General features: G+C 70.6%; 83 protein-coding genes (1 of these 83 cut by a window edge). 41 read left to right on the forward strand and 42 right to left on the reverse strand.

What is annotated here, in order from left to right; all coding sequences use genetic code 11:
• On the forward strand, window positions 1-6 hold the final stretch of the coding sequence (locus Q0599_RS13790) for a prolyl oligopeptidase family serine peptidase (protein ID WP_298830298.1). Its footprint begins 2025 nt before the window's first position; 6 of the gene's 2031 nt are visible here — the last part of the coding sequence; the start codon falls outside the window, past its left edge; its stop codon occupies window positions 4-6.
• A gap of 128 nt (window positions 7-134) precedes the next feature.
• Here the strand turns inward: Q0599_RS13790 and Q0599_RS13795 are convergent, their stop codons facing one another.
• Complete coding sequence (locus Q0599_RS13795) at window positions 135-881, reverse strand: 2OG-Fe dioxygenase family protein (RefSeq protein WP_298830299.1); 747 nt, start codon at window positions 879-881, stop codon at window positions 135-137.
• 238 nt (window positions 882-1119) lie between these two features.
• Here Q0599_RS13795 and Q0599_RS13800 point away from each other — a divergent pair, with 238 nt between their 5' ends.
• Window positions 1120-1641 (forward strand): porin family protein, encoded by a 522-nt coding sequence (locus tag Q0599_RS13800; RefSeq protein ID WP_298830300.1) that lies wholly within the window; start codon window positions 1120-1122, stop codon window positions 1639-1641.
• Here the strand turns inward: Q0599_RS13800 and Q0599_RS13805 are convergent.
• The 4 genes from Q0599_RS13805 to Q0599_RS13820 all read right to left on the reverse strand — a co-directional run bounded on the left by Q0599_RS13805 (window position 1638) and on the right by Q0599_RS13820 (window position 4395).
• Window positions 1638-2666, reverse strand: a complete 1029-nt coding sequence (locus Q0599_RS13805) for a methionine synthase (RefSeq protein ID WP_298830302.1) — start codon at window positions 2664-2666, stop codon at window positions 1638-1640. The two genes, Q0599_RS13800 and Q0599_RS13805, sit on opposite strands and share 4 nt — an antisense overlap.
• 41 nt (window positions 2667-2707) lie before the next feature.
• Window positions 2708-2944: an RNA-binding S4 domain-containing protein gene (locus Q0599_RS13810; protein WP_298830303.1), complete on the reverse strand. Its 237-nt coding sequence runs from the start codon at window positions 2942-2944 to the stop codon at window positions 2708-2710.
• The gene (locus Q0599_RS13815; RefSeq protein ID WP_298830467.1) at window positions 2944-3942 is read right to left on the reverse strand and encodes an LLM class flavin-dependent oxidoreductase; all 999 of its coding nucleotides are present in this window, start codon (window positions 3940-3942) and stop codon (window positions 2944-2946) included. The genes Q0599_RS13810 and Q0599_RS13815 overlap by 1 nt, the downstream gene beginning before the upstream one ends.
• A 75-nt stretch (window positions 3943-4017) precedes the next feature.
• Window positions 4018-4395: a hypothetical protein gene (locus Q0599_RS13820; RefSeq protein ID WP_298830304.1), complete on the reverse strand. Its 378-nt coding sequence runs from the start codon at window positions 4393-4395 to the stop codon at window positions 4018-4020.
• Window positions 4396-4747: 352 nt separating this feature from the next.
• Here Q0599_RS13820 and Q0599_RS13825 point away from each other — a divergent pair, with 352 nt between their 5' ends.
• The 3 genes from Q0599_RS13825 to Q0599_RS13835 all read left to right on the forward strand — a co-directional run bounded on the left by Q0599_RS13825 (window position 4748) and on the right by Q0599_RS13835 (window position 9229).
• Window positions 4748-4957: a cold-shock protein gene (locus tag Q0599_RS13825; protein ID WP_298830305.1), complete on the forward strand. Its 210-nt coding sequence runs from the start codon at window positions 4748-4750 to the stop codon at window positions 4955-4957.
• A gap of 149 nt (window positions 4958-5106) precedes the next feature.
• The gene (locus Q0599_RS13830) at window positions 5107-6171 is read left to right on the forward strand and encodes an NADP-dependent oxidoreductase (protein ID WP_298830307.1); all 1065 of its coding nucleotides are present in this window, start codon (window positions 5107-5109) and stop codon (window positions 6169-6171) included.
• A 67-nt stretch (window positions 6172-6238) separates the two neighbouring features.
• Window positions 6239-9229 (forward strand): PAS domain-containing protein, encoded by a 2991-nt coding sequence (locus tag Q0599_RS13835; protein ID WP_298830309.1) that lies wholly within the window; start codon window positions 6239-6241, stop codon window positions 9227-9229.
• Window positions 9230-9246: 17 nt separating this feature from the next.
• On the opposite strand, the gene Q0599_RS13840 is transcribed toward Q0599_RS13835, so the two are convergent.
• From Q0599_RS13840 to gorA, 4 genes are all read right to left on the reverse strand, one after another.
• A complete protein-coding gene (locus Q0599_RS13840) occupies window positions 9247-11316 on the reverse strand; it encodes a M3 family metallopeptidase (protein WP_298830311.1) in 2070 nt (689 codons plus the stop codon).
• A 41-nt stretch (window positions 11317-11357) separates the two neighbouring features.
• Complete coding sequence (locus tag Q0599_RS13845; RefSeq protein WP_298830313.1) at window positions 11358-13307, reverse strand: LTA synthase family protein; 1950 nt, start codon at window positions 13305-13307, stop codon at window positions 11358-11360.
• 74 nt (window positions 13308-13381) lie between these two features.
• Complete coding sequence (locus tag Q0599_RS13850) at window positions 13382-13861, reverse strand: hypothetical protein (RefSeq protein WP_298830315.1); 480 nt, start codon at window positions 13859-13861, stop codon at window positions 13382-13384.
• Between the two features lie 34 nt (window positions 13862-13895).
• Entirely contained in the window at window positions 13896-15248 is a 1353-nt protein-coding gene (gene gorA, locus Q0599_RS13855) for a glutathione-disulfide reductase (RefSeq protein ID WP_298830317.1), read from the reverse strand.
• A gap of 55 nt (window positions 15249-15303) precedes the next feature.
• Between gorA and Q0599_RS13860 the strand changes: the two genes are divergently transcribed.
• Both Q0599_RS13860 and Q0599_RS13865 read left to right on the forward strand, forming a co-directional pair.
• Window positions 15304-16425: an oxidoreductase gene (locus tag Q0599_RS13860; RefSeq protein ID WP_298830319.1), complete on the forward strand. Its 1122-nt coding sequence runs from the start codon at window positions 15304-15306 to the stop codon at window positions 16423-16425.
• Window positions 16422-16952 carry an SRPBCC family protein gene (locus tag Q0599_RS13865; protein ID WP_298830320.1) on the forward strand — a complete coding sequence of 177 codons (531 nt, stop codon included), beginning with the start codon at window positions 16422-16424 and terminating at the stop codon, window positions 16950-16952. Before Q0599_RS13860 ends, Q0599_RS13865 begins: the two co-directional genes overlap by 4 nt.
• A gap of 3 nt (window positions 16953-16955) precedes the next feature.
• On the opposite strand, the gene Q0599_RS13870 is transcribed toward Q0599_RS13865, so the two are convergent.
• Entirely contained in the window at window positions 16956-17840 is an 885-nt protein-coding gene (locus tag Q0599_RS13870; RefSeq protein ID WP_298830321.1) for an ion transporter, read from the reverse strand.
• A 79-nt stretch (window positions 17841-17919) separates the two neighbouring features.
• Between Q0599_RS13870 and Q0599_RS13875 the strand changes: the two genes are divergently transcribed.
• From Q0599_RS13875 to Q0599_RS13890, 4 genes are all read left to right on the forward strand, one after another.
• A complete protein-coding gene (locus Q0599_RS13875; protein WP_298830323.1) occupies window positions 17920-18474 on the forward strand; it encodes a YaeQ family protein in 555 nt (184 codons plus the stop codon).
• A gap of 16 nt (window positions 18475-18490) precedes the next feature.
• On the forward strand, window positions 18491-18766 hold the full coding sequence (locus Q0599_RS13880) for a GNAT family N-acetyltransferase (protein ID WP_298830324.1): 276 nt from the start codon (window positions 18491-18493) through the stop codon (window positions 18764-18766).
• 77 nt (window positions 18767-18843) lie between these two features.
• Window positions 18844-20925 carry a prolyl oligopeptidase family serine peptidase gene (locus tag Q0599_RS13885; RefSeq protein WP_298830468.1) on the forward strand — a complete coding sequence of 694 codons (2082 nt, stop codon included), beginning with the start codon at window positions 18844-18846 and terminating at the stop codon, window positions 20923-20925.
• Window positions 20926-20930: 5 nt separating this feature from the next.
• Window positions 20931-21491, forward strand: a complete 561-nt coding sequence (locus Q0599_RS13890; protein WP_298830326.1) for a DUF924 family protein — start codon at window positions 20931-20933, stop codon at window positions 21489-21491.
• On the opposite strand, the gene Q0599_RS13895 is transcribed toward Q0599_RS13890, so the two are convergent.
• The 3 genes from Q0599_RS13895 to Q0599_RS13905 all read right to left on the reverse strand — a co-directional run bounded on the left by Q0599_RS13895 (window position 21488) and on the right by Q0599_RS13905 (window position 26044).
• Complete coding sequence (locus tag Q0599_RS13895; protein ID WP_298830328.1) at window positions 21488-23233, reverse strand: long-chain fatty acid--CoA ligase; 1746 nt, start codon at window positions 23231-23233, stop codon at window positions 21488-21490. The genes Q0599_RS13890 and Q0599_RS13895 overlap by 4 nt on opposite strands.
• 121 nt (window positions 23234-23354) lie before the next feature.
• Window positions 23355-24461 (reverse strand): hypothetical protein, encoded by a 1107-nt coding sequence (locus tag Q0599_RS13900; protein WP_298830329.1) that lies wholly within the window; start codon window positions 24459-24461, stop codon window positions 23355-23357.
• A 26-nt stretch (window positions 24462-24487) separates the two neighbouring features.
• The gene (locus Q0599_RS13905) at window positions 24488-26044 is read right to left on the reverse strand and encodes an ATP-binding protein (protein ID WP_298830330.1); all 1557 of its coding nucleotides are present in this window, start codon (window positions 26042-26044) and stop codon (window positions 24488-24490) included.
• 157 nt (window positions 26045-26201) lie between these two features.
• Between Q0599_RS13905 and Q0599_RS13910 the strand changes: the two genes are divergently transcribed.
• Together Q0599_RS13910 and Q0599_RS13915 are read left to right on the forward strand one after the other, a co-directional pair.
• Window positions 26202-26513 (forward strand): pyrimidine/purine nucleoside phosphorylase, encoded by a 312-nt coding sequence (locus Q0599_RS13910; RefSeq protein ID WP_298830332.1) that lies wholly within the window; start codon window positions 26202-26204, stop codon window positions 26511-26513.
• Window positions 26514-26571: 58 nt separating this feature from the next.
• Window positions 26572-27648: a PQQ-dependent sugar dehydrogenase gene (locus Q0599_RS13915; protein WP_298830334.1), complete on the forward strand. Its 1077-nt coding sequence runs from the start codon at window positions 26572-26574 to the stop codon at window positions 27646-27648.
• A 4-nt stretch (window positions 27649-27652) separates the two neighbouring features.
• Here the strand turns inward: Q0599_RS13915 and murB are convergent, their stop codons facing one another.
• Window positions 27653-28669 (reverse strand): UDP-N-acetylmuramate dehydrogenase, encoded by a 1017-nt coding sequence (gene murB, locus Q0599_RS13920; protein WP_298830335.1) that lies wholly within the window; start codon window positions 28667-28669, stop codon window positions 27653-27655.
• Between the two features lie 16 nt (window positions 28670-28685).
• On the opposite strand from murB, the gene Q0599_RS13925 reads away from it, so the two are divergent.
• Both Q0599_RS13925 and Q0599_RS13930 read left to right on the forward strand, forming a co-directional pair.
• The gene (locus tag Q0599_RS13925) at window positions 28686-29174 is read left to right on the forward strand and encodes a YajQ family cyclic di-GMP-binding protein (RefSeq protein WP_298830336.1); all 489 of its coding nucleotides are present in this window, start codon (window positions 28686-28688) and stop codon (window positions 29172-29174) included.
• Window positions 29175-29176: 2 nt separating this feature from the next.
• Window positions 29177-29812 carry a retropepsin-like aspartic protease gene (locus Q0599_RS13930; protein WP_298830337.1) on the forward strand — a complete coding sequence of 212 codons (636 nt, stop codon included), beginning with the start codon at window positions 29177-29179 and terminating at the stop codon, window positions 29810-29812.
• Between the two features lie 47 nt (window positions 29813-29859).
• Here the strand turns inward: Q0599_RS13930 and Q0599_RS13935 are convergent, their stop codons facing one another.
• Together Q0599_RS13935 and Q0599_RS13940 are read right to left on the reverse strand one after the other, a co-directional pair.
• Window positions 29860-31041: an MFS transporter gene (locus Q0599_RS13935; RefSeq protein WP_298830339.1), complete on the reverse strand. Its 1182-nt coding sequence runs from the start codon at window positions 31039-31041 to the stop codon at window positions 29860-29862.
• The gene (locus tag Q0599_RS13940; RefSeq protein ID WP_298830341.1) at window positions 31038-31544 is read right to left on the reverse strand and encodes a MarR family transcriptional regulator; all 507 of its coding nucleotides are present in this window, start codon (window positions 31542-31544) and stop codon (window positions 31038-31040) included. The genes Q0599_RS13935 and Q0599_RS13940 overlap by 4 nt, the downstream gene beginning before the upstream one ends.
• A gap of 63 nt (window positions 31545-31607) precedes the next feature.
• On the opposite strand from Q0599_RS13940, the gene Q0599_RS13945 reads away from it, so the two are divergent.
• From Q0599_RS13945 to Q0599_RS13970, 6 genes are all read left to right on the forward strand, one after another.
• Entirely contained in the window at window positions 31608-33158 is a 1551-nt protein-coding gene (locus Q0599_RS13945; protein ID WP_298830343.1) for a sulfatase-like hydrolase/transferase, read from the forward strand.
• A 26-nt stretch (window positions 33159-33184) separates the two neighbouring features.
• Window positions 33185-34165 (forward strand): tripartite tricarboxylate transporter substrate-binding protein, encoded by a 981-nt coding sequence (locus Q0599_RS13950; RefSeq protein WP_298830345.1) that lies wholly within the window; start codon window positions 33185-33187, stop codon window positions 34163-34165.
• A 92-nt stretch (window positions 34166-34257) separates the two neighbouring features.
• On the forward strand, window positions 34258-35439 hold the full coding sequence (locus Q0599_RS13955) for an acyl-CoA dehydrogenase family protein (protein WP_298830347.1): 1182 nt from the start codon (window positions 34258-34260) through the stop codon (window positions 35437-35439).
• A 2-nt stretch (window positions 35440-35441) separates the two neighbouring features.
• A complete protein-coding gene (locus Q0599_RS13960; protein WP_298830348.1) occupies window positions 35442-36575 on the forward strand; it encodes an acyl-CoA dehydrogenase family protein in 1134 nt (377 codons plus the stop codon).
• A gap of 36 nt (window positions 36576-36611) precedes the next feature.
• Window positions 36612-37592 (forward strand): P1 family peptidase, encoded by a 981-nt coding sequence (locus tag Q0599_RS13965; protein WP_298830349.1) that lies wholly within the window; start codon window positions 36612-36614, stop codon window positions 37590-37592.
• Between the two features lie 130 nt (window positions 37593-37722).
• Window positions 37723-38460 carry a pseudouridine synthase gene (locus Q0599_RS13970; RefSeq protein ID WP_298830351.1) on the forward strand — a complete coding sequence of 246 codons (738 nt, stop codon included), beginning with the start codon at window positions 37723-37725 and terminating at the stop codon, window positions 38458-38460.
• Here Q0599_RS13970 and Q0599_RS13975 read toward each other — a convergent pair.
• Both Q0599_RS13975 and Q0599_RS13980 read right to left on the reverse strand, forming a co-directional pair.
• Window positions 38423-38764 (reverse strand): cytochrome c, encoded by a 342-nt coding sequence (locus tag Q0599_RS13975; RefSeq protein WP_298830352.1) that lies wholly within the window; start codon window positions 38762-38764, stop codon window positions 38423-38425. The two genes, Q0599_RS13970 and Q0599_RS13975, sit on opposite strands and share 38 nt — an antisense overlap.
• The gene (locus Q0599_RS13980) at window positions 38761-40458 is read right to left on the reverse strand and encodes a PQQ-dependent dehydrogenase, methanol/ethanol family (protein WP_298830354.1); all 1698 of its coding nucleotides are present in this window, start codon (window positions 40456-40458) and stop codon (window positions 38761-38763) included. Before Q0599_RS13980 ends, Q0599_RS13975 begins: the two co-directional genes overlap by 4 nt.
• Window positions 40459-40613: 155 nt before the next feature.
• Here Q0599_RS13980 and Q0599_RS13985 point away from each other — a divergent pair, with 155 nt between their 5' ends.
• Together Q0599_RS13985 and Q0599_RS13990 are read left to right on the forward strand one after the other, a co-directional pair.
• Window positions 40614-41768: a GAF domain-containing protein gene (locus Q0599_RS13985; protein ID WP_298830356.1), complete on the forward strand. Its 1155-nt coding sequence runs from the start codon at window positions 40614-40616 to the stop codon at window positions 41766-41768.
• Window positions 41769-41793: 25 nt separating this feature from the next.
• On the forward strand, window positions 41794-42762 hold the full coding sequence (locus Q0599_RS13990) for a bifunctional riboflavin kinase/FAD synthetase (RefSeq protein ID WP_298830358.1): 969 nt from the start codon (window positions 41794-41796) through the stop codon (window positions 42760-42762).
• Window positions 42763-42783: 21 nt separating this feature from the next.
• Here the strand turns inward: Q0599_RS13990 and Q0599_RS13995 are convergent, their stop codons facing one another.
• Window positions 42784-43980 (reverse strand): VCBS repeat-containing protein, encoded by a 1197-nt coding sequence (locus tag Q0599_RS13995; protein WP_298830360.1) that lies wholly within the window; start codon window positions 43978-43980, stop codon window positions 42784-42786.
• Between the two features lie 272 nt (window positions 43981-44252).
• Between Q0599_RS13995 and ileS the strand changes: the two genes are divergently transcribed.
• The 6 genes from ileS to Q0599_RS14025 all read left to right on the forward strand — a co-directional run bounded on the left by ileS (window position 44253) and on the right by Q0599_RS14025 (window position 51015).
• On the forward strand, window positions 44253-47099 hold the full coding sequence (ileS, locus tag Q0599_RS14000) for an isoleucine--tRNA ligase (protein WP_298830362.1): 2847 nt from the start codon (window positions 44253-44255) through the stop codon (window positions 47097-47099).
• A gap of 2 nt (window positions 47100-47101) precedes the next feature.
• Window positions 47102-47590 carry a signal peptidase II gene (gene lspA, locus Q0599_RS14005; RefSeq protein ID WP_298830364.1) on the forward strand — a complete coding sequence of 163 codons (489 nt, stop codon included), beginning with the start codon at window positions 47102-47104 and terminating at the stop codon, window positions 47588-47590.
• A gap of 16 nt (window positions 47591-47606) precedes the next feature.
• Window positions 47607-49304 carry an AarF/UbiB family protein gene (locus tag Q0599_RS14010; protein ID WP_298830366.1) on the forward strand — a complete coding sequence of 566 codons (1698 nt, stop codon included), beginning with the start codon at window positions 47607-47609 and terminating at the stop codon, window positions 49302-49304.
• 67 nt (window positions 49305-49371) lie between these two features.
• Window positions 49372-50163: a DUF2189 domain-containing protein gene (locus Q0599_RS14015; RefSeq protein WP_298830367.1), complete on the forward strand. Its 792-nt coding sequence runs from the start codon at window positions 49372-49374 to the stop codon at window positions 50161-50163.
• Window positions 50164-50281: 118 nt separating this feature from the next.
• Complete coding sequence (locus tag Q0599_RS14020; protein ID WP_298830369.1) at window positions 50282-50701, forward strand: hypothetical protein; 420 nt, start codon at window positions 50282-50284, stop codon at window positions 50699-50701.
• 122 nt (window positions 50702-50823) lie between these two features.
• On the forward strand, window positions 50824-51015 hold the full coding sequence (locus Q0599_RS14025; protein WP_298830371.1) for a hypothetical protein: 192 nt from the start codon (window positions 50824-50826) through the stop codon (window positions 51013-51015).
• A 16-nt stretch (window positions 51016-51031) separates the two neighbouring features.
• On the opposite strand, the gene Q0599_RS14030 is transcribed toward Q0599_RS14025, so the two are convergent.
• From Q0599_RS14030 to Q0599_RS14045, 4 genes are all read right to left on the reverse strand, one after another.
• On the reverse strand, window positions 51032-51532 hold the full coding sequence (locus tag Q0599_RS14030; RefSeq protein ID WP_298830373.1) for an OmpA family protein: 501 nt from the start codon (window positions 51530-51532) through the stop codon (window positions 51032-51034).
• A 9-nt stretch (window positions 51533-51541) separates the two neighbouring features.
• Window positions 51542-52816: a sensor domain-containing diguanylate cyclase gene (locus Q0599_RS14035; RefSeq protein WP_298830375.1), complete on the reverse strand. Its 1275-nt coding sequence runs from the start codon at window positions 52814-52816 to the stop codon at window positions 51542-51544.
• Complete coding sequence (locus Q0599_RS14040; RefSeq protein ID WP_298830377.1) at window positions 52813-53409, reverse strand: YfiR family protein; 597 nt, start codon at window positions 53407-53409, stop codon at window positions 52813-52815. The genes Q0599_RS14035 and Q0599_RS14040 overlap by 4 nt, the downstream gene beginning before the upstream one ends.
• A gap of 100 nt (window positions 53410-53509) precedes the next feature.
• A complete protein-coding gene (locus Q0599_RS14045; RefSeq protein ID WP_298830378.1) occupies window positions 53510-54502 on the reverse strand; it encodes a quinone oxidoreductase in 993 nt (330 codons plus the stop codon).
• Between the two features lie 65 nt (window positions 54503-54567).
• Between Q0599_RS14045 and Q0599_RS14050 the strand changes: the two genes are divergently transcribed.
• Entirely contained in the window at window positions 54568-54876 is a 309-nt protein-coding gene (locus Q0599_RS14050; protein ID WP_298830469.1) for a DUF2007 domain-containing protein, read from the forward strand.
• 7 nt (window positions 54877-54883) lie between these two features.
• Window positions 54884-55801, forward strand: coding sequence for a DMT family transporter (locus Q0599_RS14055; protein ID WP_298830379.1), 918 nt, complete (start codon window positions 54884-54886; stop codon window positions 55799-55801).
• Window positions 55802-55804: 3 nt separating this feature from the next.
• Here Q0599_RS14055 and Q0599_RS14060 read toward each other — a convergent pair whose 3' ends face one another.
• Genes Q0599_RS14060 through Q0599_RS14095 form a run of 8 tightly spaced genes read right to left on the reverse strand, consistent with a single transcriptional unit; the run spans window position 55805 to window position 64491 of the window.
• On the reverse strand, window positions 55805-56593 hold the full coding sequence (locus tag Q0599_RS14060; RefSeq protein ID WP_298830381.1) for an SDR family oxidoreductase: 789 nt from the start codon (window positions 56591-56593) through the stop codon (window positions 55805-55807).
• A gap of 36 nt (window positions 56594-56629) precedes the next feature.
• The gene (locus tag Q0599_RS14065; protein ID WP_298830383.1) at window positions 56630-57544 is read right to left on the reverse strand and encodes a DMT family transporter; all 915 of its coding nucleotides are present in this window, start codon (window positions 57542-57544) and stop codon (window positions 56630-56632) included.
• 51 nt (window positions 57545-57595) lie between these two features.
• On the reverse strand, window positions 57596-57988 hold the full coding sequence (locus Q0599_RS14070) for a RidA family protein (RefSeq protein ID WP_298830470.1): 393 nt from the start codon (window positions 57986-57988) through the stop codon (window positions 57596-57598).
• Window positions 57988-59598 carry an AMP-binding protein gene (locus tag Q0599_RS14075; RefSeq protein ID WP_298830384.1) on the reverse strand — a complete coding sequence of 537 codons (1611 nt, stop codon included), beginning with the start codon at window positions 59596-59598 and terminating at the stop codon, window positions 57988-57990. Before Q0599_RS14075 ends, Q0599_RS14070 begins: the two co-directional genes overlap by 1 nt.
• 1 nt (window position 59599) lies before the next feature.
• Complete coding sequence (locus Q0599_RS14080) at window positions 59600-60760, reverse strand: acyl-CoA dehydrogenase family protein (RefSeq protein WP_298830386.1); 1161 nt, start codon at window positions 60758-60760, stop codon at window positions 59600-59602.
• 1 nt (window position 60761) lies between these two features.
• Window positions 60762-61613, reverse strand: a complete 852-nt coding sequence (locus Q0599_RS14085) for an enoyl-CoA hydratase family protein (protein ID WP_298830387.1) — start codon at window positions 61611-61613, stop codon at window positions 60762-60764.
• The gene (locus Q0599_RS14090; RefSeq protein WP_298830388.1) at window positions 61610-62137 is read right to left on the reverse strand and encodes a MarR family winged helix-turn-helix transcriptional regulator; all 528 of its coding nucleotides are present in this window, start codon (window positions 62135-62137) and stop codon (window positions 61610-61612) included. Before Q0599_RS14090 ends, Q0599_RS14085 begins: the two co-directional genes overlap by 4 nt.
• 2 nt (window positions 62138-62139) lie before the next feature.
• Window positions 62140-64491 (reverse strand): bifunctional salicylyl-CoA 5-hydroxylase/oxidoreductase, encoded by a 2352-nt coding sequence (locus Q0599_RS14095; protein WP_298830389.1) that lies wholly within the window; start codon window positions 64489-64491, stop codon window positions 62140-62142.
• A 77-nt stretch (window positions 64492-64568) separates the two neighbouring features.
• Here Q0599_RS14095 and kynB point away from each other — a divergent pair, with 77 nt between their 5' ends.
• The 3 genes from kynB to kynA are packed head-to-tail and all read left to right on the forward strand — an operon-like array spanning window position 64569 to window position 67320.
• Complete coding sequence (kynB, locus tag Q0599_RS14100) at window positions 64569-65195, forward strand: arylformamidase (protein WP_298830390.1); 627 nt, start codon at window positions 64569-64571, stop codon at window positions 65193-65195.
• On the forward strand, window positions 65192-66466 hold the full coding sequence (kynU, locus tag Q0599_RS14105; protein WP_298830392.1) for a kynureninase: 1275 nt from the start codon (window positions 65192-65194) through the stop codon (window positions 66464-66466). The genes kynB and kynU overlap by 4 nt, the downstream gene beginning before the upstream one ends.
• Complete coding sequence (gene kynA, locus Q0599_RS14110; RefSeq protein WP_298830393.1) at window positions 66463-67320, forward strand: tryptophan 2,3-dioxygenase; 858 nt, start codon at window positions 66463-66465, stop codon at window positions 67318-67320. The genes kynU and kynA overlap by 4 nt, the downstream gene beginning before the upstream one ends.
• A 20-nt stretch (window positions 67321-67340) precedes the next feature.
• Here kynA and Q0599_RS14115 read toward each other — a convergent pair whose 3' ends face one another.
• Complete coding sequence (locus tag Q0599_RS14115; RefSeq protein ID WP_298830394.1) at window positions 67341-67520, reverse strand: hypothetical protein; 180 nt, start codon at window positions 67518-67520, stop codon at window positions 67341-67343.
• Window positions 67521-67602: 82 nt separating this feature from the next.
• Here Q0599_RS14115 and asd point away from each other — a divergent pair, with 82 nt between their 5' ends.
• A complete protein-coding gene (asd, locus tag Q0599_RS14120) occupies window positions 67603-68463 on the forward strand; it encodes an archaetidylserine decarboxylase (protein ID WP_298830395.1) in 861 nt (286 codons plus the stop codon).
• A 35-nt stretch (window positions 68464-68498) separates the two neighbouring features.
• On the forward strand, window positions 68499-71696 hold the full coding sequence (locus tag Q0599_RS14125; protein WP_298830397.1) for an adenylate/guanylate cyclase domain-containing protein: 3198 nt from the start codon (window positions 68499-68501) through the stop codon (window positions 71694-71696).
• 22 nt (window positions 71697-71718) lie between these two features.
• On the opposite strand, the gene Q0599_RS14130 is transcribed toward Q0599_RS14125, so the two are convergent.
• The 3 genes from Q0599_RS14130 to Q0599_RS14140 all read right to left on the reverse strand — a co-directional run bounded on the left by Q0599_RS14130 (window position 71719) and on the right by Q0599_RS14140 (window position 75390).
• Window positions 71719-72783: a hypothetical protein gene (locus Q0599_RS14130; protein WP_298830400.1), complete on the reverse strand. Its 1065-nt coding sequence runs from the start codon at window positions 72781-72783 to the stop codon at window positions 71719-71721.
• 95 nt (window positions 72784-72878) lie between these two features.
• Complete coding sequence (locus Q0599_RS14135) at window positions 72879-75095, reverse strand: SulP family inorganic anion transporter (protein WP_298830402.1); 2217 nt, start codon at window positions 75093-75095, stop codon at window positions 72879-72881.
• Window positions 75096-75099: 4 nt separating this feature from the next.
• The gene (locus Q0599_RS14140; RefSeq protein ID WP_298830404.1) at window positions 75100-75390 is read right to left on the reverse strand and encodes a hypothetical protein; all 291 of its coding nucleotides are present in this window, start codon (window positions 75388-75390) and stop codon (window positions 75100-75102) included.
• A 215-nt stretch (window positions 75391-75605) separates the two neighbouring features.
• Between Q0599_RS14140 and Q0599_RS14145 the strand changes: the two genes are divergently transcribed.
• The gene (locus Q0599_RS14145) at window positions 75606-77444 is read left to right on the forward strand and encodes a patatin-like phospholipase family protein (RefSeq protein WP_298830406.1); all 1839 of its coding nucleotides are present in this window, start codon (window positions 75606-75608) and stop codon (window positions 77442-77444) included.
• A gap of 97 nt (window positions 77445-77541) precedes the next feature.
• Window positions 77542-79377 (forward strand): glutaminase A, encoded by a 1836-nt coding sequence (glsA, locus tag Q0599_RS14150; RefSeq protein WP_298830408.1) that lies wholly within the window; start codon window positions 77542-77544, stop codon window positions 79375-79377.
• A gap of 75 nt (window positions 79378-79452) precedes the next feature.
• On the opposite strand, the gene Q0599_RS14155 is transcribed toward glsA, so the two are convergent.
• From Q0599_RS14155 to Q0599_RS14180, 6 genes are read right to left on the reverse strand one after another with little or no spacing between them, the layout of a single operon-like run.
• Window positions 79453-80325, reverse strand: a complete 873-nt coding sequence (locus tag Q0599_RS14155) for a 3-keto-5-aminohexanoate cleavage protein (protein WP_298830410.1) — start codon at window positions 80323-80325, stop codon at window positions 79453-79455.
• 12 nt (window positions 80326-80337) lie between these two features.
• Window positions 80338-82302: a biotin carboxylase N-terminal domain-containing protein gene (locus Q0599_RS14160; RefSeq protein WP_298830412.1), complete on the reverse strand. Its 1965-nt coding sequence runs from the start codon at window positions 82300-82302 to the stop codon at window positions 80338-80340.
• Window positions 82299-83108, reverse strand: a complete 810-nt coding sequence (locus Q0599_RS14165; RefSeq protein WP_298830413.1) for an enoyl-CoA hydratase-related protein — start codon at window positions 83106-83108, stop codon at window positions 82299-82301. Before Q0599_RS14165 ends, Q0599_RS14160 begins: the two co-directional genes overlap by 4 nt.
• Window positions 83105-84259, reverse strand: a complete 1155-nt coding sequence (locus Q0599_RS14170) for an acyl-CoA dehydrogenase family protein (RefSeq protein ID WP_298830415.1) — start codon at window positions 84257-84259, stop codon at window positions 83105-83107. The genes Q0599_RS14165 and Q0599_RS14170 overlap by 4 nt, the downstream gene beginning before the upstream one ends.
• Before the next feature lie 15 nt (window positions 84260-84274).
• On the reverse strand, window positions 84275-85885 hold the full coding sequence (locus Q0599_RS14175; RefSeq protein ID WP_298830417.1) for an acyl-CoA carboxylase subunit beta: 1611 nt from the start codon (window positions 85883-85885) through the stop codon (window positions 84275-84277).
• Window positions 85885-86766, reverse strand: a complete 882-nt coding sequence (locus Q0599_RS14180; RefSeq protein ID WP_298830419.1) for an SDR family oxidoreductase — start codon at window positions 86764-86766, stop codon at window positions 85885-85887. The genes Q0599_RS14175 and Q0599_RS14180 overlap by 1 nt, the downstream gene beginning before the upstream one ends.
• Window positions 86767-86879: 113 nt before the next feature.
• On the opposite strand from Q0599_RS14180, the gene Q0599_RS14185 reads away from it, so the two are divergent.
• The 3 genes from Q0599_RS14185 to Q0599_RS14195 are packed head-to-tail and all read left to right on the forward strand — an operon-like array spanning window position 86880 to window position 88801.
• Window positions 86880-87176 (forward strand): SCP2 sterol-binding domain-containing protein, encoded by a 297-nt coding sequence (locus Q0599_RS14185; RefSeq protein WP_298830421.1) that lies wholly within the window; start codon window positions 86880-86882, stop codon window positions 87174-87176.
• Between the two features lie 7 nt (window positions 87177-87183).
• Window positions 87184-87639, forward strand: coding sequence for a MerR family DNA-binding transcriptional regulator (locus tag Q0599_RS14190; protein WP_298830423.1), 456 nt, complete (start codon window positions 87184-87186; stop codon window positions 87637-87639).
• 10 nt (window positions 87640-87649) lie between these two features.
• The gene (locus Q0599_RS14195; RefSeq protein ID WP_298830426.1) at window positions 87650-88801 is read left to right on the forward strand and encodes an acyl-CoA dehydrogenase family protein; all 1152 of its coding nucleotides are present in this window, start codon (window positions 87650-87652) and stop codon (window positions 88799-88801) included.
• Window positions 88802-88819: 18 nt separating this feature from the next.
• Here the strand turns inward: Q0599_RS14195 and Q0599_RS14200 are convergent, their stop codons facing one another.
• On the reverse strand, window positions 88820-89236 hold the full coding sequence (locus Q0599_RS14200; RefSeq protein WP_298830428.1) for a hypothetical protein: 417 nt from the start codon (window positions 89234-89236) through the stop codon (window positions 88820-88822).
• Window positions 89237-89400: the final 164 nt, after the last annotated feature.

The raw sequence follows: 89400 nt of genomic DNA on the forward strand, positions 1-89400 counted from the left end.
AGGTAGCCGTGGCTGGCGCTTGCGCGCCGTGCGTTCGCCGGCTCATTCCTCGTGCATGTGCCTGGGGAAGAAGCTCAGGCGGCTCACGCCCTTGCCCAGCGGGGGGTGTGGCACCGCATCAACCCGCAGGGACCTCAGCGCGTCGGCTGAGGGTCCTGGAAACCATGGGCGCGGAAGGTCAGCACCAACGTGTCGCGGTGGCCGCCCGGCGCCGACGGCTGGATCGGCGTGGTCTCGTGGATCACGCGCTCGTCGTCGAGCAGCAGCGTGGTCCACGGCTGCGTCAGCGTGAAGCGCAGGCCCGACGGCCCCTCGGCCTCGAACACGCGCGACTCGCCGCCTTTCACGCCTTCGCGCGCGACGAGAATCACGGCGACGAAGTCCACACCGTCGCGGTGCGCGCCTTCCGGCGTGGGCCGGCCGATGCCGCCCTCGGTGTCGATGCGGAACTGGTGCGCCTCCACGTACCAGGGCTGGGCGTCCTTTTGCGCGGAGCAGACGGCGGCGAGGGCGACGAGCAGCTTCTTCCACGCCGGGTCGGCCACCAGCGCCGTCTCCAGCGGTTCGAACCAGCGCTCCAGCCCGCCGTGCAGCGCGTTGTACGACTCCGGCTGCCAGTGCGCGCGGTGGGCGACCTGCCGCAGGTCTTCGCCGCTGGCGACGAAGCTGCCATGGCGGCGCCGGCGATAGCGCCCGCCGTCGCGCAGGTAGGCATCGGGCGGCAGGCGGTCCCAGCTGGGCATCCAGGCCTCCAGCGCCGGCAGTTCGAGCGCGGCGAGTTCGGCGAGTCCGGCGGGCGCCAGCGTGGCATGCCCCTGTCGGCGCAGCGTGTCGACCAGAGCGGCAGGCGGTGTGATCGGCGGGGAGAGCAGCTGGGTCATCCGTGAATCATGCCTGCAACGCGCGCGCACGTGCCGTGCCGTGCCCGCGCCGGCCTTCGAAGCGCGCCAGCGATGCGCAGTTCCATGCGCGGGACGGCCACGCAACGTCTTTCACCCGGCGTTACGCCCCACGACATTACTTCACGCTTGGACAGCATCACGTTCACCGCTTCGCGGCAAAGTGCACATGCCGCGGGCAGGACACGCCCCGGCATTCACTCAGAAACGGAGTCTCTCCATGAAGAAGATCGTCCACGCTCTCCTGTGTGCTTCCCTGCTCGGCGCAGCCGCCGCGCATGCCGAGGGCCTGTCCGTCGGCGGCAGTCTCGCCAGCTCGCGCTGGAAGGGCGACGACATCGGCGGCCTGTCCACCGACAAGTCGGCCACCGGCGGCAAGATCTACGGCGGCTATGGCTTCACGCCGAACTTCGGCCTCGAGGCAGGGTATGCCACGCTGGGCAAGTTCGAGAGTGCGGCCGGCAGCGTCAAGGCCGACGGCTTCTTTGCCGACGCGGTGGGGACCTTGCCGCTGGGCAACGGCTTCTCGGCGCTCGGTCGCGTCGGCTTGTTCAACGGCAAGCTCGACAGCAGCCTCGCCGGCGACGACCGCGGCACGAGCTACAAGGTCGGCGCCGGACTGCAGTACGACTTCGACCCGCGCCTGGCCCTGCGCGGCGAGTGGGAACGCTACCGCTTCGACGCGCTGGGTGCCAAGAGCAACACCGACCTGTACTCGGTGGGCCTGAACTACAAGTTCTAAGCCACCGTGCCGTAGCGCTCGCGTGCCAGGGCCGCCCCACGCGCGAGCGCTTCGAGCTTCTTCATCGCCACCTCGCGGCTCATCGGCGCGAGCCCGCAGTTCGTGCAGGGGAACAACCGCTCCTTCGGCACGAACTGGAGCGCGCGTCCGATCGTGTCGGCCACCTGTTCCGGCGTCTCGACCTCGTCCGAGGCCACGTCGATCACGCCGACCATGACGTCCTTGCCGGCCAGCAGCGCCATCAGCTCGGGCGGCACGTGCGAGTGGTAGCACTCGAGGGAGACCTGGTCGATGCGGCTCCTGGCGAGTGCCGGGAACACCTGCTCGTACTGGCGCCACTCGTCGCCCAGCGTGTGCTTCCAGTCGACGTTGGCCTGGATGCCGTAGCCGTAGCAGATGTGCACCGCGGTCTTGCACGTCAACCCCTGCGCCGCGCGCTCGAGCGCGGCCACGCCCCACTCGGCCGCCTCCTTCATGTAGACGTTGAAGGCCGGCTCGTCGAACTGGATGATGTCCACGCCGTCGGCTTCCAGGGCGAGTGCTTCCTGGTTGAGCAGTTCGGCGAACGCGAAGGCAAGCTTGACCCGGTCGCCGTAGTAGCGATCGGCCACCGTGTCGACGATGGTCATCGGTCCAGGCAGGGTGAACTTCAGCTTGTGCTTGGTGTGCGCCCGCGCGACGCGCGCTTCCATCGCATGCACGCGCCCGGTCAGCCGCAGCGGCGCCACCACTTGCGGCACCATCGCGTCGTAGCGGTTGTTGCGGATGCCCATCTTCACCTTGTGCTCGAAGTCGATGCCCTCGACACGCTCGACGAAGCCGTGCACGAAGTGCTGGCGCGCCTGCTCGCCGTCGCCGACGATGTCCAGGCCGGCGTCTTCCTGCTCCTTGATGGCCAGCAACGTGGCGTCGCGCTTGGCCGCGTCGAGTTCGGGACCGCTGGCGCGCCACTGCGGCCAGAGCTTCTCGGTCTCGGCCAGCCAGGCCGGCTTGGGCAGGCTGCCCGCGATGCAGGTGTCGAACATGGTCGGAGCCTCGGTGAGTTCAGTCGGCGATGGTGGCCCATTCAGGGCAACGGTGCATCCGGATCGGCCATGACACGAACGCGCGCGCCGGTCACCGCCACCACCTGGCCCGCGCGGACCTTGCAGGTCCGGCGCAGTTCGTCGCGGCCGTCGACCTGCACCAGGCCGTCGGTCACCATGGCCTTGGCCGCGCCGCCGCTGCCGGCCAGACCGGTGGCCTTGAGCAGGGCGTCCAGCGTGATGTACTCGCCACGCAACGGGAACTCGATGTGCCGCATCAGGCCGCCTGCGCCTCGAGCCCGAACTCCCGCGCCAGCAGCGCGTACGAACGACGGCGCACCTCGGTACGGAAGGCCCAGGTGTTGATCACCAGCTCGTCGAGCTCGAGCGCTGCGGCCAGGGCGCGAAGGCGCGTGGCCACCTCCGGCGCCGCGCCGACGAAGGCCTTCGCGCGCATCGACTCGAGCGTCCCAGCATCCTCGGTGCGAAAGCCGCGCTCGGCGATCCGGTCGGGGTCCTGCAGGGGCCCCAGCTCGCCGCGCGCCCGCGCCAGGCGCCAGTGCTCGCGGCTCAGCGCGTGGTGGCGCGCGTCATCGCCGCGCTCGGCGGCCAGCGCCCAGACGCACACCGTCGCCTGCGGGCGCGGATGCCGCTCGCTCGGCCGGTACAGGCTGCGGTAGAGCTCGAGGGCTCGCTCGACGCCCTGCCCGTCCATGAAGAAGTAGGCGAAGGCATAGGGCAGCCCAAAGTGAGCGGCAAGCTGTGCACCGTAGTCGGAGCTGCCGAGGATCCACAGTTCCGGCGCATGAGCGCCCTGCGGATGCACCGCCAGCCCGCGGTGCGTGGACATCGAGGTCCAGGCCCGCAGGTCGCGCACCTGCTCCGGGAAATATTCCGCGGCGGCATGAGCATTCGGGTTGAGCGCCTGGGCGATGCGCATGTCGCCGCCCGGCGCGCGACCCACGCCGAGGTCGATGCGTCCGGGCGCCAGCGCCTCGAGCACACGGAACTGCTCGGCCACCTTCAGCGCGCTGTAGTGCGGCAGCATGACGCCGGCGCTGCCGATGCGGATGCGGCGTGTGCGCACCGCCACCGCGGCCATCAGCACCTCGGGCGCCGAGCCGACGATGGTGGGCAGACCATGGTGTTCGCTCAGCCAGAAGCGCGCGTAGCCGAGCGCTTCGGCGTGCTCGGCGAGCGACAGCGTGTCGCGGATGGCGGCGTCCTCGCCCTGGCCTTGCAGGGCGATGGACTGGTCGAGAACGGACAGTTTCAATGGCATGCGCGACGGACAGCTCGGTAAGTCCCCGAGCTTGTCACATCGGCCGCCACCCTGCAGCGCAGGCGGCGATCAGTCGTCGCGGCCGTGCTTGCCGTGGCCGCGGCCGTGGCCCTTGCCCTTGCGCGGCTCGAACTCGTCCGACTTCACGAAGTACACCGGGCGCGCGCAGGCGTCGTAGCGGTAACAGTGCTTGGACCAGTTCTTCGCGTGGCCCGGCGGCACGTGCAGGTAGACGGGTTGCATGACCACCCGCTGCGGCTGCTGCACGACCACCACGGGCTGCGGGTAGACCACCGGCGGCGGCGGCGCGTTGCCGAAGTCCACACGGCCGTACACGCCGGGGCTGATCTCGCCGCCCACGCTGATGTGGATGGCGGGTTCGCCGGCGGCAGCGTGCAGGCTGGCGAGCGACAGGGTGGCCGCAGTGGCGAGAGTGCGAAGCAACATGTTCAGCGATCCTTGGAGAGTGCGGTGGGACGGTCCCGTCCGGCAATGCACGAGCATCCCACGGCGAGCACCTCCGTGGCGGTGAGCGAATGTGTCACTGGCCCATCCACGTGCATGCGATGGCCGCCCACGTGCAACAGATCACGAACCGGCAGCGCGCCATGCCGGCCCTCGTGTACATTACGGTCCACAGTTCTACGCAAGTTCCCGCTCGTTCGTGATCTCCATCCTTCCCACCGTGCCCTGCACGGTCGGCATCGCTAGAAATCCCCGTCTGGTTGCTTGAGTGTGCTGCGTGCGCCGGCACTGCGGCGCTTTGTTGTTCTCTTTGATTGATAGATAGGATCCGTCCATGACGACCCAAACCGGTACCGTGAAGTGGTTCAACGAAGCCAAGGGCTATGGCTTCATTGCGCAAGACGCCGGCGGTGCCGACCTCTTCGCCCACTTCCGTGACATCCAGGGCAACGGCTTCAAGACGCTGCAGGAAAACCAGCGCGTCGAGTTCGAAGTCAAGCAAGGCCAGAAGGGCCTGCAAGCGGCCAACATCCGCCCGCTGTGATGTGAACGCAGGGCCTCGTGCCCGCGTGGAGAAGCCGCGGCTCGGTCCGCGGCTTTTTTTTCGCCCGCGCGGCGCATGGCTCGTCACCCAGGCGACGCCATGGTCCGGGCCAGACGCCTAACATGCGCGCTCCTCGACAGGAGTACGTCATGCAAGAAGTCGCCCACGCCGTGAACCGCCAGATTCGCCTCGCCGCACGGCCGGTGGGCCTGCCCAGGGACGCCGACTGGCAATTCACCGACGAGCCGGTTTCCCTGCCGGCCGACGGCGGCGTGCTGGTGCGCACGCTCTACCTCTCGCTCGACCCCGCCATGCGCGGCTGGATGAACGAGGGAAAGAGCTACATCCCGCCGGTGGGACTCGGCGAGGTGATGCGAGCCGGCGGCATCGGCGTGGTGGTGGCGTCGAAGAATCCAGCCTTCGCCGTCGGCGACCGCGTCAGCGCCAGCCTGGGCGTGCAGGCGTATTGCCTGATTCCGGCCGAGCAGGTTCAGCGCAGCGGCCTGACGAGAATCGACCCGCGCCTGGGCAGCGACACACAATGGCTCAACGTGCTGGGCATGCCCGGCATGACCGGCTATTTCGGCCTGATGGACGTCGGCCAGCCGCAGGCCGGCGAAACGCTGGTGGTCTCCGGCGCCGCCGGCGCGGTCGGCCAGACGGTGGGCCAGCTCGGCAAGATCAAGGGTTGCCGCGTCGTCGGCATCGCTGGCGGATCGGACAAGTGCCGATGGGTGGTCGACGAGCTCGGCTTCGACGCCTGCATCGACTACAAAGCTCCCGCGCCCGCGGGCGCGGCCCGTTGGGATCCGGTGCGCGACGGCCTCAAGCAGCACTGCCCCCACGGCGTGGACATCTACTTCGACAACGTCGGCGGCGACATCCTCGACACCGTACTGACGCGCATCAACCGCAAGGCGCGCATCGTCATCTGCGGAGCGATCAGCCAGTACAACAACACCACCGCCGTGCAGGGCCCGAAGAACTACCTCTCGCTGCTTGTCAACCGTGCCAGGATGGAAGGCATGGTCGTGTTCGACTATGCCGACCGCTACCACCTTGCCGTTGCGGAGCTGGCCGGCTACCTGAAGGCCGGCCGCATGACGAGCAGAGAGGACGTGGTCGAGGGGCTGGAGAACTTTCCGACTGCCCTGCTGCGACTGTTCAGCGGCCAGAATTTCGGCAAGCTGGTGCTGAAGGTAGCCTCCGAGTAGGACGGATTCCGCGCTCGACCCCGTCGTCCGGCCCGGGCGCCGCACGCCTCGCGGCTAGACTCGCGCGGTGGACAAAGGCAGCTCAGAAGAGCCCGCGCCTCAGGTGCTCGCCGCCTGGGCGGAACTGTCCCGGGAACTGCTCGCGCTGAGCGACGCACAGGGCCGGGTGCTGTGGTGCAACAAGGGCTACCGGAGCCGCTTCGGTGACCGCCTGCCGGCGGGTCTCGAAGCAGGCAGCGCGCTTCAAGACGGCAACGGCGCCGTCGAGATCCATGTGCGCGAGGCTGTGTTCGAGACCCGTGCGTGCCGCACCGCAGACGGCATCGTCTGGGTGTTCGAAGATGTCACGGCACAGCGCGCCGTCGCCGCCGAAGCCCGGCACCTGCGCGAGATGCTCGACAGCGCGCAGGAGTTCGGCCGCGTCGGCGTGTGGGAGCGTGATGTGCGCAGCGGCACCGGGCGCTGGGACCGCCAGGTCTTCGAGTTCTGGGGGCTGGATCCCCAAGGGCCGACGCCGACATACGAAGACGCGATGAGCAGGGTCCACCCGGACGACCGCGTGCTCCTGCCGCGTGACGACCTGCTCACGCAGTTGGGACGGCACTCGCAGCGCTTCCGCATCCTGCGGCCCGACGGCGGCGTGCGCTGGGTGCACTCGCAGTGGGAAGTGAAGGCCGACCCCGACGGCCGGGCGTCGCGCGCCGTCGGCGTGATGATGGATGACACCGAGGTTTACGAGCTGGCCCGCTCGCTGGGTGACGCCAGTGCGCAGCTCAAGCTGGCCGTCGAACTGGCGGACATCGCCATCTGGCGCCACGACCTGCGCAGAAACCGCATGTACTACAACGACCGCGCCTTCGCGGTGCTGGGCATCGCGCCGCGGCAGGAGGGTCTGTCGCTCGACGAGGTACGCGCCCTCATCCACCCGGACGACCTGCCCGGCGTGCTGGAGTCCGCCCGCCGCGCGCTGGAGACGGACCGCCCTACCGACATGCAGGCGCGCTACCGTCGCAACGATGGCAGCTGGCGCCATGTTCTCACCCGCCGGGTGGTGCAGCGCGCCACCGACGGCACGCCGTTGGCCTTTCTCGGCGTCGCGCTCGACGTCACCGAGCAGTTCGAGCGCCGGCGCGAGGCCAGCGAGCTGGCCATGCGCCTGGAGATCGCCACCAGCGCATCCGGCATCGGCATCTGGAGCCGCGATCCGCAGACCGAAAGGGGCGAGTGGAACGAGCAGATGTTCGTGCTCAACGGGCTGTCTCCGGATCAGGGCGCACCGAACCGCTCCCGTTGGATCGAGCAGATCATCCACCCGGACGACCGTCCGAGGATGCGCGAGGCGCACGACGAACTGATGCAGGCGCCGGACGCCGCCGTCGAGCACGAGTACCGCATCGTGCGCCCGGACGGCGAGGTGCGCTGGCTCGTCAACCGCGCGCGGCGCGTGCCCTGGCAAGGCCGCACGATGATCTTCGGCGTGACGATCGACGTGACCGAGCGCCGCCTCGCCGAGCAGGCCCTGCGCAGTGTCGACCAGCGCGCCGCGCTGGCCGCTCGCAGCGCTGGCATCGGCACCTGGGAGATGGACTTCGCCACTGGCGCCGAGCGCTGGGACGAGCAGATGTTCCGCCTGCGCGGCCTCGAGCCGCGACCGCATCCGCCGAACCGGACCGAACGGCTCGCCCTCGTCCATCCCGAGGACCGCACACGCACCGCCGACGCCCGCCCCGACACCATGCACGACCGCTGGCCGCTGCGCTACGAGTTCCGTGTGCTGCTGCCGGACGGCAGCGTGCGCTGGCTGGCCTCGCGCTCGATCGCCGTCGCCGACGAACAGGGCCGCACGCTGCGCCGCATCGGCGTCAACTGGGACGTGACCGACGCCAAGGAAGCCGAAGCCGCGCGCCAGGCGACGGCGGTGGCCGAGCGCGCCAGCCAGGCGAAGTCCCAGTTCCTCGCGCGCATGAGCCATGAACTGCGCACGCCGCTGAACGCGGTGCTCGGCTTCACCCAGCTGCTGCAGCTGGAGGACGCGGACCCCGGCCGCAGCGCGAAGCTCGGGCACATCCGCGCCGCCGGCGAGCATCTGCTGTCACTCATCGACGGCGTGCTCGATCTGTCTCGGCTCGAGGCCGGCAATCTGCGCCTCGACCCGCAGCCGTTGTCGCTGGCCTCGCTGGTCGAGCAGGCCGTGCCGCTGGTCGCCGCCCTGGCGCAGCGCCAGGGCGTGCGGCTGCTGTGCAGCGAATGTGGCGGCGTGGCGTCGGCCGACCGCACGCGCGCGCTTCAGGTGCTGGTGAACCTGCTGACCAACGCGATCAAGTACAACCGGCCCGGTGGCGAGGTGCGCGTGTCGACGCGGGAAGACGGCGGCATGGTCGTGCTCAGCGTCGAAGACAGCGGGCGAGGCATGAGCACCGTGCAGTTGGAGCGCCTGTTCGAGCCTTTCAACCGACTGGGCGCCGAGCGCGACGGCATCGAGGGCACCGGCATCGGGCTGACCATCGTGCGCGCCCTGGTCGCGGGCATGGGTGGGCAGGTGCAGGTGCACAGCCAGCCCGGCGTGGGCAGCCGCTTCGACGTGAGCCTGCCGCGCGCGGCCGCGCCGGCGCACACCGAGCCCGTCGGCGATGCCGTGCCGTCCGCGCCCGCGCCGTTGCCGGCCGCACGCGGCCAGCTGCTCTACATCGAGGACAACCCGGTCAACGTGCTGCTCGTCGAGGAGCTGGTGCACGGCCTGTCGGGCCTGCAGGTCGCCAGCGAGGCCACCGGTGCGGCCGGCGTGGCGCGCGCCGCGTTGCTGCGGCCCGACCTCGTGCTGATCGACATGCAGTTGCCCGACTTCGATGGCTTCGAGGTGCTGCGCCGGCTGCGCGCACAGCCCGACACGGCCGGCATTCCGTGCATCGCGCTGTCGGCCAACGCCATGCCGCAGGACATCGAACTCGCCCTGCGCGCCGGCTTCGACGACTACTGGACCAAGCCGATCGACTTCCGCGCCTTCCTCGGTGCGCTCGCGCAGCGCTTTCCTGCCGGCTCGGTCGACGCCAGCCGCTGAGGACCGGCGCACCCGGCTCAGGCGAGCTCGGGCGCCAGCCCCTTCTTGCGCAGCATCGGCTCGACCGTGGCCTCGCGACCGCGGAAGGCTCGATAGGCCGCGCGCGGCTCGAGCGAATCGCCCGCCGAATAGATGAACTGCTGCAGCCGCTGCGCCACCGCCGGATCGAAGGGGTTGCCGGCCTCGGCGAAGGCGTCGAAGCCGTCGGCGTCGAGCACCTCGGCCCACAGGTAGACGTAGTAGCCGGCCGCATAGCTGGAACCCGAGAACAGATGCTGGAAGTGCGGCAGCCGGTGGTTCAGGCCCAGGGCCGTCGGCGCGCCGATGCGCTCGAGTTCGGCGCGCTCGGCCGCGATGATGTCCGGCCCTTCGGCCGAGCTCAGCGAATGCACCGCCATGTCGACCATCGCCGAGGCGGTGTAGCGCACCGTCTCGTAGCCCTGGTTGAACTTGCGCGCGGCATGCAACTTGGCCACCAGCTCGTCGGGAATCGGCTCGCCGGTCAGGTGGTGACGCGCATGCTGCTTCAGCACCGACGGCTCGGTGAGCCAGTGCTCGAACAGCTGCGACGGCAACTCGACGAAGTCGCGCAGCACGTTGGTGCCCGACAGCCGCTCGTAGGTCACGCTCGACAGCAGACCGTGCAGTCCGTGGCCGAACTCGTGGAACAGCGTGCGGGCATCGTCGAAGCTCAACAGCGTCGGCTCGCCGGGCACCCCCTTGGCGAAGTTGTTGTTGTTGACGACGATCGGCGCCACCGTGCCGCCGCCCGGCGTGTTGCGCGACTGCTGGCGGTAGTTGCTCATCCACGCGCCGCTGCGCTTGCTCGGCCGCGCGAAGTTGTCGTGCAGGAACACGCCCACGTGGCGGCCATCGCGCCCACGCACCTCGTAGACCTTCACGTCCGGGTGGTAGGCGCGGATGTCGGGCCGCGGCAGGAAGCTCAGGCCGAACAGCCGGTTCGCGCAGTCGAACGCCGCATCGACCATGCGCTCCAGCGGGAAGTAGGCCTTGACCGCCGCTTCGTCGAGGTCGTAGCGCAGCGCACGCACCTTCTCGGCGTAGAAGCGCCAGTCCCAGGCGTCGATCTGCAGCGTCTCGCCGCGCGACATCACCAGCGCCTGCAACGCCTCGCGCTCCTCCTCGGCGCGCGACTTGGCGCGCGTCCACACCTGCTCGAGCAGCTGGTTCACCGCTGTCCGCGTCCCGGCCATGGTGTCGGCCAGCGCATAGTCCGCGTAGCAGGCGTAGCCGTGGGCACGCGCCTGCTCGTTGCGCAGCGCAAGGATCTCCTGCGCCACCGGGCGGTTGTCGTGCTCGCCGGCATGTTCGCCACGGCCGATCCAGGCGCGCCAGGCCTGCTCGCGCAGGTCGCGGCGCTCGGAGAAGGTCAGGAAGGGCACGATCAGCGAGCGCGACAGCGTGATCACGTGCACGTCGCCCAGCCCGCGGTCGGCGGCCGCCTGGCGTGCCGCGGCGCGCACGAAGTCCGGCAGCCCTGCGAGGTCCGCCTCGCCGCGCAGCACCAGGTGGTAGGCGGCCTCGTCGGCGAGCACGTTCTGGCCGAAGCGCGTGGTCAGCTCGGCCAGGCGCTCCATCACCTGCGCGTAGCGCCGCTGCGCTGCGCCGCTCAGGCGCGCCCCCGAGCGCACGAAGTCGAAGTGGAAGCGCTCGAGCAGGCGGCGCTGCTCGGGCGTCAGGCCGAGTTCCGCGCGGCGCGAGTGCAGCGCATCGATGCGCGCGAACAGTCCGCCATGCATGTAGATCGCGTTCTGGTGCGCCGCCAGTTGCGCGGCCAGATCGCGTTCGACCTGTTGCAGTGCCGGCGACGTCTCGCTGGCGGCGAGGTTGTGAAACACACCTTCGACGCGGTAGTAGAGCCGTCCGCTGCGGTCCAGCGCGGCAACGGTGTTCTCGAAGCTCGGCGGCGCCTGCTGCGCCGCGATGGCGTCGATCTCGGCCAGGTGCTCGGCACGCGCCGCCTCGAAAGCCGGCGGGAAATGCTCGGCGCGGATCTGCTCGAACGGCGGCAGGCCGAAGGCGGTGTCCCAGGGCTGCAGCAGTGGATTGCCGGTGTCGGACGTCATGGCGGCTCTCGGGGTGATGAGACGCCGCGATTCTAGAAGTCTCAGCGCCGCAGTGCCGGTGCGGGGTTGGCGGCGTGGTGTGAGGAAAAGCGGTCGGCGGCCACCTGGTAGAAGGCGATGCTCTCGTCCAGTGCCGCATGGGACTGGTCGGCGGATGGCGGGCCGCCCTCCACGCCGAAGACGCGCGACCCGCGCTTGGGCCGGAGTTCGACCTGGACACCCTCGCCGACGAAGCCCACGGTCTGGTAGTTGGCCATGAACAGCGAGGGCTGCACGTTGTCGCGCAGCACGTCGCGTCCGAAGAACTCCGACACGTAGCCGAGGTTCAGGAGCCCCAGCACGGTGGGCGCCACGTCGATCTGCGAAGCCAGCGCGTCGACCGATCGCGGCATCACCTTGCCGGGCGCATAGACGACCATCGGGATGTGGTAGCGCTCCATCGGCAGGTCGCTGCGACCGCGCGCGATCGACGTGTGATCGGCGACGAAGACGAACAGCGTGTTGCCGAACCAGGGCCGTGCCCGCGCCTTCTCGACGAACTGCCCGATCGCGTGATCGGTGTATTTCACGGCGCCCTCGCGGCCACTGCCGGAGGGGATGTCGATGCGGCCTTCGGGGTAGGTGAAGGGACGGTGGTTGGACGTCGTCATCACGTGCGCGAACACCTTGCGGCCCGCCGCCGCCCGCACGTCGATTTCGCGCAGCGCGAGGTCGAACAGGTCCTCGTCGGCGACGCCCCAGATGTTCTCGTGGTGGATGTCCTTCTTGTCGATCGCGCTGCGGTCGATCACCGTGTAGCCGTTGCCTCCGAAGAAGCTCGACATGTTGTCGAAGTAGCTGTAGCCGCCGTAGACGTACAACGGCTCCCAGCCCTGCGCCTTGAGCACGCCGCCCAGCGTGAACAGTCCGCCGTTGTCGGGCCGCATCGGCACCGCGTGGCCGGGGGTCGGTGGCACCGACAGCGTCAGCGCCTCGAGCCCGCGCACGGTGCGCGTGCCGGTAGCGTACATGTGCGTGAAGAGCAGGCCTTCGCGACCGAGTCGCTCGAGATTCGGGGTGAGGCCATGCGCCCCGCCGAGGCTCTCCACGAACTCGGCCCCGAGGCTCTCGATCGAGACCAGCACCACGTTCATGTCGCGACGCGGCCCTGCCGGCACGACCTCACGGCGGATCGGCATGCCGGGCAGCGGCATCGGCCGGTAGTGCGCCGGATCGTCGAAGCGGTGCCGCAGGACGGCCTCGGCCTGCTCGGTGGGCAAGGTCGCGTAGAAGCGCGCGTAGTCGATCTGGTTGTAGCGCAGCGCGTGGAAGAACTCCCACACGCCATTGCCGGCGACCTGCACGAGCTGCGGCTGGACCAGCCGCTCCTTCCAGCCGGAGTTCACCGCCACGGTGAGCGCGCTGGCCGTGCCCAGGTAGGCGAGCGCCTGCAGCGAGCGCCGGCCTAGGCACGGCGCGCCCGCCGCGGCAGCGCGGCGCAGCGGCCGCACCAGCGGCAGCGAGAGCAGGCCGGTGGCCGCGCCGATGGCGGCGAACATCGGCGCGAGCGGATAGGACTCGCGGATGTTGCCGATCACCTCCCGCGTGTAGATCAGATAGTCGACCGCGATGAAGTTGAAGCGCGACGCGAACTCGTTCCAGAACACGAACTCGGCGACGCTGACGAAGACCAACCCGCCCAGCAGCCCGATCGCCAGAGCGGTCGCCGTCCAGCCCAGCGCCCTCGGCGCGCGTGCCCGCGGCCACCACCAGCCCAGCAGCACCAACGGCAGGCACCACCACAGCGCCACCGCGGTGTCGTAGCCGAGGCCGTAGAGCAGCGCCGGTCCCAGGCGCAACGGCTCGAACAGCGCGCTGTCGGCGTTGAAGACCGCCAGGCCGATGCGCGTCAGGGCACTGACCCCCAGGAACGCGAGCAGCAGCGGCACCGCCAGCGACAGACGCCCGGGGCCGACCAGGGGGGATTCAGGGTGGCGTTGCGGCTCGTCCATCGGTGCCGCAATGTAGGCACCGCGGATTAAGCCCAGCTTGTCCGCGACGCCACGGCCGCCGGCCGCGGCGCGACTTACTTCCCCTTACGGAGCGCGGCCTCGTCGAGCTGGTCGAAGCGGCGGTTGTCGCATTTCTGGCGGAAGCTGGCGCGGTCGGCTTCGATGGCCGAGACACGGATGTTGAACTGATTGCTGCGCGCGACGAAGTCCTCGATCGCCTTGTCGTGCGCCATGGCGCGTTCCTTGTGCTGCTCGACCGCCGCTGCATTGGCCAGGTCCAGCTTGTCGAGCTCGACCTTGATGTCTTCACGCTGCTGCATCAGGCCGGCCTTTTCCTTCTCGAGCTGGTCGCGCTCGCTGGCGGCCGCCTCGCCGCCGGTCTTGACGCGGTCCTGCAGGGCGAAACATTCGCGCAGTTCGGCACGCGTGAGCAGCGGACCGCTGCCCTTGCCGTTGCCGAAGATGCCCAGCTTGAGCTTGTCGCCGGCGGCGTCGGCCGCGCAGGGCAGGCTGACGGCGGCCAGCGCGAGGCTGAGGACGGTGAGTTGTCGCATGGAACTGGAGGGAGGCTGGTCGAACAGGCGCGCATCATGCCACTGGCTCGCGCATCGTCACGAACTCCTCGGCCGCGGTCGGGTGAATGCCAATGGTGGCGTCGAACTGCGACTTCGTGGCGCCGGCCTTCATCGCCACGGCAAATCCCTGCACCACCTCGCCGGCGTCGTCGCCGACCATGTGCACGCCGACCACGCGGTCGCTCGCCGCATCGACCACCAGCTTCATCAGCACTCGCTCGGCACTGCCGGACAGGGTGTGCTTCAGCGGCCTGAATTCGCTGCGGAACACGCGCACTCCGCCGAAGCGCTCGCGCGCCTGCGCCTCGTTGAGGCCGACGGTCGCCACGTTGGGATGGGTGAACACCGCGGTGGGCACGAGCTCGTAGTCGATGCGACGCTGGCCATTGCCGAACAGGCGGTCGACCAGCACCATCGCCTCGGCCAGCGCCACCGGCGTGAGCTGCAGGCGATCGATCACGTCGCCGATTGCGTGGATTCCTGCCACGCTGGACTCGAAGCCCGCATCGACGACGATCGCGCCGCGTTCGTCCATGCGCACGCCCAGCGCCTCCAGTCCCAGCCCGGCGGTGTTCGGCTGGCGGCCGGTGGCCTCCAGCACGGCGTCGGCGTCAAGCGTGCGGCCGTTCTTCAGGGTCAGGCGCAGGCCGCCGGCGGCGCGCTCGATCGCGGCCAGCTCGGTGCCGGTGAGCTGCACGACGCCGTGCTGGGCCATCTGCCGTGCGAGGAAGCCACGCACATCGTCGTCGAAGCCGCGCAGGATCTGCGGACCGCGCACCAGTTGCGTGACCTCGGCGCCCAGGCCGCGGAAGATCGAGGCGAACTCGCAGCCGATGTAACCGCCGCCCACCACCACCAGTCGGCGCGGGAACTCGGGCAGGTCGAACATCGCGTCGGAAGTCACTGCCAGCTCGCCGCCGGGCAGCCCGGGCACCACCGCATGACCGCCGGTGGCGACGAGGATGTGCCGCGCCGAATGCTCGACACCGTCGACGTCGACCGACTGCGACGAGGCCAGCCGGGCGCGGCCGCGCAGGATGCTCACGCCGGCATCGCGCAGCAGTTTCTCGTAGATGCCGTTCAGGCGCGAGATCTCTCGCGCGCGATTGGCCTTCAGGACCGCCCAGTCGAAGCTCGCCTCGCCCGGCGTCCAGCCGAAACCGCGCGACTGCTCGAAGGCGTCGGCGAAGTGCGCGGCATAGCTGTACAGCTTCTTCGGGATGCAGCCCAGGTTCACGCAGGTGCCACCGAGGGCAGCGCTCTCGGCGACGGCGACACGCGCGCCGCGCTGCGCCGCCATGCGCGCGGCGCGCACGCCGCCGCTGCCGGCGCCGATGACGAACAGGTCGAAGGCAGGGTCGCTCATGGAATTTCCCGGTCGAGCGCGACAATGCGCTTCCTTCATCTTGCCGCAGATCGCCATGTCCCTGCCCCCGCTGCGCGTCGGCCTGATCGGCTATGGCTACGCCGGCAAGACCTTCCATGCGCCGCTGATCGGCGGCGTGCCCGGGCTGGCGCTGGCGGCGGTGTCCAGCCGCGACCCCGCGCGCGTGCGCGCCGACTGGCCCGAGGTCGAGGTGCTGCCCGACGCGCGGGCCCTGATCAGGCAGGCCGACCTCGACCTCGTCGTCATCGCCAGCCCCAACGACAGCCACTTCCCGCTGGCACGCGCCGCGCTGGCCGCCGGTCGGCACGTCGTGGTCGACAAGCCCTTCACCCTGACGCCGGCCGAAGCGCGCGAGCTGTGCGCCCTGGCCCATGCGCGCGGCCGGCAGCTCTCGGTGTTCCACAACCGCCGCTGGGACAGCGACTTCCTGACGCTGCGCACGCTGCTCCAGCGCGGCACGCTGGGCCGCATCGTCCACCTCGAATCGGCCTTCGACCGCTACCGCCCCGAGGTGCGCGCCCGCTGGCGCGAGTCGGCCGCGCCGGGCGGCGGGCTGTGGTTCGACCTCGGTCCGCACCTGCTCGACCAGGCGCTGCAGCTGTTCGGCTGGCCCGAGGCGATCGCGCTCGACCAGGCCACGCTGCGGGACGCTGGGCAGGCCGACGACTGGTTCCAGGCCCGGTTGCGCTATCCGGGCCTGCGCGTCGTGCTGCGCGCGAGCATGCTGGCGGCTGCGCCCGCGCCGCGCTTCGTCGTTCATGGCACGCGAGGGTCGTGGATCAAGCTCGGGCTGGACGCGCAGGAAGACGCGCTGAAGGCCGGCGAGCGCCCGCTCTGGCCGCCGGAGCCCGGCTGGGGCGCAGACCGCAACGTCAGCCTGCTCACGCAGATGCGCGGCGACACGCTGCACACCGACCACTGGCCGCTGCTGCCCGGATGTCAGGGTGCCTTCTATGCGGCTGTGCGCGATGCCCTGCGCGGCGAGGGCGACAACCCGGTGCCCGGCGAGCAGGCCGCGGCGGTGATGGCGCTGATCGAACTGGGGCGGCGCAGCCAGCGCGAGGCTCGCGAGTGCGAGGCCGGTACGCCGCCGATTGCCAGCCGGCCCACGCAGGCGCAGACTGCCGGCTCCGTCCGCCAGGAAGCGTCGCGATGAAGATCCTCAAGTGGCTGCTCGCCGTCGTGCTGCTGCTCGCCACCATGCTGGTGCTCGGCGGTTACATGATCTCGCCGAAGTTCGCCGTGTCGCGCAGCACGGTCGTCGCGGCGCCGCCGGCCAGGGTCTACGCGCTGGTGGCCGAGCCCCGCCGCTGGAAAGACTGGACGGTCTGGAACCGCCGCGACCCGGCGATGCAGATGGACTACAGCGGCCCGCCCAGCGGCGAAGGCGCGGCCTGGTCGTGGCAGAGCGCCAGCGAGGGCAACGGCCGCATGACCTTCACCGCCGCCGAGCCAGATCGGCGGGTGGCCTACGAGTTGTTCTTCCCCGACTTCGGCACCACCTCCACCGGCGAGCTGACGCTGGCGGCAGAAGGCAACGGCACGCGCATCACCTGGTCGATCAACGGCGACATGGGCAGCAACCCGCTGATGCGCTGGTTTGCGCTCGGCGCCGACGCCATGGTCGGCAAGGACTTCGCCGAGGGCCTGGCGGGGCTCAAGGCACTGGCAGAGAGATCCTGACGCTCAGTCGCGCCGATACGGCGGCAGCGCGGCGCCGCAGTCGCGGCAGAACCTGGCGTGGGCCTCGTGGCCCTCGCTCAGGCATTCGTGGCAGGTGCGCGTGGTCGGCTCTCGCCGCACGCGCTGTGCGGTGAATTCGGCGCTGACGATGCCGGTGGGCACGGCGAGGATGCCCCAGCCGAGCAGCATCATCACCGAGGCGATCGCCCGGCCGAGGTCGGTCTTCGGCGTGACGTCGCCGAAGCCCACGGTGGTCATGGTGGTGATGGCCCAGTAGATGCCCAGCGGGATGCTGGTGAAGCCGTTGTCGGCACCTTCGACCACGTACATCAGCGTGCCCATCACCAGCACGACCATCAGCACGAAGGAGAGGAAGACGGCAATCTTGCGCCGGCTCGCCGCGAGCGCGGCGCCCAGCGCGCGGTATTCGGCGACGTAAGCGCCCATCTTCAGCACGCGGAAGATGCGCAGCAGCCGCAGGATGCGCACGTCGATCAGCGCGTGCAGTCCGGGCGCCAGCAGCGCCAGCCAGGTCGGCAGCACGGCCAGCAGGTCGATGATGCCGAATGCGCTGGTCGCGTAGCGCCTGGGCCGGCGCACGCAGGCGAGCCGGGCAACGTACTCCAGCGTGAAGAGCACCGTGAAGCTCCACTCGAGCACGCCGAAGACGCCGCCCAGGCGCGAACCGATCGCCCCCACGCTGTCGAGCATCACCACCGCGACGCTGGCGAGGATCAACCAGATCAGCACCACGTCGAAGGTGCGGCCGGCGCGCGTGTCGGCCTCGAAGATGACGGTGTACAGCGCCAGCCGCCAGCCGCCCTCGGGACGGCCGAAGCGGTCGGCGGCCGAGTCGGCCGGCGCGCGGGGGGCAGCGGTGTCGGGCATGGTGTCGGGGCAGAGTCCGCGTGCCATTGTGGCGCGGCCGGGCTCTGGTCTAATCGCCGCTTTGCGCTGCACCCTGCCCATGGCACTCAAGGCGACCATCTTCAAAGCCCGCGTACAGCTCGCCGACATGGATCGCGGCCTCTACGCCGACCATGCGCTGACGCTGGCCCGCCACCCTTCCGAGACCGACGAGCGCATGCTGATGCGTGTGCTGGCCTTCGCGCTGAACGTGCCGGCCGACGACCGCGAAGGCACGCTGGAGTTCGGCAAGGGCCTGTCGGACACCGACGAGCCCGACCTCTGGCACCGCGACCTCACCGGCCGCATCCGCCACTGGATCGACGTCGGCCAACCCGACGACAAGCGCCTGCTGCGCGCCGCTGGCCGCGCCGACAGGGTCAGCGTCTACGCCTACGCCGCGAGCACGCCGATCTGGTGGGGCGGCATCGCCAACAAATTGGCGCGCGCGGCGAACATCGAGGTCTGGCAGGTCGATGCCGCGCAGAGCCAGGCGCTGGCCGCGCTGGCCCGACGTACCATGCAATTGCAGGTGAGCGTGCAGGACGGCACCGCCTGGGTGGGCGACGGCGAGCAGTCGGTGGAGATCACGCCGCAGCGCCTGAACGCGACGTAAAGAGAGGCCGCAGGGCGTGACGCTGACGATCGAGCACGACGAGACCTCGGGGCGCTTCAGGGCCCTGGTCCACGGCCACCTGTGCGTGTGCGACTACCGTCTGCGCGACGGCGTCATGTTCATGACGCACACCGAGGTGGCGCCCGAGCTCGAGGGACAGGGCATCGCCGCCGATCTGGTGCGCGCGGCGCTGGCCCATGCCCGCGAGCGCGGCCTGAAGGTGCGTCCGCTGTGCTCCTACGTGCAGGCCTACATGCGCCGCCACCCGGAAGTTCAATCGCTGATGGGCTGAACAACGACATGCCGAACCGACGAACCCTGGCTCGCTGGCTGCTCTGCGCCGCAGCCGCCTCCTTGCCTGCCCACGCCATGGCCGACGACAAGAACCGCAACGACGACCCGCACCTCTGGCTGGAGGACGTGCAGGGCGACAAGGCGCTCGCCTGGGTGCGCGAGCGCAATGCCGAGACCGTGAAGCAGCTCGCCGAGCGCGAGGATTTCGCGCCGACGCGCACCAGGCTGCTCGAGGTGCTCAACTCGAAGGACCGCATTCCGACCGTGGCGCGCCGCGGCGAGTGGCTCTACAACTTCTGGCAGGACGGCACGCACAAGCGCGGCCTGTGGCGACGCACCACGCTGGCCGAGTACCGCCGCCCCGCGCCGAGGTGGGAAACGGTGCTCGACCTCGACGCGCTGGCCGCCGCGGAGAAGGAGAACTGGGTCTGGGGCGGCGCCGAATGCCTCGGGCCGGACTATCGTCGCTGCCTCGTGTCGCTGTCGCGCGGCGGCGCCGACGCCAAGGTGATCCGCGAGTTCGACACGGTGGCGAAGCGCTTTGTCGACGCGGGCTTCGTGCTGCCCGAGGCCAAGTCGGACGTGGCCTGGGGCGATGCCGACACGCTCTATGTCGGCACCGACTTCGGCCCGGGCTCGATGACCGACTCGGGCTACCCGCGCATCGTCAAGCGCTGGAAGCGTGGCACCCCGCTGGCCGAGGCGAAGACGGTGTTCGAGGGCCGCAGGGAGGACGTCTGGGTCGGCGTCAGCGTCGACCACACGCCCGGCTTCGAACGCACGCTGATCGTGCGCGCGCTCGACTTCTATCGCCAGGAGACGCTGCTGCTGCAGGGCGACCGTCTGGCGAAGCTCGACGTGCCCGAGGACGCGCGCCTGTCCTTCATGCACAGCGCGGGGCTGGCGGGCGACACGCTGCTGCTCGAGCTGCGCAGCGACCTGCGCGCCGGCGAGCGCGTGCATCCGCGGGGCTCGCTGCTCGCCGCCGACTTCGCCGCCTACCAGAAGGGCGAGCGGCGCTTCCAGGTGCTGTTCGAACCCACCGAGACGCGTTCGCTGGCCGGCACTGCACTGACGCGCAGCCATGTGTTGGTCAATGTCAACGACAACGTCATCGGTCGGCTGGAAGAGTGGAAGCGCGAGGCTGACGGCCGCTTCACCGGTCGCGTGGTCGATGCGCCCTCTCCCGGCAACCTGGGCGTGACCGGCCTGCACGACCCGATGCGCAGCGACGATCCGCTGGCCGAGAGCTACCTGCTGAGCTACGCCGACTTCCTCACGCCCGACTCGCTGCTGCTCGGCCGCACCGGCAGCGACAGGCGCGACACGCTGAAGATGCTGCCAGCCTCGTTCGACGGCAGCGACATGCGCACGGAGCAGCGCTTCGCCACCAGCCGCGACGGCACGCGCGTGCCCTATTTCGTGGTCTGGCCACGCGGCGCCAGGGCCGATGGCACGAACCCGACGCTGCTCTACGGCTACGGCGGATTCCAGGTCTCGCTCGAGCCCTGGTATTCACGCGCCTTCGGCGCCGCCTGGTACCCGCGCGGCGGCGTGCTGGTGGTGGCCAACATCCGCGGCGGTGGCGAGTTCGGCCCGCGCTGGCACCAGGCGGCGCTGAAGGCCAACAAGCAGCGCAGCTACGACGACTTCATCGCCGTCGCCGAAGACCTGATCCGCCACCGGATCACCAGCGCGCGCCACCTCGGCATCGAGGGCGGCAGCAATGGCGGGCTGCTGGTCGGTGCGGTGATGCTGCAGCGTCCGGAGCTGTTCAATGCCGTGGTCAGCCAGGTGCCGCTGCTGGACATGAGGCGCTATCACAAGCTGCTCGCCGGCGCGAGCTGGATGGCCGAGTACGGCAACCCCGACGTGCCCGAGGACTGGGCGGCGATCTCGCGCTACAGCCCCTACCAGAACGTGCGGCGCGACGGCCGCTACCCGACGCCGCTGTTCACCACTTCGACGCGCGACGACCGCGTGCACCCGGGACATGCGCGCAAGATGGTGGCGCGGCTGCGCGAGTACGGCCACCCGGTGCTGTACTACGAGAACATCGAGGGCGGCCACGGCGGCGCCGCCGACAACGAGCAGCGCGCCACGCTGCAGGCGATCGAGTTCACCTACCTCTGGCAGCGGCTCGCGCGCGCCGATTGAGCCCCATGGACGCCGACGCGCTGGCCGTGCTCGCCTTCTGGTTCGGCGACGTGGCGTCACCGCGCGCCGAGTGGTTTCGCAAGGATGCGGCCTTCGATGCGTCAATCCGCGCGCGCTTCGGCGCGATGATCGACGCGGTGCTGGCCGGCCGGCGCTTCGGCGATTCGCCGCCGCAGCGGCTCGCCGCTGTCATCGTGCTTGACCAGTTCACCCGCAACGTCTTCCGCGACACGCCCCGTGCCTTCGCCGGCGACGCGGCCGCCTGCGCGCTCGCGCTGGCGATGGCCGAGCGCGGCGACGACCGCGTGCTGCCGCCATTGCAGCGCGCTTTCGCCTACCTGCCCTTCGAACATGCCGAGGACCTGGCGCTGCAGGACCGCGCCGTGGCGTGCTTCGAGGCGCTGGCGCGCGAGGAGCCGGCGCTGCGCGACATGCTGGACTACGCGCACAGGCACCGCGAGGTCATCCGCCGCTTCGGCCGCTTCCCGCACCGCAATGCCATCCTCGGCCGCGACAGCACGGCACAGGAGGCGGCATTCCTCGAACAGCCCGGCTCGCGCTTCTAGCCCTTCGCCTGCTGCGCCTCGCGGTCCTGCAGCAGCCGCCACATCACCTTGCCCGAGCCGGACTTGGGCAAGCTGTCGACGAACTCGACTCGCTTGGGCACCTTGTAGGCCGCCATGTGCTCGCGCGCCCAGGCGATGATGTCGTCGGCGCCAGTGCTGCCGCGCGCCTCGGCGCGCAGCACCACCACCGCCTTGACCGTTTCGCCGCGGTACTCGTCGCGCGCAGCGATGATGCAGGCCTCCTGCACCGCCGGGTGCTTGTAGAGCAGCATCTCCACCTCGGCCGGCCAGACCTTGAAGCCGCTGGCGTTGATCATCCGCTTGAGCCGGTCGGTGAGGAAGAAGTAGCCCTCCTCGTCCATGCGGCCGAGGTCGCCAGTGCGGAAGAACTGTCGCCCGCTGTCGTCGCCGGGCAGCGTGACGAAGGCAGCCCGCGTCGCCTCCGGGTGGCGCCAGTAGCCCTTGAAGACCATCGGACCGTGGGTGACGATCTCTCCCACCTCGCCCACCGGCAGTTCCTGCAGCGTCAGCGGGTCGACCACGCGCGAATCGACGCCGAAGATCGGAATCCCCAGGCACTGCAGCTTGGCGCGCTCCGGCGGGTTGGCGTGGCTGGGCGCGGCGGTCTCGGTGAGGCCGTAGCCCTCGGCGAAGGTCAGGCCGAACTCGTCCTGCAGCCGCTGCGCCACCGCGTGCGGCATCGCCGCGCCGCCGCCGCTGAGGTTGCGAAGCGAGGACAGGTCGAAGCTCTTGTAGTTCGGGCTGCCGAACAGGTCGATGATCATCGTCGGGATGCAGGTCCAGTGCGAGACCCTGTGGCGCGCGATCAGCCGCGCGGCGAGTTCGCGGTCCCAGCGCGGCAGGATCACCGTGGTCGATCCGAGGTAGACCGAGCCGAGCACGCCGTACACCATGCCGGTGATGTGGAACATCGGCACCACGCCGAGCGCCACCGACTCCGGCCCGCCGTGGCCCCATTGCCCGCCCACCGTGTTGTGCATCAGCGTGCGGTGGGTATGCATGCAGCCCTTGGGCAGGCCGGTGGTGCCCGAGGTGTAAGGCAGCAGCGCGAGGTCGTCCGGCTGCGCGGTGTGATCGCCCGGCACGAGCTGCTGCGCCAGCGCGTCGCTCCAGCGCGTCCAGCGCGGACCGCCTTCGGGCAGGGGCGGATCGGCGCGCAGCCACTGCTCGGTGGCGGCGCCGGGCGCCTCGTCGGGGTGCAGCGCGTCGTCGGGCAAGGCATCGGCGTAGCGCGCCACCAGCACATGCGCGAGGCGCTGCGCGGCGGGCAACGCGGCGTTCGCCTGCGCGACGATGCCGGCGAGGTCGGCGCTGCAGATGACCAGCTTCGCCTCGGGGTCGGCGATGTAGTGGCCGAACTCGTCGGCGCGGTTCATCGGATTGACAGGCACCACCACCGCGTCGGCGCGCAGGATGCCGTACAGCGCGGCGACGTACTGCGGACAGTTCTGCATGAACAGCGATACCCGGTCGCCCTTTCGCACGCCCTGCGCCTGCAGCCAGCCGGCGATGGCGAGGGCCTGCCGATGCAGTTCGCGGTAGCTGACCGGTCGGCCGAAGAAGAGGTAGGCCGGCTTGTCCGGGTAGCGCGCGGCCGACACTTCGAGGTTGAACCACAGCGAGGTGTTCGGCGCGACGACGCTGCGCGGCAGGCGGCGTGGCCAGATGCGGTGGTGCGGTCGCAGGCAGTCGTCGGTGGACACGGCGGGAGCGTCGGGCACGGAGGGGTCCTCGGGGGCGGCCGAAGGGCGGCCGGATCGTCTGCGGGTATACCGCAGCGCCGATCGCGCGGCCACTGGCGGAACCCCGGTCCGCCCTGTCGCGCCGGAGACAAGCAGCGGCCTAGTCTGCGGGTACGAAGGGCCCCTGTGCGAGCAGCGCTGCACGCAGAGCAACGCAGTAGGCAGCATCGGCCTCCCAGGCGCGGCGCGCGATCTGCGCATGCCGCGCCTGCTGCCGAGCCCGGCCCAGCAGTCCGGCAAGTTCGGCCAGCGCGTCGTGCACGACCGCCTGCGAATAATCGTCGAAGTGCGGCGCCACCTCCACCGCGGCCAGGTCGCCCTCGCGCACCGCCGAGTCGAGGCGCCCTGCGTGCGCGAGGCACACCGCATGGTCGGCCCGCGCGATCGTCGCCTCCCAGGTCATGCCGGCACGCGCCGCCGGGTCGACGGTGCGTTCGAACACCGCCGACGCCTGAGCGTACTGCCCCGACAGGCGCAGCATTTCGCCGAGACGCAGGTTGGACTGCAGCCCGGTGTCGTCGATGGTCAGCGCCGCGGCGAGCTGCTGCGCACTGCCCAGGGCGACGAGCGCCTGCTTGAGCTGCTCGCCATCGAGCCGACCGGCGGCCCGCGCGCGGCGCACCTGCTGGGCCTGCGCCAGCGTCATGTAGCGATGCACGGCGGCGACCAGCTGCTCGTCGTTCTCGGCGCGGGCGATGCCGCTGGCGCGCCGGTAGTGGCGCACCGCTTCGTCGACGAGGTCGGCTTCCTGGTAGAGCGTGGCCACGACATAGAGCGCGCGCGCCGCGGCCAGCGGCCGCTGCGCGCCGCCCAGCCGCACCGCCTGGCGCAGGTGCGGCAGCACCTCGCACGGATCGTGGTGCAGGGTGCCGCGGATGCAGCCGAGCCAGGCTTCGCATTCGGCCTCGAGTCCCGCTTCGCCGAGCGCGATGGCGGCATCGCGCGCTTGCTGCACCGGGACGATGGCCTCGCGGGTCTGCGTCCCGTAGTACATCGCCACGCCGCGAGCCAGTTCGAACTCGGCCACCGCCAGCCGGTCGTCGGCGGCCTGCACCGCAGCCTGCGCCGTGCTCAGCGCCTCGGGCAGCTCGCCGACGCGCCAGTGCCGCGCCAGCAGCAGCACCCGCTGCGCCAGCAGCCGGGCCCGCGGCGCGCCCGTCGGCGCCGAGGAGATGGCGCGTTCGCTGCGTTGCAGGAGGCGAAGCATGGCCGAGCAGGGAGGGCGGTGCCGACTCAGCCGCGTGCCGCGCGCGCCCGGCGCACCCAGTGCGCCAGCACGCGCACCAGCCGATCGGGGTCGATCGGCTTGGCGAGGAAGTCGTTCATGCCGTGGCGCAGCGCACTGTCGCGCTGCGACATCAAGGCGTCGGCGGTCAGCGCGATCACCGGCAGCATGCCCGCACCGTGCGAGCGGCGGATCGCGATGGTGGCGTCGATGCCGCCGAGCACCGGCATCTGCAGGTCCATCAGCACCGCGTCGAACGGTGTGCCGCGCCGCGTCGCCTCGGCCACAGCCCGCAGCGCCTGCTCGCCGTTGGCCGCGGTCACGACCTGCGCGCCCCAGTGCGCCAGCGTCGCCTCGGCCACCAGGGTGTTCACTGGATGGTCCTCGACGAGCAGGATGCGTGCGTCCTTCAGCGCATCCACCGGTGCGAAGCGCGTCGGCAACGCTGCCGCCTGTCCGGCGGCGCGGTTCAGCGGCAGGTCCGTCCAGAAGCGGCTGCCCTCCCCGGGCGTGCTGAGCATGCCCACGCCGCCGCGCATCAGCACGGCGAGCTGGCGGCAGATGCTCAGGCCGAGGCCGGTGCCACCGAAGCGCCGCGTCGTCGAGGCATCGGCCTGCGAGAACGGGTGGAACATGCGCGGCTGCAGCTCGGTCGGAATGCCCGGTCCGCTGTCGCGCACCTCGAGCCGGGAACGTCCGTCGACGCGCCGCGTCGCGCGCAGCGCGATCCAGCCCTGCTCGGTGAACTTGAGCGCGTTGCCCAGATAGTTGGCGAGGATCTGGCGCAGCCGCACCGGGTCGCCGTTGACCCACTGCGGCACGCCGGGGTCCAGTTCGAAGCGGAACTCCAGACCTTTCGCCGCGGCGAGTTCGGCGTAGGCGTCGCGCATCTGGACGAGCATCTGGTGCAGGTCGAAGTCGACCTGCTCGAGCGTCAGCCGGCCGGCTTCGATCTTGGACAGGTCGAGGATGTCCGAGATCAGTCCGGCGAGCGCCTGGGCGCTGTCGTCGATGTGTTCGAGACACTCGCGCAGCCGCGCCGGCGGCAGCGACGGGTCCTGGGCCAGGCGCACCAGGCCGAGCAGGCCGTTGAGCGGCGTGCGGATCTCATGGCTGGTGTTGGCAAGGAACTCGCTCTTCGCGCGGTTGGCCGACTCGGCCTGGTCGCGCGCGTCGGCCAGCGCGGCCGCGACGCGACGGCGCTCGGTGATGTCGTCGACGATCCAGATCGTGCCGCCGCTGCCCGGGTGCCGCCGGTCGATCGCCCGCGCGCGCAGGTTGGCCCAGAACACGCTGCCGTCGCGCCGCGCCATCTCGAACTCGCCCTCGAAGGCGGCGCCGGACTGCAGCAGCGGTGAGGCGTGGCGGCCGACGTCGGCATAGGCCGCGTCGCTGGGCCACACGGCGCGTCCGCTGCAGCCGACCAGTGTGCCGGGGGGCCAGCCGAAGATCTCTTCGAAGCGCGGATTGGCGTGCTGGAACTGGCGGTCGCGCGTGACGGCGATGCCGACGAAAGCGGTGTCGAGGATCGCCTCGAGCGGCAGGTCAGTGGTGGTGGCGAGCATGGCGCGGCGGTTCGGTCATCGATTACAACGCGCCGCCGCCGTCGTCGCCGTCGTGTCGTTGCGCGCCGCGCCCGCAAGCGTGAGCTATTGCCGGGGCGATACAGACCCTCACAGGCCTGCGCTAGCATCCGCGCTCCCCTCGAACCGTCCGACGACCATGACCGACAGCCTGCAAGCCACCGTGCGCACCCGCGCGAACGTCTATTTCGACGGCAAGTGCGTCTCGCACAGCCTGGAACTGGCCGACGGCAGCAGGAAGAGCGTCGGCGTGATCCTGCCCTCGACGCTGCGCTTCACGACCGGCGCGCCCGAGCGCATGGAATTGCTGGAGGGCGAATGCCGGGTCAAGCTGCCGGGAGCCGCCGACTGGGCGAACTACCGTGGTGGCCAGTCCTTCGACGTGCCGGGCCAGTCGGCCTTCGACATCGAGGTGACGCAGACGCTGCACTACGTCTGCCACTTCCTCTGACGATCGGCAGAACCCCTGCGCGGACGGGGGTGCGCGTTTCGCGGCAGCATGCCACCCCATGCGCCGACTGATCGCCTTCCTCCTCGTTGCACTCGCCTGGGGCGCCGCCGGCGCGCAGGCATTGAGGCCGGTGCCGGTGGTGACCGGCCTGGACCATCCCTGGGCCCTGGCCTTCCTGCCCGACGGCCGCATGCTCGTCACCGAGAAGCCCGGCCGGCTGCGCATCGCCCGCGCCGACGGTCGCGTCGGTGCGCCGCTGAGCGGCCTGCCTGCGGTGGATGGCGGCGGCCAGTGCGGGCTGCTCGACGTCGCCGTCGACCCCGACTTCGCGAACAACGGTCTCGTCTTCTGGACCTTCGCCGAGCCGGGTGACGGCGGCAATTCGACCGCGGTCGCCCGTGGCCGGCTCGTCGGCGACCGGCTGGTGGAGGTGCGCACCATCTTCAGCCAGCGGCCGAAGGTGACCAGCCGCCACCACTGCGGCTCGCGCATCGTCTTCGGCCGCGACGGCACGCTGTGGGTCGGCCTGGGCGACCGCTTCTCGCGCAAGGAAGACGCGCAGAATCCGGCCAACCACCTGGGCAAGGTGGTCCGCATCGACCGCGAGGGCCGGCCACCGGCCGACAACCCGAAGTTCGCCGCGCCCGAGGTGTGGAGTCTCGGGCACCGCAACATCCAGGGCGCCGCGGCCCATCCGGTCAGCGGCGAACTGTGGACCCTGGAGCATGGCCCGCAAGGCGGCGACGAGGTCAACGCGCCGAAGGGCGGGCGGAACTACGGCTGGCCGCTGGTCACCCGCGGCCGCAACTATGTCGTCGGCACGCGCATCGGCGAGGACGGGCCCAAGCCGGGTTACGAGGAGCCGTTGAAGGTCTGGGTGCCGTCGATCGCCCCCAGCGGCATGGCCTTCCTCACCAGCGAGCGCTATCCGGGCTGGAAGGGCAGCCTGTTCGTCGGCGCGCTCAAGGCCCGCGTGCTCGTGCGCCTCGGCCTCGACGGCGGGCGGGTCATCGCCGAGGAGCGGCTGCTGGAAGACCTTGGCGAGCGCATCCGCGACGTCCGTCAGGGCCCGGACGGCTGGCTCTACCTGGTCACCGACGGCAGTGACGGCCGGGTGCTGCGCCTCGAGCGCTGATCGATCAGACCACCACCGGCTCGGGCTCCAGCCGGATGCCGAAGCGCCCGTAGACGCTCTCCTGGATGGCGCGCGCCAGCGTCATCACCTCCGAGCCGATGGCGCCGCCACGGTTGACCAGCACGAGGGCTTGCCGGTCGTACACCGCTGCCTGGCCGACCGCCTTGCCCTTCCATCCGCAGGCGTCGATCATCCAGCCGGCAGCCAGCTTCACCGTGCCGTCGGGCATCGGGTAATGCACGATCTCCGGATCGCGGCCGATGATGTCGCGGCACTGCTCGGGCGTAACCACCGGGTTCTTGAAGAAGCTGCCGGCATTGCCGATCAGCGCCGGGTCCGGCAGCTTGGTGCGGCGGATCGCGCACACCCAGTCGAAGATCTGCCGCGGCGTCGGGTTGGAGATGCCGCTGTCGCGCATGCGCCGCTCGATGTCGAGGTAGCCGAGCACGGGCTGCCAGGGCCGCGGCAGGCGAAAGCGCACCCGGGTGATGAGCGTGCGGCCGGCCAGCGAGTGCTTGAACACGCTGTCGCGGTAGCCGAAGGCGCAGATGCCGGGGCCGAGCGTGACGCTGCGGCCGGTGACGAGATCCACCGCGTCGAGCGATTCGAAGCGGTCCTTCAGCTCCAGCCCGTAGGCGCCGATGTTCTGCACCGGCGCTGCACCGACGCTGCCGGGTATCAGCGCCAGGTTCTCCAGCCCGGGCCAGCCCTGCTCCAGCGTCCAGGCGACGAATCCGTGCCAGCCCTCGCCGGCGCCGGCCTCGACGATCCAGGCGTCGCTGCGCTCCTCGACGAGGCGCATGCCGCGCACCTCGACCTTCAGCACCACCTGAGGCATGTCGCGCGTCAGGATGATGTTGCTGCCGCCGCCGAGGATGAACTTGGGCGCGCGGCCCAGGCTCGGGTGGTCGACGACGCGACGCACGTCCGCGTCGCTCGCGATGCGCACCAACTGTTGCGCAATTGCGGGCAATCCGAACGTGTTGTATGGCTTCAGGCTGACGCCCGACTCGATTTGCATGCGAGAATTTTCGCCTATGCCGAGCTTTGACACCGTCATCGAACCCAACCTCGTCGAGGTGCGCAACGCCGTCGACCAGTCGGCCAAGGAAATCGCCACGCGCTTCGACTTCAAGGGCTCGTCGGCCGGCGTGGAGTTGACCGAGAAGCAGATCACGGTCCATGCCGACAGCGACTTCCAGATCGGCCAGGTGAAGGACATCCTCACCGCCAAGCTTGCCAAGCGCGGCGTCGATGCACGCTTCATCGATGGCAGCGCGAAGATCGAGAAGATCGGCGGCGACAAGGTCAAGCAGGTGCTCACGGTGAAGAGCGGCGTCGACAGCGACACCGCCAAGAAGATCCAGGCCGCCATCAAGCAGAGCAAGATGAAGGTGCAGGCCGCCATCCAGGGAGACACCGTGCGCGTGTCCGGCGCCAAGCGCGACGACCTGCAGGCGGCCATGCAGTTGATCCGCAAGACCGTGCCCGAGGCGCCGGTCTCGTTCAACAACTTCCGCGACTGACCTTGAAGATTGCGCCGGCGGCCGTGCTTTCCCTGCTGCCGGCGATCGCGCTCGCGCAGAGCGTGTCGATGAGCGGCAGCCTCGGCGACAAGGCCCTGCTGGTGATCGACGGCACGCCGCGCACCGTCGCCGCGGGCAGCACCGTCGCCGGCGTTAAGGTGATCCGTGTCACCGGCAGCGAGACCGTGGTCGAGGTCGGCGGCAAGCGCCAGACGCTGCCGCTCGGCGGCGCCCAGGTCAACCTCGGCGGCGCGGCGAGCGCCGGCAGCGGCACGCAGATCGTGCTCGCGGCCGGATCGGGCGGGCACTTCGTCACCCAGGGTTCGATCAACGGCCGCGCGGTGCGCTTCGTCGTCGACACCGGCGCCACCAACGTCGCAATGAGCGAGGCGGAAGCCCGGCGCATCGGCGTGGACTTTTCGCGCGGCCAGCGCGGCATGGTGCGCACCGCCAATGGCGACGTGGTCGCGCACCGCGTCTCGCTGCGCGAGGTGCGCATCGGCGACGTGACGGTCTACAACGTCGACGCCACCGTGGTCCCCTCGCCGATGGACATCGTCCTGCTCGGCAACAGCTTCCTGTCGCGCTTCCAGATGAGGCGCGATGCCGACGTGCTGGTGCTCGACAAGCGCTACTGACGACCGGCGGTGCAGGTCGCAACGGATCTGTGTTCGTCGCGCCGAGATCAGCGCCGCGGCGGCCGCGCCAGCGCGAAGGCCCCCACCGCCACGGCCCCCACCGCCGCCAGACCGAGCAGCAGTTCGCGGTAGCCCGGCAGCGCCAGCAGCAGCCAAGCGGTGGCCAGCGGCGCGGCGGCGCGCGAGAGCAGCGCGATCGCGCTCATCGCGCCGCTGATGCGACCGACGTGTTCGCGGCCGAAGTACTGCGGCACCAGGTTGCCGCGCACGATGGTGACCAGGCCGTTGGCCAGGCCGAACAGCGTGGCGAAGAGCAGCAACGCGAGCCTGCCGTCGGCCAGCGCGAAGATCGCCAGCGACAGCGGCAACCCGCCCAGCACGACGAGGCCGAGCAGACGCGTCGACACCCAGCGCCCGAAGGCGAGGAAGGCGAGCCGGCCGGCCACCTGGGCGGGCCCGAACCACACCACCACCGCCAGCGCACTGGCCTCGCTCAGCCCTTTGGCGGCGAAGGCCGGCATGATGTGCGCCCACAGCGCCGCGGCGGCAAAGGCATACAGCGTGAAGGTGGCGGTGAGCAGCCAGGAGGTGCGTTCGCGCAGCGCCTCGTGCAGCGTGGCATCGTCGGCGGCATCGTGGGGCCGCCCCGGGCTGTCGTGCGTCGGCGTGCCGCGCAGGGCCCAGGCGTGCAGCGGCGCCCCGACGGCGAGCAGCACCACGCCGATCGCCGCCAGCGCACCGCGCCAGTCGAGCCAAGCGACCAGCGCCGCCACGGCAGGGAACGACAGCGTGCTGGCGAAGCCGCCGACCAGCGTCAGCGCCGTGATGCCCTCGCGGTACTGCGCCGGAAACCGCCTGGTCAGCACGTTGAAGGCCGGTTCGTAGAGCGTCATCGCCATCGCCGCGCCGAGCAGCACCCAGGCGCCATGAAGCCACGGCAGGCTGGTCGCGCGCGACCAGGCGAGGAAGCCGAGCCCGGCCAGCGCGGCACCCAGCGTCATCACCATGCGGCCCCGGCCATGGTCGATGGCGGCGCCGACGGCGTAGGTGGTGGCGCCCCACACGCCCAGTCCGACGGTGAAGGCCCCCATCACCTCGGGCTTGCTCCAGCCCAGTGCACGCTGCATCGGCAGCACGAAGGACGAGAAGCCATAGTAGAGCGCCGCCCAGCACAGCAGCTGGCCCGCCGCCAGGGCCGCGACGGTGGCGCGAAAGCCCGGCGGACTCACCGCCGCGCCGTGCCGCCGCGGCGCCGGTCGGCCTGCACGCCGCTCACCAGCTGCGTGCCCAGCGCCGCCGCGTGCGACGTCAGCCGCCGCAGCGCCTCGTCGAGCGCCGCCAGCAACGGTTCGTCGAGCGCATCGAGCATCGCACGGTTGATCGCGGCGACCTGCGGAAACATTTCCTCGTAGAGCGACTGCCCGCACGGGGTGACCTGGACCACCGCGCGGCGAGCATCGCCCGGCCGCGCCACGCGCTGCACCAGCCCCTTGGCCGACAGCGAGCCGATCGCCCGCGACGTCCGTGCCCGGTCGAGGTGGGCGCGATCGGCCAGTTCCGACGGCGATGTCGCGCCCTGGGCCGCCAGCAGGGCGAGCAGGCGCCACTCGCGCCGCGTGATGCCGTAGCGCCCCTCGCACAGCCGCACCACCGGCGCACCGCTGAGCGCATGCAGCCGCGCCAGCCGGTAGTTCAGCAGGTCGTCCAGGCCCTGCGGGTCTCTGAGGGTCATTGCCGAGATGGATTGATTTCTGCAATCCATTGTGCGGCACCTAGCATGGCTGCCGGCAAACCCATGAACATCCTCTTCATCATGGCCGACCAGCTGCGCTGGGACCACCTGTCCTGCGCCGGCCACCCCTACCTGACGACGCCGAACCTCGACGCGCTGGCGCGGCGCGGCGTGCGCTTCGCCAATGCCTTCGTCAACAGCGGCGTGTGCGGCCCGAGCCGCATGAGCTTCTATACCGGCCGCTATCCCGTCAGCCACGGCGCGACCTGGAACCGCGTGCCGCTGTCGATCGGCGAGGTGACGCTGGGCGAGTACCTGAAGGATGCCGGCCGCACGCTGGCACTGGCGGGCAAGACCCATGTGATGCCCGACCACGCCGGCCTGGCGCGCCTGGCGCTGGACGGTGGCAGCGAACTGGGCACCTTCCTCGAACGCGGCGGCTTCGTCGAAATCGACCGTTACGACGGCCACCACACGCCCGGCCACGAGAGCGGCTACCCCGCCTTCCTGCGCGCGCACGGCTACGCGGGCGACGACCCGTGGAGCGACTACGTCATCGCCGGCATCGACGCGCAGGGTCAGCTGGCCAGCGGCTGGCACATGCGCAACGTGCACCTGCCGGCGCGCGTGCAGGAGGCGCATTCCGAGACCGCCTACATGACCGACCAGGCGATCCGCTTCATGCGCGAGCAGGGCAGCCGCCCCTGGGTGCTTCACCTGAGCTACGTGAAGCCGCACTGGCCCTACATGGCGCCGGCCCCCTACCACGCGATGTACCGGCCCGAGCAGTGCCTGCCGGTGGTGCGCAGCGAGGCCGAGCTGCACGACGCGCACCCCGTCGTCGCCGCCTACCGGCAGCAGGAGGAATGCGTCAGCTTCCAGAACGACGAGTGCATCCGCACCGTGCGCCCCGCCTACCAGGGGCTGATCAAGCAGCTCGACGACCACCTCGGCCGGCTGTTCGACACGATGCAGTCGATGGGGCGGATGGACGACACGCTGGTCGTCTTCACCGCCGACCACGGCGACTTCCTCGGCGACCACTGGCTGGGCGAGAAGGAGCTGTTCTACGACACCGTCCAGAAGGTGCCCTTCATCGTCATGGACCCGCGCCGCGAGGCCGATGCCACGCGCGGCCGCGTCGAACCGCGCTTCGTCGAGGGCGTGGACCTGGTACCCACGGTGCTCGATGCCCTCGGCGTGAGCGGCGCCTCGCAGCGCATCGAGGGTCGCAGCCTGCGGCCGCTGCTGCATGGCGAGTCGCCGTCGTGGCGCGATTTCGTCTACAGCGAACTCGACTACGGCTTTCGCGAGGCGCGCCTGCGGCTGGGCAAGACGCCGCAGCAGGCGCGCGCCTTCTCGATCCGCGACGAGCGCTGGCGCTACGTGTACTGGCTCGACGAGCCCGAGCAACTGTTCGACCTCGCCGCCGACCCGGACCAGATGCAGGACCTCGGCCGCGACGCCGGGCATGCCCCGGTGCGACAGGCGCTGCGCGAGCGGCTGCTCGACTTCCTGGCGCGCCGCAAGCACCGCACGACGGTGAGCGACGAGTTCGTCGAGCAGCGCACCAACCGACACAAGCAGGCCGGCGTGTACTTCGGCCAATGGTGAACCGAACACTGCAAGGAGACAGACCCATGACCCAGACCCGCTCACGCCGCCGCTTCGGCACCCTCGTCGCCGCCGCCGCGCTCGCATTTGCCGCCGGCACCGCCGCGGCGCAGGAAGGCACGGTGCGCATCGTCGTCGGCTACCCTGCCGGCGCCACGTCCGACTCGCTGGCGCGCGTCCTCGCCGAGCACATGCAACGCACGCTGCAGCAGACGGTGATCGTGGAGAACAAGGCCGGCGCCGGCGGGCGCATCGCCAACGAGCTCGTCAAGGCGGCGCCGGCCGACGGCAGCACCTTGCTGATGACCCCCGTGGCGACGATGGCCATCTTCCCGCACTCCTACGCCGGGCAGTTGCGCTACGACCCGGTGAAGGACTTCGTGCCGGTGGCGCACCTGAGCAACTTCCAGGTCGGCCTGGGCGTGGGCACCGCCGTGCCAGCGAAGACGCTGGCCGAATACGTCGCCTGGGTGAAGGCCGATCCCTCGAAGAACGGCTTCTATGCGTCGGCCGCGCCGGGCAGCATCCCGCACTTCTTCGGCGTGATGTTCGCCAAGTCGGCCGGCTTGACGCTGACGCACGTGCCCTACAAGGGAACGTCGGCGGCCATGACGGCCATTGCAGGCGGCGAGGTCAGCGCGATCTCCACCGTGGCCGCCGACATCCGCGCGCTGGTCGCGGGTGGCAAGGCGCGTCTGCTCGCCGTCGCGGGCGAACAGCGCGACGCGAACTTCCCCGACGTGCCCACCTTCCGCGAACTCGGCCACGACCTGGTCGCCAAGCCCTGGTACGCGCTGTTCGCGCCGGCGGGCACGCCGCCGGCGGCGGTGGAGCGGCTGTCGAAGGCCGCCCTGGCGGCGCTGGCCGATCCGGCGCTGCACAAGCGCCTGGTCGAGATGGGTCTGGAGCCCACCGGGTACGGCCCGGAGCGTCTCGGCGCCATCCTCAAGGAAGACCTGGATCGCTGGGGCCCCCCGATCCGCGCTTCCGGCTTCAAGGGAGACTGACCGGGCACCCCTGCTGTCGCCGCAGGGACAGGGAAAAATGGCACGGTCGTGCTAAAACGCACCCTGAACCGAAAGCCCTTCCGGAGACAGCGATGGACCTGAACTTCACGCCCGAGGAGCAAGCCTTCCGGGCCGAGATCCGCGCCTGGGTGGCGGACAACCTGCCCCAGGACATCAGCCACAAGGTGCACAACGCGCTGCACCTGACGCGCGACGACATGCAGCGCTGGGCCAAGATCCTCGGCAAGAAGGGCTGGCACGGCTGGGCCTGGCCGAAGGAGTTCGGCGGCCCCGGCTGGAACGTCATCCAGCGCCACCTGTTCGAGGAGGAGTGCGCGCTGGCCGGCGCGCCGCGCGTCGTGCCCTTCGGTCCGGTGATGGTGGCGCCGGTGATCATGGCCTTCGGCTCGCCCGAGCAGCAGCAGCGCCACCTGCCCGGCATCATGAGCGGCGAGGTGTGGTGGAGCCAGGGCTACAGCGAGCCGGGCTCGGGCTCCGACCTTGCCTCGGTGAAGTGCCGTGCCGAGCGCAAGGGCGACTACTACATCGTCAATGGCCAGAAGACCTGGACCACGCTCGGCCAGTACGGCGACTGGATCTTCTGCCTGGTGCGCACCAGCACCGAGGGCAAGCCGCAGACCGGCATCAGCTTCCTGCTCATCGACATGAAGAGCCCCGGCATCACCGTGCGGCCGATCATCATGCTCGACGGCGGCCACGAGGTGAACGAGGTCTGGTTCGACAACGTCGAGGTGCCGGTCGACAACCTGGTGGGCGAGGAGAACAAGGGCTGGACCTATGCGAAGCACCTGCTCGCCCACGAACGCACCAACATCGCCGACGTCAACCGCGCCAAGCGCGAGCTTGAGCGGCTCAAGCGCATCGCCAAGGCCGAAGGCGTGTACGAGGACACGCGCTTCCGCGACGAGGTCGCCAAGCTCGAGGTCGACATCGTCGCGCTGGAGATGATGGTGCTGCGCGTGCTGTCGGCAGAGAAGAGCGGCAAGGCGGCGCTGGACGTTGCCGGCCTGCTGAAGATCCGCGGCAGCGAAATCCAGCAGCGCTACACCGAGCTGATGATGCTCGCCGCCGGGCCCTACAGCGTGCCTTTCATCCGCGAGGCGATGGAAGCCGGCTGGCAGGGCGACCAGGTCGGCGCGGCGCACTGCGCGCCGCTGGCCGCCAACTACTTCAACTACCGCAAGACGACGATCTACGGCGGCTCGAACGAAGTTCAGCGCAACATCGTCTCCGCTACGGTGCTCGGGAGCTGACCATGGACTTCGATTTCTCCGACGACCAGGAATCGCTGCGCGACGCGGTGCGCCGCTGGGTCGACAAGGGCTTCGGCTTCGAGCGCCGCCACGGCATCGCGAAGGCCGGCGGCGCCACGCGCAAGGTCTACGGCGAGCTCGCCGAGCTGGGCCTGACCGGCCTGGCCGTGCCGGAATCGCAGGGCGGCATGGGCTTCGGCCCGGTCGAGGCGATGGTGGTGTGCGAGGAGCTCGGCCGAGGCCTGGTCAACGCGCCCTATGCGCATGGCGCGCTGGTGGCGCCGACGCTGCTGTCCGCTGCGCCGGCCGAGCTGCAGGCCGAGTGGCTGCCGAAGATCGCCGACGCCTCGGCGCTGATCGTGCTCGCGCATCAGGAGCGCGCCGCCCGCTACCGCCTGAACCACGTGACGACGACAGCCGCGAAGGTCGGCAGCGACTGGACGCTCAGCGGCGCCAAGAGCCTCGTGCCCGCGGGCGACGAGGCCGACGCCTTCATCGTGCCGGCGCGCACCGCCGGCGCAGCCGCCGATGCGGCCGGCATCGGCCTGTTCCTCGTGCCCAAGGGCGCGAACGGCCTCGCCGTGCGCGGCTACCCGACGCAGGACGGCGCGCGCGCCGCCGAGCTCGCGCTGAAGGACACGCCGGCGACATGGATCGCCGCCGACGCCCTGCCGCTGCTCGAGCAGGCCATCGACGCCGGCATCGCCGCGGTCTGCGCCGAAGCCGTCGGCGCGATGGACAAGCTGGTCGGCATCACCGCCGAGTACATGAACACGCGCAAGCAGTTCGGCGTGGCGATCGCCACCTTCCAGGCGCTGCGCCACCGCATCGCCGACGTGAAGATGCAGCTCGAGCTGGCGCGCTCGATGAGCTACTACGCCAGCCTCAAGCTCAGCGAGGCGCCCGCCGTGCGCCGCCGTGCGATCGCCCAGGCGAAGTACCAGCTCGGCCAGTCGATGCGCTTCGTGGGCCAGCAGTGCATCCAGCTGCATGGCGGCATCGGCGTCACCGACGAGTACATCGCCAGCCACTACTTCAAGCGGCTGACGGTGCTCGAGATGACCTTCGGCGATTCGCTGCACCACCTCGGCGAGGTGTCCGCGCGCATGCAGGACAGCGCCGGCGTGTTCGCCTGAACCCGGCGTGACGCCGCTGCCGGCTAGGATGCCGGCATGAACGATTCCATCGTCGACGTGGCCGGCGTGAGCGTCGGCCACTTCAGCGACCGCCGCCGGCCCACCGGCTGCACGGTGGTGCTGGTGCCCGAGGGGGCGACCTGCGGCGTCGACGTGCGCGGCGCCGCACCCGGCACGCGCGAGACCGAGCTGCTCTCGCCCTTGAACGCCGTCGAGAAGGTGCATGCCGTGCTGCTGGCCGGCGGCAGCGCCTTCGGCCTCGATGCAGCGGGCGGCGTGATGCGCTGGCTCGAAGAGCGCGGCATCGGCGTGGAGGTCGGGCCCGCGCGTGTGCCCATCGTGCCCGCGGCGATCCTGTTCGACCTCTGGCTCGGCGACGCGCGCATCCGGCCGGACGCCGCCGCCGGCCACGCGGCCTGTGTCGCGGCGAGCCGCGACATTCCCGCCCAGGGCAACGTCGGCGCCGGCGCCGGCGCGACCGTCGGCAAGCTGTTCGGCATCGAGCGTGCGATGCGTGGCGGCATCGGCAGTGCCGCGGTGACGGTCGGCGGCATCACCGTCGGCGCCCTCGTGGCCGTCAACGCGCTCGGCGACGTCATCGACCCGTCCAGCGGGCAGCCTGTCGCCGGCGCACGCACCGCCGGCGGCGCGCGCCTGCAGAATTCGATGGACGCCTTGTTGCGCGGCGAACTGCCCGCGCCGCTGCAGCCCGGCGCCGCCACCACGTTGGGCGTGATCGCCACGGACGCGCAGCTCACCAAGTCGCAGGCGAACAAGATCGCGCAGATGGCCCACGACGGCCTCGCGCGCTGCATCAACCCGGTGCACACCATGGGCGACGGCGACACGCTGTTCGCGCTGGGCACCGGCACCGCCGGCCGCAGCACCAACGTCACCCTGCTCGGCGCACTCGCTGCGGAGGCCACCACGCGGGCGGTGCTGCGGGCCGTGCGTGCTGCGTCGCGCCTGGCGGAGCCCGGCCTTCCCGCACTGCCTTGCGCGTCGGACCTCGCATGAGCCCTTCCCTGCCCACCCATCGCAGCGCGGTGGACGACGATCCGCGCCGACCGCGACGACAGGTTCGCGCGAGCGGACGGCGCGTGGACCGGCGCTCCCGGCAGCGGGTGGAAGGGGGCCGAGAAGCTGCATGACCAGGCGCGCCACCACCCTCGCCCAGGTGCTCTTCTCGCAAGGCTTCGGCAGCCGGCGAGAGTGCGAAGGCCTGATCGCCTCGGGCTTCGTCAGCCTGGCCGGCCAGGTCTGCGACGACCCCTGGCACGAGGTCGACCCCGTGGACCTGGTCTTTGGCGTGCAGGGCCGATGCTGGCCGTTCCACGAGAAGGCGCTGGTCCTGCTGCACAAGCCCGCCGGCTACGAGTGCTCGCAAAAGCCGAAGCACCACCCGAGCGTGCTCAGCCTGCTGCCTGCACCCTTGCGCCGGCGCGGCGTGCAGCCGGTGGGCCGGCTCGACGAGGACACCACGGGATTGCTGCTGCTCACCGACGACGGTGCACTGATCCATCGGCTCACCTCGCCCAAGCACCACGTGCCCAAGGTCTACGAGGTGCGATGCAAGCATCCGGTCGACGAACGGCAGCTCACGGCGCTGCGCGAGGGCGTGGTGCTCGACGACGACCCGGCGCCGGTGCGCGCCGCGGCCTGCGAGGCCGACGGCACGCACGGCCTGCGCCTCACGCTCACCGAAGGCAAGTACCACCAGGTCAAGCGCATGGTCGCCGCCGCGGGCAATCGCGTCGAGGCCCTGCACCGGAGCGGCTTCGGCGCGCTGACGCTGCCGGCCGACCTCGGCCCCGGCCAGTGGCGCTGGCTGGCCGGGCCGCAGGACATCACTGGGGCGCCGACGCCGGCGGCTTCCAGCCGTTGACCATGCCGACGTAGGCCCAAAGCAGGTCGATCTGCTCCGGCTTCAGCGTGCCGCCCCAGGCCGGCATCGCGCCCTTGCCGTTCGTCACCGAACGCACGAAGCGCTCCTTGTCGTGCTGCGGAAAGGTGCGCAGGTCGAAGCCGATGCCATTGGTGACGAGATTGATGCCGTGGCAGCGGGTGCAGGAGCTGACGTAGATCCTGCGCCCGGCCTCGGCGGCGTCGGCTGCCGACGGCTGCGCACCCACCGCCGACGCTGCGGCCGCGAGCGCCAGCAGGGCTGCGGTGCGATGTCCCGCGGTCATCGTGCCGAGGGCAGCGCGAAGGTCCACACCGAGCCGCCGGCCGGCACGTTGGCGGTGTCCGGGTCGCCGGCAAGCGCGCCGTAGACATGCGCCGACCCGCTTAGCACGGTGATGTACTCGCGACCGTTCTTCTGCCAGGCGATCGGCAATCCGGAGATGCCCGAGCCGGTCTGGAAGGACCACAGCTTCTTGCCCGTCTTCGCGTCGTAGGCCATGAACTGGCCGTTCTGCGCACCGGTGAAGACCACGCCCGAGGCGGTCGACAGCACGCCGGCCCAGAACGGCGACTTGTTGCGCACCGTCCATACCGCCTTGCCCGCCACCGGGTCCCAGGCCACCAGCGCGCCGCGGCTGCCGTCGGAGGGGTCGACGAAGCCACCGAGTTCGAGACCGAGGTACCAGTTCGGTCCGCCCGGCCGTTCCTGCTTGACGTACTTGACCTTCATGCCGAGGTCGATCGAGTTCAGGAAGACGAGGCGGCGCGCCGGATCGTAGCTCATCGGCATCCAGTTCTTGCCGCCGAAGGCGCTCGGCCAGACCTCGATGAAGTCCTTCATTTCCTCGGTCTGGCGCACCATCGCCGTCATCGGCGTGTCGATGGGGCGGCCGCTGGCCTTGTCGATGCCACTGGCCCAGTTGACCTTGCGCGCGAACTGCGTGCCGGAGATCAGCTTGCCGTTCGTGCGGTCGAGCACGTAGAAGAAGCCGTTGCGGTTGGCCTGCATCAGCACCTTGGTGCTCTTGCCGTTGATCGGCAGTTCCGCCAGCACCAGCTCGTTGGTGCCGTCGTAGTCGTACGGGTCGCCGGGGGCGAACTGGTAGTGCCAGACGATCTCGCCGGTGGAGGGCCTGAGCGCCAGCACCGAGCCGATGTAGAGCGAATCGCCGCCGCGCGTGGCCGCGTTCCACGGGCCGCCATTGCCCACCCCCCAGTACACGAGGTTCAGCTCGGGGTCGTAGCTGCCGGTCAGCCAGGTCGGCGCGCCGCCGGTCTTGTAGGCCTCGCCCTTCCAGGTGTCGCCGCCGGGCTCGCCAGGAGCGGCAGTGGTCCAGCGATGCCACTTCTTCTCGCCGGTCTTCAGGTCCCAGCCGTCGAGGAAGCCGCGCGTACCGTATTCACCGCCGGAGATGCCGGTGATCAGCACGCCGTCGGCGATCAGCGGCGCGTGGGTCATCGAGTAGCCGTCCTTGTACTCGGCCGCCTTGCTCTTCCAGATCGTCTTGCCGTCGACCATCGAGACGGCCATCACGTGCGCGTCGATGGTGGTGCGGTAGAGCACGCCGTTCAGCGCCGCCATGCCGCGCGTGTGGATGCCGCAGCACAGGTAGCCGGCGATGTCGTTGGGCAGTTCGATTGCCGTCTTCCACTTCTGCCGGCCCGTCACCGCGTCGATGGCGATCGTGTGCGTGTGCGAGGCGACGTACATCGTGCCATCGATGACCAGCGGCTGGTTCGAGGCGTTGGTCGAGTTGTCCAGGCTGAGGTTCCACACCGGCGCCAGGTGCTTCACGTTGGCCGGCGTGATCTGCCTGAGCGGCGTATGGCGCTGCAACGACCAGCCCATGCCGTAGGTGGTGACGTCGCCGGGCGTGGCGGCGTCGTTGCGCAGGTCGGCGATCGTCTGCGCGTGCGTGCCCGTCAGGGCGCCCGACAGCGCCATTGCCGCCACGCAGCGCACCAGCGTCTTGTCCATGATGTCTCCTCGTCGTGTTCCGGGACGGGTCGGACGATAGATCCGCGTCAAGGTCGCGGCCACTTCGGGAGTAACCCTAGCCCCTTGCTGTTCCGTTGCAGCACAGCTTGCCCGGTGCCGCGCACAGGCCGCACACTGCGCGGCCGGAGACGCCGATGAATCTGCCCGCCAACCCCTTCTACGCATCGCCCGAACAGCGTGTCGCGCTGGCGCGTCAGCACTTCTTCGAGGACGGCCTGCGTCCTTCGGGCATGGTCAGCGAGGCGGTGCTGCAGTCGTGGTCGCGCTGCCTGCGCACGCACCCCGACCCGCACAAGCCGGCGACGTTCGAGCCGGTCACGCCCAGCCGCGTGCACAGCGTGCTGCGCGCCAACCGCCAGCTGCTCGAGGCGGCCAGCGCCGAGCTGGAGCGGCTGCGCGAGACGCTCGCCGGCACCAGCGGCACCGCCATGCTCACCGATCCGCAGGGCGTGATCATCGGCAGCACGTTCACGCAGGCGCGCAGCCACGAGCGCCTGATGCCGGTCAGCACGCGCATCGGCGTCAACCTCGCCGAGGAGGCGGTGGGCACCACCGCACCCGGCATCACCGCGCGCACCGGCCAGCCCAGCGTGGTGCTCGGCGGCGAGCACTTCTTCGGCAACGTGCAGGTGATGCACTGCGCGGCCGCGCCGATCCGCGACGTGCGCGGCCGCCTCGCCGGCGTGCTCGACCTGTCCAGCGAGGGATTGCCGTTCGGCTTCGACGCCGCCTCGGTGGTGGCGCACTACGCCGCCGAGATCGAGAACCGGCTGTTGTGTGCGCAGTCCACCGAGCACCTGGTGGTGCGCATGCAGATCTCGCCGGCGCTGCTGGACACGCCGATGGCCGCGCTGGTCGGCATCACCGGCGACGGCCGCATCGACTGGCTCAACGGCGCCGCATCGCGCCTGCTCGGGGTGGGCACGGCAGCGGGTTCCGCCCCCGCGCCGCTGGCAGAGGACCACTTCGGGTTGCCGCTGGCGGCGCTCGCCTCGCTGTCCGGCGCCGCCACGCCGCAGGCCGTGCGGCTGCCCAACGGCCTGACGTTGTGGCTGCGTCCCGAGTGGCGCGCGCGCGACGGCCATCGACGGCTGCACCCCGCCGATCCGGCGCCGCCCCCCGCCCCATCGCCGCAGCCGGCGCCGCCACCGGCCACGCTGCGCGAGACCGAGCGTCAGACCGTCGTGCGCGTGCTCGGCGAGTGCGGCGGCAACGTCTCGAAGGCCGCGCGCGCGCTGGGCGTGTCGCGCGGGCTGGTCTACCGCCACCTGCGCCAGGGCGAAGGCTGACGCGCCGCACGGGATAATCCCGTGCATGCGAGTCTTCCGCGGCTTCCACCATCCCGGCATCGCCCCCGCCTGTGCGCTGACCATCGGCAATTTCGATGGCGTGCACCGTGGCCACCAGGCCATGCTCGCGCTGCTGCGCAACGAAGCCCAGCACCGCGGCCTGCCGTCCTGCGTGATGACCTTCGAACCGCACCCGCGCGACTACTTCGCTGCGGTCACCGGCAGGCCCGAGCTGGCGCCGACGCGCATCGCCACGCTGCGCGACAAGTTGGCCGAGCTCGAGCGCTGCGGCATCGACCAGACCGTCGTGCTGCGCTTCGACCGGCGTTTCGCCGCGCAGTCGCCACAGGCCTTCGTCGACGACGTGCTGGTGGCGGGACTGGGCGCGAAGGTCGTGCTGGTCGGCGACGATTTCCGCTTCGGCGCCAAGCGCGCCGGCGACTACGCGATGCTCGACGCGGCCGGGCAGCGCTGCGGCTTCGACGTGGCGCGCATGATGAGCTACGAGGTGCATGGTCTGCGCGTCTCCAGCTCGGCGGTGCGCGAGGCGCTGACGGCCGGTGAGATGGAGCGGGCCGCCACCTTGCTCGGCCGGCCCTACAGCCTCAGCGGCCACGTGGTGCACGGGCGCAAGCTCGGCCGCGATCTCGGCTTCCGCACGCTGAACCTGCGCTTCTCGCATCCGAAGCCTGCGGCTCTGGGCGTCTTCGCGGTGCGCACCCATGGCCTTGCCGACGGGCCACTGGACGGCGTGGCGAGCCTGGGCAAGCGCCCCACGGTGGACGACAGCGGTCGCGTCGTGCTGGAGGTGCACTGCCTGGACTGGCCGGCATCGCTCGGAGCCGAGGGCGCCTACGGACGGATCGTGCGCGTCGAGCTGCTGCACAAGCTGCGCGACGAGGAACGCTACGACAGCCTGGACGCGCTGCGCGCGGCGATCGGGCACGACGTCGAGAACGCGCGCACCTTCCTCGCCGCGCACGCGGCACCCTGAGCGCCTGGCAGCGCGGGCGGTTCAGCGCAGCGGGCGCACGGCATCGAAGCTGAACGCCGTGGCGCGCTGCGGCAGCGCCCACACCGTGTCGCCGCCGAGCGCCAGCACGTCCGGACGGCCATCGCCGGTCACGTCCGCGATCGCCACCGGCGCGATGGCCGCCGGCATGTCGATCGTCGCCTCGAGTTGCAGCGCCGGCGGCGCGAGCTGGCGCTGCACGATCACCTGCTGGCGCACCGCGCCCGCGCCTTCCGGCCAGAAGCCTCCGCGGGCAAGGTCGATCAGGCCGTCACCGTTGAGATCGCCCAGCGCGGCAGCGGACAGTCCGGCGTGTGCCGCGCCGGTTCGCACGAGCGGCTGGAACAAGTCCCCCGCGCCATCGCGAAGCAGCAGGCCGACCTCGCTGGCGAGCACGTCGCCTTCGTCGTTCGGGCCGTATACGAACATCAGATCGCTGCGCCCGTCACCGTCCAGGTCGGCCGCCGCGAGGTGATCCACCGAACCGCCGCCCGCGGTGCTGGCGACCGGCCGCGGCGCCGCGAAGCCGTCGTCGGTCTGCAGCAGCACGCTGACGCGTTCACCCCCGCCCGCAGCGAGATCGAAGCGGCCGTCGCCGTCGAGATCCGCCGCAGCGACTTCGAACACCCCGTGGCCGGCGTCCAGCGGCTGCGGCGCCAGGAAGCGGCCGCTCTGGGTGGGATCCTGCCGCAGCAGCTGCATCGGCTGGCCGCTGGCGACGATGTCCAGCCGTGCGTCGCCGTCGAAATCGCCGAGGGCCACGGTATAGGCACCCGCCGCCGCGTCCAGCATGACGGGCGCGAGGAACTCGCCCGGCCGGGCAGGATCCTGGCGCAACCAGGACAGTTGCGTCAGGTCGGGATGCGTGACGACCAGGTCGGGGTGGCCGTCGCCGTCCAGGTCGCCAAGCGCGAAGCGCCACGGATAGCGCGCCAGGACATGGTCCATCGGTGCGGCGAAGACACCCGGCGCCGTCTGGCGGTAGACCTTCAGATGGCCGATCTGGCGCTCGAAGCTCTCGATGCGGGTCGACAGCGTGATGACCTCGGCCAAGCCGTCGCCATCCAGGTCGGCCGAGGCGACCTGCGTGCCGACCCAGTAGGCATCGATGCCGCCGCCTCCGCCGCCGCAGCCGCTGACGGAACCCGCCAGAAGGCCGGCGGCGGCCCAGGCGCGCACGGCAGGTGACAGCCCTCTCATCCACGGCTCCCGAAGTACCGGTCTCCTTGTAGCAACGCCGGCGCGGCTTCGACTTGCGCCACGGCAGGCCGTCTGCCGTGGGCTGCAGCCCGCCCGGTAGAATCGACCCATGGTCTCCCGCCTCCTCTCCCTGCCCTGCCCGCGCGGGCATGCGGCCGTCCGTCGGCAGACCACGCGCGACCGAATTCAGCGCTCGCGCTGAACCTGCGACTCCGGTGCGCTGCACCGGCCCCGGAACCACGAGGCGCGTCAGCACGCGACGCGCGATCGCCATGACCGATTCCAACGAACGCCCCGTCGACTACCGCGCGACGCTGAACCTGCCCGACACGCCCTTCCCGATGCGCGGCGACCTCGCCAAGCGCGAGCCGGGCTGGGTGAAGGAGTGGGACGAGCAGGGCATCTACAAGACACTGCGCGACGCCCGTCACGGCGCGCCGCTGTTCGTGCTGCACGACGGCCCGCCCTATGCCAACGGCGCCATCCACATGGGCCACGCCGTCAACAAGGTGCTCAAGGACATGATCGTCAAGGCGCGCCAGCTCAAGGGCTTCGACGCGCAGTACGTGCCGGGATGGGACTGCCACGGCCTGCCGATCGAGAACGCGATCGAGAAGAAGCACGGCCGCAACCTCAGCCGCGACGACATGCAGGCGAAGAGCCGCGCCTATGCCACCGAGCAGATCGCGCTGCAGATGGCCGATTTCAAGCGCCTGGGCGTGCTCGGCGACTGGGCAGACCGCTACGCCACCATGGATCCGGCCAACGAGGCCGGCGAGATCCGCGCGTTCAAGCGCGTCATCGAGCGCGGCTTCGTCTACCGCGGCCTGAAGCCCGTGTACTGGTGCTTCGACTGCGGCAGTTCGCTCGCCGAGTTCGAGATCGAGTACGCCGACAAGAAGAGCCAGACGCTGGACGTCGGCTTCCTGTGCGCCGAGCCCGAGCGCCTGGCCAGCGCCTTCGGCCTGACGAAGCTGGAGAAGGACGCCTTCGCGGTGATCTGGACCACCACGGCGTGGACGATCCCGGCCAACCAGGCGCTCAACCTCAACCCGACGCTGGAGTACGCACTGGTCGATACCGAGCGCGGCCTCTTGGTGCTGGCTGCGTCCCTGGTCGAGAAGTGCCGGGCCCGCTTCGGTCTGACCGGCCAGGTGCTGGCCACCGTCACCGGCGAGAAGCTGGGCGGCATCCACTTCCGCCACCCTCTCGCCCATGTTGACAAGGGCTACGACCGCCTCAGCCCGGTCTACCTGGCCGACTACGCGACGGCGGACGACGGCACCGGCATCGTGCACAGCTCGCCGGCCTACGGCCTGGACGACTTCAACTCGTGCGTCGCGCACGGCATGAAGTACGACGACATCCTCAACCCGGTGCAGGGTAACGGCAGCTACGCGCACGACTTCCCGCTGTTCGGCGGCCAGAACATCTGGAAGGCCGTGCCGGTGATCATCGAGGCGCTGAAGAGCGCCGGGCGCCTGTTCGCCACCGAGACCATCACGCACAGCTACCCGCACTGCTGGCGCCACAAGAGCCCGGTGATCTACCGCGCCGCAGCGCAGTGGTTCGTGCGCATGGACGCGGGCGAAGGCGTGTTCACCAAGGACAAGGCGCCGCGTACGCTGCGCCAGATGGCACTGGACGCGATCGACCAGACCGGCTTCTTCCCGGAGAACGGCCGCGCACGGCTGCGCGACATGATCGCCAACCGGCCCGACTGGTGCATCTCGCGCCAGCGCAGCTGGGGCGTGCCGCTGCCCTTCTTCCTGCACAAGGACACGGGCGAACTGCACCCGCGCACGATGGACATCCTCGACCAGGCGGCGGACATCGTCGAGCGCGGCGGCATCGAGGCCTGGAGCCGCATGACGACCGAGCAGATCCTCGGCGCCGAGGATGCGGCGCACTACACCAAGAGCAGCGACATCCTCGAGGTCTGGTTCGACTCCGGCTCGACCTTCTGGCACGTGCTGCGTGGCCAGCATCCGGAAGGCTTCCACCAGGAGGGACCGGAGGCCGATCTCTACCTCGAAGGCCACGATCAGCACCGCGGCTGGTTCCACTCGTCGCTGCTGCTGGCTTGCGCGCTGTTCGGCCGCGCGCCCTATCGCGGCCTGCTGACCCATGGCTTCACGGTGGACAGCCAGGGCCGCAAGATGAGCAAGTCGCTGGGCAACGGCATCGAGCCGCAGAAGGTGAGCTCGACGCTGGGCGCCGAGATCATCCGGCTGTGGGTGGCGGCGAGCGACTACTCGGGCGACATCGCCGGCGACGACAAGATCCTCGCCCGCGTGGTCGATGCCTACCGTCGCATCCGCAACACGCTGCGCTTCCTGCTCGCCAACACCAGCGACTTCGATCCTGCCCAGGATGCGGTCGCGCCCGCGGAGATGCTGGAGATCGACCGCTGGGCGCTGTCGCGCGCGGCGCAGTTCCAGGCTGAGGTGCTGCAGCACTACGAGATCTACGAGTTCCACCCGGTGGTTGCCAAGCTGCAGGTGTTCTGCAGCGAGGACCTCGGTGCCTTCTACCTCGACGTGCTGAAGGACCGCCTCTACACCACCGCGCCGAAATCGCTGGCACGCCGCTCGGCGCAGACCGCGTTGTGGCAACTCACCCACGCGATGCTGCGCTGGATGGCCCCCTTCCTCAGCTTCACCGCCGAGGAGGCGTGGAAGTTGTTCGCGCCGGGGGCATCCGCCTCGATCTTCACCGAGACCTACTGGAACTTCGATGCGCCCGACGAGGTGCTGCTGGCGAAGTGGACGCGCATCCGCGAGATCCGCGACCTGGCGAACAAGGAGATCGAGGCGGTGCGCAGCGCGGGCCAGGTCGGCTCGTCGCTGCAGGCCAACCTGAAGATCACCGCCGGCGCCGCCGACCACGCGCTGCTCGCCGCGCTGGGCGACGACCTGCGCTTCGTCACCATCACCTCGGCGGTCGCGCTGGCCGAAGGATCGGAACTGACCGTGCAGGTCACCCCGTCGAGTGCCACCAAGTGCGAACGCTGCTGGCACTGGCGCGACGACGTCGGCCACGACGGCGCGCACCCGACGATCTGCGGCCGCTGCACCGGCAACCTCTTCGGCGCCGGCGAAACGCGCAAGGTGGCCTGACCATGGCATGGCAGAAGTCCGGCAGCCCGCTGCTGCCCTGGCTGGGCATCGCGCTGGCGATCATCCTGCTCGACCAGTTCAGCAAGACGCTGATCCTCGGCTACTTCCAGCTCGGCGACAGCCTCGGCGTCACCTCGTTCTTCAACCTCGTGCGCGTGCACAACACCGGCGCGGCCTTCTCCTTCCTCGCCGGCGCGTCGGGCTGGCAGCGCTGGTTCTTCATCGGCCTGGGTGTCGTCGCCGCCGTCTTCATCGTCTGGATGCTGCGCAGCCACGGCGGCCAGCGCATGTTCGCCTGGGCGCTGTCGCTGATCCTCGGCGGCGCCCTGGGCAACGTGACCGACCGGCTGCTGCACGGCTACGTGGTGGACTTCGTCCAGGTCCACTACGGCGGCTGGTACTTCCCGTCGTTCAACATCGCCGACAGCGCCATCACCGTGGGTGCCGGCCTGCTGATCCTCGACGAGTTGCTGCGCGTCAGGCGCAGCTGACGCGATACTGCGCGCCATGCTGATCGAGACCCTCGGCGCCGCACGCGACCTGGGCCGGCTCAACGAGATCGCCGGCGTCTTCATCCGTCACGGCTTCGGCGACACCGTGCGCAGGCTCGGACTGGCCGACGCACTGGAACGCGCCGGCCACGTGCTGCACCGCGACCACGCCGCCGACCTCGCGCGCCTCGAACCGCCGGTGCAGGTGCGACTCGCGTTGGAGGAACTCGGCCCCACTTTCGTCAAGCTCGGCCAGATCCTCGCCGGCCGGGCCGACCTGTTCGGCCCGGACTGGATCGCCGAGTTCTCGCGCCTGCACAGCCAGGTGCCGGCGGTGCCGCTGGAGACCCTGCGCGGGCAGCTGCGCGAGGATCTCGGCGACGAGCCGGAAGCCGTCTTCGAGCGCTTCGATGCCGAGCCGCTCGCCGCCGCGTCGATTGCGCAGGTGCACCGCGCCCGGCTGAAGGACGGCAGCGAGGTGGTGGTGAAGATTCGCCGCCCCGGCATCCGGGAAATCGTCGAGGCCGACCTGCGCCTGCTCGACCGCCTGGCCGCGATGGCCGAGGCCGAGGCGCCGGCACTGCAGCCCTATCGACCGAAGCAGTTGGTGCGCGAGCTGGCGCGCTCGCTGCAGCGCGAGATGGACCTGGCCGCCGAATGCCACAACGCCGAGCGCATTGCCGGCAACCTGGCGGTGCTGCCGTTCGTGACGATCCCCAAGGTGCATTGGCAGCACACGCACGAGCGCATCAACGTGCAGGAGTGCATCGAGGGCATCCCGGGCAGCGACCTCGAGCGCGTCAGCGCCGAGGGGCTGGACCGGCCGCTGCTCGCCCGACGCGGCGCGCAGGCGGTGCTGAAGATGATCGTCGAGGACGGCTTCTTCCATGCCGACCCGCACCCGGGCAATGTCTTCTACCTGAGCGGCAACCGCCTCGCCTTCATCGACTTCGGCATGGTCGGCCGCCTCACCATGAGACGCCGCGAGGAGCTGCTGGCGCTGCTGCTCGGCCTGGTCGAGCGCCAGCCGCAGGCGGTGGCCGACGTGCTGCTCGACTGGACCGGGGACGAGCACGGCGCCAACCTGAGCGCACTCGAAGGCGAGATCGAGGCCTTCGTCGACCAGTACCACGGCACGCCGCTGGCCGAACTTCACCTCGGCCAGATGCTCGCCGACGTGACCACCATCCTGCGCGAGCACCGCCTCGCGCTGCCCGCCGACCTGGCCCTGCTCATCAAGGCCTTCATCTCGCTGGAGGGCATGGGCCGCGGTCTGGACCCCGGATTTCACATGGCCAGCGAGGCGCTGCCGCTGCTGCGCCAGGTGCTGCGAGCACGCTACAAGCCGCAGGCGATCGGCAAGCGCGCCTGGCAGACCCTGCGCGATGCCTTGGCCATGGCCGAGCGGCTGCCGCACGACGTGTCGCGTGCGCTGCGCAACCTGCGCCGCGGCCGCATGCAGCTGCACATCGACCTCGCGCACCTCAAGCGTGTCGGTGACCAGCTCGACCGCGCAGCCAACCGGCTCTCGCTGGCGCTGGTGATCGCCGCGCTGATCATCGGCTCGTCGATCGTCATGACGGTGAAGGGCGGACCCACGTTGTTCGGTCTGCCGGCCTTCGGCTTCCTCGGCTTCAGCGGCGCGGTGCTGGGCGGCTTGTGGCTGGTCCGATCGATCTGGCGCAGCACCCATCACCGCGACGGGGAAGATTGACGTTGGTCAAGCCTCGCTAGGGCGGCCCCGATTGCGCGCGGTGCGGCGGCACGGCCCAATGCCCCCCATGGACGACACCTCCGCCGAGCAGCGCCCCGACTCCATCCTCGACCTGCCGCTGCGACCGCTGCGCGCCGATGACCCGCTGCGCTGGCTGGTGCATGGATGGCGGGACTTCACGCGCGCCCCGGGCATCGGACTGTTCTACGGGACGTGCTTTGCGGTGATGGGCTGGGTGCTGCTGTGGACCTACCGCCATGCGCCGGCCTGGGTGCTGGCGCTGTCGGCGGGCTTCCTGCTCGTCGGCCCCTTCCTGTGCCTGGGCCTTTACGACGTGAGCCGCAAGCTCGAGCACGGCGAGCCGCCCGACCTCGGCGCATCGCTCACCGCCTGGGACACGCGCACCGGCACCATGGCCGTCTTCGGCGGCGTGCTGCTGATCCTCGAGATGATCTGGGGCCGCGCCTCGCTGGTGGTGTTCGCGGTCAGCTTCGACGGCATGCCGGACTTCAAGGGCTCGCTCGCGGCTCTGCTCGACCCCGAGAACGTCGGTTTCATCGTCGCCTACCTGGCCGTCGGCGCGATCTTCGCCGGACTGATCTTTGCGATCAGCGTGGTCTCCATTCCGATGATCCTGGACCGTTCGGTCGATGCGGTCAGCGCCGGGCTGACCAGCCTGCGCCTGTGCCTGACGCAACCCTGGGTGATGCTGATCTGGGGGGCGCTGATCACGCTGCTGGTGGTGCTGGCGATGCTGCCCGGCTTTCTCGGCCTGCTGGTGGTCGGCCCGGTGCTCGGCCATGCGTCCTGGCATGCCTACCGATGCGCCGTCGGCGAGCTGCCAGCGGGCATCGCCTGACGAATCCCGTCAAACGTCACGTGGCGTCAGGCCGCCGCCTGGCGCCCGCGTGACTTCCTCACCCCCGCACGACGCGGCGCGAAGGCACAGTGGCCGCACCCCACTGCCGGAGCCCCGCATGCAGCCCTCGCCAGCCCCTCTCGTCGCCGCCGGCCTGCTGCTGGCCTGGACCGTCGCGCAGGCTGCCGTCCCGGAGCCGTCGATGGCTGCCGACGCCAAGGCCTATCGCCAGGACGGGGCGCGCCACCTCTATGCGGCCTACAAGGAGCAGATCTTCAAGGGCCGGTTGCCGCCGCTGATCCACGCCATCGTTGTCGCCGAGGTCGACCTCGACGCCTCCGGCAACGTGCGCGGCGTGCAGATGATCCGCACGCCCAGCCATGCACCCGAGGTGACCGCCCGGGTGCGCGAGATGATCCGCAGGGCCTCGCCCCTGCCCGCGCCGCGTCGCATGGGCGGCACGAAGTACCTGGACATCTGGCTGGTCGACAAGAGCGGCCGCTTCCAGCTCGATTCACTGACCGAAGGCCAGGACTGAGCGCACTGGCGCTGTTACGCGCCACGCCGTGGCCGCTCGCCCCCACCCGCCCTACAATACACCCCGTTACAAGACGGCCGGCTCACCGGTCGCCCATCGTGGTGCCTAGGAAGGGGACGAGCATGAACGAGACTTTGCCCGTGCGCGCTTACCAGGAGTCCCGCATCGAGGACGAGCCCATCCTCGGGCCGGTGCTGGCCCTGCCCGACGGGCGTATCCAGCCGCTGACCTGGTCGGAACGCGTGCTGCTGGCGCTGCGCCTGACGAACGCCAAGGCGCTCGAAGCGCGCTACTACCGGCCGGCCGGCTCCTGAGTCGGTCGGGTCGACCTCAGTCGACCCGCACGATGATGACGACGCGGCGGTTCTGGGCGCGACCCTCCGGCGTGGCGTTCTCGGCCACTGGCTTGGCAAAGCCATGACCACGGCGCTGGATCGCGCCGTCTCTCAGGCCGCCCTTGGTCAATTGCCGCGCCACCGATTCGGCGCGCCGCAATGACAGCATGTCGTTGTGCTTGGCGGTGCCGACGTTGTCGGTGTGGCCCTCGACCATCACGTGCTCGATGCCCACCGCGCTCAGCGATCGGGCGACGTCGGCCACGGCCGTGAGCCCCTCGGGCGACAGTTCGTCGACGTCGATGTCGAACAGCAGCTTCACCCCCAGGTTGAGCTCCCAGTTGCCGTCAGCGGCCACGAAGCCGAGGCGCTGCAGCGTGGCCACCTTCTCCGCACGCGCATCGGGCTTGGGCGGCGTCTGGCATCCCGCCAGGGCGGTGGCGAACAGGGCGGCCAGCACGCGCCGCCGTTTCCTGTCGGGCTCGATCGTTACCAATCTCCGCTCCTAGGCGACCAGCGGTCGCGGCATGTCGTCGATGCGCGCCTCGAACAGCTCGACCGAGCCACGCGAGCGCGCCTTCGCGCGGTACATCGCGGCATCCGCCGCCGCCAGCCATTGCTCCAGGCTGCCACCGGCCTCGGGCAGCATGGCCACGCCGACGCTGGCGCTGGCGTCGATGCGCCCGAAGGCGGCGCTGTCGATCGGCGCACGGATCGCGGTGGCGATCTTGGCAGCGATGCGCTGAGCATCCTCGGTCGCGCGGATCGGGCTGAGCAGCACCGCGAACTCGTCGCCGCCGAGTCGCGCGACGAAGTCGCCGTCGCGCAGCTGCGAGCGGATGCGCCGCGCCACCTGCACCAGCAGTTCGTCACCGGCGGCGTGGCCGAGCGCATCGTTCACCGCCTTGAAGCGGTCGCAATCGAGGAACAGCAGCGCCGCCGTCTCGCTGCGCGGTCGGGGAGACGCGACGATCCGCGTGGCTCGCTCGAGGAAGCTGGCGCGGTTGGGCAGCCCGGTGAGGTTGTCGTGGAAGGCCAGGTAGGACAGCGACTCGTTGGCGGTGCGCAGCGTCTCGTGCTTGGCCACCAGGCTTGCCTCGCGGCTCTGGATCTCCGCCAGCAGCGCGTTGACGTCCTCGCCGAGATCGTGGATCTCCTTCACGGTGGCCGGCGGCGCACGCATCTCCAGCGCCCGCTCGATGCGCGCGGTACGCGTCAGCGCGGCCAGCCGGTTCAGCGGCCGGACGATGTCGCGCTCGATGCGGCGCGACAACCGCGCCACCAGCCAGGCGTTCGCCGCCGTGCACAGCACGATCGCCGCCAGCACCTTCAGCAGGTAAACCAGCGAGGCGACGCCGCCTCCCTGCACCTGCACCTCGCCGTAGCTTCTTCCCTCGTGGCCGATGATCGCGCTGGCCTGGCGCGCGAAGAGCAGTGTGGCGACGTCGCCGAGCAGCGCATCGAGCAGCGTGTCGTTGTGCGCCTCGTAGGTAGCCAGGCTGCGGCCCTGCATGTCGACGATGCGCGCCACCCGCAGGCCCTCGCGCTGCGCCACCAGAGCCAGCAGTTCCTGCGCCATGTCGCGGTCGCCGAACACGGTCGCGGCTTCGGCGGTGTAGGAGATCGATCGAGCCACCAGCCTGAGGTTGAGGTCGACCTGGCTGCGCAGTGTGACGAAGGACACCACCGTCAGCACCAGCGCCGCAGCCACCACGGCGGCCAGGCCAAGGCGCAGGTGCGCCGCGCGCATCGCGTCGAGCAGCGGCTGGCGCGCGCTCATGATCCGCCTCCGATGGCACTGCGCGCGATGCGCAGCACCAGCGGGTTGACGCGCAGACCGCTGCGCGCGATGGCGTCGAGGTTGGCATTGAAGCGGATCGAGACCGCGGCAGGTTCGAGGCAGAACATGCCGCCGTCGCTGCAGAACTCCGCACCCTCGCCGAGCATCAGCACCGGTTGGCCTGCCATGCTCCTGAGCAGCTGTCGGCCAGCCGCGGCATCCACACCCGCGACGTAGACGGCATCACATTCGCTGCCTGCCTCCGCCGCGTTGACTGCCGGCCGCACCACCACGGGGCGCTGCACCGAGCCGATCTCGGCGGCGCGCAGCAGCAGTTCGTCGATGCCAGGCCCGCGGCCCACGGTACACAGGCGGATCGCCGCGACGTCGGCCGGCCAGCGCGTGTAGCTGATGATGCCGGCCACCACGACCGCCACGCTGGCACGCGGTGCGGCCGCCGGCGCCGAGGAGGATTGCGCCGTCGCCGTCGCCGCCGACAGCGCGCAGGCCAGGCAGACGAGCAGGCGGCAGGTCGTCGTCCGACGTCCCTGTCCACGCCTCGGCAAACGGGTGAACGCGTACACGGGCGGCATGGCGCCAGTATGGCGGGTCATCCTCCGTCACTTGCATGCGTCTGTGTGCACTGCACAGAACTGCCGTGTCAAATGTCGCGCCGCTGGGGCACGACTCCGTTCAGGGCAGAAGGATGCTGCAGCCGGTGGTCTTGCGTGCCTCGAGGTCGCGATGCGCCTGCGCCGCGTCCTTCAGCGCATAGCGCTGGTCGATGCGGATCTTCACGGCGCCGCTGGCCACCATCGCGAACAGGTCGTCGGCCATCGCCTGCGTCGACTCGCGCGTGGCGATGTGGGTGAAGAGTGTCGGTCGCGTCACGTACAAGGACCCCTTGGCGGCGAGCATGCCCACATCGATCGGCGGCACCTTGCCCGAGGCGTTGCCGAAGTTCGCCGCCAGGCCGAAGGGGCGCAGGCAGTCGAAGGAACGCACGAAGGTGTCCTTGCCCACCGAGTCGTAGACCACCTTGAGGCCCTGGCCGCCGGTGATCTGCTTGACGCGCTCGACGAAGTCCTCCTTCTGGTAGTTGATGGCGAAGGCCGCGCCGTGCTCGAGCGCAAGCTGGCACTTCTCGTCGCTGCCGGCGGTGCCGATCAGCCGCAGGCCCATCGCCTTGGCCCACTGGCAGGCGATCAGTCCGACACCACCGGCGGCGGCATGGAAGAGCACGAAGTCGCCCGCCTGCAGGCCGCCCAGCGGCTGGGTCTTGCGCAACAGGTACTGGACGGTCAGGCCCTTGAGCATCATCGCCGCACCGGTCTCGAAGGAAATCTCGTCGGGCAGCCTGCACACGCACTTGGCCGGCATCACGCGCGCCTCGCTGTACGCACCCGGTGGCTGGCTGGCGTAGGCAGCGCGGTCGCCGGCCTTCAAGTGCGTCACGCCCTCGCCCACCGCCTCGACCACGCCGGCGGCCTCCATGCCCAGCGCCAGCGGCAGCGGATTGGCGTACAGGCCGGTGCGCTGGTAGACGTCGATGAAGTTCAGTCCGCAGGCATGGTGGCGGATGCGGATCTCGCCCGGCCCGGGTTCGCCCACCTCGATCTCGTCGAGTTGCATGGCTTCGGGGCCGCCGTAGGCGGCGACGCGGATGGCTTTGACGGTTTGGGGCATCGGGGGTCCTATTCGGGTACGACGACTGCGGATCCGGTATCGTGCCAGCCTTTGCCCGCCGCTGCATGCGCCGCCTGATTTCCGCTCCCAACCTCGCGCTCGCCACCCTGTGGGCCGACATGCTCACAAACGCCGGCATCGAGGCCAGCGTGCAGCGCGCCTATGCCGGCAGCATCGCCGGCGAGCTGCCGCCCGACCAGGCGCTGCCCGAGGTGTGGGTGACGGACGACGAGCGGCTCGAGGCGGCGCGTGCGCTGCTCGTGCAGTTGCGCCATCCGCCGCACCGCCACTGGCTCTGCCCCGGTTGCGGCGAGCGCATCGACGGGCCCTTCGAGCAGTGCTGGAACTGCGGCGCGGCCATGCCCTCGCCGTGAACCTGCCATGAACCACCACCTCACGCCGCGCATCGCCGCCATGCTGACCCTGCCGCCCCTGCTGTGGGCCGGCAACGCGGTGGTCGGCCGTGCACTGGTGGGCAGCGTGCCGCCGCTGGCGCTCAACGCGATGCGCTGGTGGCTGGCCCTGGCGCTGCTGCTGCCGCTGGGCTGGCGGGTGCTGCGCTCGCCGGGCGACATCACCGCGCGCTGGAGGCACTTCGCGCTGCTCGGTCTGCTCGGCGTGGGCAGCTACAACGCACTGCAGTACCTCGCGGTGCAGACCAGCACGCCGCTGAACGTGACGCTGATCGCAGCCAGCGCGCCGGTGTGGATGCTGCTCGTCGGACTGTTCTTCTACGGCGAGCGGCCGGGTGCAAGGCAGATCCTCGGTGCCGCGCTGTCGCTTGCCGGCGTGACGCTGGTGATCGCGCGCGGCAGCCTGGAGACCCTGCGCGCGGTGACGCTGGTGCCCGGCGACCTGCTGATGCTGCTGGCCGTGGCCCTGTGGGCCGGCTACAGCTGGATGCTGGCGCGTCCGCCCGCGACGATGCGCGGCGAGGCGCGGCCGGCGTGGAACTGGGCCGAATTCCTGCTCGTGCAGATGCTGTTCGGCACCGCCTGGGCGACGCTGGCCGCAGGCGCCGAGGCGAAGTTCGCCTCGGCCGAGATCCACTGGACACCCTGGGTGGCAGCGGCGCTGGCCTACGTCGCCATCGGCCCTTCGCTGATCGCCTACCGTGCCTGGGGCCTGGGGGTGTCCACCGTCGGTCCCGCGATCGCCGCCTTCTTCAGCAATCTCACGCCGGTGTTCGCCGGCCTGATGTCGGCGGCGCTGCTCGGCGAAGCGCCGGGCTGGTACCACGGCGCCTCGTTCGTGCTGATCGCGTCGGGCATCGTGGTGTCGTCGATGCCCAGGCGCTGAACCTCAGAAGGTGCCCGGGTAGGCGCCGCCGTCGAGCAGGATGTTCTGGCCGGTGAGGTAACCGGCATGGGCGCTGCACAGGAAGGCGCAGAAAGCGCCGAACTCGTCGGCGCGTCCGAGACGCTGCGCGGGGATGCCGGCACGGCGCTTGTCCATCACCGCCTCGACGCTCTGCCCGCTGCCCGTCGCGGCCGCCTGCATGGTGGTGCGCACGCGATCGGTGTCGAACCACCCCGGCAGCAGGTTGTTGATCGTCACGTTGGCCTGGGCCAGTCGTGTCTGCCTCGCCAGCCCGGCGACGAAGCCGGTGAGCCCGCTGCGCGCGCCGTTGGACAGGCCCAGCGTATCGATCGGCGCCTTCACGGCGCCCGATGTGATGTTGACCACGCGGCCGAAGCCGCGCGCCGCCATCGCGTCCACCGTGGCCTTCATCAGCTCGATCGGCGTGAGCATGTTGGCGTCGATCGCCTTCAGCCAGGCCTCGCGATCCCAGTCCCGGAAGTCGCCGGGCGGCGGGCCACCGGCGTTGTTGACCAGGATGTCGACCTGCGGGCAGGCAGCCAGCGCCGCGGCGCGGCCCGCGGGCGTGGCGATGTCGCCGGCCACCGCCGCCACCTGCACCTGCGGGTGTGCCGCGCGGATCTCCGCCGCGGTGGCCTGCAACGCCTCCTCGCCGCGCGCGGTGATCACCACGTTCACGCCCTCGGCGGCGAGCGCCATCGCGCAACCCTTGCCGAGGCCCTTGCTCGCCGCACACACCAGTGCCCAGCGTCCTGCGATACCCAGATCCATTCACAACTCCTTGATTTGAGAGAACTCCGCCAGACCTCAACGCCACCGTGCCAGCAGCCACACTCCGCCCAGCACCAGCACCGTGCCGGCCGCCACCCAGGCGGTGAACGGCTCGCCGAGCAGCAACACGCCCATCAGGATGGTCGACATCGGGCCCAGCATGCCGGTTTGCGCGGTGAGTGTCGAGCCGATGCGCTCGATCGCCATCATGATCATCAGCACTGGCGCGAAGGTGCACAGCGTGGCGTTCAGCACCGACAGCCAGATCACCGGCGGCGCCACCTCGGTGGCTGCCGACAGTGGCCGCAGCACGAGGAACTGCGCGATGCACAGCACGCAGGCCACGCTGGTGGCCAGGCCGGTCAGGCGCAGCGAGCCGAGGCGCTTGACCACCTCGCCGCTGTAGACGAGGTAGACCGCGTAGCTCAGCGCGCTGCCGAACACCAGCGCCGCGCCGAACGCCACTTCGCGCCCGGCGAGCTGCAGGTCGTGGGCGAAGACGAGCAGCACGCCGCAGTAGCTGACCGCCATCGCGATCAGCTGCCGCGCCGTGGCGCGGCGGCGGAACAGCACCCAGCCGAGCAGCAGCACGATGGTCGGGTTGAGATAGAGCACCAGGCGCTCGAAGCTCGCCGTCACGTAGGCCAGGCCGGCGAAATCGAGGAAGCTCGCCAGGTAGTAGCCGCTGAAGCCCAGGCCCAGCACGGCCAGCTTGTCGCGGCGATCCAGCGCCGGCTTGCCGCGCCCTGCCCACCAGGCCAGCGCCAGGAACAGCGGCAGGGCGAACAGCATGCGGAACATGATCAGCGTCACCGCATCGACCCCATGGCGGTAGGCCAGCTTGACGATGATCGCCTTGCCCGAGAAGGCCACGGCGCCGGCCGCGGCGAGCGCCAGGCCCGGCAGCACGGTCGCGGGCGGGTGGTCGGCTGCGAGGACGCGGGAGCTCATGGCCCGCGCGATTCTACGAGGCACCCCTCGCCGCGCCGGCCGCGGGGGATGTCAGCGCGGCACCACCGCCGTGACCTCGATCTCCACCTTGGCGCGGTCCTCCATCAGCGCGCTCACCTCGACCGCGCTCATCGCCGCGTGGTACACGCCGATCAGCTCGCGGAACACCGCACCGACCTCGCGGCCGCGCGACAGGTACTCCCGCTTGTCGGTGACGTACCAGGTCATGCGCACGATGTGTGCCGGCGTGGCGCCGGCCTCGGCGAGCACCGCGACGACGTTCGCCAGCGCCTGCCGCGTCTGCGCGACGAAGTCGTCGCTGTCGAAGCGGCAGGCGGCGTTCCAGCCGATCTGGCCGGCCACGAACACCATCCGCCCTTCGGCGGCAACGCCGTTGGCATAGCCCTTGGGCTTCTCCCAGCCCGGGGGTTGCAGCACCTGCATCATGACGTTTGTCTCAACTTGAAGCGCTGCAGCTTGCCGGTTTCGGTGCGCGGCAGCGCGCTGCGGAACTCGATCGCCCGCGGGTACTTGTAGGGCGCGATGGCCTGCTTGACGAAGTCCTGCAGCTCGCGCACGAGTTCCTCCGACGGCTCGTGGCCGGGGCGCAGCACGACGAAGGCCTTGACGATCTGGCCGCGCTCGGCGTCGGCCTCGCCGGTCACGCCGCATTCGGCCACCTTGGGGTGCAGCAGCAGCGCGCTCTCCACCTCGGGGCCGGCGATGTTGTAGCCGCCGCTGACGATCATGTCGTCGGTGCGCGCCTGGTAGACGAAGCAACCTTCGTCGTCGACGAGGTAGGCGTCGCCGGTGACGTTCCAGCCGTGCTGCACATACTGGCGCTGGCGATCGTCGTCGAGATAGCGGCAGCCGGTCGGGCCCTTGACGGCCAGGCGGCCCACCTGGCCGCGCGGCAGAGGCCTGCCGTCGTCGTCGATCACGCAGGCGACGTAGCCCGGCACCGGCGTGCCGGTGGCGCCCGGCTTGGCGTGAGCCTCGTCGTGCGAGATGAAGATGTGCAGCAGTTCGGTGGAGCCGATGCCGTCGATCATCTCGATGCCACTGGCTTGCTTCCACAGCGCGCGCGTGGCCGCCGGCAGTGCCTCGCCGGCGCTGACGCTCTTCCGCAGCGACGACAGGTCGTGACCGGCGAGCAGCGGCGCCATCGCGCGGTAGGAGGTCGGCGCGGTGAAGAGGATCGTCGCACGGTGGTGCGCGATCGCCGCCGGCAGCACGTCGGGCGATGCCTTCTCCAGCAGCACGGTGGAGGCGCCCACCGACAGCGGGAAGAGCAGCAGACCGCCCAGCCCGAACGTGAAGGCCAGCGGCGGGCTGCCGATGAACACGTCGTCGCGCGCCGGCCGCAGCACGTGCTTCGGCCAGCAGGCGCAGGCGGCCATCACGTCGCGGTGGAAATGCATCGTGCCCTTGGGCTGGCCGGTGGTGCCCGAGGTGAAGGCGATGATGCAGGTGTCGTCCTTCGACGTCGGCACGTTGTCGAAGCCCGCCGGCTTGCCTGCGGCGCGGGCGTCGAGCTCGTTTGCGTCCGGCGTGTTGAAGTGCATCACGCGCGTCAGCGTCGGGCTGGCGGGGCGCGCCAGCGCCAGCTCCTGCGCCAGGCGCGCATCGCACAGCGCGTGCGTGATCTCGGCCTTGGTGACGATCTGCGTCAGCTCCTTGGCGCGCAGCAGCGGCATGCTGCCCACGGCGATGCCGCCGGCCTTGACCACCGCGAACCAGCAGGCGGCCAGCATCGGCGAGTTGGCACCGCGCAGCAACACGCGGTTGCCAGGCACCAGGCCCATGTCCTCGACGAGCACGCGCGCGATGCGGTTGGATTGCTCCTGTAGGTCGGCGTAGCTCCAGCGCACGCCGGCACCCTGCACGCACAGGCGCCCGCCCTGCCCCGCCGCCACCCAGCGGTCGAGCAGTTCGCTGGCGCAGTTGAGCTGCTCGGGGAATTGCAGCTCGGGTGCCTCGAAGAGGAACTCCGGCCACTGCTCGCGCGGCGGCAGGTGGTCGGCGGCAAAGGTGTCGATGTGCGCCGAGGGCATCTCAAGCCTCCTTGAGCAGGTCACGCCCGATGATCAGCTGCTGCACCTCGGTGGCGCCCTCGTAGATGCGCAGCGAGCGGATCTCGCGGTAGAGCGACTCGACGACGTTGCCGCTGACCACGCCCTGGCCGCCCCACAGCTGCACCGCCGCGTCGATCACCTGCTGCGCGCCCTCGGTGGCGGCCATCTTGGCCATCGCCGCTTCGCGCGTCACCGTGCGGCCCTGGTCGCGCTGCCAGGCCGCGCGGTAGGTCAGCAGCGCCGCGCCGTCGATGATGGTGGCCATCTGCGCCAGCTTCGCCTGGGTGAGCTGGAAGTCGGCCAGGCGCTGGCCGAACATGCTGCGCGTCTTCGCGCGCTCCAGCCCTTCGTGCAGCGCACGCCGGCCGAAGCCCAGCGCCGCGGCGGCCACCGAGGTGCGGAACACGTCGAGCGTGCGCATGGCGATCTTGAAGCCTTCACCGGGCGCACCGATGCGTTGCGACTTCGGCACGCGGCAGGCGTCGAAGCGCAACCGCGCCAGCGGATGCGGTGCGATGACGTCGATGCGCTGCGCGATCTCGAAGCCCTTCGTGCCGGCGTCGACGATGAAGGCGGAGATGCCGCGCGATCCGGGTGCTTCGCCGGTCCTCGCGAACACCACGTAGAAATCGGCGATGCCGCCGTTGCTGATCCAGGTCTTCTCGCCGTCGATGACGTAGGCGTCGCCGTCGTCGTGGGCGTTGCAGAGCAACGCCGCGACGTCGGAGCCGGCGCCCGGCTCGGACAGCGCGAACGCCGCCAGCGCCCGGCCCTCGGCCACGCGCGGCAGGTAGCGTGCGCGCTGCTGCGGCGTGCCGGCCAGCGAGATTGCGCCAGAGCCGAGGCCCTGCATCGCGAAGGCGAAGTCGGCCAGTCCGTGGTGCCAGGCCAGCGTCTCGCGCAGCAGGCAGATCGCGCGCGTGTCGATGGCCTCGGCCGCGCCGCCGTAGGCCGCGCCGGCCACGGCATGGCGCAGCCAGCCCGCCTCGCCGAGCTCCTGCACCAGGGCACGGCACTGCGCGTCGACGTCGGGCCCGTGGTCGCCTGCGTGCAGGTGGCGCGCAGCCCAGGCGCCGAGCTCGCCCGCCAGGCTGCGGTGCTGCGTCTCGAAGAAGGGCCAGTCGAGATGGTCGGTCTTCATGTCAGTCGCCCTCGAACTGCGGCTTGCCCTTGGCGACAAAGGCGTGGTACGCACGCTGGAAGTCCTGCGTCATCATGCAGATCGCCTGCGCCTGCGCCTCGGCCTCGATCGCCTCGTCGACGCCCATGGCCCACTCCTGGTGCAGCATGCGCTTGGTCATCGCGTGGCCGAAGCCGGGGCCGGCGGCGAGTTCGGCGGCCCAGTCCAGCACCTCGGCGCCCAGCGCGTCCGGCTCGGCAAGCCGGTTGTAGAAGCCCCAGGCCAGGGCCTCGTCGCCGGGCAGCGCGCGGCCGGTGAAGAGCAGTTCCGAGGCACGCCCCTGGCCGACGATGCGCGGCAGGATGCTGCACGCGCCCATGTCGCAGCCGGCCAGGCCGACGCGCGTGAACAGGAAGGCCACCTTGCTGCGCGCCGTGCCGACGCGCAGGTCGGAGGCCATCGCAACGATCGCACCGGCGCCGGCGCACACGCCATCGACCGCCGCCACGATCGGCTGCCCGCAGGCGCGCATCGCCTTGACCAGGTCGCCCGTCATGCGCGTGAAGGTCAGCAGGTCCGGCATGGGCATCGCGATCAGCGGGCCGATGATCTCGTGCACGTCGCCGCCGGAGCAGAAGTTGCCACCTTCGCCCTGCACCACCACGGCACGCACGTCGTCGGCGCAGGCGAGCGTGCGGAACAGGTCGCGCAGTTCGGCGTAGGAGTCGAAGGTCAGCGGGTTCTTGCGCTCGGGCCGGTTGAGCGTGATGACGCCGACGCGGCGTTCCACGCGCCATCCGAAGTGCTGCGGCCGCAAGTCGGCCGCCGTGCGGCGGTTGCCGCCGGCGAGATGAGGGTCCATGGCGCGCGTCATGCGCTCTCCTTGCGTTTGATCCGGGTTGCCTGCGGCGCTTCCAGCGTCGCCAGGTGCAGCTTCAGCGTGGCGAGCAGGCCGTGCACCTGCGTCTTCTGCGCCGGCGTCCAGCCGTCGAAGAGCTCGATGACCCAGGCCTCGTGCACCGTCGCCATGCGGCGGAACTGGCGGCGGCCGGCGGCGGTGAGTCGCACCTGGAACGCGCGGCGGTCGGTCGGGTGGGCGGCGCGCACGACCAGGCCTTCCGCTTCCAGCTGGTCGACGATGCCGGTGACGTTCCCGCCCGTGACCATCATCCGTGCCGACAGCTCACCCATGCTCAGGCCCTCGGGCTCGCGATCGAGCTGAGCCAGCAGGTCGAAGCGCGGCAGCGTGGTGCCGAACTCGCTGCGCAGGCGCTGGCGGATCACGTTCTCGACGCGGGTGGTGCAGGCGAGCAGGCGCAGCCAGAGCTTGAGCGCCTGGTGATGGTCGTCGACGACGCGCGATTCGACGTCGGCCACGCCGAGCGGGGAGGACGCCATCCTCACACCCCCTGCGCCAGATTGGCCTGTTCCTGCGGCGACAGGCCGGCAGTCTGCGCCGCCATCTGGCGCTCGCGCTCGAGGTTGCGCTCGAGCTGGCTCTTGCCCGACAGGTACTGCACCGGCCAGTCGGCGCCCACGCCGCTGGTGTGGCCGATCTTCGCCGCCTCCAGCAGCGTCCACGCCGGGTTCGCCAGGTGCGGCCGGGCGATTGCGCAGAGGTCGGCGCGGCCGGCGGCGACGATGCTGTTCACGTGGTCGGCCTCGCTGATCGCACCCACCGCCATGGTGGCGATGCCGACCTCGTTGCGGATCAGGTCGGCGAAGGGCGTCTGGTACATGCGGCCATAGACCGGCCGCTGCTCCTTGCTCACCTGTCCGGAGGAGACGTCGATCAGGTCGGCGCCCGCGGCCTTGAAGGCGCGCGCGATCGCCACCGCGTCGGCCGGCGTGTTGCCGCCGGGCACCCAGTCGTGCGCCGAGATGCGCACCGACATCGGCTTGTCCTGCGGCCACGCCGCGCGCATCGCGGCGAACACTTCCAGCGGCCAGCGCAGGCGGTTCTCGATGGGGCCACCGTAGTCGTCGCTGCGCTGGTTGGTCAGCGGCGAGAGGAAGGCCGACAGCAGGTAGCCGTGCGCACAGTGCAGTTCCAGCCAGTCGAAGCCGGCGTCGACGGCGCGCGTCGTCGCGGCGACGAAGTCGTCGCGGATGCGGTCCATGTCGGCGCGCGTCATCGCCTTCGACCAGGCGCTGACGCCGTCGAGGTACTGCTGCGGAGAAGCCGACAGCAGCGGCCAGTTGCCCTCGGGCAGCGGCAGGTCCTCGCCCTCCCAGGGCACGCGCGTCGAGCCCTTCGGCCCCGCGTGGCCGAGCTGCATGGCGATCTTCGCGCCGCTGTGGCCGTGCACGAAGTCGACGATGCGCTTCCAGGCCTGCGTCTGCTCGTCATTCCAGAGCCCCGGGCAGCCCGGCGTGATGCGCGCGTCGGGCGTTGTGCAGGTCATCTCGCAGAACACCAGGCCGGCGCCGCCCATCGCCCGCGCGCCGAGGTGCACCAGGTGGTGGTCGCCGGGCACGCCGTGCACGGCGCTGTACTGCGCCATCGGCGAGACCACGACGCGGTTCTTCAACGTCACGCCGCGCAGCGTGAAGGGCGTGAACATCGGCGGCAGCGGCTGCGGGTCCAGCCCCGCCTTGCCGGCCAGCCAGCCTTCCAGCTCTCCGACGTAGCGCGCGTCGCGCAGCCGCAGGTTCTCGTGCGAGATGCGCTGCGATCGGGTCAGCAGCGCGTAGGCGAACTGCTCCGGCGCGAGCCTGGCGTGGCGCTCGACGTTCTCGAACCACTCGGTCGAATTGCGCGCCGCGTTCTGGATCTTCAGCACCTCGACGCCGCGGCGGTCCTCGTACTCGGCGAGCGCGGCGCGCAGGTCGCCGGGATGGGCCGCGATGCGGTCGGCCAGGTCGATGGCGTCCTCGAGCGCCAGCTTGGTGCCCGAGCCGATGGAGAAGTGCGCGGTGTGCGCCGCGTCGCCCATCAGCACCACGGGCGCGTGGCCGTTGTGGTGCACCCAGCGCTTGCAGACGACCCTCGGAAAGCGGATCCACTGCGCCGAGCCGCGCAGGTGCGCCGCGTTGCTCATCAGTTCATGACCGTCGAGGTACTTCGCGAACAGCTTCTCGCAGAAGGCGATGCCCTCCTCCTTGCCCATCTGCTCCAGACCGGCGGCGCGCCACACCTCCTCGGGCGTCTCGACGATGAACGTCGAGGTGGTCTCGTCGAAACGGTAGGCATGGGCCTGGAACCAGCCCCATTCGGTCTTCTCGAAGGCGAAGGTGAAGGCGTCGAACAGCTTCTTCGTGCCGAGCCAGACGAAGCGGCAGCGGCGCAGGTCGATGTCGGGCTGGTAGGTGGCGGCGTACTTGCTGCGGATGCGGCTGTTCAAGCCGTCGGCGGCGATGATCAGGTCGGCATCGACGTCCGCATCGTCCGGGCATTCGGTGGAGAAGCGCAGGTTCACGCCCAGCTCCGCACAGCGTGCCTGCAGGATGTTGAGCAGCCGCCTGCGGCCGATGCCGCAGAAGCCATGGCCGGAAGAACGGATGGTGCGACCCTCGAAGTGGACGTCGATGTCGTCCCAGTGGTTGAAGGCGTCGTGGATCTGGCCGGCCGTCTTCGCATCGGCGCGCCGCAATGCGCCCAGCGTCTGGTCGGAGAAGACCACGCCCCAGCCGAAGGTATCGGACGGCGCGTTGCGCTCGATCAGCGTGACTTCGTGGGCCGGGTCCTGCTGCTTCATCAGCAGCGCGAAGTACAGGCCGGCCGGGCCGCCGCCGATGCAGGTGATGCGCATGCCGTGAGCTCCCTTCGTGTCGGGTTCAACTTTAGGGTTTGATATTTCAAGTGTCAAGCATCTAGAATGTCGGCATCATGCGTCGACTCTGGGACATCTCCCCCGCCCTGGGCCCTGCCACGCCAGCCTTTCCCGGCGACCAGGCCTACGAGCAGCGCTGGACGGCGCGCATCGCCCCCGGCTGTCCGGTCAACCTGAGCGCACTGACGCTGTCGCCTCACCTCGGCGCGCATGCCGACGCGCCTCTGCACTACGCCGACGGCGCGGCGGCCATCGGCGCCGTGCCGCTGGAGCCCTTCATCGGCCGTTGCCGCGTGATCCACGCCATCGGCTGCGGTCCGCTGGTGACGCCGCAGCACCTCGCCCACGCCTTGGCGGACCTGCCGCCGCGCGTGCTGGTGCGCACCTGCGAGCAGGCGCCGACGGCCTGGTCGGAGGCCTTCTCCGCCTACGCGCCGGAGACGATCGATCTGCTGGCCGCGCGGCGCGTGACACTGGTCGGCATCGACAGCCAGTCGGTCGACCCGGCGACGAGCAAGACGCTGCCCAGCCACCACCGGCTGCTCAAGCACGACCTGCGCGTGCTCGAGAACCTGCTGCTCGACGACGTCGCGGAAGGCGACTACGAGCTCATCGCGCTGCCGCTGAAGCTGGTGCAGGCCTGTGCCAGCCCGGTGCGCGCCATCCTGAGAGAACTGGCATGACCTCCCGACAAGACACCGCAGCGCTGGACGCTCGCGACCCGCTGGCCGCGCTGCGCGCCCAGTTCACTCTGCCCGAGGGGGTGATCTACCTGGACGGCAACTCGCTCGGCGTGCTGCCCGCCGCCGCCGCGGGACGCGTGCAGCAGGCCGTGGAATCCGAATGGGGCGTCGGCCTCATCCGCAGCTGGAACAGCGCCGGCTGGGTCGACCTGCCGCAGCGCATCGGCGAGAAGATCGGCCGGCTGATCGGCGCCGAGCCGGGGCAGACGCTGGCCGGCGACTCGACCTCGGTGAACCTCTACAAGGTGCTCAGCAGCGCGATCGAGATCGTCAAGTCCAGTGACCAGGCGCAGCGCCGGGTGATCGTCTCCGAGCGCAGCAACTTCCCCACCGACCTGTACATCGCGCAGAGCCTGGCGGCGCAGCACGGCTTCACGCTCGAACTGGTCGAGCCCCATGAAGTCGCGGCGCGCTTCGACGAGCACCTGGCGATCCTGCTGCTCACCCACGTGAACTACCGTACCGGACGCATGCACGACATGGCCGCGCTGACGCGTTCGGCGCATGCCTGCGGCGCGCTGGCGGTGTGGGACCTGGCGCATTCGGCCGGCGCGGTGCCGGTGGACCTGAACGGGGCCGACGCCGACTTCGCCGTCGGCTGCGGCTACAAGTACCTCAACGGCGGCCCCGGCGCCCCGGCCTTCCTCTGGGTGCATCCGCGCAACCTGCGGCGCATGGAGACCGACGGACTGTGGCAACCGCTGACGGGCTGGTTCGGCCATGTGGCGCCCTTCGAGTTCGCCGCCGATTACCGGCCGGCCTCCGGCATCACCAGCTTCGCCTGCGGCACGCCGCCGGTGCTGTCGCTGACGGCGCTGGACGCCGGCGTCGACACCGTGCTGGCCGCCGAGCCGCTGGGCGGCGTGGCCGCGTTGCGCCGCAAGTCGTTGGCACTGACCAGCCTGTTCATCACGCTGGTCGAGGAACGCTGCGGCGGCCACGGCGTGTCGATCATCACGCCGCGCACCGAGGGCGAACGCGGCAGCCAGGTCAACCTGTCGCGCGCCGAGGGCGCCTACGCGATCGTGCAGGCGCTGATCGCGCGTGGTGTGATCGGCGACTTCCGCGCGCCGGACAACCTGCGCTTTGGCTTCACGCCGCTGTACACGCGCTACGTCGACGTGTGGGACGCCGTCGAGCACCTGCGCCAGGTGCTCGAGTCGGGCGAATGGCAGGAGGCGCGCTTCCATCGCAAGGCAGCCGTGACATGACCTGCCCACACCACCCCGAAGGCGGCGAGCGGATCGTCGCGGACGAAGGCGCCAAGCTCGACTTCAGCCGCGACATGAGCTACGGCGACTACCTGAAGCTCGACGCCGTGCTCAACGCACAGGCACCGCTCTCGCCCGACCACAACGAGATGCTGTTCATCGTGCAGCACCAGACCAGCGAGCTGTGGATGAAGCTGATGCTGCACGAGTTGTCCGCCGCGGTGGGCTGCATCGCGCGCGATGAGCTGGGCAGCGCCTTCAAGATGCTCGCGCGCGTCAGCAAGATCATGGAGCAGCTGGTGCACGCCTGGGACGTGCTGGCGACGATGACACCGCCGGAGTACTCGGCGATCCGCCCCTATCTGAGCAACAGCAGCGGTTTCCAGAGCTGGCAGTACCGCTGCATCGAGTTCATGCTGGGCAACAAGAACGCGGCGATGCTCAAGCCGCATGCGCACCGGCCCGATCTGCTGGCGAAGGTCGAGGCGGCCTGGCGCGCGCCGTCGCTGTACGACGAATCGCTGCGCCTGCTCGCCCGTCGAGGCATCGCGGTGCCGGCCAGCCACCTGGAACGCGACTGGACTCTGCCCTATGCCGCCAGCGACGCCGTCGAGCAGGCCTGGCTGACGGTCTACCGCGACCCGCAACACCACTGGGATCTCTATCAGCTCGGCGAGGAGCTCACCGACCTGGAGGACGCATTCCGACTTTGGCGCTTCCGCCACGTCACCACGGTCGAGCGGGTGATCGGCTTCAAGCGCGGTACCGGCGGCACCAGCGGCGTGGGCTACCTGCGCAGGATGCTCGACGTGGTGCTGTTCCCGGAGATCTGGAAGCTGCGCACCGACCTCTGAGGCCGGTGCGCCGCGCGCGCTCAGAAACTCTGCCAGTCGTGGGCCGGCGCGGCCTGCATCGCAGGCGCAGCGGCGGCGAAGAGGGTCTTGTACTTCATGGGCAATCCTGACGAAAGGCGTTGATCGGACAGGCGGGACGCGACCATCGCGCACCCACACGGTCTGGCTATCGGCCGCCCGGCCGGCAGCTTGAGCTGCATCGGGTCGTCGCAGCGCCCGGCGCGTGAAGCCTGTCGCGTCGGCACGGGCCGGGCGGGGGCCGTCGATACAATCCCGCCTCCCATGAGCCTCGCCGACCGCCTCGCCGTCCTGTCGCAGTACCTTCTGCCCAAGCAGGCCATGACCGCGCTGGCCGGCGCCGTGGCCTCGCGCCGGGCGGGCGGCCTGACGACGACGATGATCCGGCGCTTCGTGGCGCGCTACGGCGTCGACATGAACGAGGCGGACGATCCGGACATCGCCCACTACGCCAGCTTCAACGACTTCTTCACCCGCGCCCTGAAGCCCGGCGTTCGCCCGTTCGCGGATGCCCCTTGGTTGTGCCCGGTGGACGGTGCGATCAGCCAGTTCGGCGCCATCGAGCACGACCAGATCATCCAGGCCAAGGGCCACCGCTACTCGACCGCCGCCCTGGTCGGCGGCGACGCGGCACTGGCCGCGCGCTTCGACGACGGCCGCTTCGCGACGCTGTACCTCAGCCCGCGCGACTACCACCGCATCCACATGCCCTGCGACGGCATGCTGCAGCGCATGATCCACGTGCCCGGCGAGCTCTTCTCGGTCAACCCGACGACGGCGCGTCACGTGCCGGGCCTGTTCGCGCGCAACGAGCGGGTGGTCTGCCTGTTCGAGTCGCCGCACGGCCCCTTCGTGCTGACGCTGGTGGGCGCCACCATCGTCGGCAGCATGGCCACCGTGTGGCATGGCGTGGTCAATCCGCCGCGGCCGGGCACGCTGCGCGAGTGGTCCTACCCCGCCGGCCAGGTGTGCCTGAAGCGCGGCGACGAGATGGGACGCTTCCTGCTCGGTTCCACGGTCGTGCTGCTGTTTCCCAAGGACACGCTGCGCTTCAATGCCGACTGGGCGCCCGGACGGGCGATCCGCATGGGCGAGGCCATGGGCCTCGCCGAGGGCGCCCCCTGAGTCAGGCCGGCCCGACCAGCCGCTAGACTGTGCCCATGCTGAAGTGCCCGGGCTGCGGCGAGGAGAACCCGCCCAAATTCAGGATGTGCGGATACTGCGGCACGCCGCTCGTGGCGGCGCCGGCCGCGCTGCCCGCACGCGAGGTGCGCAAGACGGTGACCATCGTCTTCTCCGACCTGAAGGGCTCGACGGCGCTGGGCGAGGTGCTCGACCCGGAGGCGCTGCACGAGGTCAAGGAGCGCTACTTCACCGCCATGGCCGTCGAGATCACCCGCCACGGCGGCAAGATCGAGAAGTACATCGGCGACGCCATCATGGCGGTGTTCGGCCTGCCGCGCGCCCACGAGGACGACGCGCTGCGCGCGGTGCGCGCCACGATGGGCATGCAGGCGGCGCTGCGCCGCGTCAACGACGACCTGATGGGCCGCTACGGCGTGGCGCTGGCCAATCGCACCGGCGTGAACACGGGCGAGGTGGTCGCCAGCGACGACCCCACCGCCGACCAGAAGCTGGCCACCGGCGACGCCGTCAACGTCGCGGCACGGCTCGAGCAGGCTGCGCCCGAGAACCAGGTCTACCTGGGCGATGTGACCTACCGGCTGGTGCGCGACGCCGTCGAGGTGGAAGCGGTCGAACCGCTCGAACTCAAGGGCAAGGCGCAGCGCGTGCCGGCCTACCGCCTGGTCGCAGCGCGCGGGCTGGACGGCCTGGTGCGACGCCACGACCGCCCGCTCGTCGGCCGCGACGCGGAACTCGCCACGCTGAGCGACCTGTACGAGGCGGTGTCACGCGAGCGCGCCGCACGCATGGTCACGCTGATCGGCGACGCGGGCTTCGGCAAGTCGAGGCTCGTGCACGAGGTCATCGACCGCATCGCCGTCGGCGCCAGGGTGCTGACGGGCCGCTGCCTGCCCTACGGCGATGGCATCACCTTCTGGCCGCTGCTGATGATGGTGCGCGAGGCAGCCGACATCCGCGACACCGACTCGCCCGAGATCGCGCAGGCGAAGCTGCTCGCTGCGGTGGGCGACGCCGAGGTGGCGCAGCGCCTGGCCAGCGCGGCCGGCCTGAGCTCCGCCTCGTTCCCGCTGGTCGAACTGAACTGGGCGGCACGCAAATTCTTCGAGGGCTGGGCGGCATCGGCGCCGCTGGTGGCCTTCATCGACGACATCCACTGGGCCGAGCCGGCCTTCCTGGACCTGCTCGAACACGTGCAGTCCACGGCGGTGGACGCGCCGATCCTGCTGCTCACCACCGCACGCCACGACCTCATCGAGGAGCGTGCCACCTGGGGCACCCAACCCGGCTCGGTGCGCATGGTGCTCAAGCCGCTCAGCGACGACGCGTCGGCGCAAGTGGTGACCAACCTGCTGGGCTCGGCCGGGCTGTCGGCCGAGGTCACCGCCCGCATCGTGCAGGCCGCCGAGGGCAACCCGCTGTACGCGGAGCAGATGCTGTCGATGCTGATCGACAGCGGCGCCCTGCGCGTGCAGGACGATCGCTGGGTGCGCGCCGACGAGACGGCCGAGATCGCCGTGCCGCCGACCATCCATGCCCTGCTCGAGGCGCGACTGGACGGGCTGGGGCGTCCCGAGCGCGCGGCCGTCGAGCCGGCCTCGGTGATCGGGCTGGAGTTCCCGCATTCGGCGGTCGAATCGCTGACGCCGCAACCCGTGCGCAGCGAACTGCCGGTCCACCTGGCCACGCTGACGCGCAAGCGCTTCATCCACCCGGCGCAGTCGTCCGGCGTTCAGCTGACCTACCGCTTCCACCACCACCTGGTGCGCGAGACGGTCTACAACGGCTTGCTCAAGCGCGCGCGCGCCAACCTGCACCTGGAATTCGTGCGCTGGGCCGACCGTACCAACGCCGACAGCGACCGCAGCCTGGAGTTCGAGGAGATCCTCGGCTACCACCTCGAGCAGGCGCACCGCTACCTGCGCGAGCTCGGGCCGCTGGACGCGCAAGGCCAGGCGACCGGCAGCGACGCGGCCCGGCGCCTGTCCAGCGCGGGCCGGCGCGCCGCCGCGCGCGGCGACATGCATGCCGCCGCCAACCTGTACCGCCGCGCCGTCGCGGTGCTCGACGTCAACGACCCGCAGCGCTGGCAACTGCTGCCCGACCTGGCCGAAACGCTGATCGGCGTGGGCGACTTCGCCGGCGCGCGCGAGGCGCTGGACGAGGCCTCCGGCGCCGCCGATCGCAGCGGCGACGCACGCCTGAAGGCGTCGAGCCGGCTGCTCGGCATGTTCGTGAGCCTGTACAGCGGCGAGCAGCAGGACGACTGGAGCGAGGAGACGCTGCGCGTGTGCCACGAGCTCATCCCCACGCTCGAGCGCGAGAACGCCCACAACGAAGTGGCCACCGCCTGGCGGCTGGTCGTGCTGGTGCACGGCATCGCCGGCCGCTTCACGCAGGCCAGCGAGGGCGTGGCGCACTCGATCGCGCACGCCCGCCGGGCCGGCAACGAGCGGCTGGTGGCGCGCAACGGGCTGATGCTGGCCATCAACGCGCTCAATGGCCCGATGCCGGTGGCGCAGGCCATCGTCGACTGCGAGCAGCTGCTCGCCGCCGGCCTGAGCGACCGGCAGGTCGAGTGCAACGTGATGTGCGCGCTGGCGCAGCTCAAGGCGATGAACGGCGAGCTCGACGCCGCACGCTCCCTCTACCGCCGCAGCCGCGCACTGCTGCGCGACCTGGGCCAGGGCGTGTATGCAGCCTCGACCGGCATCGACCTGGCGCGCGTGGAACTGCACGGCGGCGACCTCGCCCTCGCCCAGCGCGAGGTGCAGGCCGACTGCGACTTCCTCGCTACCAAGGGCGAGACCTACTTCCTGTCGACGATGGCCGCGCTGCTCGCGCGCATCGCGCGCGAGCAGGGGCGCGACGACGAGGCGCTGGCGCAGTCGCGCACCGCCGAAGAGGCCACGGCGGCGGACGACATGGAATCGCAGGCGCTGTGGCGCATGGTGCGCGCGCCCATCCTGGCGCGTGCCGGCGAGCTGCAGCAGGCCGAGGGACTGGCGCGCAGCGCCGTCGAGCTGGCCCGGCGCACCGAGTCGCCGATGCTGCAGGCCGATGCGCTGGCCGAACTGGCCGCGGTTCTGGCCCTGGCCGGGCGCCTCGACGAGGCCCTCGGCCACCGTGCCGAGGCGCTGTCGCTCTACGAGGCCAAGGGCAACCGGGTGATGGCCCAGCGCTGCATCGCGCTGGGCGCGCAGGCCGCTCGCTGAGCGGGCCTGCGCGACGGCAGGGTCAGAAGACCTTGTACGAGCCGTTCCAGAGGTTGATCAGCGTCCACTCGAAGTCGCCGTCGAGATCGGCCGTCCAGCCCGGGACCGTCTTGTTCCTGTAGTACGTCCGCTTGGCGATGCAGGGCAGACCGTCGGTGCGCGGCGTGGTCGGGCTGGCGCAATCGCCCACGATCACGGTTCCGTCGGTGCCGGTGTACTGGATCAGCACGCTGTCGATCTTCGTGCCCTTGAGGATCGTCGATGCGTCCTGGCGCAGCACGATCGAAAGGTAGGGGCTGAAGGTGCCGGGAATCGTGATGTCCGAGCGGAAGCAGGCGCTGAAGTTATTCGTGCAGTTGACGGCGTCCGGCGACTCCAGGATCTCGGCCGTGGTGAACGTCGTGCCGGCCGGCACGTCCACCGTGGTGGCGAAGGGATCGGCGGGCGAGGTGACGCCCCCCGAGCCGGTGTACAGGTTGCCGCCGCCCTTCTGCACCGCCGACTTCACCAGGGTCGGATTGAAGGTGCCCAGCGTGACCGCGCCGGTGGTCCACTCGGCGACCGAGTTGTCGGGGGGAGAAGTGGGGCCCCCCGTCGTCTCGGCGTAGTAGGTGATGCCGCTGAACGTCACCTGGTCCGGGGTACCGTCAGGCAGCGGGCTTGCCGCGTCCTTCACCGGGGCCTTGAAAAACACCGCGAAGGTCGGGAACGCCTCACCCGCCTTGAGCTGACCAATGGCGCAGCTGATTTCGGTGCCGCCCGCCGCAGTGGTGCAGGTGATGCCTTCGGCCGAGCTGAACACCGCCTGCTCGTCGGGGTCGGTCACCACCGTCTTGCCGGTGAAGCTGATGTTGTTGATGGTGTTGCCTTCTACGTTGGCGACGCTCACGGTGTAGCCGATGTAGGTGTCGAGTGCCGGCCGCGCCGGCGTGGTCGTGGCCAGGATGCTGTAGGTCACCGACGGCGACAGCGGCGTGACCACGGTGGTCAGCAAACCCGCGCCCGCGAAGGCGAGTCCGGGAAGCGCCGGCAGGGCGCCAAAAATGATCAAGGTGCGCGCGAATGCGCGTGGAAGGGAAAACTGCATGGGGACTCTCCTGAAACCTGTGCGCTGATCACTTTTTCTTACGAGTGCAGCTTGTACAGGCGTTTCCCCGGAACAGACCCCCCCGAATCGGGGGGTCACCGACGGGCGGCGTGCCTCGGCGCCGTGCCCTGGCGCAGGCGCGCCGCCAGATGCAGCGCGATGTTCTGATAAACCCTCATCACCAGCGCTGGCGCCTCCTGTGCCAACGCATCGAGCGCTGCTTGCGTGAGCTGCCAGACCTCGGCGTCGCTGTCCGCGACGGCGCTGGCGCTGCGGCCGCCGCCGTCGAGCATGGCCGTCTCGCCCAGCATCAGCCCGGGCGAGAAGCTGAGGAAGCGCTGTCCGGCCGCACCTGCGGCCTGGCCGGCGAGGATGGTGATCGAACCGCGCGTCAGCACGAACAGACTGTCGGCCGCATCGCCCTCGCGAAACAGCGTCTCGCCGGCGCGCAGCGTGCGACGCTGCATGTGCTGCTGCAGCCGCGCGGACTCCCCTGCCGTGAGGCCGCGGAACAGCGAGCTCGACGCCGGCGGAAGGAGTTCGTCGCCGAGCTCGAGTCGGGCCTCGCGCAGCATCTGCCGCTCGGCTGCCTCGACGGCGCGGTCGACGTCGACGAACCAGTCCTCGCGCGGCGACTCGCGGAAGCAGCCGAAGGCCCGCAGGCGCCGTCCATGCGCATTCGCCTCGCTGACACCGGCCAGCAGCAGCGCGATGCCGCGGCGGCGCAGCGCGCTCGACTGCAACTGCAGCAGCATGCCACCGGACGCATCGATCATGCCGACGCCGTGCAGGTCCACGACCGCGAAGCGGACGTTGCCGCGCAGGGCATCGAGTTCGCGCGCCAGCCGCTCGGCGCTGCCGAAGAAGAGTGCCCCCTCGAGCTCGAGCACGACCACCCGCTCGCGTGCCGAACGCAGGAAGCTCTCCTGCGCCGGCGGGTAGACACGGCGCGAGGGACGCGAGGCGCCACCGGCCGACGAGCGCACCAGCGAGCGATTCATGCTGCCCACGAACTGGACCAGCGCGACCAGCATGCCGGCGGCGATGCCGACGGCCAGGCCCTGCCAGACGGTCAGGACACACACGCACGCGACCGTCGCGAGGGACTGCCAGACATCACTCGAGCGCTCGCCGCTTCGCCACTGCAGGAACAGGCGGTGGGTCCAGCGGTCGACCAGCGCCAGTGCGACGGTGACCATGATGCCGGCGAGCACCGCCTTCGGCAGCAGCGCCATCCATGGGCCGAGCAGGCCGTACATCGCGCCGAAGGCCAGCGAGCCGGCGATGGCGGAGCGGCGTCCGGCGCCGCCAGCATGCAGCGTGGCCAGCGCACGCGCACGCAGCACCACCACGGGCATGCCGCTGAACATTCCGACCACGATGTTGCACAGGCCCAGCACCATCAGGTCGCGCCCGGCATCGTGCTGCGTGTCGAGCTGCTGGTCGACGGCCAGCCCGCTGAGCACCGACTCCAGCGCGCCGATCAGCGCCAGCACCGTGGCGGCGGTGAACACCTGGAGGGCATGGCGCCGCAGGAACGCGCTCACCCCTGCATCGGCCAGCTCGAACGGCAGGTCGGGCCGCGGCACGATCTCCGGCAGCGGTCCCACCGTGGACCCGAGCGCCACGGCCGGCCAGAACTCCTGAAGCGCGGCATAGAGGCCCAGCCCGGCGAGCAGCCCGAAGAGCTGTGCCGGCCACCCCGGCCAGCGCCAGGCGATCGCCCAGGTGATGACGGCTGCAGCCATGCCGATGGCCAGCGTCGCCGGCTGCCACGCCGCGAGTCCGGCACCCGGCGCCAGCCCGAGCAGCGCCGGCAACTGCGACAGGAAGATCAGCACCGCCACGCCGTTCATGAAGCCGGCGAGGACCGGCTGGGGCACGAACTGCGCCATGCGTCCCAGACCGAGCTTCGCGAAGGCGACCTGCAGCACACCCATCAGCACGACCATCGAGCCGGCGCCCGCGAGCACCAGCTCGATGCCCCGCGCACCGCCGCCGACCACGGCCGGATCGAGCAGCAACGGCGCGATCGAGGCGGCGAGGATCAGCGCTGTCGCCGAACTCGGCCCGGCCACCGGCATGGTGCTGGCGGAAAGCAGCGCGAACAGCAACCCGCCCACCGTCACCGTCACGAATGCGGCGGCAACGCCCAGGGGCGCTGCCGCGTCGCCCAGCGGTGCGAAGCCGAGCAGGCCGATGGTCAGCACCACGGCGAGCGTGGCCACCGAAGCCACGGCGCCGCCGAGGGCCTCCCTGGCCCAGGGCGCCCTGCGCCGGTCGCCGGCCACGTTGTGGGCGGGACGGCTCACCGGCTCAGGCTGGTGTGATCGCGCGCACCCTGCCGCCCACGCTCTCCGGGCGGAAGCCGGACCCCTTGTCCGCGGCAAGCCGGTTCATTGCATCGCCGCTCGGGACAATCTCGGCAACGAAGCCGGTGTGCGCGTCGTGCTGCACGGCCCGGGCGGCGAGGAAGCGCAGCGGCTGGGCGGCGAACTCGCCGCCGGCCGCGCGGCAGCGTCCGGCGCGCCGCATGCGATCCATCGATTCCTCTGCCTGCCCCGCGGACGCCTCGTTCAAGATGGTTTTCCTTTGTTGATCGCCCATGCTAGCGGCTGCGAAGCCTACGCAGACTGGCGCGCCGGCATGCCCGGGTTTTCCCGCGAGCCGATGCGACGCGCGCCGACGCCATTGCATGGAGAATCCGCCGCGCCAACACTGCGCCCGAGCGCCCGACCCCACCTGCTCCCATGACGTCCACGGATCCCCGCCCACCGCACCGAGACGACCTTCTCCTCCAACACCTTCGCTCCTTCCTGGGCTTGACCGACGAGGCAGCCATCGACGCGGTGCGCGGCCGCGTGCGCTGGATGCAGTTGGGCGGCGGCGAGACATTGATGCGGCAAGGTGAGCCCGGCGACACGCTCTACCTGTTGATCAGCGGCCGGCTGCGCGTCTACATCGAGGAGGATGGCACGCGACGCGTGGTGCGCGAGGTCTCGCGCGGCGAGGTGATCGGTGAGATGAGCCTGATCACCGACGAGCCGCGCTCGGCCACGCTGGTGGCGATCCGCGACTCGGTGCTGGTCAGTCTGGGCAAGGAGGACTTCGCCCAGTTGCAGGCCAGCAGCCCGCAGGTCACGCTGGCGCTGACACGCGAGATCATCGCGCGGCTGCGCACCGAACATGAGCGCGCGGCGCTCGACCGGCCGGTGACGATGGCACTGCTGCCCGTCAGCGAGGGCATCGACACCGGCGAGTTCGCGTGCGAACTCGCTGCCGAATTGGGCAAGCGCGGCAAGGTCGCGGTGCTCGCTGCCGCCGAGGTGCAGCAACGGCTCAAGGCCATGGGGCTGCCCGGCCTGTCCGTCGACGACGAGCGCTCGCAACGCAGCGTGACGCGGCTGGTGGACGAGTGCGAGGGTACCCACGACTTCGTGCTGCTGGTCGGCGATGCGGCGCCGAACGACTGGACGCGGCGCTGCGTGCGCCACGCCGACGAGATCCTGCTGCTCGCCGACGCGACCTCCGCCCCCATCATTCACCCGAACGAGTCGGCCTTGCTGCTCGACCCCGCATCGCGCGTCGAGGCGGCCGAGATCCTGCTGCTGCTGCACCCGCGGGGCACGCGCATGCCCGCCGGCACGGCGCGCTGGCTGGCGCGCCGGCCGATCAGCGAACACGTTCAGCTGCGCCGCGGCCACGCAGGCGACATGGCACGGCTGGCGCGCATCCAGTCGCGCAGCGCGGTGGGCCTGGTGCTGGCCGGCGGCGGCGCACGCGGCTTCGCGCACCTGGGCGTGTACCGCGCGCTGCGCGAGCAGGGCATCGAGGTCGACGTGATCGGCGGCACCAGCATTGGCGCGGTGATGGCCCTGCTCATTGCCACCGACCAGCCCCCACAGCAGCTGGAGGATCTGGCGCGCAAGGAATTCGGCCGCAACCCTACCGGCGACTTCACGCTGCTGCCGCTGATCTCGCTGATCAAGGGACGCAGGCTGCGCACCATCGTGCGTCGCGCGGTGGCCGAGAGCATTGGCGAAGGGGCCGGGCTCGAAGACCTGTGGAAAGGCTTCTTCTGCATCGCGAGCAACTTCTCCAACCCCGGCGAGGTGGTGCTGCAGCGCGGCGACGTGGTGCGCTCCCTGCTGGCCAGCATCGCGATTCCGGGCGCGCTGCCGCCGGTGATCCGCGACGGCGACCTGCTCTGCGACGGCGGCACCTTCAATAACTTTCCGGTCGACGTGATGCGCCGCATGCGCGGGGTGAGCACGGTGATCGGCGTGGACCTCGCCGCGGGCAGACCCCGGCGGCTCGAGATCGACGAGGTGCCCGGCGGCTGGGCCATTCTGCTCGACCGCCTGCGCCCGCGCGCCTCGCGTCGCTACCGGTTGCCCAGCCTGGCGGTGCTGCTGATCAACTCGACCATCCTGTACAGCCTGTCGCGCCGCAAGCAGGCCCGCGCGTTGACCGACCTCTACTTCAACCCGCCGCTGCTGCGCGTGGGCATGCTCGACTGGAAGCGCTTCGACCAGGTGGTGCGCCAAGGCTACGAACACGCGCAGCAGGTGCTCGCCGAGCGCGCCGCGCCGCCGCCGGCCACCGCCAACCCGGCGCCCGATTTGGTGCCGGCGACGGCCGAACTGCACCAAGATTGCTGATCGGCGAGCCGGCGCGGCGCGCACAGGCTCACCAAGCCGGTGCAGTGCCGTGCATGAAAGTTGCGGTGGAGCAGGGTCCGCTACCCGCCCCGCCCCCGTGACATCGCCCATCCAGGACTACCTCGAACGACTTCACAGCCAGCTGGCCGGTCTCGACGCCGGTCGCGTCGCCACCTACATCCCCGAGCTCGCCAAGGCAGATCCCCGCCAGTTCGGCATCGCCATCGCCACCGTCGATGGCCGCGTCTACGAGGTCGGCACGACGCGCGAGCGCTTCACCATCCAGTCGATCTCCAAGCCACTGGTCTACGGCATGGCGCTGGAGGACCGCGGCATGGAGCAGGTGCGCCGCACCGTCGGGGTGGAACCCTCGGGAGACGCCTTCAACTCGATCAGCCTCGAGCCTGGCACCGGCCGCCCGATGAACCCGATGATCAACGCCGGCGCGATCGCCACCACGTCGCTGGTCGCCGGGGCCACGGACGAGGCGCGTCAGGCGCGCATGCTCGCGGTGATGTCGGCGTACGCCGGGCGCGAGCTCGACGTCGACGACGCGGTGTTCGCCTCCGAGCGCGCCACCGGCCATCGCAATCGCGCCATCGGCCACATGCTGCGCAACTACGAGATCCTCACCGGCGACCCGGAGCCGGTGCTGGACCTCTACTTCCGCCAGTGCTCGGTGCGGGTGGATTGCCGCGATCTCGCGCTGATGGCCGCCACGCTGGCCAACGGCGGCACCCACCCGCGCACCGGCACGTGCGCCGTGAGGTCCGAGTACGTCGGCCCCATCCTCAGCGTGATGGCCACCTGCGGCGTCTACGACTTCACCGGCGAGTGGGTCTATCGCGTCGGCCTGCCGGCCAAGAGCGGCGTGGGTGGCGGCATCCTCGCCGTGCTGCCCGGGCAGCTCGGCATCGGCGTGTTCTCCCCGGCGCTGGACGAGCGCGGCAACAGCGTGCGCGGCGTGAAGGCCTGCGAGGCGATCTCGCGCGACCTCGGCCTGCACTTCCTGCAACCGCCGCGCGCCGCGGTGTCGACGGTGCGGGCGAGCTACACCCTCGCGGAATTCCACTCCAAGCGGCGCCGCGGCACCGGGGAGAACCGAGTGCTCGGCGAGCGCGGTGCGCAGGCGCGGGTGTTCGAGCTGCAGGGCGACCTGCGCTTCGCCACCATCGAGCCGGTGCTGCACGCCATCGTCGACGACACGCGGCCGCTGCGCTACGCGGTGCTCGACTTCAAGCGGGTGACCCATGTCGACGGCGCCGCCACGCGGATGCTCGCCGCCCTGATCGGCCGCTGCGCAGTGCGCGGCCAGCACCTGGTGCTGACCCGCGTGCGCCGGGGCGAGTTGCTCGCAGCGCTGGACAACGAAGTCGATCCGCGCGCCGCAAGGGCCTTCAGCTTCCAGCCGCAGCTCGACCTCGGACTCGAATGGTGCGAACGCGGCCTGCTGGCGGACCAGGTCGACACCGCCGGGCAGGCCCACGCCGGACTGACCGGGCTGGCCGACCACCGCCTCTGCGCCGGCACCTCGGCCGAGGACGTTGCCGTGCTGGAGCGCGTGGTGACGAGGCAGTCGTTCGAGCCCGGCACGCTGGTGGTGAAGCGTGGTGACCCGGCCGAGGCCGTCTACTTCCTCATGCGCGGCGAGGTCAGCGTCGTGGTCGACCTCGCCGCCGGCGGCCAGAAGCGCCTGTCCACGCTGTCGGCCGGCATGAGCTTCGGCGAGATGGCGCTGCTCGACGGCGGCGTGCGTTCCGCCAGTGTCCGCGCCGACACCCCGGTCGAATGCTGGTCACTGGACCGCGCGGTCTTCGCGCAGCTGGAGCGCGAGCGGCCCGCGCTGGCCCTGCGACTGCTGCGCAATCTGCTGCAGGCGACGCTGCAGACCGCCGTTCAACTCACCAGCGAGGTGACGGCCCTCGAGGGCTGAGACCCTCCACGCTCCCGAAGGCGCGTGGCCAGGGAGGGCACGGCACCAAGGGCCTGCCGCCTCGGCGTCCGGGCCTCAGGCGTGCAGCCCGAGCCATGCACGCGCCTCGGCCGGGCTGGCCACTTCGCGGCCCGCTCGCCTGGCGCACTCCGCCAGTGCCTCGATCAGCACGCCGTTGCCGGCAGCCCGCTCACCAGTCGGCAGGTAGAAGGTGTCCTCCAGCCCGCTGCGCAGCATGCCGCCGAGCTCGGCGGTACGCTGGTGCACCGGCCAGATCTCGCCCCGTCCGATCAGCGTGGTCTGCCAGACGCTGCCGGGCTTCACCCAGCGCGGCAGCAGCGCCAGCAGGTCGGCATCGCAGGGCATGCCCGAGGCCACGCCCATGACGAAGTTGTATTCGGGCCGGCCCATGCCGGCCTTCAGCATGCCGGCGTCGAGGTACATGCCCACCGAGCGCACGATGCCGACATCGAAGCACTCGAACTCCGGATGCGTGCCGCACTCGGCCATCACGTCGAGGAACTGCTGCACTTTCGCCACCGGGTTGTCGAACACCATCGGCGGCCAAGCCCACTGGCCATCGGCCTTGATCTTCAGGTAGTTCAGACTGCCGGCATTGCAGGCGGCGATCTCGGGCTTGACGCGGTGCAGGCAGGCCGCGGGGCCGGTGATGTCGGTGCCGATCACCCCGGTGGTCAGGTTGATGATCACGCCAGGACAGGCAGCGCGGATGGCGTTCACCACCGCCTCCGCCACGTCCGGGTCCCAGCTCGGCAGGTGGCCGAGTCCTTCCTCCTGCCGGCGCAGGTGCACGTGCATGATCGACGCGCCGGCGTTGAAGGCGTCGCGCGCCTCCGCGGCCATCTGCGCCGGCGTCACCGGCACCGGGTGCTGCGTCGGGTTGGTCAGCACGCCGGTCAGCGCGCAGGTGAGGATGGCCTTGTCCAATGCCGCTCTCCGTCAGTCGGCCGCGGGATCGGCCAGTTCGAGCTCCACCAGCAGAGTGCCCGCGGCGACCTGCTGGCCGGGCCGCACCGCCACGCGGGCCACACGGCCCGCCGCCCCGGCCGCGACCCACATCTCCATCTTCATCGCCTCCACACAGGCCAGCGGCTGGCCAGCCGCGACTGCATCGCCCTCGCCCACGGCGAGCCTGGCGACCACGCCGGCCACCGGGGCGCGCGCGTGGCCGGGGTCGGCGAGGCGGTCGGCGCGGGGCCGCGCAGAAGGCTCATCGAAGACGAACACGGCGCCCTCGCGCGCGAGGTGCAGCGCGTCGTCGTGCCACAGCGCGACGACCCGACGCGCCACGCCCAGCCACTCGTAACGGAGCTCGCAATCGGCTGCGCCCAGCAGGCGCAGCGAGCGCACCACGCCGTCGAACGTGATGCCGACCTCGCCACCCCTCCCCGGCCGCACGCGCAGCGTGCGTTCGGCGCCATCGCAGGCCAGCGACAGATCGTAGGCGGCGACGCTGTCCGGCCGCTGTGGTGCGCCGTCGCGCAAGGCGAAGGCCGCAGCGGCCACGCACCAGTCCTCGTCGCACGGCCGCGGCCGCTCGAACAGGGCCGCGCCCTCGCGCAGTCCGTCGTCGAGCCACTGCGTCGTCATCTCGCCATGACGGAAGGCGCCGTGGTCGAGCAGGTCGCGCAGGAAGCGGCCGTTGTGGCGCAGCCCCAGCAGCGGCGCGTCGGCCAGCGCCGCACGCAGGCGGCGGATGGCGTCGGCGCGGTCGCGGCCATGGGCGACCAGCTTGGCCACCATGGCGTCGTAGAACGGCGTGATCCGCTGTCCTTCGGCGAGGCCGTGGTCGATGCGCACGCCCGGCCGAAGCGCTGCCTCGGGCCGCCAGTGCAGCACCGGCCCGATCTGCGGCGCGAAGCCGGCATAGGGGTCCTCGGCATAGAGCCGCACCTCGATCGCATGGCCGCGCAACACCACCTGTTCCTGCGTCAGCGGCAGCGGCTCGCCGGCGGCGATGCGCAATTGCCACTCGACCAGATCGAGGCCGGTGACCATCTCGGTGACCGGGTGCTCGACCTGCAGCCGCGTGTTCATTTCGAGGAAGAAGTGTCGGCCGCTCTGATCGACGATGAACTCCACCGTGCCCGCTCCGACGTAGCCCACCGCCCGCGCCGCAGCGACCGCGTCGCGACCCATCGCTTCGCGCAGCTCGGGCGAGACCACCGGCGACGGTGACTCCTCGACCACCTTCTGCCGCCGCCGCTGCGCGCTGCAATCGCGCTCGCCGAGGTGGATGACGTGACCCTGGGTGTCGGCGAACACCTGGATCTCGATGTGCCGGCCATGCTCGATCAGCCGCTCGAGCATCAGCGTCTCGTCGGCGAAGGCGCTCTTCGCCTCGCGGCGTGCGCCGGCCAGCGCCTCGGCGATGCCGTCGGCCGAGGTCACCAGGCGCATGCCGCGCCCGCCGCCGCCGGCCACCGCCTTGACCAGCAGCGGGAAGCCGAGCCGGAGGGCTTCGGCATGCAGCTGCGCATCGTCCTGCGACACGCCCAGGGAGCCCGGCGCGCAGGGCACGCCGGCATCGTGCATGCGCCGCTTGGCCAGCACCTTGTCGCCCATCGCCATGATCGCCTCGGGCGGCGGGCCGATGAAGACCAGGCCGGCGGCGTGGCAAGCCTGCGCGAAGCCGGCGTTCTCGCTGAGGAAGCCGTAGCCCGGGTGCACCGCATCGGCGCCGCTGCGACGCGCGGCCTCGATCAGGGCCACCGCGTTGAGGTAGGACTCGCCCGCCGGGCTGCCGCCGATGTGCACGGACAGGTCGGCCTGCTGCGCGTGGGGCGCGTCCGCGTCGGCATCGCTGTATACCGCCACCGTGCGGTACCCGAGCGCACGGGCGCTGCGCATCACGCGACAGGCGATCTCGCCGCGGTTGGCCACCAGAATCGTCTCGAAGCTCACTGCGGCATCCAGTTCGCCTTGCGCTTGTTCAGGAAGGCGGTCATGCCCTCCATGCCCTCGGCCGACATCGAGGCAGCCGAGAACACCTCGGCCGCATGCTGCACCAGCGAAGCCGGCGTGTGCAGGCGCGCCCTCGCGATCAGCGCCTTGGTGGCCGCCACCGCGCCGGGTGCGTTGTGCAGGATCTCGTGCAACACGCGCTGCAGCGCCTGGTCGAGCGCGGCATCCGCATGCAGTTCGTGGACGAGGCCGAGCGACAGCGCGGTGCGCGCGTCGATGCGCCCACCGGTGACGGCCAACCGCCGCGCCTGCGAATAGCCGAGCCGCTCGACCAGGTAGGGAGCGATCTGCGCCGGCACCACGCCCAGCGAGGTCTCGGGCAGGCGGAACACCGCGCTCTCTGCGGCGATCGCCACGTCGGCCACGCAGGCCAGGCCGAAACCGCCGCCCATCACCGTGCCCTGCAGCACCGCCACCACCGCGATGCCGGTGCCGGCGTAGTCCGCGCACAGCTCGCCGAAGGCGGCGTTGACGGCGACGATGGCGTCCGGGTCGGCGGCCAGCTTCATGCGCGCGGCGGCCATCTCGGCGATGTCGGCGCCGGCGCTGAAGTGGCCCTCGGCGCCGCGCAGCACGACGACGCGCACGCCGCCGTCGCGCTCTGCCTCCGAGAGCGCCTGGCGCAGGGCCAGCACCATGCCCAGCGTCATGGCGTTGCGCGCCACCGGGCGGTTCAGCGTGAGGTGCAGCACCGCGCCGGCGCGCCGCGCGAGCACCACCGGTTGCGGCGCCTCGCCGGGCGTCATGGGGCGACCTTGGGCAGCGTGCCCTCGAGCTTGCAGATGATGCCCAGCATCACCTCGTCGGCGCCGCCGCCGATCGACACCAGGCGGCTGTCGCGGTAGGCCTGCGAGACCGGGTTGTCCCAGGTGAAGCCCATGCCGCCCCAGTACTGCAGGCAGGAGTCCGCCACCTCGCGCGAGAGGCGCCCGCACTTGAGCTTGGCCATCGAAGCCAGCCTGGTGACGTCCTTGCCGCCGACGTACATCTCCACCGCGCGGTAGGTCAGCGCACGCAGCGCCTCCACCTCGGTGCGCAGCTCGGCGAGGCGGAAGTGCACCACCTGGTTGTCGAGGATGCTCCGGCCGAACGCCTGACGCTGCCGGGTGTACTCGATGGTGCTGTCGATCAGCCGGTCCAGGCTGCGCAGCGAGCTCGCCGCACCCCACAGGCGCTCTTCCTGGAACTGCAGCATCTGGAACGTGAAGCCCATGCCTTCCTGGCCGATCAGGTGGCGCTGCGGCACGCGCACGTTGTCGAAGAAGAGCTGCGCGGTGTCCGACGAGTCCATGCCGATCTTGCGGATCTTCTGCTTGCTGATGCCCGGCGCATCCATCGGCACCACGATCAGGCTCTTGTTGCGGTGCGGCGACCCCTCGGACGTGTTGGCCAGCAGGCAGCACCAGTCGGCCTGCAGGCCATTGGTGATCCACATCTTCGAGCCATTGATGACGTAGTCGCCGCCCTCCTTGCGCGCGGTGGTCTTCACCGCGGCGACGTCCGACCCGCCGCTGGCTTCGCTGACGCCCAGGCAGGCCACGTAGTCGCCGGCGATGGTCGGCGCGAGGTACTCCTGCTTGAGCGCTTCCGATCCGAAGCGCGCCAGCGCCGGCGTGGCCATGTCGGTCTGCACGCCGATGGCCATCGGCACGCCGCCGCAGCTGCATTCGCCCAGCGCCTCGGCCATCACCATCGAGTAGCTGAAGTCCAGGCCCATGCCGCCGTATTCGGCCGGGTACTTGATGCCGAGCAGGCCCAGGTCGCCGAGCTTCTTGAACACCTCGTGGCTGGGAAACTGCTGCGCGGCTTCCCACTCGGCCACGTGCGGGTTGAGTTCCTTCACGACGAACCTGCGCACCGTGTCGGCGATCTGCTCGTGCTCGGGGGTGAAGTTCATGAGAGTGCCTTTCTTCTAGAAGCGCGCGACGCCGAAGCTGTTGGAGCGCAAGCTGCGGGCGTCGGCCTCGGCAGCGAGCTCGAGGCACAGCCCGAGGATGCGCCGCGTGTCGCGCGGATCGATGATGCCGTCGTCCCACAGCCGAGCCGTGCCGAACAGCGCATCGGACTCCTTGTCCAGGCGCAGCCGCAGCGCATCGCTCATCGCCTTCAGCGCCGCTTCGTCGGCGGCCTGGCCGGCGCGCCCGAGCTTGGCGCGGTTGACGATGTCCATCACCCGGGCCGCCTGCGCGCCACCCATCACCGCGGTGCGCGCCGAGGGCCAGGCGAAGATGAAGCGCGGGTCGAAGCCACGGCCGCACATGCCGTAGTTGCCGGCGCCATAGCTGCCGCCGAGCACGACGGTCAGCTTCGGCACGCGCGTGTTGGCCACCGCCTGGATCATCTTCGAGCCGTGCTTGATGGCGCCGCCGCGCTCGGCCGCCGAGCCGACCATGTACCCGGTGGTGTTCTGCAGGAACACCAGCGCGGTGCCGCTCTGGTCCGCGAGCTGCATGAACTGCGCCGCCTTGGTCGAGCCCTCGGGCTGGATCGGCCCGTTGTTGCCGAGGAGCGCCACCGCGTGGCCATGGATGCGCGCATGGCCGCACACCGTCTCGCCGCCGCAACCGGGCTTGAACTCTAGGAAGTCGCTGCCGTCGACCAAGCGCGCGATCACTTCGCGCACGTCGTAGGGCTCGCGGTCGTCGGCGGGCACGATGCCCATCAGTTCGTCGGCCGCAAAGCGCGGCTCCTCGAAAGCGCGTGGCGCACCCACCTCGTCCCACGGCAGCTTGTCGAGCAGTTCGCGGGTGAGCGCGATGGCGTGGGCGTCGTTCTCGCACAGGTACTCGCCCAGCCCGGTGACCTCGGCGTGCGTCTGCGCACCGCCGAGTTCCTCGTCGGTGGCGTCCTCGCCGATCGCCGCCTTCACCAGGGGCGGGCCGGCGAGGTAGATGCTGCTGCGACCGCGCACCAGCACCACGTAGTCCGACAGTCCCGGCAGGTAGGCGCCGCCGGCGGTCGAGGAGCCGTGCACCACCGCGACCTGAGGGATGCCCGCCGCCGACAGCCGCGCCTGGTTGGCGAAGCTGCGCCCGCCGTCGACGAAGATCTCGGCCTGGTACATCAGGTTGGCGCCGCCCGACTCCACCAGGTAGACCAGCGGCAGCTTGTTCTCGCGCGCGATCTCCTGCGCACGCAGCGCCTTCTTCAGGCCCATGGGCGCGACCGTGCCTCCCTTCACGCCGCTGTCGCTGGCCGAGATCAGCACCCGCTTGCCAGCCACCGTCCCGATGCCGACGATGCTGCCGCCGCCGAGCACCGACTTCTTGCCGTCGTCGTCGTGCATGCCGAGACCGGCGAGGCGGCTGAGCTCGAGGAAGCCCGAGCCGCGGTCGAGCAGCCTCGCGACGCGCTCGCGAGGCAGCAACTGGCCGCGCTCCTCGAAGCGCTGGCGCTTGGACTCGCTCTCGGCGATGACCAGGCCCTCGAGCCGCTGTACCTCGGCCAGGCGCTGCGCCATGCGCGCCGCGTTCGCCGCGAAGGCGGCACTGGCGGGGTCGATCCGGCTGTGCAGGACCGGCATCAACTGCCGCCCATGAGAACCGCCGGCACGGCCGCGCGGTGAAAACCGTCGAAGGGCACCGACTTGTCGTGGTCCGGGCTGGGGAACAGCGGGCTGCCCAGTGGCGCACCGCCGTCGATTGCCAGCGTGACGCCGGTGATGAACGCCGCGCCCGGGCTGAGCAGGAAGCAGATCGCCGCGCTGACTTCGGCCTCGGCGCCCAGGCGGCGCAGCGGCACGTGGTGCTTCAGCGTGGGGATCAGCGTCTTCGTCATGCCGCCGTAGGTGTCCATGCCACTGGAGGCGATCCAGCCCGGGGCCACCGCATTGACGCGAACGCCGGCATGTGCCCATTCGAAGGCCGCGGTCTGCGTCAGGTTGGCCATGCCGGCGCGCGCCGCACCGCTGTGGCCCATGCCGGGCATGCCATTGCGGAAGTCGGCGGTCATGTTGACGATGGCGCCGCCGTGCTCCTGCATGGATTGCAGGAACATTTCGCGCATCATCAGGAAGCCGCCGGTGAGGTTGTTCGCCACCACGGCCTCGAAGCCGCGCTTGCTGATGGCCATCAGCGGCGCCGGAAACTGGCCGCCGGCGTTGTTCACCAGGCCGTGGACCGGGCCGTGGCCGGCCACCACCTCGGCCACGTGGGCCTTCACCGCCTCCTCGTCGCGGATGTCGAAGGCCCGTGTGACGGCGCGGCCGCCGTCCTCGGCGATCTCGGCCGCGACGCGCTCGAGCTTCTCGGCCGTGCGGCCGCTGATCACCACGGTGGCACCGAGCGAGGCGAGCTCGTGCGCGACGCAGCGGCCGATGCCGCTGCCACCGCCGGTCACCCACAGCAGCTGCCCGTCGAACAGGCCGGGGCGCAGCACGCTGGCGTAGCGCGAGGAGACAGTCATGGTCGCCAAGGTTACGTTAACGTCATCCTGATCGCGTATAGGTGATTACGCGGTACCGGCGGCCGTGCGGCCGGCCTAGCATGCAGCGCATCGGCGTCTCTCCGCTCGTCCCCATGACCTTCGATGAATGCACTGCTGCGATCCGCGCCAAGGTCGGCGGCGACAGCGGGCTGAACGCCACGCTGAAGTTCGACTGCGGCGAGGCCTGCACGATCTTCGTGGACGACCAGTCGCTACCCAGTGCGGTGGACAACCGAAGCGGCGACGCCGACTGCACCGTCGGCATCACGCTGAACCACCTCGCCGCGATGCTGCGCGGCGAGATCGAACCGGCCGCCGGCTTCATGCCCGGCAAGCTCAAGGTGCAGGGCGACACGGGCGTCGCGCTGCGCATGCAGCGCGTGGTCTAGACCGAACGTGGCCCGCACCGACCCCGCACGCGCCTTCGTCGCCTCGCACCGCGACGACGACACCGGCGAGCTGTTCGGCATCGCCGAGCTGTGCCGCGAGTTCGGCGTGACGCTGCGCGCGCTGCGCTTCTACGAGGACAAGGGCCTGCTCGCGCCGCGCCGCATCAACGGCACGCGCGTCTACACGCGGCGTGACCGCGCGCGGCTCGCGCTGATCCTGCGCGCCAAGGCGATCGGCTCGCCACTGGCCGAGATCAAGCACTACCTGGACCTCTACGGCGACCACGGCGAGGGCCGCGCGCAGCAGCTCCACTACGTGATCACGCGCACCGACGCGGCGATCGTCGAGCTGGAGCGCAGGCGTGCCCACATCGATGCCACCCTCGCCGAGCTGCGCCACATCAACCAGAGCTGCCGCGCGCAGCTCGAGGCTCGCAAGCGCCCGGCCAAGGCCGACTCCTGAAGACACGACGATGGCCCTGCCCAACCTCCCTTCCGCCTGGATGCGCGACGACCACCGCGCGCTCGAGGATGCCGCGCGGCGCTTCTTCACCGAACGCTGGGTGCCACGCGCGGCGCAGTGGCGCGCTGACGGTCGCATGGAACCTTCCACCTGGCGAGAGGCTGGCGCGCAGGGGCTGCTCTGCGCCGCCCTGCCCGAGGCCTACGGCGGCGGCGGCGGCGACTTCGGCCACGATGCGGTGATCCTGATGGAGGCAGCACGCGCCAGCCTGAGCGGCTTCGGCGGCGGACTGCACTCGGGCATCGTCGCCCCCTACGTGCTGCATTACGGCAGCGAGGCGCAGAAGCAGCGCTGGCTGCCGCGGATGGCCAGCGGCGAGCTGATCGGCGCGATCGCGATGACCGAGCCCGGCACCGGCTCCGACCTGCAGGCGATCCGCACCAGCGCCAGGCGCGACGACGACACCTACGTGCTCAACGGCCAGAAGACCTTCATCACCAACGGCGGCAACGCGAACCTGATCATCGTCGTCTGCCGCACCGGCGGTGCGGGATCGAAGGGCATGTCGCTGCTCGTCGTCGAAACCGATCAGGCGCCGGGCTTCCGCCGCGGACGCCTGCTCGACAAGATCGGCATGAAGGCGCAGGACACCGCCGAGCTGTTCTTCGACGATGTGCGCGTGCCGGCAGAGAATCTGCTCGGCGCGGCCGAAGGTCAGGGATTCGTGCAGCTGATGCAGCAACTGCCGCAGGAAAGACTGATCGTCGCGCTGGGCGGCGTCGCGGCGATGGAGCGTGCACTCGACGAGACACTCGCCTACGTCAAGCAGCGCCAGGCCTTCGGCCAGCCGATCTGGAACTTCCAGAACACCCGCTTCAAGCTCGCCGAGGTGCAGGCCACGGTGCTGGCCACGCGCGCCTTCGTCGATGCGGCGATGGTCGAGCACCTGCGCGGCGGCCTCGGCGTGGAGCGCGCCGCGCTGCTCAAGTACTGGGTCACCGAACAGCAGGGCAAGGTGATGGACGAGTGCCTGCAGCTGTTCGGCGGTTATGGCTACATGAGCGAGTACCCCATCGCCGAGCTCTACACCGATGCGCGCGTGCAGCGCATCTACGGCGGCACCAACGAGATCATGAAGGAGCTGGCCGCGCGCGCCATGTGAGGCGCGGCCCGCCGGCGTTCAGCCGAGCCGCTTCAGCAGCCGCTCGAGCTCGCCCTGCACCTGCGCCGGAAAGCCCGTGCTGCCCCAGCGCGTGTCGGCCACCAGTTCCTGCAGGCTGCGCTTCGCGGCGGCCGGGTCGGCCCACTCGCGGGCGACCCGGTTGGCCAAGTGCGGATACTTCTCGCACATCGCCTTCGGACGGGCCTCCATCGGGAAGGCGATCAGCCAGTCGATCGTCGTGCCGGCGAGCATGCGCTCGGTCGCGCTGGGCTTGTGGACCTTTTCGCGGCCGAAATTGATCGACAGCGGATCGCGGTCGATCTTGTCGTCCGCCGGCGCGGCGGGCGCGGCGGCCGCAGTGGCGGCGGGGATGGCGACCGGCTCGAAGTCGATGCTGCCGGAAGGACGGAAATCGATGCTGTTGTTGTTCGCCATGGACAGCCCGTGGGCGGCGTTGGAGGTCGATGCGCGAGTCTAGAAGCGCGCCTTCCGCCGTGCACGCGAGAGGACGCAGCGAGCGTGCGGACCATCACGCGAAACGCGACTAGCTGTGAAGCTTCAATAGGTTGTGTCCGGTGTTCATCCGGACTGGGTTTGAG

The organism is uncultured Piscinibacter sp. (genome assembly GCF_937952055.1).
In the GTDB taxonomy this organism is placed as follows: domain Bacteria; phylum Pseudomonadota; class Gammaproteobacteria; order Burkholderiales; family Burkholderiaceae_C; genus Piscinibacter.

Bases quoted from the DNA above. Each gene is read 5' to 3' on its own strand.
- Q0599_RS13795 (WP_298830299.1), bottom strand. From the start codon at position 881: ATGACCCAGCTGCTCTCCCCGCCGATCACACCGCCTGCCGCTCTGGTC.
- Q0599_RS13800 (WP_298830300.1), top strand. From the start codon at position 1,120: ATGAAGAAGATCGTCCACGCTCTCCTGTGTGCTTCCCTGCTCGGCGCA.
- Q0599_RS13805 (WP_298830302.1), bottom strand. From the start codon at position 2,666: ATGTTCGACACCTGCATCGCGGGCAGCCTGCCCAAGCCGGCCTGGCTG.
- Q0599_RS13810 (WP_298830303.1), bottom strand. From the start codon at position 2,944: ATGCGGCACATCGAGTTCCCGTTGCGTGGCGAGTACATCACGCTGGAC.
- Q0599_RS13820 (WP_298830304.1), bottom strand. From the start codon at position 4,395: ATGTTGCTTCGCACTCTCGCCACTGCGGCCACCCTGTCGCTCGCCAGC.
- Q0599_RS13825 (WP_298830305.1), top strand. From the start codon at position 4,748: ATGACGACCCAAACCGGTACCGTGAAGTGGTTCAACGAAGCCAAGGGC.
- Q0599_RS13830 (WP_298830307.1), top strand. From the start codon at position 5,107: ATGCAAGAAGTCGCCCACGCCGTGAACCGCCAGATTCGCCTCGCCGCA.
- Q0599_RS13840 (WP_298830311.1), bottom strand. From the start codon at position 11,316: ATGACGTCCGACACCGGCAATCCACTGCTGCAGCCCTGGGACACCGCC.
- Q0599_RS13845 (WP_298830313.1), bottom strand. From the start codon at position 13,307: ATGGACGAGCCGCAACGCCACCCTGAATCCCCCCTGGTCGGCCCCGGG.
- Q0599_RS13850 (WP_298830315.1), bottom strand. From the start codon at position 13,861: ATGCGACAACTCACCGTCCTCAGCCTCGCGCTGGCCGCCGTCAGCCTG.
- gorA (WP_298830317.1), bottom strand. From the start codon at position 15,248: ATGAGCGACCCTGCCTTCGACCTGTTCGTCATCGGCGCCGGCAGCGGC.
- Q0599_RS13860 (WP_298830319.1), top strand. From the start codon at position 15,304: ATGTCCCTGCCCCCGCTGCGCGTCGGCCTGATCGGCTATGGCTACGCC.
- Q0599_RS13865 (WP_298830320.1), top strand. From the start codon at position 16,422: ATGAAGATCCTCAAGTGGCTGCTCGCCGTCGTGCTGCTGCTCGCCACC.
- Q0599_RS13870 (WP_298830321.1), bottom strand. From the start codon at position 17,840: ATGCCCGACACCGCTGCCCCCCGCGCGCCGGCCGACTCGGCCGCCGAC.
- Q0599_RS13875 (WP_298830323.1), top strand. From the start codon at position 17,920: ATGGCACTCAAGGCGACCATCTTCAAAGCCCGCGTACAGCTCGCCGAC.
- Q0599_RS13885 (WP_298830468.1), top strand. From the start codon at position 18,844: ATGGCCGACGACAAGAACCGCAACGACGACCCGCACCTCTGGCTGGAG.
- Q0599_RS13890 (WP_298830326.1), top strand. From the start codon at position 20,931: ATGGACGCCGACGCGCTGGCCGTGCTCGCCTTCTGGTTCGGCGACGTG.
- Q0599_RS13900 (WP_298830329.1), bottom strand. From the start codon at position 24,461: ATGCTTCGCCTCCTGCAACGCAGCGAACGCGCCATCTCCTCGGCGCCG.
- Q0599_RS13905 (WP_298830330.1), bottom strand. From the start codon at position 26,044: ATGCTCGCCACCACCACTGACCTGCCGCTCGAGGCGATCCTCGACACC.
- Q0599_RS13910 (WP_298830332.1), top strand. From the start codon at position 26,202: ATGACCGACAGCCTGCAAGCCACCGTGCGCACCCGCGCGAACGTCTAT.
- Q0599_RS13915 (WP_298830334.1), top strand. From the start codon at position 26,572: ATGCGCCGACTGATCGCCTTCCTCCTCGTTGCACTCGCCTGGGGCGCC.
- murB (WP_298830335.1), bottom strand. From the start codon at position 28,669: ATGCAAATCGAGTCGGGCGTCAGCCTGAAGCCATACAACACGTTCGGA.
- Q0599_RS13925 (WP_298830336.1), top strand. From the start codon at position 28,686: ATGCCGAGCTTTGACACCGTCATCGAACCCAACCTCGTCGAGGTGCGC.
- Q0599_RS13940 (WP_298830341.1), bottom strand. From the start codon at position 31,544: ATGACCCTCAGAGACCCGCAGGGCCTGGACGACCTGCTGAACTACCGG.
- Q0599_RS13945 (WP_298830343.1), top strand. From the start codon at position 31,608: ATGAACATCCTCTTCATCATGGCCGACCAGCTGCGCTGGGACCACCTG.
- Q0599_RS13950 (WP_298830345.1), top strand. From the start codon at position 33,185: ATGACCCAGACCCGCTCACGCCGCCGCTTCGGCACCCTCGTCGCCGCC.
- Q0599_RS13955 (WP_298830347.1), top strand. From the start codon at position 34,258: ATGGACCTGAACTTCACGCCCGAGGAGCAAGCCTTCCGGGCCGAGATC.
- Q0599_RS13960 (WP_298830348.1), top strand. From the start codon at position 35,442: ATGGACTTCGATTTCTCCGACGACCAGGAATCGCTGCGCGACGCGGTG.
- Q0599_RS13965 (WP_298830349.1), top strand. From the start codon at position 36,612: ATGAACGATTCCATCGTCGACGTGGCCGGCGTGAGCGTCGGCCACTTC.
- Q0599_RS13970 (WP_298830351.1), top strand. From the start codon at position 37,723: ATGACCAGGCGCGCCACCACCCTCGCCCAGGTGCTCTTCTCGCAAGGC.
- Q0599_RS13975 (WP_298830352.1), bottom strand. From the start codon at position 38,764: ATGACCGCGGGACATCGCACCGCAGCCCTGCTGGCGCTCGCGGCCGCA.
- Q0599_RS13980 (WP_298830354.1), bottom strand. From the start codon at position 40,458: ATGGACAAGACGCTGGTGCGCTGCGTGGCGGCAATGGCGCTGTCGGGC.
- Q0599_RS13985 (WP_298830356.1), top strand. From the start codon at position 40,614: ATGAATCTGCCCGCCAACCCCTTCTACGCATCGCCCGAACAGCGTGTC.
- Q0599_RS13990 (WP_298830358.1), top strand. From the start codon at position 41,794: ATGCGAGTCTTCCGCGGCTTCCACCATCCCGGCATCGCCCCCGCCTGT.
- Q0599_RS13995 (WP_298830360.1), bottom strand. From the start codon at position 43,980: ATGAGAGGGCTGTCACCTGCCGTGCGCGCCTGGGCCGCCGCCGGCCTT.
- ileS (WP_298830362.1), top strand. From the start codon at position 44,253: ATGACCGATTCCAACGAACGCCCCGTCGACTACCGCGCGACGCTGAAC.
- lspA (WP_298830364.1), top strand. From the start codon at position 47,102: ATGGCATGGCAGAAGTCCGGCAGCCCGCTGCTGCCCTGGCTGGGCATC.
- Q0599_RS14010 (WP_298830366.1), top strand. From the start codon at position 47,607: ATGCTGATCGAGACCCTCGGCGCCGCACGCGACCTGGGCCGGCTCAAC.
- Q0599_RS14015 (WP_298830367.1), top strand. From the start codon at position 49,372: ATGGACGACACCTCCGCCGAGCAGCGCCCCGACTCCATCCTCGACCTG.
- Q0599_RS14020 (WP_298830369.1), top strand. From the start codon at position 50,282: ATGCAGCCCTCGCCAGCCCCTCTCGTCGCCGCCGGCCTGCTGCTGGCC.
- Q0599_RS14025 (WP_298830371.1), top strand. From the start codon at position 50,824: ATGAACGAGACTTTGCCCGTGCGCGCTTACCAGGAGTCCCGCATCGAG.
- Q0599_RS14035 (WP_298830375.1), bottom strand. From the start codon at position 52,816: ATGAGCGCGCGCCAGCCGCTGCTCGACGCGATGCGCGCGGCGCACCTG.
- Q0599_RS14040 (WP_298830377.1), bottom strand. From the start codon at position 53,409: ATGCCGCCCGTGTACGCGTTCACCCGTTTGCCGAGGCGTGGACAGGGA.
- Q0599_RS14045 (WP_298830378.1), bottom strand. From the start codon at position 54,502: ATGCCCCAAACCGTCAAAGCCATCCGCGTCGCCGCCTACGGCGGCCCC.
- Q0599_RS14050 (WP_298830469.1), top strand. From the start codon at position 54,568: ATGCGCCGCCTGATTTCCGCTCCCAACCTCGCGCTCGCCACCCTGTGG.
- Q0599_RS14055 (WP_298830379.1), top strand. From the start codon at position 54,884: ATGAACCACCACCTCACGCCGCGCATCGCCGCCATGCTGACCCTGCCG.
- Q0599_RS14060 (WP_298830381.1), bottom strand. From the start codon at position 56,593: ATGGATCTGGGTATCGCAGGACGCTGGGCACTGGTGTGTGCGGCGAGC.
- Q0599_RS14065 (WP_298830383.1), bottom strand. From the start codon at position 57,544: ATGAGCTCCCGCGTCCTCGCAGCCGACCACCCGCCCGCGACCGTGCTG.
- Q0599_RS14070 (WP_298830470.1), bottom strand. From the start codon at position 57,988: ATGCAGGTGCTGCAACCCCCGGGCTGGGAGAAGCCCAAGGGCTATGCC.
- Q0599_RS14075 (WP_298830384.1), bottom strand. From the start codon at position 59,598: ATGCCCTCGGCGCACATCGACACCTTTGCCGCCGACCACCTGCCGCCG.
- Q0599_RS14080 (WP_298830386.1), bottom strand. From the start codon at position 60,760: ATGAAGACCGACCATCTCGACTGGCCCTTCTTCGAGACGCAGCACCGC.
- Q0599_RS14085 (WP_298830387.1), bottom strand. From the start codon at position 61,613: ATGACGCGCGCCATGGACCCTCATCTCGCCGGCGGCAACCGCCGCACG.
- Q0599_RS14090 (WP_298830388.1), bottom strand. From the start codon at position 62,137: ATGGCGTCCTCCCCGCTCGGCGTGGCCGACGTCGAATCGCGCGTCGTC.
- Q0599_RS14095 (WP_298830389.1), bottom strand. From the start codon at position 64,491: ATGCGCATCACCTGCATCGGCGGCGGCCCGGCCGGCCTGTACTTCGCG.
- kynB (WP_298830390.1), top strand. From the start codon at position 64,569: ATGCGTCGACTCTGGGACATCTCCCCCGCCCTGGGCCCTGCCACGCCA.
- kynU (WP_298830392.1), top strand. From the start codon at position 65,192: ATGACCTCCCGACAAGACACCGCAGCGCTGGACGCTCGCGACCCGCTG.
- kynA (WP_298830393.1), top strand. From the start codon at position 66,463: ATGACCTGCCCACACCACCCCGAAGGCGGCGAGCGGATCGTCGCGGAC.
- Q0599_RS14115 (WP_298830394.1), bottom strand. From the start codon at position 67,520: ATGCAGCTCAAGCTGCCGGCCGGGCGGCCGATAGCCAGACCGTGTGGG.
- asd (WP_298830395.1), top strand. From the start codon at position 67,603: ATGAGCCTCGCCGACCGCCTCGCCGTCCTGTCGCAGTACCTTCTGCCC.
- Q0599_RS14125 (WP_298830397.1), top strand. From the start codon at position 68,499: ATGCTGAAGTGCCCGGGCTGCGGCGAGGAGAACCCGCCCAAATTCAGG.
- Q0599_RS14130 (WP_298830400.1), bottom strand. From the start codon at position 72,783: ATGCAGTTTTCCCTTCCACGCGCATTCGCGCGCACCTTGATCATTTTT.
- Q0599_RS14140 (WP_298830404.1), bottom strand. From the start codon at position 75,390: ATGGGCGATCAACAAAGGAAAACCATCTTGAACGAGGCGTCCGCGGGG.
- Q0599_RS14165 (WP_298830413.1), bottom strand. From the start codon at position 83,108: ATGACGCCCGGCGAGGCGCCGCAACCGGTGGTGCTCGCGCGGCGCGCC.
- Q0599_RS14170 (WP_298830415.1), bottom strand. From the start codon at position 84,259: ATGAACTTCACCCCCGAGCACGAGCAGATCGCCGACACGGTGCGCAGG.
- Q0599_RS14175 (WP_298830417.1), bottom strand. From the start codon at position 85,885: ATGCCGGTCCTGCACAGCCGGATCGACCCCGCCAGTGCCGCCTTCGCG.
- Q0599_RS14180 (WP_298830419.1), bottom strand. From the start codon at position 86,766: ATGACTGTCTCCTCGCGCTACGCCAGCGTGCTGCGCCCCGGCCTGTTC.
- Q0599_RS14185 (WP_298830421.1), top strand. From the start codon at position 86,880: ATGACCTTCGATGAATGCACTGCTGCGATCCGCGCCAAGGTCGGCGGC.
- Q0599_RS14195 (WP_298830426.1), top strand. From the start codon at position 87,650: ATGGCCCTGCCCAACCTCCCTTCCGCCTGGATGCGCGACGACCACCGC.
- Q0599_RS14200 (WP_298830428.1), bottom strand. From the start codon at position 89,236: ATGGCGAACAACAACAGCATCGATTTCCGTCCTTCCGGCAGCATCGAC.